Source organism: Microlunatus sp. YIM B11417 (assembly GCF_059617205.1).
Map to the genome: position 1 here is coordinate 737,422 of NZ_JCAMPJ010000003.1, position 114,136 is coordinate 851,557.

General features: G+C 70.7%; 100 protein-coding genes, 4 tRNA genes, 4 pseudogenes and 1 riboswitch (2 of these 109 running past the window's edge). Of the genes and pseudogenes, 78 read left to right on the forward strand and 30 right to left on the reverse strand.

Annotated features, from left to right (window positions below):
• From AC6CCG_RS18545 to aceB, 16 genes are all read left to right on the forward strand, one after another.
• A protein-coding gene (locus tag AC6CCG_RS18545; RefSeq protein WP_496656079.1) for a DUF6531 domain-containing protein crosses the window boundary here: on the forward strand, positions 1–4,712 show its 3' portion. 703 nt of this gene lie to the left of the window's left edge; only the last 4,712 of its 5,415 coding nucleotides appear in the window; the start codon falls outside the window, past its left edge; its stop codon occupies positions 4,710–4,712.
• Positions 4,713–4,775: 63 nt separating this feature from the next.
• Entirely contained in the window at positions 4,776–5,531 is a 756-nt protein-coding gene (locus tag AC6CCG_RS18550; RefSeq protein ID WP_496656080.1) for a hypothetical protein, read from the forward strand.
• Between the two features lie 178 nt (positions 5,532–5,709).
• Complete coding sequence (locus AC6CCG_RS18555) at positions 5,710–5,991, forward strand: pyrophosphorylase (RefSeq protein WP_179747686.1); 282 nt, start codon at positions 5,710–5,712, stop codon at positions 5,989–5,991.
• A gap of 69 nt (positions 5,992–6,060) precedes the next feature.
• Positions 6,061–11,439: a DUF6531 domain-containing protein gene (locus AC6CCG_RS18560; protein WP_496656081.1), complete on the forward strand. Its 5,379-nt coding sequence runs from the start codon at positions 6,061–6,063 to the stop codon at positions 11,437–11,439.
• On the forward strand, positions 11,436–12,248 hold the full coding sequence (locus AC6CCG_RS18565) for an Imm1 family immunity protein (protein WP_496656082.1): 813 nt from the start codon (positions 11,436–11,438) through the stop codon (positions 12,246–12,248). The genes AC6CCG_RS18560 and AC6CCG_RS18565 overlap by 4 nt, the downstream gene beginning before the upstream one ends.
• Positions 12,249–12,471: 223 nt before the next feature.
• Positions 12,472–12,660 (forward strand): hypothetical protein, encoded by a 189-nt coding sequence (locus AC6CCG_RS18570; protein ID WP_246322235.1) that lies wholly within the window; start codon positions 12,472–12,474, stop codon positions 12,658–12,660.
• Positions 12,661–12,783: 123 nt separating this feature from the next.
• Positions 12,784–16,599: a DUF6531 domain-containing protein gene (locus AC6CCG_RS18575; RefSeq protein ID WP_496656083.1), complete on the forward strand. Its 3,816-nt coding sequence runs from the start codon at positions 12,784–12,786 to the stop codon at positions 16,597–16,599.
• On the forward strand, positions 16,587–18,458 hold the full coding sequence (locus tag AC6CCG_RS18580; RefSeq protein ID WP_496656084.1) for a polymorphic toxin-type HINT domain-containing protein: 1,872 nt from the start codon (positions 16,587–16,589) through the stop codon (positions 18,456–18,458). The genes AC6CCG_RS18575 and AC6CCG_RS18580 overlap by 13 nt, the downstream gene beginning before the upstream one ends.
• Before the next feature lie 85 nt (positions 18,459–18,543).
• Entirely contained in the window at positions 18,544–19,017 is a 474-nt protein-coding gene (locus tag AC6CCG_RS18585) for a hypothetical protein (RefSeq protein ID WP_496656085.1), read from the forward strand.
• Positions 19,018–19,129: 112 nt separating this feature from the next.
• Positions 19,130–19,624: a hypothetical protein gene (locus tag AC6CCG_RS18590; RefSeq protein WP_496656086.1), complete on the forward strand. Its 495-nt coding sequence runs from the start codon at positions 19,130–19,132 to the stop codon at positions 19,622–19,624.
• 37 nt (positions 19,625–19,661) lie between these two features.
• Entirely contained in the window at positions 19,662–20,051 is a 390-nt protein-coding gene (locus tag AC6CCG_RS18595; RefSeq protein ID WP_496656087.1) for a hypothetical protein, read from the forward strand.
• 83 nt (positions 20,052–20,134) lie between these two features.
• Entirely contained in the window at positions 20,135–20,485 is a 351-nt protein-coding gene (locus AC6CCG_RS18600; RefSeq protein WP_496656088.1) for a hypothetical protein, read from the forward strand.
• A 37-nt stretch (positions 20,486–20,522) separates the two neighbouring features.
• Positions 20,523–22,478 (forward strand): hypothetical protein, encoded by a 1,956-nt coding sequence (locus tag AC6CCG_RS18605; RefSeq protein WP_496656089.1) that lies wholly within the window; start codon positions 20,523–20,525, stop codon positions 22,476–22,478.
• A gap of 83 nt (positions 22,479–22,561) precedes the next feature.
• Positions 22,562–23,326, forward strand: coding sequence for an IclR family transcriptional regulator (locus AC6CCG_RS18610; RefSeq protein ID WP_496656090.1), 765 nt, complete (start codon positions 22,562–22,564; stop codon positions 23,324–23,326).
• Positions 23,327–23,444: 118 nt separating this feature from the next.
• Positions 23,445–24,827: an NAD-dependent malic enzyme gene (locus AC6CCG_RS18615; RefSeq protein WP_496656091.1), complete on the forward strand. Its 1,383-nt coding sequence runs from the start codon at positions 23,445–23,447 to the stop codon at positions 24,825–24,827.
• A gap of 29 nt (positions 24,828–24,856) precedes the next feature.
• Entirely contained in the window at positions 24,857–26,455 is a 1,599-nt protein-coding gene (gene aceB, locus AC6CCG_RS18620) for a malate synthase A (protein WP_496656092.1), read from the forward strand.
• Positions 26,456–26,541: 86 nt separating this feature from the next.
• Here the strand turns inward: aceB and AC6CCG_RS18625 are convergent, their stop codons facing one another.
• On the reverse strand, positions 26,542–27,294 hold the full coding sequence (locus AC6CCG_RS18625) for an SDR family oxidoreductase (RefSeq protein ID WP_496656093.1): 753 nt from the start codon (positions 27,292–27,294) through the stop codon (positions 26,542–26,544).
• Positions 27,295–27,427: 133 nt separating this feature from the next.
• Here AC6CCG_RS18625 and AC6CCG_RS18630 point away from each other — a divergent pair, with 133 nt between their 5' ends.
• The 8 genes and pseudogenes from AC6CCG_RS18630 to AC6CCG_RS18665 all read left to right on the forward strand — a co-directional run bounded on the left by AC6CCG_RS18630 (position 27,428) and on the right by AC6CCG_RS18665 (position 37,662).
• Complete coding sequence (locus tag AC6CCG_RS18630; RefSeq protein WP_496656094.1) at positions 27,428–33,244, forward strand: polymorphic toxin-type HINT domain-containing protein; 5,817 nt, start codon at positions 27,428–27,430, stop codon at positions 33,242–33,244.
• Positions 33,241–33,645 carry a hypothetical protein gene (locus AC6CCG_RS18635; RefSeq protein WP_496656095.1) on the forward strand — a complete coding sequence of 135 codons (405 nt, stop codon included), beginning with the start codon at positions 33,241–33,243 and terminating at the stop codon, positions 33,643–33,645. The genes AC6CCG_RS18630 and AC6CCG_RS18635 overlap by 4 nt, the downstream gene beginning before the upstream one ends.
• Before the next feature lie 60 nt (positions 33,646–33,705).
• Positions 33,706–34,209 (forward strand): hypothetical protein, encoded by a 504-nt coding sequence (locus tag AC6CCG_RS18640; RefSeq protein WP_496656096.1) that lies wholly within the window; start codon positions 33,706–33,708, stop codon positions 34,207–34,209.
• An 8-nt stretch (positions 34,210–34,217) separates the two neighbouring features.
• Positions 34,218–34,463, forward strand: a pseudogene (locus tag AC6CCG_RS18645) (DUF7677 family protein); the annotation flags it as partial.
• Positions 34,464–34,503: 40 nt separating this feature from the next.
• Positions 34,504–34,974, forward strand: a complete 471-nt coding sequence (locus tag AC6CCG_RS18650) for a nucleoside deaminase (RefSeq protein ID WP_496656097.1) — start codon at positions 34,504–34,506, stop codon at positions 34,972–34,974.
• Between the two features lie 28 nt (positions 34,975–35,002).
• A complete protein-coding gene (locus AC6CCG_RS18655) occupies positions 35,003–35,716 on the forward strand; it encodes a type 1 glutamine amidotransferase (RefSeq protein ID WP_496656098.1) in 714 nt (237 codons plus the stop codon).
• 54 nt (positions 35,717–35,770) lie between these two features.
• Positions 35,771–36,757 (forward strand): phosphotransferase, encoded by a 987-nt coding sequence (locus AC6CCG_RS18660; protein ID WP_496656099.1) that lies wholly within the window; start codon positions 35,771–35,773, stop codon positions 36,755–36,757.
• 2 nt (positions 36,758–36,759) lie between these two features.
• Positions 36,760–37,662 carry a GNAT family N-acetyltransferase gene (locus AC6CCG_RS18665; RefSeq protein ID WP_496656292.1) on the forward strand — a complete coding sequence of 301 codons (903 nt, stop codon included), beginning with the start codon at positions 36,760–36,762 and terminating at the stop codon, positions 37,660–37,662.
• Here the strand turns inward: AC6CCG_RS18665 and AC6CCG_RS18670 are convergent.
• Both AC6CCG_RS18670 and AC6CCG_RS18675 read right to left on the reverse strand, forming a co-directional pair.
• The gene (locus tag AC6CCG_RS18670; RefSeq protein ID WP_496656100.1) at positions 37,659–37,838 is read right to left on the reverse strand and encodes a hypothetical protein; all 180 of its coding nucleotides are present in this window, start codon (positions 37,836–37,838) and stop codon (positions 37,659–37,661) included. The two genes, AC6CCG_RS18665 and AC6CCG_RS18670, sit on opposite strands and share 4 nt — an antisense overlap.
• A 22-nt stretch (positions 37,839–37,860) precedes the next feature.
• Positions 37,861–38,688, reverse strand: a complete 828-nt coding sequence (locus AC6CCG_RS18675; protein ID WP_496656101.1) for a sigma-70 family RNA polymerase sigma factor — start codon at positions 38,686–38,688, stop codon at positions 37,861–37,863.
• 203 nt (positions 38,689–38,891) lie between these two features.
• On the opposite strand from AC6CCG_RS18675, the gene AC6CCG_RS18680 reads away from it, so the two are divergent.
• The 5 genes from AC6CCG_RS18680 (at position 38,892) to AC6CCG_RS18700 (ending at position 42,063) form a co-directional block, all read left to right on the forward strand.
• Entirely contained in the window at positions 38,892–39,218 is a 327-nt protein-coding gene (locus tag AC6CCG_RS18680) for a plasmid stabilization protein (RefSeq protein ID WP_496656102.1), read from the forward strand.
• Positions 39,219–39,294: 76 nt separating this feature from the next.
• Positions 39,295–39,774, forward strand: coding sequence for a DUF6328 family protein (locus tag AC6CCG_RS18685; RefSeq protein ID WP_496656103.1), 480 nt, complete (start codon positions 39,295–39,297; stop codon positions 39,772–39,774).
• A gap of 66 nt (positions 39,775–39,840) precedes the next feature.
• Positions 39,841–40,047, forward strand: a complete 207-nt coding sequence (locus AC6CCG_RS18690; RefSeq protein WP_496656104.1) for a hypothetical protein — start codon at positions 39,841–39,843, stop codon at positions 40,045–40,047.
• Positions 40,048–40,054: 7 nt separating this feature from the next.
• Positions 40,055–40,699 carry an alpha/beta fold hydrolase gene (locus tag AC6CCG_RS18695; protein ID WP_496656105.1) on the forward strand — a complete coding sequence of 215 codons (645 nt, stop codon included), beginning with the start codon at positions 40,055–40,057 and terminating at the stop codon, positions 40,697–40,699.
• Complete coding sequence (locus AC6CCG_RS18700) at positions 40,696–42,063, forward strand: hypothetical protein (RefSeq protein WP_496656106.1); 1,368 nt, start codon at positions 40,696–40,698, stop codon at positions 42,061–42,063. Before AC6CCG_RS18695 ends, AC6CCG_RS18700 begins: the two co-directional genes overlap by 4 nt.
• On the opposite strand, the gene AC6CCG_RS18705 is transcribed toward AC6CCG_RS18700, so the two are convergent.
• The gene (locus AC6CCG_RS18705) at positions 42,011–42,538 is read right to left on the reverse strand and encodes a helix-turn-helix domain-containing protein (protein ID WP_496656107.1); all 528 of its coding nucleotides are present in this window, start codon (positions 42,536–42,538) and stop codon (positions 42,011–42,013) included. The two genes, AC6CCG_RS18700 and AC6CCG_RS18705, sit on opposite strands and share 53 nt — an antisense overlap.
• A 171-nt stretch (positions 42,539–42,709) precedes the next feature.
• Here AC6CCG_RS18705 and AC6CCG_RS18710 point away from each other — a divergent pair, with 171 nt between their 5' ends.
• From AC6CCG_RS18710 to AC6CCG_RS18750, 9 genes are all read left to right on the forward strand, one after another.
• Positions 42,710–43,183: a fluoride efflux transporter FluC gene (locus tag AC6CCG_RS18710; protein WP_496656108.1), complete on the forward strand. Its 474-nt coding sequence runs from the start codon at positions 42,710–42,712 to the stop codon at positions 43,181–43,183.
• Positions 43,180–43,566, forward strand: coding sequence for a fluoride efflux transporter CrcB (gene crcB, locus AC6CCG_RS18715; protein WP_496656109.1), 387 nt, complete (start codon positions 43,180–43,182; stop codon positions 43,564–43,566). The genes AC6CCG_RS18710 and crcB overlap by 4 nt, the downstream gene beginning before the upstream one ends.
• 177 nt (positions 43,567–43,743) lie before the next feature.
• Positions 43,744–44,103 (forward strand): SPW repeat protein, encoded by a 360-nt coding sequence (locus AC6CCG_RS18720; RefSeq protein ID WP_496656110.1) that lies wholly within the window; start codon positions 43,744–43,746, stop codon positions 44,101–44,103.
• Between the two features lie 87 nt (positions 44,104–44,190).
• Positions 44,191–44,751 carry a TetR/AcrR family transcriptional regulator gene (locus tag AC6CCG_RS18725; protein ID WP_496656111.1) on the forward strand — a complete coding sequence of 187 codons (561 nt, stop codon included), beginning with the start codon at positions 44,191–44,193 and terminating at the stop codon, positions 44,749–44,751.
• Positions 44,752–44,772: 21 nt separating this feature from the next.
• The gene (locus AC6CCG_RS18730) at positions 44,773–45,369 is read left to right on the forward strand and encodes a dihydrofolate reductase family protein (RefSeq protein ID WP_496656112.1); all 597 of its coding nucleotides are present in this window, start codon (positions 44,773–44,775) and stop codon (positions 45,367–45,369) included.
• Positions 45,370–45,475: 106 nt separating this feature from the next.
• Positions 45,476–46,648: an ABC transporter substrate-binding protein gene (locus tag AC6CCG_RS18735; RefSeq protein WP_496656113.1), complete on the forward strand. Its 1,173-nt coding sequence runs from the start codon at positions 45,476–45,478 to the stop codon at positions 46,646–46,648.
• Between the two features lie 10 nt (positions 46,649–46,658).
• On the forward strand, positions 46,659–47,534 hold the full coding sequence (locus AC6CCG_RS18740; protein ID WP_496656114.1) for a branched-chain amino acid ABC transporter permease: 876 nt from the start codon (positions 46,659–46,661) through the stop codon (positions 47,532–47,534).
• A 7-nt stretch (positions 47,535–47,541) separates the two neighbouring features.
• Positions 47,542–49,221 carry a branched-chain amino acid ABC transporter ATP-binding protein/permease gene (locus tag AC6CCG_RS18745; RefSeq protein ID WP_496656115.1) on the forward strand — a complete coding sequence of 560 codons (1,680 nt, stop codon included), beginning with the start codon at positions 47,542–47,544 and terminating at the stop codon, positions 49,219–49,221.
• Entirely contained in the window at positions 49,208–49,942 is a 735-nt protein-coding gene (locus AC6CCG_RS18750) for an ABC transporter ATP-binding protein (protein ID WP_496656116.1), read from the forward strand. Before AC6CCG_RS18745 ends, AC6CCG_RS18750 begins: the two co-directional genes overlap by 14 nt.
• Positions 49,943–49,946: 4 nt before the next feature.
• On the opposite strand, the gene AC6CCG_RS18755 is transcribed toward AC6CCG_RS18750, so the two are convergent.
• The 4 genes from AC6CCG_RS18755 to AC6CCG_RS18770 form a co-directional block, all read right to left on the reverse strand.
• Positions 49,947–50,237 (reverse strand): VOC family protein, encoded by a 291-nt coding sequence (locus AC6CCG_RS18755; RefSeq protein WP_496656117.1) that lies wholly within the window; start codon positions 50,235–50,237, stop codon positions 49,947–49,949.
• A gap of 103 nt (positions 50,238–50,340) precedes the next feature.
• A complete protein-coding gene (locus tag AC6CCG_RS18760; protein WP_496656118.1) occupies positions 50,341–51,198 on the reverse strand; it encodes a class I SAM-dependent methyltransferase in 858 nt (285 codons plus the stop codon).
• Positions 51,195–51,875: a Type 1 glutamine amidotransferase-like domain-containing protein gene (locus AC6CCG_RS18765; protein WP_496656119.1), complete on the reverse strand. Its 681-nt coding sequence runs from the start codon at positions 51,873–51,875 to the stop codon at positions 51,195–51,197. The genes AC6CCG_RS18760 and AC6CCG_RS18765 overlap by 4 nt, the downstream gene beginning before the upstream one ends.
• Before the next feature lie 220 nt (positions 51,876–52,095).
• A tRNA-Val gene (locus AC6CCG_RS18770) sits at positions 52,096–52,167 on the reverse strand.
• 166 nt (positions 52,168–52,333) lie between these two features.
• Here AC6CCG_RS18770 and AC6CCG_RS18775 point away from each other — a divergent pair.
• The gene (locus tag AC6CCG_RS18775) at positions 52,334–53,242 is read left to right on the forward strand and encodes a DMT family transporter (protein ID WP_496656120.1); all 909 of its coding nucleotides are present in this window, start codon (positions 52,334–52,336) and stop codon (positions 53,240–53,242) included.
• On the opposite strand, the gene AC6CCG_RS18780 is transcribed toward AC6CCG_RS18775, so the two are convergent.
• Positions 53,239–54,105 carry an aminotransferase class IV gene (locus tag AC6CCG_RS18780; protein ID WP_496656121.1) on the reverse strand — a complete coding sequence of 289 codons (867 nt, stop codon included), beginning with the start codon at positions 54,103–54,105 and terminating at the stop codon, positions 53,239–53,241. The two genes, AC6CCG_RS18775 and AC6CCG_RS18780, sit on opposite strands and share 4 nt — an antisense overlap.
• A 105-nt stretch (positions 54,106–54,210) precedes the next feature.
• On the opposite strand from AC6CCG_RS18780, the gene AC6CCG_RS18785 reads away from it, so the two are divergent.
• The 4 genes from AC6CCG_RS18785 to AC6CCG_RS18800 all read left to right on the forward strand — a co-directional run bounded on the left by AC6CCG_RS18785 (position 54,211) and on the right by AC6CCG_RS18800 (position 55,544).
• Positions 54,211–54,282 (forward strand) — tRNA-Gly (locus tag AC6CCG_RS18785).
• Positions 54,283–54,327: 45 nt separating this feature from the next.
• A tRNA-Cys gene (locus tag AC6CCG_RS18790) sits at positions 54,328–54,398 on the forward strand.
• Position 54,399: 1 nt separating this feature from the next.
• Positions 54,400–54,471 (forward strand) — tRNA-Val (locus AC6CCG_RS18795).
• 527 nt (positions 54,472–54,998) lie between these two features.
• Positions 54,999–55,544 carry a YdeI/OmpD-associated family protein gene (locus tag AC6CCG_RS18800; protein ID WP_496656122.1) on the forward strand — a complete coding sequence of 182 codons (546 nt, stop codon included), beginning with the start codon at positions 54,999–55,001 and terminating at the stop codon, positions 55,542–55,544.
• A gap of 6 nt (positions 55,545–55,550) precedes the next feature.
• On the opposite strand, the gene AC6CCG_RS18805 is transcribed toward AC6CCG_RS18800, so the two are convergent.
• Positions 55,551–55,817: a hypothetical protein gene (locus AC6CCG_RS18805; protein WP_496656123.1), complete on the reverse strand. Its 267-nt coding sequence runs from the start codon at positions 55,815–55,817 to the stop codon at positions 55,551–55,553.
• A 43-nt stretch (positions 55,818–55,860) separates the two neighbouring features.
• Positions 55,861–56,640, reverse strand: coding sequence for an SDR family NAD(P)-dependent oxidoreductase (locus AC6CCG_RS18810; RefSeq protein WP_496656124.1), 780 nt, complete (start codon positions 56,638–56,640; stop codon positions 55,861–55,863).
• Between the two features lie 181 nt (positions 56,641–56,821).
• Between AC6CCG_RS18810 and AC6CCG_RS18815 the strand changes: the two genes are divergently transcribed.
• Positions 56,822–57,289, forward strand: coding sequence for a P-loop nucleotide/nucleoside kinase family protein (locus AC6CCG_RS18815; RefSeq protein ID WP_496656125.1), 468 nt, complete (start codon positions 56,822–56,824; stop codon positions 57,287–57,289).
• Positions 57,290–57,313: 24 nt separating this feature from the next.
• Complete coding sequence (locus tag AC6CCG_RS18820; RefSeq protein ID WP_496656126.1) at positions 57,314–58,720, forward strand: exopolysaccharide biosynthesis polyprenyl glycosylphosphotransferase; 1,407 nt, start codon at positions 57,314–57,316, stop codon at positions 58,718–58,720.
• Here the strand turns inward: AC6CCG_RS18820 and AC6CCG_RS18825 are convergent.
• On the reverse strand, positions 58,655–60,205 hold the full coding sequence (locus AC6CCG_RS18825; protein ID WP_496656127.1) for a carboxylesterase/lipase family protein: 1,551 nt from the start codon (positions 60,203–60,205) through the stop codon (positions 58,655–58,657). The genes AC6CCG_RS18820 and AC6CCG_RS18825 overlap by 66 nt on opposite strands.
• Before the next feature lie 135 nt (positions 60,206–60,340).
• On the opposite strand from AC6CCG_RS18825, the gene thrS (AC6CCG_RS18830) reads away from it, so the two are divergent.
• From thrS (AC6CCG_RS18830) to AC6CCG_RS18850, 5 genes are read left to right on the forward strand one after another with little or no spacing between them, the layout of a single operon-like run.
• The gene (gene thrS, locus AC6CCG_RS18830) at positions 60,341–62,341 is read left to right on the forward strand and encodes a threonine--tRNA ligase (RefSeq protein WP_496656128.1); all 2,001 of its coding nucleotides are present in this window, start codon (positions 60,341–60,343) and stop codon (positions 62,339–62,341) included.
• A 28-nt stretch (positions 62,342–62,369) separates the two neighbouring features.
• Positions 62,370–62,927 carry an HIT family protein gene (locus AC6CCG_RS18835; protein WP_496656129.1) on the forward strand — a complete coding sequence of 186 codons (558 nt, stop codon included), beginning with the start codon at positions 62,370–62,372 and terminating at the stop codon, positions 62,925–62,927.
• Positions 62,928–62,934: 7 nt separating this feature from the next.
• On the forward strand, positions 62,935–63,603 hold the full coding sequence (gene pgsA, locus AC6CCG_RS18840; protein WP_496656130.1) for a phosphatidylinositol phosphate synthase: 669 nt from the start codon (positions 62,935–62,937) through the stop codon (positions 63,601–63,603).
• Positions 63,587–64,486 (forward strand): phosphatidylinositol mannoside acyltransferase, encoded by a 900-nt coding sequence (locus tag AC6CCG_RS18845; RefSeq protein WP_496656131.1) that lies wholly within the window; start codon positions 63,587–63,589, stop codon positions 64,484–64,486. Before pgsA ends, AC6CCG_RS18845 begins: the two co-directional genes overlap by 17 nt.
• Entirely contained in the window at positions 64,483–65,670 is a 1,188-nt protein-coding gene (locus tag AC6CCG_RS18850) for a glycosyltransferase family 4 protein (RefSeq protein WP_496656132.1), read from the forward strand. Before AC6CCG_RS18845 ends, AC6CCG_RS18850 begins: the two co-directional genes overlap by 4 nt.
• Positions 65,671–65,689: 19 nt before the next feature.
• On the opposite strand, the gene AC6CCG_RS18855 is transcribed toward AC6CCG_RS18850, so the two are convergent.
• Positions 65,690–65,869 (reverse strand): hypothetical protein, encoded by a 180-nt coding sequence (locus AC6CCG_RS18855; RefSeq protein ID WP_496656133.1) that lies wholly within the window; start codon positions 65,867–65,869, stop codon positions 65,690–65,692.
• A gap of 223 nt (positions 65,870–66,092) precedes the next feature.
• Between AC6CCG_RS18855 and AC6CCG_RS18860 the strand changes: the two genes are divergently transcribed.
• The 8 genes from AC6CCG_RS18860 (at position 66,093) to AC6CCG_RS18895 (ending at position 71,262) form a co-directional block, all read left to right on the forward strand.
• Positions 66,093–66,896: a DUF881 domain-containing protein gene (locus AC6CCG_RS18860; RefSeq protein ID WP_496656134.1), complete on the forward strand. Its 804-nt coding sequence runs from the start codon at positions 66,093–66,095 to the stop codon at positions 66,894–66,896.
• Positions 66,893–67,225 (forward strand): small basic family protein, encoded by a 333-nt coding sequence (locus AC6CCG_RS18865; protein WP_179747639.1) that lies wholly within the window; start codon positions 66,893–66,895, stop codon positions 67,223–67,225. Before AC6CCG_RS18860 ends, AC6CCG_RS18865 begins: the two co-directional genes overlap by 4 nt.
• The gene (locus AC6CCG_RS18870; RefSeq protein ID WP_496656136.1) at positions 67,218–68,036 is read left to right on the forward strand and encodes a DUF881 domain-containing protein; all 819 of its coding nucleotides are present in this window, start codon (positions 67,218–67,220) and stop codon (positions 68,034–68,036) included. The genes AC6CCG_RS18865 and AC6CCG_RS18870 overlap by 8 nt, the downstream gene beginning before the upstream one ends.
• 66 nt (positions 68,037–68,102) lie before the next feature.
• Positions 68,103–68,495 carry a glycine cleavage system protein GcvH gene (gcvH, locus tag AC6CCG_RS18875; RefSeq protein ID WP_496656137.1) on the forward strand — a complete coding sequence of 131 codons (393 nt, stop codon included), beginning with the start codon at positions 68,103–68,105 and terminating at the stop codon, positions 68,493–68,495.
• Positions 68,496–68,611: 116 nt separating this feature from the next.
• Positions 68,612–69,124 carry a double zinc ribbon and FHA domain-containing protein gene (locus tag AC6CCG_RS18880; protein ID WP_496656138.1) on the forward strand — a complete coding sequence of 171 codons (513 nt, stop codon included), beginning with the start codon at positions 68,612–68,614 and terminating at the stop codon, positions 69,122–69,124.
• Positions 69,125–69,138: 14 nt separating this feature from the next.
• A complete protein-coding gene (gene ftsR / locus AC6CCG_RS18885; protein WP_496656139.1) occupies positions 69,139–69,927 on the forward strand; it encodes a transcriptional regulator FtsR in 789 nt (262 codons plus the stop codon).
• A gap of 70 nt (positions 69,928–69,997) precedes the next feature.
• Positions 69,998–70,480, forward strand: coding sequence for a bifunctional nuclease family protein (locus AC6CCG_RS18890; protein WP_152363846.1), 483 nt, complete (start codon positions 69,998–70,000; stop codon positions 70,478–70,480).
• Positions 70,481–70,722: 242 nt separating this feature from the next.
• Positions 70,723–71,262 (forward strand): MerR family transcriptional regulator, encoded by a 540-nt coding sequence (locus AC6CCG_RS18895; protein ID WP_496656293.1) that lies wholly within the window; start codon positions 70,723–70,725, stop codon positions 71,260–71,262.
• 528 nt (positions 71,263–71,790) lie between these two features.
• On the opposite strand, the pseudogene AC6CCG_RS18900 reads toward AC6CCG_RS18895, so the two are convergent.
• A pseudogene (locus AC6CCG_RS18900) lies at positions 71,791–72,237 on the reverse strand (LLM class flavin-dependent oxidoreductase); the annotation flags it as partial.
• Positions 72,238–72,336: 99 nt separating this feature from the next.
• Positions 72,337–72,425: riboswitch (glycine riboswitch) on the forward strand.
• Positions 72,426–72,518: 93 nt separating this feature from the next.
• Here AC6CCG_RS18900 and gcvP point away from each other — a divergent pair.
• Positions 72,519–75,413, forward strand: a complete 2,895-nt coding sequence (gcvP, locus tag AC6CCG_RS18905) for an aminomethyl-transferring glycine dehydrogenase (RefSeq protein ID WP_496656294.1) — start codon at positions 72,519–72,521, stop codon at positions 75,411–75,413.
• Positions 75,414–75,425: 12 nt separating this feature from the next.
• Here gcvP and AC6CCG_RS18910 read toward each other — a convergent pair whose 3' ends face one another.
• Positions 75,426–75,710: a 4a-hydroxytetrahydrobiopterin dehydratase gene (locus tag AC6CCG_RS18910; RefSeq protein WP_496656140.1), complete on the reverse strand. Its 285-nt coding sequence runs from the start codon at positions 75,708–75,710 to the stop codon at positions 75,426–75,428.
• 99 nt (positions 75,711–75,809) lie between these two features.
• Between AC6CCG_RS18910 and AC6CCG_RS18915 the strand changes: the two genes are divergently transcribed.
• Positions 75,810–76,925 (forward strand): ArsB/NhaD family transporter, encoded by a 1,116-nt coding sequence (locus AC6CCG_RS18915; protein WP_496656141.1) that lies wholly within the window; start codon positions 75,810–75,812, stop codon positions 76,923–76,925.
• A complete protein-coding gene (locus AC6CCG_RS18920; RefSeq protein ID WP_496656142.1) occupies positions 76,922–78,016 on the forward strand; it encodes a YhjD/YihY/BrkB family envelope integrity protein in 1,095 nt (364 codons plus the stop codon). Before AC6CCG_RS18915 ends, AC6CCG_RS18920 begins: the two co-directional genes overlap by 4 nt.
• Positions 78,017–78,229: 213 nt before the next feature.
• Here AC6CCG_RS18920 and AC6CCG_RS18925 read toward each other — a convergent pair whose 3' ends face one another.
• Complete coding sequence (locus AC6CCG_RS18925; protein ID WP_496656143.1) at positions 78,230–79,450, reverse strand: pyrophosphate--fructose-6-phosphate 1-phosphotransferase; 1,221 nt, start codon at positions 79,448–79,450, stop codon at positions 78,230–78,232.
• A gap of 34 nt (positions 79,451–79,484) precedes the next feature.
• Here AC6CCG_RS18925 and AC6CCG_RS18930 point away from each other — a divergent pair.
• Positions 79,485–79,679, forward strand: a pseudogene (locus AC6CCG_RS18930) (lycopene cyclase family protein); the annotation flags it as partial.
• Positions 79,680–79,764: 85 nt separating this feature from the next.
• Positions 79,765–81,192, forward strand: coding sequence for a GMC family oxidoreductase (locus tag AC6CCG_RS18935; protein ID WP_496656295.1), 1,428 nt, complete (start codon positions 79,765–79,767; stop codon positions 81,190–81,192).
• On the opposite strand, the gene soxR is transcribed toward AC6CCG_RS18935, so the two are convergent.
• The 4 genes from soxR to AC6CCG_RS18955 form a co-directional block, all read right to left on the reverse strand.
• Complete coding sequence (gene soxR, locus AC6CCG_RS18940) at positions 81,193–81,663, reverse strand: redox-sensitive transcriptional activator SoxR (protein ID WP_496656144.1); 471 nt, start codon at positions 81,661–81,663, stop codon at positions 81,193–81,195.
• A gap of 10 nt (positions 81,664–81,673) precedes the next feature.
• Positions 81,674–82,330, reverse strand: a complete 657-nt coding sequence (locus tag AC6CCG_RS18945; protein ID WP_496656145.1) for an HAD family hydrolase — start codon at positions 82,328–82,330, stop codon at positions 81,674–81,676.
• A 667-nt stretch (positions 82,331–82,997) separates the two neighbouring features.
• The gene (locus tag AC6CCG_RS18950) at positions 82,998–84,479 is read right to left on the reverse strand and encodes a methionine--tRNA ligase (protein WP_496656146.1); all 1,482 of its coding nucleotides are present in this window, start codon (positions 84,477–84,479) and stop codon (positions 82,998–83,000) included.
• A 177-nt stretch (positions 84,480–84,656) separates the two neighbouring features.
• Positions 84,657–85,562, reverse strand: a complete 906-nt coding sequence (locus AC6CCG_RS18955; RefSeq protein WP_496656147.1) for an aminoglycoside phosphotransferase family protein — start codon at positions 85,560–85,562, stop codon at positions 84,657–84,659.
• A 101-nt stretch (positions 85,563–85,663) separates the two neighbouring features.
• On the opposite strand from AC6CCG_RS18955, the gene AC6CCG_RS18960 reads away from it, so the two are divergent.
• From AC6CCG_RS18960 to ku, 3 genes are read left to right on the forward strand one after another with little or no spacing between them, the layout of a single operon-like run.
• A complete protein-coding gene (locus AC6CCG_RS18960) occupies positions 85,664–86,500 on the forward strand; it encodes a PP2C family protein-serine/threonine phosphatase (protein ID WP_496656148.1) in 837 nt (278 codons plus the stop codon).
• A gap of 54 nt (positions 86,501–86,554) precedes the next feature.
• Positions 86,555–87,175, forward strand: a complete 621-nt coding sequence (locus AC6CCG_RS18965; RefSeq protein WP_496656149.1) for an L-threonylcarbamoyladenylate synthase — start codon at positions 86,555–86,557, stop codon at positions 87,173–87,175.
• A 10-nt stretch (positions 87,176–87,185) separates the two neighbouring features.
• Positions 87,186–88,091 (forward strand): non-homologous end joining protein Ku, encoded by a 906-nt coding sequence (gene ku, locus AC6CCG_RS18970; RefSeq protein WP_496656150.1) that lies wholly within the window; start codon positions 87,186–87,188, stop codon positions 88,089–88,091.
• Positions 88,092–88,184: 93 nt separating this feature from the next.
• On the opposite strand, the gene AC6CCG_RS18975 is transcribed toward ku, so the two are convergent.
• Both AC6CCG_RS18975 and AC6CCG_RS18980 read right to left on the reverse strand, forming a co-directional pair.
• On the reverse strand, positions 88,185–88,946 hold the full coding sequence (locus tag AC6CCG_RS18975; protein ID WP_496656151.1) for a TrmH family RNA methyltransferase: 762 nt from the start codon (positions 88,944–88,946) through the stop codon (positions 88,185–88,187).
• Between the two features lie 22 nt (positions 88,947–88,968).
• A complete protein-coding gene (locus AC6CCG_RS18980; protein WP_496656152.1) occupies positions 88,969–89,709 on the reverse strand; it encodes a nucleotidyltransferase domain-containing protein in 741 nt (246 codons plus the stop codon).
• A gap of 212 nt (positions 89,710–89,921) precedes the next feature.
• On the opposite strand from AC6CCG_RS18980, the gene mraY reads away from it, so the two are divergent.
• Positions 89,922–91,016 carry a phospho-N-acetylmuramoyl-pentapeptide-transferase gene (gene mraY / locus AC6CCG_RS18985; RefSeq protein WP_496656153.1) on the forward strand — a complete coding sequence of 365 codons (1,095 nt, stop codon included), beginning with the start codon at positions 89,922–89,924 and terminating at the stop codon, positions 91,014–91,016.
• A 9-nt stretch (positions 91,017–91,025) separates the two neighbouring features.
• Here mraY and AC6CCG_RS18990 read toward each other — a convergent pair whose 3' ends face one another.
• Entirely contained in the window at positions 91,026–91,502 is a 477-nt protein-coding gene (locus AC6CCG_RS18990; RefSeq protein ID WP_496656154.1) for a GyrI-like domain-containing protein, read from the reverse strand.
• A gap of 41 nt (positions 91,503–91,543) precedes the next feature.
• Entirely contained in the window at positions 91,544–92,779 is a 1,236-nt protein-coding gene (locus AC6CCG_RS18995) for an anhydro-N-acetylmuramic acid kinase (protein WP_496656155.1), read from the reverse strand.
• A 44-nt stretch (positions 92,780–92,823) separates the two neighbouring features.
• On the opposite strand from AC6CCG_RS18995, the gene AC6CCG_RS19000 reads away from it, so the two are divergent.
• From AC6CCG_RS19000 to AC6CCG_RS19030, 7 genes and pseudogenes are all read left to right on the forward strand, one after another.
• Entirely contained in the window at positions 92,824–93,915 is a 1,092-nt protein-coding gene (locus AC6CCG_RS19000; RefSeq protein ID WP_496656156.1) for a LacI family DNA-binding transcriptional regulator, read from the forward strand.
• 103 nt (positions 93,916–94,018) lie between these two features.
• The gene (locus AC6CCG_RS19005) at positions 94,019–94,753 is read left to right on the forward strand and encodes a heparin lyase I family protein (RefSeq protein WP_496656157.1); all 735 of its coding nucleotides are present in this window, start codon (positions 94,019–94,021) and stop codon (positions 94,751–94,753) included.
• Positions 94,750–95,880 (forward strand): annotated as a pseudogene (locus tag AC6CCG_RS19010) (hypothetical protein); the annotation flags it as partial. The gene AC6CCG_RS19005 and the pseudogene AC6CCG_RS19010, both read left to right, overlap by 4 nt.
• Positions 95,881–95,976: 96 nt before the next feature.
• On the forward strand, positions 95,977–97,185 hold the full coding sequence (locus AC6CCG_RS19015) for a polysaccharide lyase family 8 super-sandwich domain-containing protein (RefSeq protein ID WP_496656296.1): 1,209 nt from the start codon (positions 95,977–95,979) through the stop codon (positions 97,183–97,185).
• 37 nt (positions 97,186–97,222) lie between these two features.
• On the forward strand, positions 97,223–97,789 hold the full coding sequence (locus AC6CCG_RS19020; RefSeq protein ID WP_496656158.1) for an NUDIX hydrolase: 567 nt from the start codon (positions 97,223–97,225) through the stop codon (positions 97,787–97,789).
• Positions 97,790–97,809: 20 nt separating this feature from the next.
• Positions 97,810–100,191 carry a S8 family serine peptidase gene (locus tag AC6CCG_RS19025; RefSeq protein ID WP_496656159.1) on the forward strand — a complete coding sequence of 794 codons (2,382 nt, stop codon included), beginning with the start codon at positions 97,810–97,812 and terminating at the stop codon, positions 100,189–100,191.
• A gap of 21 nt (positions 100,192–100,212) precedes the next feature.
• Positions 100,213–102,555: a S8 family peptidase gene (locus AC6CCG_RS19030; RefSeq protein ID WP_496656160.1), complete on the forward strand. Its 2,343-nt coding sequence runs from the start codon at positions 100,213–100,215 to the stop codon at positions 102,553–102,555.
• On the opposite strand, the gene thrS (AC6CCG_RS19035) is transcribed toward AC6CCG_RS19030, so the two are convergent.
• Entirely contained in the window at positions 102,556–103,827 is a 1,272-nt protein-coding gene (thrS, locus tag AC6CCG_RS19035; RefSeq protein ID WP_496656161.1) for a threonine--tRNA ligase, read from the reverse strand.
• A 189-nt stretch (positions 103,828–104,016) separates the two neighbouring features.
• Complete coding sequence (locus AC6CCG_RS19040; protein WP_496656162.1) at positions 104,017–105,042, reverse strand: LacI family DNA-binding transcriptional regulator; 1,026 nt, start codon at positions 105,040–105,042, stop codon at positions 104,017–104,019.
• 13 nt (positions 105,043–105,055) lie between these two features.
• On the opposite strand from AC6CCG_RS19040, the gene AC6CCG_RS19045 reads away from it, so the two are divergent.
• From AC6CCG_RS19045 to AC6CCG_RS19055, 3 genes are all read left to right on the forward strand, one after another.
• Complete coding sequence (locus AC6CCG_RS19045) at positions 105,056–106,231, forward strand: enolase C-terminal domain-like protein (protein ID WP_496656163.1); 1,176 nt, start codon at positions 105,056–105,058, stop codon at positions 106,229–106,231.
• Between the two features lie 128 nt (positions 106,232–106,359).
• Positions 106,360–107,283, forward strand: a complete 924-nt coding sequence (locus AC6CCG_RS19050; protein WP_496656164.1) for a dihydrodipicolinate synthase family protein — start codon at positions 106,360–106,362, stop codon at positions 107,281–107,283.
• Positions 107,280–108,443: a mandelate racemase/muconate lactonizing enzyme family protein gene (locus AC6CCG_RS19055; RefSeq protein ID WP_496656165.1), complete on the forward strand. Its 1,164-nt coding sequence runs from the start codon at positions 107,280–107,282 to the stop codon at positions 108,441–108,443. The genes AC6CCG_RS19050 and AC6CCG_RS19055 overlap by 4 nt, the downstream gene beginning before the upstream one ends.
• An 86-nt stretch (positions 108,444–108,529) precedes the next feature.
• On the opposite strand, the gene AC6CCG_RS19060 is transcribed toward AC6CCG_RS19055, so the two are convergent.
• Positions 108,530–109,318, reverse strand: coding sequence for an aldo/keto reductase (locus AC6CCG_RS19060; protein ID WP_496656167.1), 789 nt, complete (start codon positions 109,316–109,318; stop codon positions 108,530–108,532).
• Between the two features lie 108 nt (positions 109,319–109,426).
• Here AC6CCG_RS19060 and AC6CCG_RS19065 point away from each other — a divergent pair, with 108 nt between their 5' ends.
• Positions 109,427–111,109, forward strand: a complete 1,683-nt coding sequence (locus tag AC6CCG_RS19065) for a DUF4091 domain-containing protein (protein ID WP_496656168.1) — start codon at positions 109,427–109,429, stop codon at positions 111,107–111,109.
• Between the two features lie 782 nt (positions 111,110–111,891).
• Here the strand turns inward: AC6CCG_RS19065 and AC6CCG_RS19070 are convergent.
• The 3 genes from AC6CCG_RS19070 to AC6CCG_RS19080 form a co-directional block, all read right to left on the reverse strand.
• Positions 111,892–112,278, reverse strand: coding sequence for a VOC family protein (locus AC6CCG_RS19070; protein WP_496656169.1), 387 nt, complete (start codon positions 112,276–112,278; stop codon positions 111,892–111,894).
• A 17-nt stretch (positions 112,279–112,295) separates the two neighbouring features.
• Positions 112,296–113,417 (reverse strand): ScyD/ScyE family protein, encoded by a 1,122-nt coding sequence (locus AC6CCG_RS19075; protein WP_496656170.1) that lies wholly within the window; start codon positions 113,415–113,417, stop codon positions 112,296–112,298.
• A gap of 108 nt (positions 113,418–113,525) precedes the next feature.
• Positions 113,526–114,136, reverse strand: the 3' portion of a protein-coding gene (locus AC6CCG_RS19080) for a cation efflux transmembrane domain-containing protein (protein WP_496656171.1). 97 nt of this gene lie beyond the right edge of the window; 611 of the gene's 708 nt are visible here — the last part of the coding sequence; its start codon lies beyond the right edge, outside the window; the stop codon is at positions 113,526–113,528.

Sequence of the window (114,136 nt, forward strand, 5' to 3'; positions counted from 1 at the left end):
CGACGGTCGCGAACGCGTTCCAGGCGGCCGGCGGCGAGGGCAACATCACCTACCTGCTGAACAGCACCCTGTCCGCGGTCCTCGCGGCGGCCGGCGTGGCCGAGACGCGCCAGGACCTGACCATCGTCGCCGCCCAGGCGTACGGGCACCCGCCGACCACCGGCTACGCCGACGACCCGGTCAACACCGCCACCGGCAACTTCGTCGAGACCGAGCTGGACCTCGGCTTCCCGGGCGCGGCGGCGAACCTCGCCTTCTCCCGGACGTACAACGCGATCGCCGATCAGGCGGGCGCCTTCGGGCCCGGCTGGTCGTCGGCGATCGAGCTGCGGCTGGACCTCGCCGACGACGGGGCGACGCTGGTGCTGCCGGACGGCCGGAACGTCCTCTTCCCGCGGTCGGGCGACGGGTGGGACCGGGCGCCGGGGGAGAGGCTGTGGCTGGACCGGACCCGTACCGCCGACGGCACGGTGCTGGTGGTGTCCGACAACGACGGCCTGCGCCGCAGCTTCACGCCGGGCGGCCAGTGGCTGTCCGACAGCCGCGGCCCCGGTACGACGATCGCGGCGGAGCGCGACGGCGACGGCCGGCTGACCCGGCTGGCCCACGCGCGCGGCCGCTGGATCGAGTTGGGCTGGACCGGCTCCCGGGTCGCCGAGGTCCGCGCCTCCGACGGCCGCCGGGTCTCCTATGAGTACGACGACGCGGGCCGGCTGGTCGCGGCCGCCGGGCCGCTCGGCACCCGGACCTACCGGTGGAACAACGCCGGCCTGATCGAAGCGGTCGTCGGCGCGGACGGCGTCGTCGAGGTCGAGAACACCTACGACGAGCGGCGCCGGGTCACCGGCCAGCGGTCGCCGTTCGGCCGGCAGACCCGCTACGCCTACCTGTCCGGCCGGCTCACGGTCGTGTCCGACCTGGACGGAGAGCGGTCGAACACCTGGATCGCGGACCAGCGCGGCCGCCTGGTCGGTGTGATGGACGCGGACGGCCGGCGGCAGTCGATGAGCTACGACGGTTTCGGCAACCTGGTGGCGGTGACCGAGCGGAACGGCGCGACCACGACGCACGGCTACGACGAGCGCGGCCGGCGGGTCCGGACCCGTACTGCCTCCGGTGCGGATCTGACCTTCGGCTACGACGACGCCGACCGGGTGACCACCGTGGTCACCGAGGCCGGCGCGGTGACCGAGTACGGCTACGCGGGCGCCGACCGGAACCCGTCGGTGATCATCGATCCCGAGGGCGGCCGCACCGAACTCACCTGGGACGGCACGCTGCTGCTCCAGGTGACCGACCCGGTCGGGGTCCGGCTCCGGTTCGCCTACGACGAGCAGGGCGAACTGGTCGCGGTGATCGACGCCGCCGGCAACCGGGCCCGGCTGGAACGCGATGCGACCGGCCGGGTGACCGCGGCGATCACGCCGTCCGGCGCCCGCACCACCTTCCACTACGACGCGGCCGGACTGCTGGCCTCCCGGCGGGATCCGAACGGCGCCGTCCACCGCTACGAACACTCCGCCGGCGGCCGGCTGACCGCCATGATCGATCCGCTCGGCGGCCGAACCGAACTGGAGTACGGGCCGCACGGCGAGGTGACGAAGGCCGTCGACGCCATCGGCCGGGCCGCGACGCGGACCTTCGACGACCTGGGCAACGTGGCCGCCGTGGAACTGCCGGACGGCAGCAGCTGGCGGTTCGTCCACGACGCGCTGTCCCGGCTGCGGGAGACCGTCGACCCGGCCGGCGGCCGCTGGCGGCGGGAGTACGACGCGAACGGCGTCCTGCGCTCGTTCAGCGATCCGACCGGCCTGGTCCGCGAGGTTCCGGCGGACCGCACCGGTCTGAGTTCGACCCTGATCGAGGCCGACGGTACGACGATCGCCCGGTTCGACCCGCTGGGCCGCCCGACCGCGACCGAGGAGTCGGACGGCGCCACCGCGTTGATCACCCACGACCGGTGCGGCCGGCCGGTGGAGCTGGTCGACGGCGAGGGCCAGCTGACGCTGCTGCGGCGGGACGCGGCCGGCCGGCTGGTGGAGCGGATCGCCCCGTCCGGCGCGATCACCCGGCACGAGTACGACGCGTGCGGCCGGCTGGCCGCGGTGACCGAGCCGGGCGGCGGCCGGGTCGAGCTGGAGTACGACGCCGACGGTCGGGTGGTCCGTGAGGTCTCCTCGACCGGCGAGGTCGCCTGGTCCGAGTACGACGCGATGGGCTGGGTGGTGGCCCGGTTCGTCCCCGGCGAGGGGCTGACCCGGTACGGCTACGACCTGCTGGGCCGGCTGATCCGGCAGACCGATTCCTGGCACGGCCGGCGCCGGTTCCGCTACGACGCGGCCGGGCAACTGGTCGAGGCGGTGAACGGGACCGGCGGGGTGACCCGCTACGACTACGACGGCCTGGGCCGGTTGATCATGATCACCGATCCGCTGGGCGGGGTGACCCGGCGCAGCTACGACGCGATGGACCGGCTGGTCGCCGAGACCGACCCGATCGGTCGCACCACCAGCGGCGAGTACGACGCCGCCGGCCGGCTGCTGGCCCGGACCGATCCGGACGGACGCCGTACGGAATGGTCGTTCCGGGCGGGCCGGCTGTCGGCGCTGCGGATCGACGGCCGGCTGGTCGCCGAGATCATCCGCGACCTGCGGAACCGCTCCGTCCGGATCGCCGACCACACCGGCCCCGACGGTTCGGTCGAGCACGAGCTCACCTGGAACGGACGCCGGCAGCTGACCTCCCGCCGTCGCGGCGAGCGCCGGGTCGAGTGGACGTACGACAGCGACGGCCGGCGCGCCTCCCGGACCGGCCCGGACGGGCAGCGGACCGACTTCCGGTACGACGGCGGCGGGCGGCTCACGGTGGTGGACCATCCGCTGCTGGGCCGGGCCACCTTCGGCTACGACGACGCGGGCCGCCTCGTCCGGGCCGGCGCCGGCGAGGAGATCCAGTCCTGGCGCCGGGTCGACGGCTTCGTCGTGGAGCACACCCTGACCGGCCCCGACGGCGCTGCCCGGACCCGGCTGGACCGGGACGCGTGGGGCCGGATCTCTTCGATCACCGACGACGCGGGCCGTCGTACCTTCGGCTACGACGAGTCCGCACAGCTGGTCGAGGAACGGCGCGACGACGGCACCGTGTCGAGCTGGCAGTTCGACGCGGCCGGCCGGTTGGCGGCCGAGGCGGTGGCCGGCCGCCGCTGCGACTACGGCTACGACGCGGCCGGTCAGCTGGCCTCGACGGACACCGGGGAGACGCAGGTCCGCTACGTGTACGACGACGCCGGGCGCCGGGTCCGGGCCGAGGGGTCCGACGGCCGGACCCGGGAGTTCGGGTGGTCCGAGGTCGGCGGGCTGGCCTCGATCACCGACCGCGATGCGGCCGGCCGCACCCGGACCACCCGGCTCTGGGTCGACGCGCTCGGCGAACTCGGCCGGGTCGACGGCGCCGAGACCTGGTGGGACACCGCCACGAACTACGCGCCGAGCCTGATCCAGGTGGGCGACACCGCCGTGGTGCACACCGCCGCCGGGCTGACCGGCGTCGGCGGCGCCTGGCACCCGACGGGCTGGCGTACCGCCCGGGCCGGGTCGCCGGATCCGTGGGCGATCGATCCGGTGGCCGATCTCAGCGGCGGAGTGGCGGTCGGCGCGGCCGGCGAGCTGTTGGTCGCCGGGCTGGAATGGATGGGCGCGCGGGCGTACGACCCGGCCACCCGGGCCTTCCTGTCGGTCGACCAGCTGGAGCCGGTGCCCGGTGCGGGCTGGGCCGGGAATCCGTACGCGTTCGCGGGGAACGACCCGCTGCACGCCCTCGACCCGGCCGGTCTGAGCCCGGTCACGGACGAGGAACTGAAGGCGTACGCGGCCTCCAACGACGGCGCCTGGAACGCGGTCACCGACTGGGTCGGCGACAACTGGGAGTACCTGGCCGGCGGTGCGATGGTGATCGCCGGCGGTGTGCTGATGGCGACCGGCGTCGGCGGGCCGGCCGGTATAGCGCTGATCAGCGCGGGCGCGGACACGATCATCCAGAAGGCGACCACCGGCTCGGTGAACTGGGGCCAGGTCGCGATCTCCGGCGTCGTCGGGGGCGTCACGGGCGGGCTCGGCAGCCTGGCCGTCAAGGCCAGCACGAGCGGCGCCACCGCCCTGATGACCCGGCTCGGGGTCTACGGCACCGTCGGCGCCATGAGCAGCGAAGGGGTCTACCTCTCGCAGAACTGGGGCAACCTGACGTGGCGTGGCGCGCTCGGTGCCGGTGCGGGTGGCTTCGTCGCCGGCATGTTCTCCGGCGGGCGCGGCCCGGGCGGCGGAAGCCTGGCCACCGCCGTCGGGCAGAACGCGAAGTCGCTCGCGGCCCGGGGCTTCACCGCCGGTCTCGGCTTCGTCGGCGGAGCCACCGGATCGATCACCAACAATGTGGTCGCCGGGAATCCGATCAACTGGCGAGCGGCGTTGGTCTCCGGCGGCCTCTCCGCGGGCACCTCGCAGATCCCGAAGGTCGTCAACGCTCCCAGCGGGACCTCGAGTACGCTGCCGCAGGTGTCCCAGTTCGGCCCTCGCTTCAGCAACCTGGCGAGTTTCGGCGACCGGGGCACGGTGGCGCTCTACGCGGGCGCGGTCCAGAGCGGTCTCCAGAGCTATGGTGCGAACATCGCCCTGGGGCCGTTCCTGGAAGGCACCCCCTATCACCTTTTCGGTCAGTGAGTGCGTAACACCGGTCCGACCCGCAGACGCCGCCGCCCCGCGCGGTATCGGCGGCTGCGTCCGTTGGACCTGTGGTTGCTGCTGGTCCCGGCCGCCCTGGGCATCGTCCTGCCGGTGCTCTGGCAGATCCGGCCGGAGCTCGCCGTCCTGGTGATCCTGCTCGCGCCGGCACTGGGGTTCGGGACGGTCCAGCTGCCGACGATCGCGCGGGAGATCCTGATGTGGGTGCTGGGCTTCGGCGCCGCCCTCGCCTGGGGTGTGCTGAGCCCGGTGCTCGCGGTGAGTTGGCTGGTGCTGTTCCCGTGCGGCTTCGCCCTCGGCGGGCACGTCCGGGCGATCCGGTCCGGCGTACCGAAGCCGGGCAGTAGGCCCGTTGTGCCGGCCTCGGACCGGATGGTGTGCAATCCGGGCGAGGGCTCCGACGAGGTCGTGGTGATCGAGCCATCGCCGGCCGCGGTCCTCGCCGCGATCGACGCCCTGGACGGAACCGATCGGACCGTGATCAGCCTGTTCCACGGCCCGGCCCGGCTCGACCTGGCGGGCCGTCCCGACGGGCCGATGCTGGTCTATCACTGCCCTGATCAAGCGGCCAAGCGTCCGGAGTGGAGCCACCTGACGACGCCCGGTGCGCCGGACGTCGAGGTCACCATCCAGCTTGCCGTCCTGGGCTATTTCCGGCTCTGGCAGACCACCACCCTGGACTCGGCCCGGAAGGCCGCGACCGAGTTTCTCGCCTCCGGGGGCCGGGCTCCGGGACTCTCCTGGCGTACCGATCCCGACGTGGCCGACCTGCGGCCCCCTGGACTGTCCGAGGACTGACTCGCCTCGTTCCACCGGTCCGACCTCCCCGAGAACGGGAGGCCGGACTGGTCGCGCACTGACCCCGAGACTGTTAACTTCTAGCGAAGAGTTCGTGAATCCGTAGCGGTCCTGCGGTGACGCCGGCCCCTCGTCGGATTTCGACAGCCGTGATGTCTCGTGTCAAGGAGGAAGAACGATGAGTCGAGTTCTGTCTACCGAGGAAGCGAAGTCGGCGATCCGTCAGATTCAGGCGATCGTGACCGGTGGCCTGACGGACCAGATCTCGCAGTTGGACACGCAGGGCCAGAAGCTGTCCCAGCCGGATGTCTGGGACGGGCCTCTGGCGGCGACGTTCCGGAGCTCGACCTGGCCGGAGACGAAGGCGGCGCTGGACAAGGCCAAGCAGGAGCTGGACGACCTGCGGGGCCAGCTGGAGAAGATCTCGACCAACATCTTCAGCGCCGGCGGCGGCAGCTGACCCCGGACCTGCCCACGGGCAGGTCCATCAGGCGGTCGGTTCGTCAGCGTCGTCAGCGGAGGTGCGGTCATGGTTGACATTTCGGATCTGGGAGCGATCGACACGGACGTGCCGTTCGACAACGGTACGGCGGACGATCTGATCGCCGCGTTCGACAACGCGGCGACCGCGGTCGACGAGCAGGCGGGGTCCCGTGCGTCGTACGTGACGACGGGGTCGACGGACTTCAAGGGTCACTTCTCCGAGTTGTTCACGAGCAACGCGGCCGTCGCCTCCGCCGACGCCACCGAACTGGCCAGCCGGCTCCGCGAGGTCGCGACGGCCGCGCGCAACCTCAAGGAGGAGGCGCGCAAGGAGCAGGAACGCCGCAAGACCGCGCGGGAGTGGAAGCAGCGGCAGGACGACCGCAACGTGTTCGAGGAGTTCGGCGACTGGCTGACCGGCGGCGAGGACCCACCGGTCGGCCCGCCGGCCGACGAGCCCACGATCACCACCTCGGCTCCGCAGAACGGCACCCGTGACACTCCGCCGCCGGGCGGTGGGAGCAGTGGCGCCGGCGGTACGTCCTCGGCCCGGCCGTCCAACCTGCGCCAGTTCGCCTCCGGCTCCGAGACGCTCAACGAGGCGCTGAAGAACAAGCCCGGCGAGCTGCGGACCCATCTGTCGAACTTCGCCTCGAAGTGCCGCTGGGGCCGGCTGGACGCGTCCGGCGTGCCGACCGGCTTCGACAAGTGGCTGACCGCCAACGGCGAGGACGTCCGCTGGGCGAACACGATCGCCGACGCGTTCAAGGCCGCCGGCGGCGAGGGCAACATCTCCACCCTGGCCAACAGCGCGCTGGCCGCCGCCCTGCAGGCGAAGGGGATCGCGGCGTCCCGGCAGGACCTGACGATCGAGCCGCCGCAGGCGTACGGTCACCCGCCGACCACCGGCTACGCCGACGATCCGGTCAACACCGCCACCGGCAATTTCGTCGAGACCGAGGTCGATCTCACCTTCGCCGGCGCGGCGGCGAACCTCGAGTTCAGCCGGACCTACAACGCGATCGACGACGCCGTCGGCCCGTTCGGGCCCGGCTGGTCGTCGATCCTGGACCAGCGCCTGGAGTTCGCCGACGACGGCGCCCGGCTGGTGCTGCCGGACGGCCGGCAGGTGATCTTCCCGCGGCGCGGGGACGGCTGGGACCGGGCACCCGGCGAGGCGCTCTGGCTGGACCGGGTCGAGTCCGAGTCCGGCGCGGTGCTGGTGGTCTCCGACAACGACGGCACCCGCTGGACGTTCAGCACCGGTGGGCTGTGGCTGGCCCGCAGCCGCGGCGCCGGTACCGGCATCCTGGCCGGGCGGGACGACGACGGCCGGCTGGTCCGGCTGTCCCACGAACGCGGCCGCTCCGTCGCGCTGACCTGGGCGGAGGGCCGGATCGCCGAGGTACGCGCCTCGGACGGCCGCACCGTTCGCTACGCGTACGACGACGCCGGCCGGCTGACCTCGGCGACCGGGCCGACCGGCACCCGGACGTACACCTGGAACGAGGCGGGCCTGCTCGCCGCGGTGACCGGCGCCGACGGCCGGGTCGAGGTGGAGAACAGCTACGACGAGCGGCGCCGGGTCGCCGGACAGACGTCGCCGTTCGGCCGCCGCACCCGCTACGTCTACCTGCCGGGCCGGACCACGGTGGTGTCCGACCTGGACGGCGGCCGGTCCAACACCTGGATCGCCGACCAGCGCGGCCGGCTGGTCGGCGTGGTGGACGCGGACGGCGAACGTCAGTCGATGAGCTACGACGCCTTCGGCAACCTGGTCTCGGTGACCGAGCGCAACGGCGCGACGACCCTGCACAGCTACGACGACCGCGGCCGCCGGGTCCGCACCCGGACGGCCTCGGGCGCCGAGCTGGCCTTCGGCTACGACGCGGCCGACCGGGTCACCACGGTCGTGACCGAGGCCGGCGCCGTCACCGAGTACGGCTACCAGGACGACGGCCGGAACCCGTCGATCATGATCGATCCCGAGGGCGGCCGCACCGAGCTGACCTGGGAGCACGGCCTGCTGGTCCAGCTGACCGACCCGACCGGCGTCCGGGTCCGGTTCGGCTACGACGACCGCGGCGACCTGATCACCGTGACCAACGCGGCCGGCGACCAGGCCCGGCTGGACCGCGACGAGGCGGGCCGGGTCATCGCCGCGACCAGCCCCTCGGGCGCCCGGACCAGCTATCACTACGACGCCGCCGGGCTGCTCAGCTCGCGGCGCGACCCGAACGGAGCAGTCTGGCGCTATGAGCACGCGGCCGGCGGCAAGCCGACCGCCGTGATCGACCCGCACGGCGGCCGGACGGAGTTGGAGTACGGCCCGCACGGCGAGATCACCAAGGCGATCGACCCGCTCGGCCGCGCCGTCACCCAGACCTACGACGACCTCGGCCAGCTCAGCGGCCTCGAACTGCCGGACGGCGGGACCTGGCGGTTCGTCCACGACGCGCTGTCCCGGCTCCGCGAGACGGTCGATCCGGAGGGCGGCCGCTGGTGCCGCGACTACGACGCCAACGGCGACCTGGTCGCGCTCACCGACCCGACCGGGGTCCGGCGGGAGGCGACCCTCGAGCGATCCGGCCGGACCGTGGCGCTGGCCGAGGCCGACGGCACGGCCGAGGTGCGGTTCGACGGCCTGGGCCGGGCGATCGCCGCCGAGGCCGCCGACGGACCGACCGGCCTGATCACGCACGACCGCTGCGGGCGGCCGGTGGAGATCGTCGACGGCGAGGGCGGCCTGACCGTGCTGCGCCGCGACCTCGCCGGGCGGGTCACCGAACAGGTCGCCCCGTCGGGCGCGACGACCCGGTTCGCCTACGACCGGTGCGGCCGCCTGTCCGCCATCACCGACCCGCTGGGCGGCCGGACCGAGCTGACCTACGACGCCGACGGCCGGGTCGTCCGGGAGGTGGCGCCGAACGGCGAGACCGCCTGGGCCGAGTACGACGAGATGGGCTGGCTGGTGGCGAGCTTCGTCCCCGGCCGCGGACTGGCCCGGTACAGCCACGACCTGGTCGGCCGGGTCGTCCGGGCCACCGACTCCTGGTACGGCAAGCGCCGGTTCCGCTACGACGCAGCCGGCCAGCTGGTCGAGACGGTCAACGGCAACGGCGGCAGCACCCGTTACGACTACGACGCCCGCGGCCGGGTCGTCGCGATCACCGACCCGCTCGGCGGCGTCACCCGCCGCGCGTACGACGCGCTGGACCGGGTGATCTCCGAGACCGACCCGCTCGGCCGCACCACGACCTGCACCTACGACGCCGCCGGCCGGCCGGTCACCCAGACCGACCCGACCGGCCGCCGGCTCGGCTGGACCTACGACGCCGCCGGCCGGCAGGCGGAGCTGCACGTGGACGGGCGGCTGGTCTCCGCGATCACCCGGGACCTGCGGAACCGGCGGGTCGTCGTCGCGGACCGGACCGACCCGGACCGGCCGACCGAGCACGAGCTGGTCTGGAACCGCCGCCGGCAGCTGATCTCCCGGCGGCGCGGCGACCGCCGGGTCGAGTGGACGTACGACAGCGACGGCCGGCGGACCGGCATGACCGGGCCCGACGGGCAGACGACCCGGTACGAGCACGACTCCGCCGGCCGGGTGGTCGCCGTGGAGCACCCGCTGCTCGGCCGCGCCACCTTCGGCTACGACGCGGCCGGCCGGCTGGTCCGGGCCGGCGCGGGTGACGCGATCCAGACCTGGAGCCGCACCGACGGCTTCGTCGTCGAGCACACCGTGACCCGTCCCGACGGCTCGGAACGGACCTCCGTCGAACGCGATACCTGGGGCCGGATCACGGCCGTGGACAGCGGGTCGGGCCGGCGCGGCTACGGCTACGACGAGGCCGGCCAGTTGATCGAGGAACGGCTCGACGACGGCACGGTGTCGACCTGGCTGTTCGACCGGGCCGGCCGGCTGACCGCCGAGGTGATCGGCGGCACCCGGTGCAGCTACGGCTACGACGCCGCGGGCCAGCTGACCTCGACCGAGGCCGGCCAGGTCCGAGTGTCCTTCACGTACGACCTCGCCGGGCGACGCACCCGGACCGAGGCGTCCGACGGCCGGGTCCGCGAGCTCGGCTGGTCCGACACCGGCTGGCTGTCCATGATCACCGACCGCGACGGCGACCGGACGACGACCACCCGGCTCGGGGTGGACGCGCTCGGCGAGCTGAGCCGGGTCGGCGACGCCGAGACCTGGTGGGACACGGCGACGGACTACACGCCGGGCCTGATCCGGGCGGGGGAGAGCCCGGTGGTGCACACTCCCGGTGGGCTGACCGGGATCGGTGCGGCCTGGCAGTCGCCCGGCTGGCGGACCGCCCGGACGGCGGGCGCCGACCCCTGGACGGCCGGCCCGACGACCGGCGCCGGCTTCGAGATCGGCGCGGCGGGGGAGGTCAGGATCGCCGGGCTGGAGTGGCTGCACGCCCGGGCCTACGACCCGGCGACGCGCGGCTTCCTGTCCGTCGACCCGCAGGACCCGATGCCCGGAGCCGGCTGGGCCGCGAACCCGTACGCGTATGCGGGGAACGACCCGCTGCACGCGCTCGACCCGACCGGCCTGGCCCCGGTGACGGATGAGGAACTGAAGTCTTACGCCGCCTCCAACGACGGCGCCGTGCAGGCGGTCGGCGAATGGGTCGGCGACAACTGGGAGTACCTCGCCGGCGGCGCGATGGTGATCGCCGGCGGCGTGCTGATGGCGACCGGCGTCGGCGGCCCGGCCGGCATGGCCCTGATCAGCGCAGGTGCCGACACGATCATCCAGAAGGCCACCACCGGCACGGTGAACTGGGGCCAGGTCGCGGTCTCGGGTGCGATCGGCCTGGTCGGGGGCGGCGCGGCGGGCCTCGCGGCGAAGGCCAGCAAGGGCGGGCTGGCGGCGCTGAAGACCCGGGTCGCCGTGCACGGGACGGTCGGCGCGTTGAGCGGCGAGGCGTCGTACGTCACCAAGAACTGGGGCAACCTGAGCTGGCGCGGCGCTCTCGGCGCCGGCGCGGGCGGCTTCGTCGGCGGCGCCTTCGGGGCCGGCTCGGGGCCGGGCGGCGGCACCTTGGCGACCATGGTCGGGCAGGGCTCGAAGTCGCTGACCGCCAAGGGCATGACGGCCGGGATCAGCTTCGTCGGCGGCGCGACCGCCTCGGTGACGAACAACATCGTGTCCGGCAACCCGATCAACTGGACCGGCGCCGCGATCGCCGGCGGCCTGGGGGCCGCGACCTCCCCGATCCCGTCGTTCAAGAGCCCGACCGGGACCGGCACGTTGAACCAGCTGTCGTACTTCGGACCGCGCACCGTGTCCGGCGTGACGAACCTCAGCGGCACCAACACCCAGGCTCTCTGGGTCGGGGTCAGCCAGGGCGCGGTCCAGGGCTACACCGCGAACATGACCATTCCGCCGCTGCTCGGCCAATGACCGCGAGCCGATCGACCCGGCGCCGCCGCAGCGAGTTCCGTCGACTGCGCCGGAACGAGTTGGTGCTGCTGCTGGTCCCGGTGCTGCTCGGGATCGCGCCGGTGGTGATCTGGCGGATCCAGCCGGCACTCGGGATCGCCGTGATCGTGCTCGGGTTCGGGCTGGGCTTCGGCTCGGTCTGGCTGCCCGCCGTACCGCGCCAGGTCGCGCTCTGGGTGGTCGGGCTCGGCGGCGCCCTTGCCTGGGGTGTGCTGGACGCGCCGCTGGCGCTGAGCTGGCTGGTGCTGTTCCCGTGCGGGGTGGCGGTCGGCGGCCACGTCAGGTCCTTCCGTACGGTCTCCGCAGCCGAACCGCCGGCAACCGACCCGAACCGGATGGAGCACGACCGCGGCGGCGAGACCATCGTCACGACCTCGCCGTCGGCGGAGGCCGCCCGCACCGCGATCGAGCGACTGGACGGCGAGCACCGCACGGTGATCAGCCTGTTCCGCGGCCGGGCCCGGCTCGACGTCGGGGGCGATGCCGCGGGGCCGCTCATGGTCTACCACAGCGACGACCCGGGCGCGGCCCGGCCGGAGTGGAGCCATCTGACGACGCCGGGCGGGCCGGACACCGAGGTCGAGGTACGGCTCGCGGACGATCTCGGCCATTTCCAGGCCTGGCAGACGACGACCCTGGAGCCGGCCCGCGCGGCCGCCGCCGAGTTCCTCCGGACCGGCCGCCGGGCGCCCGGCCTGGCCTGGCGTACCGACGCCGAAGTCGCCGATCTCCGGCCTCCCGGGCTGCAGGAGGAAGGAGACGAAGGCTGATCGTGATCCCGGCCACTGAGCGGTTCCGGCTCCTGCAGGTGACCCGGCGCCACGGTTAGGGTGGCTGGCAACGCCGTAGGGGCAATGTCAATCAGGTCGGCCTGCGGCCGGCGTCAAGGAGGAGTTGCGGATGAGTCGGGTTCTCTCGACCGAGGAAGCGAAGTCGGCGATCCGTCAGATTCAGGCGATTGTGACCGGTGGTCTGACGGATCAGATTTCGCAGTTGGACACGCAGGGGCAGAAGTTGTCCCAGCCGGATGTCTGGGACGGGCCGCTGGCGGCGACGTTCCGGAGCTCGACCTGGCCGGAGACCAAGGCCGCGCTGGACAAGGCCAAGCAGGAGCTGGACGACCTGCGGGGCCAGCTGGAGAAGATCTCGACGAACATCTTCTCCGCGGGCGGCGGCAGCTGACCCGAGGCGGTCACTTTCTGCGGTTCGGGCCGCCGCGATCGTTCGGTCGCGGCGGCCCTTCTGTTTCTCATGCGGGTGCGGGGTTGCGCGGTCAGGCGCGGATGAGGCGTTGAGGTTGCTGTGGTGGACATCGACAAGCTGAAGGGCATGCCGGACGTCACGTACGACTTCGGGGTGTCGAGCGAGGTGAAGTCGGCGTTCCGTACGGCGGCGAACACCCTGTCCGGTCAGCGGGGCGACCGGGCGACGTGGCGGAACACGGGGTTGGAGCAGTTCGCCGGCCGGTTCTCCGACATCTTCAAGACCAACGGCACCACCCAGCTGGGTGACCTCGACGAGGTCGTCACCGCGTTGCGGGCCGTTGCCACGAAGTTGGAGGACGTGGAGCAGGCGGCGCGGGAGGAGAACCAGCGCCGCAAGACCGCCCGCGAGTGGGCCCAGCGCCAGGCCGATAGGTCGGGACTCGAGAAGGCGTGGGACGACTTCTGGGGTTCGGGTGAGGATCCGCCGGACGTCAACATCAAGGAAACCGGCCCGGCCCAGCACGTGAGCGCACCGGCGTCGAAGCCGCGCGAGACGCCGGCTCCGGGCAGCGGCGGTGGCGGTGGCGGGACGTCGTCGGCGAAGCCGTCGAACCTGCGGTCGTTCGCGACCAGCACGGATGGCGGTGACGGGGCGTTCGATGGGAAGGCGACGAGTCTCGAGGGCAAGTGCACCGAGTTCGCGACGGCCTGTTCGTGGGCGACGCTCGACGCGTCGGGCCCGATTCAGGGTCTCAAGGATTGGTTGCGGCTGAACGGTGAGGATGCGAAGTGGGCCACCACGGTGGCGGATGCGTTCGCCCGGGCCGGCGGCGAGGGCAACGTCTCCACGCTGTCCAACTCGACGATCGAGGCGGCGTTGCGGGCCGCGAACGTTGCGGTGAACCGGCAGGACATCGTCGTCGACCCGCCGACGGCCTACGGCTCGCCGCCCACGACGGGCTACTCGGACGACCCGGTCAACACGGCGACCGGCAACTTCATCGAGAACGAGTGCGATCTCGCCTTCCCGGGTGCGACGGCGGACTTGGGCCTGACCCGTACCTACAACTCGCTCAACCAGAGGCTCGGTGCGTTCGGCCGTGGCTGGTCGTCCTGGGCCGAGGCCGGGCTGACGCTGACCGACGAGGCCGCGCGACTGCGGCTGTCCGACGGCCGCGAGGTCGTCTTCCCGCGGCTCGGTGACGGTTGGGATCGCGCCAACGGCGAGAACTTGTGGCTGGCCCGCGCCGAGGCCGGCTACCGGGTGACGAACTCGGCCGGCCTGTGCTGGGACCTCCGTGCCGACGGCCGGCTCCGCACGACCAGCACCGGACCGGGGACCAAGATCACCTACTGGTACGACGACGAGGGCCGACTCGTCTCGGTGGCCCACCAGTTCGGCCGCTCCCTGGACCTGACCTGGGACGACGCGACCGGACGGATCACCGGCGCGACCGCCTCCGACGGCCGGACCGTGAGCTACCGCTACGACGACCGCGGCCGGCTGGTGGCCGCCGAGACCCCGGCCGGCACCCGCACGTACCGCTGGAACGACGCCGACCTGATCGACGCCGTCACCGACCCCGACGGCGTGATCGAGGCCGAGAACACCTACGACGAACACGGCCGCGTCCTCACCCAGCGCTCGCCGTTCGGCCGCACGACGCGCTTCGTCTATCTCCCCGGTGGCGTCACCGAGGTGTCCGACGCCGACGGCACGCGGGCCAACACCTGGATCGCCGACGGCAAGGGCCGGCTGATCGGCGTGATCGACGCCGATGATCAGCGCCAGTCCACCAGCTACGACCGCTACGGCAACCCGGTCATGATCACCGACCGGGCCGGCGCCACAGTGATCAACGGCTACGACGACCGTGGCCGCCTGATCCACCGCGAGACGCCGACCGGCGCCAAGATCGTCTGGGAACACGATGATCAGGACCGCCCGGTCACGATCACGCTCCAGAACGGCGACACCACGGCGATCACCCGCTACAGCTACGAGGGTGAGGAACGCAACCCGGTCGAGGTGATCGACGCCGAGGGCGGCCTGACCCGGATGCGGTGGGACCGTGGCCTGCTCAAGGAGATCATCGACCCCGAAGGCGTACGACTCCGCTTCGAGCATGATCACCACGGCGAACTCATCGCCGCCACCGACGCCGACGGCAACACCGCCCGCCTCGAACGCGATGATCTTGGTCGGGTGACCGCAGCGATCACCCCACTCGGCCACCGGACCACCTACCGCTACCACCACACCGGCCCGCTCGAATCCCGCCGCGACCCCGACGGTGCCATCTGGCGCTACGAGCACACCACCGGCGGCCGCCTCTCCGCGATCATCGACCCCACCGGCGGCCGCACCACCATCGAACACGGCGATCACGGCGAGGAGTCGAGGAGGGTGGACCCCCTCGGACGTTCCGTGGCCTCGGAGTACGACGACCTCGGCCACCGCAGTCGGGTCGAACTTCCGGACGGCTCCGAGTGGCGATTCAGCTACGACGCGCTGTCCCGGTTGGTCGAGTCCACCGACTCCGCAGGCGGTCGGTGGCGGTCCGGCTTCGACGCCAACGGCCACCTCAGCGAGACCATCGACCCGACCGGAGTCAGGCACACGGTGGTCCGCGACCAGGCCGGTCGCCCCGTGAGTAACGCCGACCGGTTGTCCGAGGTTGGCACCGACTACGACGTTCTGGGCCGGGTGGTCGGGCGAACCGGCACTGACGGAAGCCGACAGCAGCACCGGTACGACCGGTGCGGTCGCCTGATCGAGTACACCGACGGAACCGGTGCCGTGACCCGGTTCACCCGGGACAAGGCCGGCCGGGAGACCGCGATCACTCATCCGACCGGCACGACCTACCGCTACGAGTACGACGTCTGCGGACGCCGGGTAACGACCATCGACACCGATGGCTCCCGCTACCGGTTCGACTACGACGCCGACGGTCGGTTGGTTCGCGAGCACTGGCCAACCGGCGAACAGGCTTGGATCAGCTACGACGCTGCCGGTCGCCCGGTCGAACGCTTCGAGCCCGGCAGCGGCGTATCCCGCTTCGCCTATGACGCCGCCGGCCGGATCGTGAGGACCGTGGACGGTTGGAACGGGCCGCGCCGGTTCAGCTACGACGGCGCCGGCCAGCTGATCGCTGTGCAGAACGCGGCCGGCCAGGTCAGTCGGTTCGAGTACGACGACGCCGGTCGGCGCACCGCGGCGATCGACCCTCTCGGTGGCCGTACCGAATGGGCCTACAGCGTCCTGGGACTCGTGAACGCCGAGACCGACCCGTTGGGTCGGACGACCCGGTACCGGCACGACGCCGCGGGTCGGCAGACCGAGATGATCGATCCGACCGGGTCGGTCCTGGCCTGGCGCTACGACGACACCGGCCGCGAGGTTGAGGCGTTCGCCGACGGCGTGCGGGTGTCCCGCACGGAGCGTGACTTCGGCACTCGAACGCTGAGAGTGTTCGAGCCGGATCGAGACGGCGGTGAAGTCGCCAACGAACTACGTTTCGACCCGGAGGGCAGGCTGGTACGTCGCCTGCACGGTGCCGTCGGCATGGCCTGGTCCTACGACAGCGACGGCCGTCGCACGTCCTTCACTGGCGTTCACGGCGACCAGACACGCTATGAATACGATCAGGCCGGTCGGGTCGCAGTCGTGGAGGCTCCTGAGCTCGGCCGGGCCGTGATCGACCGAGATGCGGTGGGCCGGATCTGTTCCATGACAGCACCAGGTCTGCACGCAGTCTGGACCTGGACGGGCGGTGCTGTCACACGGCTCGAAGTGTCCCGCAGTGGACGGACCAAGATCACCGAGATCGAGCGCGACGACGCGGGCCGGTCATCGGCGAGACCACCGACGGGCACCGGACCAGTTACGCCTATGACCCGATGGGTCAGCTGATCGAGGTCCGCCGTGGCGACAGCTCAGTCACCGGGTTCCAGTACGACGCCGCTGGCCGGCTGATCCGCGAAACGACCGACGGCCGCAGCACCCACTACCGCTACGACGTTGCTGGACAGCTTCTCGAACGGCAGGGACCGGAGGGGAACAGCACCTTCAGCTATGACGGCGCCGGCCGCCGGATCACAGAGGCTGGGCCGGATGCTGAGCGGCGATTTGGGTGGGATCCGCGCGGCTTCCTCAAGTCGATCACCACCATCAACCGCGCCGATGACAAGGTGACGGCGCGGACCCAGCACCTCCGCGTCGACGCCCTCGGCGAACTGTCGGCGATCGACGAGGAGCCGGTCGCACGGGACACAGCGAACCACGTGCCGACACTGGCCCAGATCGGTGACCTGTCCGTCACCGGCTACGGCCCGCTGACTGCCTTACTGCCCGACCCGACCCGGAGATCCACAGCCGACTGGATCACCCCCGACTGGCGACCCCGCTCGACCGGAGCTGCCGACCCGTGGGGCGTCGCCGGCGGCCGGGTTTCGGACCGGCTTCCATCCGGGGTCCAGGTCGACGGCCAAGGCAACCTGGTGGTCGACGGAATGGAGTGGATGCAGGCTCGCGTCTACGACCCCGGATCCCGCGGCTTCCTGTCCGTCGACCCCCTCGAACCGGTGTACGGCACCGGCTGGTCCGGCAATCCGTACGCCTTCGCCGGAAATGACCCGCTCAATCAGTCGGACCCCTGGGGTCTGGAGCCGGTGACTGACAAGGAACTGCAGGCGTACCGGGACTCCAACAACGGCGCCCTCGCCGCGGCCTGGAACGCGACCACGAACTGGGTGGCGAACAACTGGGAGTACATCGCCGCCGGTGCCATGATCGTCGCCGGCGTGGCTCTGATGGCGACGGGCGTCGGCGGGCCGATCGGCCTGGCGCTGGCCGGCGGTGCGTTGTCGATGGGTATGTCGGTTGCCCAGCAGAAGGCGACCAAGGGCTCGGTGGACTGGGGCCAGGCGGGCCTCGACGGAGCACTCGGCATGGTGCCCATCCCCGGCGCGGGCGCCGCCAGCGCGCTGGTGAAGGCCGCGGGCCGGACAACGCTGGGTACCGGTATCAAGACGGTTGGCCGGAACGCCCTGTCGGGGGCCAAGAATCTGGGTCAGAAGGCGCTGTCGAAGTTCACCAGCACAGCCAGGAACGGCTGCTTCGTGGCGGACACGCTCGTCCTGATGGCGGACGGTTCAGCCAAGCCGATCCAGGAGGTCGCGGTCGGTGATGAGATTCGCGCATCGAACCCCGAGACCGACGCAACGCACGGTAAACGGGTCGTCGAAACGTACATTCACGAGGACGTGGAGACCTTCGTCGTGGAAACCTCCGCGGGCTCGGTGACTTCGACTGCCGAGCACCCGTTCTATGTGAGAGGCAGGGGCTGGGTCCCGGTCCGGGAGCTTCGCCCCGGGGACGTGCTGGTCGATGCCGACGGACAGTCGGTCGATTTGATCAAGGTGACTGGTACGGGCCTTACGGCGACTGTGTACAACTTCCAGGTCGACGAGCTGCAGAACTATCACGTGCAAGCCGGTGACCGATGGGTACGGGTTCACAACACACCTGCACCCACGGCGGGCCGGTCGATCTGGCGCCGCCTTTGTCCTTTCCTTCCAGTCAGTTCGGCAGCAAGGTCGGAAAGCACGCACAGGATTACGGACTCGACCCAGGTAACCCTGCGCACCGACAATGGTTCCGCGACCGGGCCCGCGAGGTTCACCTCAATCCCGAGGAAGTGCGTAAGGGAGCGATCCTCGGCCAGGACCAGGTCGGCTTCTTCTTCCGACAAGGTGATGATCTTGTGCTGACGAAGCCGGACGGTACGTTCATCTCCATGTACCCGGGCGGCCCGACCAACAAGCGCTTCATGAACGCGGAGGTGTTTCCGTTCTGATGGATGTCACCTTGCCCCACGTCGTCGGTAGAACCTGTCGGCGCGTGACGACGATTCGGCACCACTACCGAGATCAACCGGATTCGGGTCGCGGACCGATCCAGTTCGATTGGGATGATGGGAGCGTCACTACCGTCGATTCGCGCAGCGACCTGACCGTCGTCCTTTCCGAAGAGCCGTGGCTCGATCCCTACGCGTCGGTCTCGGGCCGGGAGCGGGATGCGCTGGAAGCCGAGGTCGGACTCTGGGTGCCACGGCAGGTCGAGCCGGGACAACCTCTGCATGCCGTCGTTGGCCGCGTGGCGAGCGGGATCCGGCCGCTGGAAGACCCGACGGGCCTGTTGATCGGTGTGAGATTGGAATTCGACGAACTCGTCGTCGTTGCGCAGATCGTGGCCCTGGACGACTGGGACCTCGAAGTCACTGTCGATTCGCCCCCTGGCGGCGCCGGACCGATTTCCGCCCGGACTTGATCAAGAAGACGTTCGCGAGTCGCCGTGTTCGTCTACAAGGAAGGCCCGTTCCAAGGACAGCTGGCCTCCTCGTCCGTACCGACGCCGAACCAATTGATCAAATGGGGTTGTGATGACCGGCTCACCTGCACGCGACGTGCTGACGATCTTCCTCGGCGGCTCGGAGGAAGTTCCCGGCCTGATCTTCTACGGTCTGGTCGGCGATGATCACGCAGTCGATGTGCCCACCTTCGGATCGACGCGGTGGCCCGACTCGCCAGCCCCGGAACCTTTGGTGCTGCACGGTCAAGGCTGGCGCGTGGTCGGCTGGGAGTTGCATCTCCCGATGTGGCCTCGGGCCGAGGATTTCCGCGGTGCGATTCGCGGGACCCTCCAGGAGTTGATCAACGCTGGGTGCCGAGTCGCCTGGGTCGGTGCTGAGGGTATCCCGTACGCCGACCCCCCGGACTTGTTCGATCCACAGTGGATGACCGGCGGAGTGCTCGCGTGGCTCACGAGCGACCGACGTTTCGGTTGCCCGCTCGACCCCGATCAACCGCTGGCCGGGGCGTCTGATGAAGAATTGCTTCGGCTTCGTGCGTTTTGCTGGGCGGCTCGCCACCGGTGAATGATCCCGGCGAAACGACCCACGTGAAGTCGGGACCGTGACCGAGATTCAATCAGAGATCGCCGGCGTTCTGCCGCTGCTGATCACGGGCCACGGGATCACCGACCCCTTCATCAACCTCTACGGTGCAGGCTGGAGCTTGTCGATCAACTGCAACTGGTCGTTGGTGGACGGCGAGGATGTCGTCGCTACCTGGGAATTTGCCGAAAGCGCGATGGGGGAGGCCGTCGCGGCGCGCGAGGGCCGGACGATCGTCGAGGTCAGGATCGGTGAAGGCCAGCTCGATCCGGTGTTCGTCTTCGATGACGGCGTCGAACTGGTCGTGGAAGCCGACACCGACCTCGATCCATGGGTGCTTCGCGCCGAGGGTCTGTCCGCAGTGATCGTCGGGCTCGGTCCGGGCGGTCGCGGGTCCTCTCCGGCGTGAGACCGGAGATCCTGCCTGCGCTCGCCCGTGAATGACGCGGTGCGCGTCTCGTGATCCACATCGGTGCTGGAGGCGGTGAAGGAATGGACCGGGAGAGCACCTTGCTGGCCCGGTTGGAGTCTGCGTCGGCGGACGAGCGCGAGAACGCCGCCGAGCTCGTGACCGACTGGCTCAACTCGATCGATTCCCTGGAGCGCAGGGTGCTGATCCAGCGGTTGGCGGTTGTGGCGGCCGAGGAGACGGATCGGGTCGCCCGGGAGGCCGAGCTCCACGCGATCGCGGAGCTCTCTCAGCCAGGCGCGGTGACACCGGACGACGTCGGACCCATCCTCCAGATCCCGGTGCACGATCTCGATCCTGCCGAGCGGGAGTATTTGCAGGGTCTTCGCGAGGACCTCGAGGGAACCGTCCGGGGGGATCGCCCGACCTCGTGATCACGCGCCGGCTCCGGCGTACCCCTATCCTGGCGCGGTGCATCGATGGAGCGAGCGTGGCGGGTACGACTGGCAGCTGATCGAGGTGGCCGAGCCGTCGCCGGAGGTCGTGCTGGGCGCGACGCTGGCGTACGGGATGTTGGACGAGTCCGTCGCCGACTACGGGACGCTGCAGACGGTGGCCGGCGCGATCCGGGCCGAGCTCGGGCGGCCGATCGAACTCCCCGAGGGCGGGGTGTCGGTGCCGGAGGGGCTGGTCGAGATCGGCCAGGACACCCTGACCTTCGCGGTACGGGGACGCCCGGAGGCCGTGGTCTCGACCTGGCGCCGGGTGGCCGGCTATTTCAACGGCACGGTGCCCGCCGACGGCGCGGAGCCGCATCCGGTCGACACGTTCGGCTGGACCCGGGACGCCGCCCTCCGCGCCGGCATGAGCTCGTTCGTCCTGTCCCTGCTCGACCTGCCGCCGATCGAGGTCGCGCCGGACAAGGTGGAGCAGTTGCGCCGGCACCTGGACCCGGCCCAGGGGACCGTGCGCTGCGCCTTCTTCAGCAACGACGAAGCCCTGATCGGGATCGACGCGTTCGCCGCGCCGGCGGTCGACCCGCGGCGGCAGTCGACACCGGCACCCGGCCGGGCCCGCGGGGCGGCGACGCCGGGGAGCCTGGCGGCGCCGCTCGGCCCGGTCCAGTTCACCGCCGTCGTCCCGCGGACCCGGGCCGGGCTCGCGGCCGGCCTGGCGCTGCGGACCCACTTCGCGGCCGCGCTGTCGGCGGTCGGCGGCGGTGATCCCGGCACCGGCTGCGCCGTGCACGAGTTCGGCGCGGACCGTTGGATCACCATCGTCTGCGACGGCGTGCCGGCGCCGCAGCACCGGGACCGGGCGATCGCGCGGACCCTGTCCACACCGATCGCCGACGCCCGCCTGGCGGCGGTGATCACCGAGCTGGAGGCGCTGTCGGACAGCCAGTGGGCCCGGAACCGGCGGGTCCTCGGCCTGCCGGCGGACGACGAGCCGCTGACCGTCCCGGAGGTCCGCAACGCGCTCGGCGCCGCCCTGAACACGGTGCACGTGACGAGCCTGCTCGGCGAGGCCGACCGCAGCGTCTCGGTGCTGCCCGGCTATCCGGAGCTGATGGCGGACCTGCCGGCCGAGCGCGGCGAGAAGTTCAGCGCCTGGCTGGCGCAGTCGGCGATGAGCGGCGGCGTGCCCGGCAGTGCCCGGCTCGGCGCCCGGACGCTGCTCGTCGAGTCGCCGGCCGAGGCGCTGGGGGAGCCGGCGGAGCGTGAGGTCGTCGATCTGGACGCGGCCGCGGTGATCATCGAGTACAGCGCGACGAATCTGGTGATCTTCGACGACCGGCTGCGCGGCGTCGACGTCGACACCGGCCGGCTGCGACGCGGCCCGAAGCTCCGCGAGCAGCTGGACCGGCGGCTGGCCGACGTACCGCGGCTCAAGATCATCGACCAGGCACCGCCGGCCGCCGAGTCGCCGCAGGTGCGCTCGACCAAGCGCCGGTACGTGGTCGGCGCGATCATCGCGGCCGTCGCGGTCAGCGCGGTCTTCACCGGCGCGATCGTGCAGAACGCGACCCGGGCCAAGCCGGTCACCGCCCGCGTCGCGGAGGGCCAGACGGTCGAGTTGGCCGGCGGCACCACCCTGACCGCCCGGAGCATCGAGGCCCGGGCGGACGGCCGCGACCTGATGGTCAACGCCTCCGTACGGATCTGCGCCGGCGGTGACCTGAGCGCCCGCGGCGTCGATCCGGCCGTGCAGCGCTCGGTCGGCCCGGCCAACTTCAGCCTGTACTCGCAGGACGGCATGACCGGCGAACGCACCGACGGTGGCGGGCCGCAACTCGCCGCCACGACGCTGTCCGAGGGCCAGTGCCTGGAGGGCGGGCTCGCGTACCGGATCCGGGACACCGGCAGTCCCTTGACCTTCGGCTACCGCAACCCGTTCGGCGACGACGTCGTCTGGTACGACCAGTGACGCGCGACGATTCTGCATCGCGAAAACTCCGGCCCTGATGTCTGTAGGGTGACATCCACTCCCAGGGCGAAAGGGCGGTGGTCATGCCGGAGGACACGGTACGGGCGCGGAGCGGCGGCGTGCAGTCCGTCGAGCGCGTCTTCGAGCTGCTGGAGCTGATGGCCGAGGCCGGCGGCGAGATCTCGCTGAGCGACCTCTCGGTCCGCGCCGGGCTGCCGATGCCGACCATCCACCGGTTGCTCCGGACCTGCGTCACGCTCGGCTATGCCCGGCAACTCCCGTCCCGCCGGTACGCCCTCGGCGCGCGGCTGATCCCGCTCGGCGAGCTGGCCGGCCAGCAACTCGGCCGGGTGGCCCAGCCGGAACTGGTCCGGGTGGTGGCCGAACTGGGGGAGACGGCCAACATGGCGCTGCTCGACGGCGACCAGGTCGTCTATGTCGCCCAGCAGCCGTCGCCGCACTCGATGCGCATGTTCACCGAGATCGGCCGCCGGGTCAGCCTGCACGACACCGGGGTCGGGAAAGCGATCCTGGCCGGGTTCGGCGACGACGTCGTACGCCGGATCGTGCAGCGGGCCGGCCTGGCGACGCCGACGGCCAAGAGCCACGGCACCGTGCAGTCCCTGCTGACGGATCTCGATCAGATCCGTGAACGCGGCTATGCGATCGACGACGAGGAGCAGGAGGTCGGGGTCCGCTGTTACGCGGTCGCCGTCCCCGGCACCCCGTCGCCGATGGCCATCTCGGTCTCGGGCCCGCTGGCGCGGGTCGACGAGGACTTCGGCCGGCGCGCCGTACCGGTGCTGCGCCGTGCCGCGGCGGCGATCGCCGCCGAACTGGTGCCCTGACCGGCGCCCCATCTTTCCCGGCCAGGCGATCCCGAGGCCCGGGCTGTCCCGACGCATCGCGTTGTAATTCCGCAAAGCAGAAGTTAACATCCGTAATGTCGAAGTTCGAGGAGGAATCTTGAACAGCCCCAGCCCCGGCTACTCGATCACCCTGCGGGTCGAGGTCGCAGCCACGGCCGGCTCGACCACCGACCTGGCCTCGGCGGTCGCCGAGACCGGCGCCCCGGTGACCGCGCTGGACATCGTCGAGTCCAGCCACGAGAAGATCGTGGTCGACGTCACCTGCAACACCGTCGACGACGGGCACGCCCAGCGGATCGCCGAGGTGCTCGACGCCCGCCCGGACACGCACGTCCGCAAGGTCAGCGACCGTACGTTCCTGCTCCACCTGGGCGGCAAGCTCGCGGTGGAGCCGAAGGTCCCGCTGAAGAACCGGGACGACCTGTCCCGCGCCTACACGCCCGGCGTGGCCCGGGTCTGCCTCGCCATCGCCGCCAATCCCGAGGACGCCCGGCGGCTGACGATCAAGCGCAACACGGTGGCCGTGGTCACCGACGGCACCGCCGTGCTCGGCCTGGGCGACATCGGCCCGGCCGCGGCCCTGCCGGTGATGGAGGGCAAGGCCGCGCTGTTCAAGCAGTTCGCCGGCGTGGACGCCTGGCCGGTCTGCCTGGACACCACCGACACCGAGGAGATCATCTCCATCGTCAAGGCGATGGCGCCGGTGTACGGCGGGATCAACCTGGAGGACATCGCCGCGCCGCGCTGCTTCGAGATCGAGCGCCGGCTCCGGGCCGAGCTGGACATCCCGGTCTTCCACGATGATCAACACGGTACGGCGATCGTCGTGCTGGCGGCCTTGATCAACTCGCTCCGGGTGGTCGGCAAGAAGATCACCGACGTCAAGATCGTGATCTCCGGTGTCGGCGCTGCCGGGCACGCGATCATCCAGCTGCTGCAGGCCCAGGGTGCGTCGCACATCGTCGGCTGCTCCCGGACCGGCGCCATCCACCGCGGCGGGACGTACACCGACGAGCACCGGCAGTGGATCGCCGAGAACACCAACCCGGACGGGGTTTCCGGCAGCCTGCACGACGCCCTGGTCGGAGCCGACGTGTTCATCGGGGTGTCCGGCCCGAACATCCTCGGCGCCGAACACGTGGCCACCATGGCCGACCGTTCGATCGTGCTGGCGCTGGCCAACCCGGATCCGGAGATCCCGCCGACCGAGGCGGCCAAGCATGCCGCGGTGGTGGCCACCGGGCGCAGCGACTTCCCGAACCAGATCAACAACGTGCTGGCGTTCCCGGGCCTGTTCCGTGGTCTGCTCGACGCCGCCGCGCGCAACATCACCACCCCGATGCTGGTGGCCGCCGCCGAGGCGATCGCCGACTGCGTCTCGCCGGACGAGCTCAACCCCAGCTACATCGTGCCGAGTGTCTTCGACAGCCGGGTCGCCCCGGCGGTCGCGGCCGCGGTGGCGAGTACCGCCGGCAGCTGATCCGCCCATCCCGACAGGAGGAATGAGAGATGACCATCACGGTGACCGACCGCCGTCCGATCGACCGAGCCGAGGAGATCCTGACCGACGAGGCGCTGGCCTTCGTCGAACGGCTGCACCAACGCTTCGCCGGGCGGCGCGACGAACTGCTCGGGGCGCGGGTGGCGCGCCGGGCGGCGGCCGCCGAGTCCGGTCGGCTCGACTTCCTCCCCGAGACCGCCGAGGTACGGGCCGCGGACTGGCAGGTCGCGCCCGCGCCGCCGGCCCTGCAGGATCGCCGGGTCGAGATGACCGGCCCGGCGACTCCGGCGAAGATGGCGATCAACGCGCTCAACTCGGGCGCCAAGGTCTGGCTGGCCGACCTGGAGGACGCCAGCTGTCCGACCTGGCCGAACGTCGTCGACGCGCTGCTCAACTTGTCCGACGCGGCCGCCGGGACGCTGGCGTACACGCAGCCGGACGGGAAGACGTACGCGCTGCGGACCGACGCCCCGCTGGCCGTCGTCGTGATGCGGCCGCGCGGCTGGCATCTGGACGAGGCGCACGTCGAGGTGGACGGGCGGCCCGGGATCGGCGCGCTCGTCGACTTCGGGCTGCACTTCTTCCACCTCGCCCGGCCGCTGCTGGAAGGCGGTCGCGGGCCGTACTACTACCTGCCGAAGTTGGAGAGCCACCTCGAGGCCAGGCTCTGGAACGACGTGTTCAGCTTCGCCGAGGCCGAGCTCGGCGTTGATCATGGAACGATCCGGGCCACCGTGCTGATCGAGACCATCCCGGCCGCGTTCGAGATGGACGAGATCCTGTACGAGCTCCGCGAGCACGCCTCCGGGCTGAACGCGGGCCGCTGGGACTACCTGTTCAGCATCATCAAGTACTTCCGCGACGCCGGGCCGGAGTTCGTCCTGGTCGACCGCGGCGACATCACGATGACCGCGCCGTTCATGCGGGCCTACACCGAGTTGCTGGTGCAGACCTGCCACAAGCGCGGCGCGTTCGCGATGGGCGGCATGGCGGCGTTCATCCCGAGCCGGAAGGACCCGTCGATCAACGCGGCCGCACTGGACAAGGTGCGGGCCGACAAGACCCGCGAGGCCGGCGACGGCTTCGACGGCTCCTGGGTGGCCCACCCGGACCTGGTCGACGTGTGCCGCGAGGTGTTCGACGGCGTGCTGGGGGAGCGGCCCAACCAGGTCGACCGGCAGCGCCCCGAGGTCGCCGTGACCGCGGCTCAGTTGCTCGACGTCGCGTCGGCGGAGGGCTCCAACACCGAGGCCGGGCTGCGGAACAACCTCGAGGTGGCAGTCGCCTACACCGCCGCCTGGCTGGCCGGCAGTGGCGCGGTCGCGATCCACAACCTGATGGAGGACGCGGCGACCGCCGAGATCTCCCGGTCCCAGGTCTGGCAGTTGATCAACAACGCGGTCACGCTGTCCGACTCCGGCGAGTCGGTGACCCGGGACCTGGTGGCCCGGCTGCTGGACGAGGAGACCGCGAAGCTGCGCGGTCAGGTCGACGCCGAGACCTTCGAGCGCTACTACCAGCCCGCCAAGAAGTTGATCAGCGACCTCTGCCTGGCCGAGGACTTCGTCGACTTCCTCACCCTGCCCGCGTACGAACAGCTGACCTGAAGCCGCAACGCTCCCTGAGCTTGTCGAAGGGCTGGGTCAGTTCCGCCTTTCCCCTTCGACAGGCTCAGGGCGCGTGCGAGTCGTGATCAACCGCGCCCGACGAACGGCATCCCGGCCGCGGTGATCACCAACGAGTTGACCGTGGCGTCGAGCGGCAGCTCGGCCATCATGAGGACGGCCCGGGCGACCCCGGCGACGTCGAAGGTCGGCTCCGGACGGAGCCGGCCGTCGGCCTGCAGGGTGCCCTGGGTCATCCGGCCGGTCATCGCGGTCGCCGCGTTGCCGATGTCGATCTGTCCGCAACTGATCTTGTACGGACGCCCGTCCAGCTCGATCGACTTGGTCAGCCCGGTGATCGCGTGCTTGGTCGCCGTGTACGCGGCGGACCGGGGCCGCGGCGTGTGCGCGGAGATCGAGCCGTTGTTGATGATCTTGCCGCCGATCGGTTGCTGCTCCTTCATGATCGACACCGCCGCGGCGGCGCACAACATCGCGCCGGTGAGATTGACCGCGACGCAGGCGTTCCAGTCGTCCAGCGAGATCTCGTCCACGCCGCCGGCCGGCCCGAACCAGCCGGCGTTGTTGAACAGCACGTCGACCCGGCCGAACGCGGACCGGATCCGGTCGAAGCCCGCGGTCACCGCGGCCGGATCGGTGACGTCCAGCGGCACGACCAGTCCGTGATCATGATCAGCCACGGTCTCGGCCAGTGGTTCCGGCCGCCGCCCGCAGGCCGCGACCCGGTAGCCGGCGGCCAGGAACGCCTGTGCCACCGCCCGGCCGATCCCGCTGCCGGCGCCCGTGATCACCGCGACCTTCGATGCCATCTCACCCGTCACGCGGCACATCCTCCCACCCGGAGCGAGCCTGTGAGCGAGCCCACAGGCGATCGCGGGATCCGATCCGTTCAGCGACCCGTCAACTGAGGTTGGATGAGAGTCAACGCGCGGGTAAGGGGTTGAAGCGGCTGTGGTGGACATCGACAAGCTGAAGGGCATGCCGGACGTCACGTACGACTTCGGGGTGTCGGGCGAGGTGAAGTCGGCGTTCCGTACGGCGGCGAACACCCTGTCGGGTCAGCGGGGCGACCGTTCGACCTGGCGTTCGACCGGCCTGGAGCAGTTCCAGGGCCACTTCTCCGACATCTTCAAGACCAACGGCACCACCCAGCTGGGTGACCTCGACGAGGTCGTCACCGCGTTGCGGGCCGTTGCCACGAAGCTGGAGGACGTCGAGCAGGCGGCGCGGGAGGAGAACCAGCGCCGCAAGACCGCCCGCGAGTGGGCCCAGCGCCAGGCCGACAGGTCGGGACTCGAGAAGGCGTGGGACGACTTCTGGGGTTCGGGCGAGGATCCGCCGGACGTCAACATCAAGGAGACCGGACCGGCCCAGCACGTGAGCGCCCCCGCGTCCAAGCCGCGCGAGACGCCGGCTCCGGGCAGCGGCGGTGGCGGTGGCGGGACGTCGTCGGCGAAGCCGTCGAACCTGCGGTCGTTCGCCACCAGCACGGATGGCGGTGACGGGGCGTTCGATGGGAAGGCGACGAGCCTCGAGGGCAAGTGCACCGAGTTCGCGACCGCCTGTTCGTGGGCGACGCTCGACGCGTCGGGCCCGATTCAGGGTCTCAAGGACTGGCTGCGGCTGAACGGTGAGGATGCGAAGTGGGCCACCACGGTGGCCGATGCGTTCGCCCGGGCCGGCGGCGAGGGCAACGTCTCGACGTTGTCGAACTCGACGATCGAGGCGGCGTTGCGGGCCGCGAACGTGGCGGTGAACCGGCAGGACATCGTGGTCGACCCGCCGACGGCCTACGGCTCGCCGCCCACGACGGGCTACTCGGACGACCCGGTCAACACGGCGACCGGCAACTTCATCGAGAACGAGTGCGATCTCGCCTTCCCGGGTGCGACGGCGGACTTGGGCCTGACCCGTACCTACAACTCGCTCAACCAGAAGCTCGGCGCGTTCGGCCGTGGCTGGTCCTCCTGGGCCGAGGCCGGGCTGACGCTGACCGACGAGGCCGCGCGACTGCGGCTGTCCGACGGCCGCGAGGTCGTCTTCCCGCGGCTCGGTGACGGTTGGGATCGCGCCAACGGCGAGAACTTGTGGCTGGCCCGCGTCGAGGCGGGCTACCGGGTGACGAACTCGGCCGGCCTGTGCTGGGACCTCCGTGCCGACGGCCGGCTCCTCACGACCAGCACCGGACCGGGGACCAAGGTCACCTACTGGTACGACGACGAGGGCCGACTCGTCTCGGTGGCCCACCAGTTCGGCCGCTCCCTGGACCTGACCTGGGACGACGCGACCGGACGGATCACCGGCGCGACCGCCTCCGACGGCCGGACCGTGAACTACCGCTACGACGACCGCAGCCGGCTGCTTGCGGCCGAGACCCCGGCCGGCACCCGCACGTACCGCTGGAACGACGCCGACCTGATCGACGCCGTCACCGACCCCGACGGCGTCGTCGAGGCGGAAAACACGTACGACGAACTGGGCCGGGTCACCACCCAGCGCTCGGCCTTCGGCCGGACCAGCCGCTTCGTCTACCTGCCCGGTGGCGTCACCGAGGTGTCCGACGCCGACGGCACGCGGGCCAACACCTGGATCGCCGACGGCAAGGGCCGGCTGATCGGCGTCATCGACGCCGATGATCAGCGCCAGTCCACCAGCTACGACCGCTACGGCAACCCGGTCATGATCACCGAACGCAACGGTGCCGTGACCGTCAACACCTACGACGAACGCGGCCGGCGGATCGAGCAGTCACTGCCGTCCGGGGCCCGGGCTCGCTGGACGTACGACGACGCTGACCGGCCGGTCACCGTTCAGGTCAGCAGCCGGGATGATCACGACCACACGGTCGAGTCAATCACGCGCTACAGCTACCAGGGCGATTCGCGGGATCCCAGCCAGGTGATCGATCCCGAGGGCGGTATCACCACCATGGAGTGGTCAGCCGGGCTGCTGAAGAAGATCGTCGACCCAGTCGGGGTGGTACTGAGATTCGATCATGACGAGCATGGCGACCTGATTGCCAGCACGGATGCCCAGGGCAACACGGCTCGGCTGGTCCGCGATGATCTTGGTCGAATCAGCGCCGCCATCACCCCGCTCGGACACCGGACCACCTACCGCTACGACGAGGCAGGGGCGTTGGAGTCCCGGCAGGATCCGGACGGTGCGATCTGGCGCTATGAGACCTCGGCCGGGGGACGGGTCACCGCCACGATCGATCCGCTCGGCGGCCGGACCACGATCGAATACGGCGACCACGGCGAACGATCCCGGGTCGTCGATCCGCTGGGCCACGCCGTCACCGAGACCTACGACGACCTCGGCAACCAGACCCGGACTGAGCTGCCCGACGGCAGCAGCTGGGAGTTCGGCTACGACGCGATGTCGCGACCGACCTCGCGGACGGACGCTGCCGGTGGCCATTGGGAGCTGGATTACGACGCACAAGGGTTCCTGACCCGGACGGTCGACCCGACCGGTGTCGAGCACTCCGTGCAGCGGGATCTGGAGGGCCGGCCGACCAAGCTCAGCGACCGGTTGTGGCAGACGACCACCGACTACGACGCGTTGGGCCGGACGGTTGCCGAGACGGGGCCGGACGGAGCCATCACGCGCTACCGCTACAACCGCTGCGGCCAGCTGGTCGAGCACACTGACCCGAACGGGGCGACCACCGCGATCCAGCGGGACGCCGCCGGCAGGCCGGTGGCGATCACCCACCCGATGGGCACCACGTACCGCTATGAGTACGACCGGTGCGGACGCCGCAACGCCACGATCGACACCGACGGCTCCCGCTACCAGTTCGAGTACGACGCCGACGGTCGGCTGGTCCGGGAACACTGGCCGACCGGCGAACAGGCCTGGATCGGGTACGACGCCTGCGGTCGGGTCGTCGAGCGCTACGCACCGGGCAAGGGGACCTCGGGCTTCGGCTACGACAAGGCCGGCCGCGTGATCCGATTGACCGACGGCTGGTACGGCCGCCGACGGATGCGCTACGACGCGGCCGGGCAACTGGTCGGTGTCACCAACGCCTCCGGTGGCCAGACTGGGTACGAGTACGACGAGACCGGACGCTGTGTGGCGGTGGTGGATCCGCTGGGCGGCCGTACCGAGCGTCGCTACGACGCGCTCGGCCGGATCATCGCGGAAACCGATCCGCTCGGCCGGACGACCCGCTACGGCTATGACGCGGCCGGACGACCGACCCGCCGGCTCGACCCGACCGGCGTCGAACTCACCTGGAGCTACGACGACACGGGCCGGTTGACCGAGTCCCACGCGGGGGACCGGCTGCTGTCCCGCCTCGAGTACGACCTCGCCGGTCGTACGATCCGGGTCCGTGAGGATGACACGGTCACCGAACTGGTCTGGGACGAGAACAAGCGGCTGATCCGGCGCGCCCGACACCGGGCGGACCATCCGTCCGGCGGAGTCGCCCTGTCGTGGGCCTACGACGGCGACGGGCGACGGACCTCGTTCACCCGCAGCGACGGTTCGCAGACACATTACGAATACGACCGGGCCGGGCGGGTCGCGGCAGCGACCGCGCCGGGCCTGGGCCGGGCCGTGATCGACCGGGACGCGATCGGCAGGATCGTGGCCATGGCTGCGCCTGGGCTCCATGCGACCTGGGTGTGGGACGGCGGAGCGATCGTCCGGCATCAGGTCACTCGGCAGGGGGTCACCGAGACCGTCGAGATCGAACGCGATGCCGCGGGACGGGTGATCGCCCAGACCAGCAACGGCGTGCGGACCGACTATGACTACGACTCGACCGGCCAGCTCGTCCAAGCACGCCGTGGCGATGGCTCGGCGACTGGCTATACCTATGATTCCGCAGGCCGGATGATCAAGGAGACCACCGACGGCGCAGTCATCGAGTATGTCTATGACGTGGCCGGCCAGCTGCGTTCTCGCCGTACGCCCGACGGCGTCACCGAGTACGGCTACGATGCCGCCGGCCGGAGGATTCGCGAGCACGGGCCGGACGGCGAGCAGCGGTTCGGCTGGGACCCGCGCGGATTCCTGGCCAGAATCACGACCATCAGCCGGACCGGTGACAAGATCACGGCCCGGACCCACGACCTGCCGACGGACCCGGAGCCTGCGGAGGTCCAGACCAGCCATGACTTCCGGGTCGACGCGCTCGGCGAACTCGCTGCGCTGGACGGTCAGCAGGTCGCCTGGGACTCGGCCGGTCTCGTGCCGGTGCTCGCCCAGATCGGCGACGTGTCGGTTTCCAGCTACGGACCGCTGACCGCGTTGCTCCCCGACCCTGCCGGCGGCGAAGCCGACGGCGGCGAATGGGTGACACCGGACTGGCGGCCCCGGTCCAGCGGCACTGATCCCTGGGGCGTTGCGCCGGGCGTCGCACGTCCCCAACTGCCGTCAGGCGTGGCAGTCGGCAGCCAGGGCAACCTGCTGGTGGGCGGCCGAGAATGGATGCAGGCCCGCGTCTATGACCCGGGCACACGCGGCTTCCTGTCGACGGATCCGCTGGATCCGGTGCTGGGTTCGGGGTGGGCCGGGAACCCATACTCCTTCGCCGGAAACGATCCGCTGAACCAGTCCGACCCGTGGGGTCTCAGTCCCGTGACGGACGAGGAGCTGCAGGCCTATCGGGACTCCAATAACGGTGCCCTCGCCGCTGCTTGGAATGCGACGACGAACTGGGTGGCGAACAACTGGGAGTACATCGCCGCCGGCGCCATGATCGTGGCCGGCGTGGCGTTGATGGCGACCGGTGTCGGCGGTCCGGTCGGCCTGGCGCTGGCCGGTGGCGCTTTGTCGATGGGTATGTCGGTTGCGCAGCAGAAGGCGACCAAGGGCTCGGTGGACTGGGGTCAGGCCGGTCTCGATGGCGTGATGGGCATGGTGCCGATTCCGGGCGGCGCGCTGCTGAAGTCCGGAGCGAGCGCGCTCGGACGAACCGCCTTGGCGAACGGGGTCAAGACCGTCGGAAGGAACGCCCTGAGCGGGGCCAAGCGTTTCGGCAGCAAGGCTCTGTCGAAGCTCACCGGAACGGCCAAGAGCGGCTGCTTCGTGGCGGGGACTCAGGTGCTGATGGCGGATGGCAGCTCGAAGGCGATCGAGGACGTCCGGGTCGGAGACGAAGTGACTGCGGCCGACCCCGACACGGGTAGGACGTACTCGAAGAAGGTCGTGGACACCTACGTCCATCAGGATGTCGAGACATTCCGAGTGGAGACCTCGTCCGGTGAGGTGACCTCGACGGCCGAGCATCCCTTCTATGTTCGCGGGAAGGGCTGGGTTCCGGTGCGAGAGTTGCAGCCAGGTGACGTCCTGGTGGACTCCGACGAGAACGCCGTCGAACTGGTCAAAGCCATCGCCACCGGGGAATCCCACACCGTCTACAACTTCAACGTCGAGGATCTTCACAACTACCATGTCAGGACCGGCACGGACTGGGTTCGGGTTCACAACGAGTGCGTGCCAAAGTATGTCTATCGAGGCGGTTCCGCCACCGATGACGCGCTGACGCCGAAACCCAAGGACGTTGACGGACTTTCGACCTTCGACACGCCCCAGCGGGCTGCGCCCCACGGCGGAAAGGTTCAGAAAATCGATACCGACAAGCTGGAGAATCTGGACGCCGTTCCCAACGGCACAGGTCACGTGTCACTCATTCCGAAGAATCGTGACGAGTTGGGACCATGGATGGAATCCAGAGGTTCGGGTACTCCGCACCCACTCACGCAGGAGATTCAGAGCGCCATCGTCGATACGTTCAAGGTGTCGAAATGACGGAGGAGTTCTGGAATGACGAACGGGCCCTCATCGACCATGCCGTGGCAAGGATCCAGCGGGAGCTGGCGACGACCGATCCTGGCCTCAGGTGGCGCACCGGCTACGTCACACCCCAGCCGGTGTTTCCGTTCCGTGCCTACGCGTCGATCGCACTGGACGACCGCGACGACGACATTGACAGCATCGACTTCTCGGTCGACTGCAAGCTTGAGAACGGTCGGCTACGCATCACCAGCGACATCTGCTACTCGGACGGTCAATTGATCGCGGAGGGACCCGTCGCCCATGAACCGGAAGGGATCGATAGGGCAACCTGGGTTCGGGAACGCATCGACGAGGCGCTGGGCTTCTTCCGCGCAAATCTGGGTCGGGTGCGCCAGGCCCTGAAGTCAGAGTGATGCGACGCCTGGACTTGATCGAAGAGCTACGCCAGCGGACCAAGCGATGACGCCTGAGCGGTGGCGTCTGACTCTGGGGTTGGCTCATCGGCTTGGGCTACGCCGGAGCTCAGTCCCGAGGAGTTCCTGGAACGATTCGGCGAGTCCGACGGGCTGGCCCTGGCCCTGCGGCTCCTCGCCGACGCGGTCGAGCGTGAGGACGCCGACGACCTGGAGGCCGCCTTGCGGGTGGTCTACACGTTCGGCGTGACGCCCGAAATGCTCGGTCCGCTGAAGCGGGCGGCAACAGCCGAGTGGCACCAGCGCCATGTGGATGTCGTCTTCCGGCTCCAGGATCTCGGCGACCCGGGAGCGGTCGACGTGTTGTCGGAACTGACCGAACGCGCTCCGGCCTATCTTGACGAACCCGAGGTCACCACCTTGAGCAACAACGCAACCTGGGCCCTGTTCAAGATCGGCGGGGACGCCGCGCGCGACGCACTCGAGCGAGTCCGGGACACCAACGCCGACGAGGACCGACGCGACCTTGCCGAGGATCTGTTGCAGAGGATGCAGGAGGCCTGAGACCTGACATGCCCGCACCTGACGGGAACCGCGTCAGTCAGGAGGTCTCCGGCGCGGTCCGGAGATTCGCGGGCTGGGTGGCCCGCGGTTCGGTGGGTCACCCACTCCTCGTAGGGGTCGACTATCTCGAGGACCTCATCGAGTCCCCGAGCCAGTTGGAGATCTGTTTCGCCATCTTTCTGAACGTGCTCGAACTTGACAATGAGGGCCAGCCGGTCAACGAGAAGTACGCGGAACGGGCTCAGACGGTCGTCGCGACAACGGTCCGCGCGCGGTCTCTGGTAGACAGTGCCGGTGAGCACAGAGGTGACGTATCTGGGGCGGGCGATCGAGCTCGCCGTGGCCAGCGTCGCCGACGGCGGGGGACCGTTCGGCGCGGTGATCGTGCGCAACGGCGAGGTGATCTCGACCGGGCAGAACCGGGTGACGAAGGACCATGATCCGAGTGCGCATGCCGAGGTGGTGGCGATCCGGGAGGCCTGCCGACTGCTGGGTACGCACTCACTGCGGGGCTGTGTCCTGTACGCGTCCTGCGAGCCGTGCCCGATGTGCCTGACCACCTCGCTGTGGGCCAGGCTGGACGAGATCGTGTACGCCGCCGACCGCTACGCCGCGGCCCGCAGCGGGTTCGACGACCTCGCCTTCTACGAGCTGCTCGGTCGGGACCGGCGGACCTGGCCGACCCTGATCCGGCACCGCGAGCTGCCGGCCGCCGAGGAGCCCTTCGCGGCCTGGAACCAGCTGGATGACAAGATCGACTACTGACCGAGCCGCAACGTCGTACAGGAGCAGCATGGGGGAATCGGCCCGACCGCGGGTGCTCGTCGTCCAGAACGCCCGCAAAGGAGGCCTGGGCCGCTTCGCCGACTGGTGGCAGGAGGCCGGGCTCGCGCTCGACGTCGTGCACGCCTACGACGGCGAACCGATCCCGGATCTCGATGATCACGACGCGCTGGTGCTGCTCGGCGGCGGCCTGATGCCGGACGACGACGCCAAGGGTCCCTGGCTGGCCCGGGAGCGCGACGTCGCCACGAAGGCGCTGCAGAGCGGGATCCCGCAGCTCGGCATCTGCCTCGGCGGCCAGCTGCTCGCGCACGTGGCCGGTGGCAGTGTCCGCGCCGAGCACGGGCAGCCGGAGGCCGGCAGCACCGTCCTCACCCGGCGCCCCGAGGCGGACCAGGACGCCCTGTTCGCCGACCTGACGCCGACGTTCCGGGCCATCGAGCACCACGTCGACCAGATCACCGAGCTGCCGCCGGACGCGGTCTGGCTGGCCAGCAGCGAGCGCTGCCCGCTGCAGGCCTTCCGGGTCGGCGAGCAGGCCTGGGGTGTCCAGTTCCATCCGGAGGTGGACCTGGACCGGATCCGGTCCTGGAACACCGACAACCTGATCGAGCAGGGCTTCGATCCGGAGCAGGTGATCAACGAGGCGGCCGAGTGGGAGCCGACCAGCGCCGCTGTCTGGCGCGGCTTCGCGGAACGGTTCGCCGCGGTCGTCCGGAGTTGATCAAGGACCGATAACGGGTGGCCCGGCCATCGCGCCGGTCGGTACGGTCTCGGCATGCGCGATCGACCGTACGGAATCGAGGACGCCGACCTGGGCACGCTGCTCGGCGAGGGCTGGCGGCTCGACGTGGTGATCATGGACTACGCGCCGGTCGGCTTCGGCGACTACCACTGGACCGCGACCAGCCGGGACGGCCGCCGCTGGTTCGTCACCGTTGCCGATCTTGCTGCCAAGACGATGCTCGGGCCGGACCCGGCGGCCGGGCTGGAACGGGCCCTGGCCACCGCGCTCGCCCTGTCCGGCCGCCCCGGACTCGAGTTCGTGACGGCGCCCGTCCCGGCCGTCGACGGGCGGGTCACCCGGCCGTGCGGCGAGCGTTACGCGGTCAGCGTCTTTCCTTGGCTGGAAGCCGAAGCGGGCTCCTTCGGCCGGCCCCGGGACTCGGCCGAGCGGGCGGTGGTGATCGACCTGCTGGCCCGCCTGCACGGCTCCCGACCGCCGGCCGGCACGCCGCGGCAGCCGATCGCGCTGACCCAGCGGCACGTCCTGGCCGACGTGCTGGCCGCCGACCAGGCTCGCTGGCCGGAAGCCGGCCCGTACACCCGGCGCGCCCAGCAGTTGATCATGGACCATCGGGCCGCCCTGATCGACCGGCTGGCCGAGTTCGACGCGATCGCGGCCCTGCAGCCGACCGATCCCGATGATCTTGTGCTGACCCACGGCGAACCGCATCCGGGCAACCTGCTCCGTGGCGGGGGCGGCCTGCACCTGATCGACTGGGACACGGTCGGGCTGGCCGTACCGGAGCGAGATCTGGCCGGCATCGGACCGACCGAGGAGGATCTCGACCGGTACGCAGCCGCGACCGGCCATCCGGTCGACCGGAAGACGATTCACGGCTACCACCTGCGCTGGGACCTGGAGGAGATCGGACTCTATGCCGACGAGTTCCGCCGGCCGCACGGCGACGGCCCGGACCAGGAGACCGCCTGGGGCGGGTTGACCGAGTCGGTCGCCCACCTGGCGGGACCGGAGCGTTGATCATGGTCCGGCTGACCCGCGCCGGTGCGGACTCGGCCGCGGAGCTTGCTGCGCTGCGTGCCCGGCATGCCGCCGAGCTGGATCCGTTCTCGACCCTGGAGCAGCTGCCGACGGAAGCCGGACTCGCCGAGGCACTGGGCGACGGGCGGCCCGCCCTGCTCGCCAGAGCGGCTACCGGCAGCACGATCGGGTACGGGATCGTCCGCGGCTGGGCCGAGACCGACGGCACCGAGCTCCGGCTGCTCGACGTCTGGGCCACTCCGGCCGAGACCCGGACCCAGGTCGAGGCCGCCCTGTTCCCGGCGCTCGAGGCCGCCGTGCGCACGGCGGAGCCCTCACGCACCCTGGTCTTCGGAGCCAACGCCCGGGCGGACGAACCGGACCGGTTGGCCCTGCTGGCCGGGCTGGGCTACCGCCCGGCCTTCGCCATGGTCGACCTGGAACTCGCCGACCGGGGCGCGCCGGTGGCCCGCCCCGAGGGCGTGACCCTACGGTCCGCGAACCTCTCCGACGTCGCCACCGTCGCCCGACTCCTGGACCGGATCTGGGCAGGCAGGCCGTACTTCTCGAGTCCGGACCGGACCGAGGTCGAGCAGTGGCTCCGGGAGTCGGGCCCGGACCTCTACCTGATCGCGGAGGACGGCTCCGGCCCGATCGGTCTCGCGGCAGGCCTCACCGGCGGCCCGACCGCCGTGGTCGACGATCTCGGCGTCGTCCCGCCGGCGCGCGGCCGCGGAGTCGGCGGCGCCCTGCTGTCCGAACTGCTGGACCGCCTGGCCCGGCACAGCGGAGGTCCGGTCCGGTTGCACACCGAGGCGCACGAACCGACCGGAGCCCTCCGGCTGTACCGGAGGGCTGGCTTCCGCGAGGTCGCCCGGCACCACCGGTTGCGTAAGCCCGGCTAAGGCTGCTGCTCCGGCTCGACCTCCTCCTTCGCCGCGTTCAGATTGCGCTTGGCCGGCGGGTGCTGAGCGGTCTCCGGGGTCGAGCCGGGCGGCATCTCGAAGACCCGGCGGCCCTCCTGCTCCTGGTCCTGTCCGGTGTCCGGCTCGTCGGGGGTGGACGGTGATTCCGGCAACATGACGATCTCCTCACTCGGTTGATCAGGCGGCCAGCGGTTCCGGGCGGTGATCGGGATCGATCTGGTCCCGGATCACGCCGAGGATCCGCCGCAGCGACCGCGAGATCTGCATCTGGCTGACCCCGAGTTCGTCGGCGATCTGCTGCTGGGTCCGCTGCTCGGCGAACCTCAGTTCGATGATGCGCAGGTCGTCCGGGGGGAGCCCGGCGCAGGCCTTGCGCAACGTACGCAACCATTCGATCCGGTCGTAGCCGCCGTCGACGGCACCGATCCGGCTGCCCAGGTCGGTCTGCGACTCCTGCCGGGCCGCCGGGGCGTCCAGCGAGATCGGCGCGAAGCACGCCCCGGCAGCGGCCGCCTCGGCGACCTGCTCGACCGGTTCGCCGAGGCGACCGGCCAGCTGCCGGAGGGTCGGCGCTGAGCCTTGTTCCTGGCTCAGCGTGTTCCAGGTGTCGGTCAGCTCGTGCTGCAACTCCTGGATCCGGCGCGGCGGCCGGACGACCCAGCCGTGATCACGGAAATACCGCTTGAGGCAGCCCCGGATCGTACTGACGGCGAACGGGACGAAGTCGCCGCGGTCCGGATCGGCACGGTCGACGGCCTGGACCAGCGCCAGCCGCGCGACCTGATCAAGATCCGCGGGATCCAGCCCGCGGCCGTGGTACCGCCGGGCGAGGGCGTCGGCCAGATCCAGATGGAGCAGGACGACCTCTTGCCGGCAGCGCTGTCGTTCGGCCTCATCGGCCGAGTTCGCCGCACGGAGGAGCTCGGAAGTCTCGTCCGTACGGGATTCGTGGGTGGAGGCCGAAGCATCGGTCGGCCTGGGGGAAAGAGCGAGACGGGTGGTCATCGGAAGAATTCCTTCACCAGCGTCACGTGAATGGCCGGTGGCTCGACCAGACTTCGAGCCAATCACCCGCGGCGCCTGAGCACAACCCCCTCCAGATTTCTGGACGAGATCGTCCGCGATCCGGACATGATCAAGGACGTTTGAGGCGGCACCGGGCGGGTACCTGCCGGACAACGCACGCTCACCACGAGGAGGGGAGTCCGATGCCCCAGGAAGCCTGGAGCGACAAGCGGGAACGGCAGTACGAACACATCAAGAAGGGCCTGCGGGAACGTGGCCGCGGCGAGGACGTGTCCGAGGAGATCGCGGCCCGCACGGTGAACAAGGAACGGGCTCGGGGCGGCGAGTCGAAGACCGCCAGCCGCAGCTCGACCGACGACGTGTCTTCCGGACACCGCGGCGGAAAGCGCTCGCACAGCGGCAGCAAGGGCCGCACCAAGGACCAGCTCTACAACGAGGCCCGGCAGCGCGGCATCAAGGGCCGGTCGACCATGACCAAGGACGAGCTCGCCCGAGCCGTCGGCCGCTGATCGCACGACCGTGGCAGGATCTTTCCCGATCACCGCGGTACGCAGCGGCGAGGCCCAGAGCGGAGGAGATCCGGCCATGGACGATCCGGTGTCGGAGCCCGGGACCGACGGTCGCGGTGAGACCGAGAACCAGCGGATGGACCGGAACTGGAACGAGTTGCTGCAGGAACTGCGGGTCACCCAGACCGGCACCCAGATCCTGTTCGGCTTCCTGCTCGCGGTCGCGTTCCAACCGCAGTTCGGCCGGCTCGACCAGTTCCAGCTCACCGTCTACCTGATCCTGGTGATCCTGGCGGCGCTGACCACCGCCCTGGCCCTGGCCCCGGTCAGCCTGCATCGCGCGCTGTTCCGCCGCGGGCTCAAGGCGGAGGTCGTCGGGATGGGCCACCTGCTCGTCGTGCTGGCGCTGGTCGGAGTCGGCCTCACCCTGTCCGGGACCACGTTGTTGATCTTCGACGTCACGGTCGGCCGGCCACAGTCCTGGATCGCCGGCGGCGTGATGCTCGTCCTGGCGGTCGGCATCGGGGTGCTGCCCCGGGCACTGGCCCGCCGCTGAGCCTTGTTTGGGCCTTGCCGGCGCCGGGTACCGAGCGAACGACGCCCGAGCCGGAAGGAGGTCCGCATGACGACGGCAACGCGACACCCTGACGGCTTCGGGCTCGGCTACCGGATCAGGTGGTGGCTCGAGTACGGACTGATGCACATTCTGGGCCCGGCCCAACTCGACGAGGCCCGGGATCCGCGGGCGAGGATGCGCCGCGAGTACGCCCGCCGCAAGGCCGAACACGAGCGCCGGCAGCAGCCACCCGACCGTCCGACCCCGGGGTGAGCCGGTCGTGACGGGGTCGGTCATGATCATGCCCGGGCTCGCCGTCCGCGGGTACGCCCTCGACACGGCGGCCACGCTGGCGGGCGCCGGGCATCCCACCCGCCTGCTGGACCCGGTGACCTGGCGGTCCGTTCCGGACCGCCTCACCGAGTACGGCGAGCAGGCCGCCGCGGACCTGGAGCGTGACGGCGAGAACGTCGATCTGCTGGTCGGCCTCTCCCTCGGGACCCAGGCCGCCGCGGTGACCGCCGCCGCGACCCGGCGGGTCCGGCGGCTGCTCCTGATCAGCCCAACCGTCGACCCCGCGCTGCGCACCCACCGGCGGCTGCTCGGCGCGTTCCTGGCCGGCGGCGAACCCCGCGGCCCCGGTCTCGGCCAACAGCTCCCGGACTGGTCCCGGGCCGGGCCGACCCGGATCGCGCACGGCTTCGACTTGGCGATCCGGCTCAAGCTCGAGGACGTCCTGCCCCGGATCGAGGTGCCGATCATGATCGTCCACTGCGAGCACGACACCCTCGGGTCGCACGGCTACGCGGCCGCGCTGGCCGCCGACCACGGCGCCGAGTTCCTGGTCGTCCCGGGTGCCGGGCACTCCTGGCCCACCGACGACGTCGCGGCCTTCCTGCGCCTGGTCACGGAGTTGCTCCGATGACTGACCTGCCCCCGGATCGCAGCGCGGCCTCGTTCGACTCCGCCACGGCGCTGCAGGCCGCGCTGGCGGCGGCCCTGAACGGCACCGGCTTCCCACATCTCGGCCAGCCCGCCCCGGCCGCCCGGGCGATCCGGATGGCGGCCCGGCTGCCGTGGCCGTTGCTGCGCCGGCTGTACACCCGGGTCGGTGCCAGCGAAGGGGTCCGGCCCGATGATCTTGGTCGGGTGGACCTGGCCGGCGTCGCGGGATGGCTGGCCGGCCGGCTGCCCCGGCGCCGGCAGCCGGCGGTCATGATCGGCTCCAGCAACGGGGCGCTGGTGCACCTGGCGGCGGCGCTGCAGGTGCCCTGGCTGCCCGGCACGGTCCTGGTGCCGGTCCGCCGGACGGGTGACCCGGACCGGCCGGACGAGGCACTGCGGTTCGGGGCGAGGGTCGCCCCGGCCTTCCTGGAAAGGAATCCCGACGTCGTCCTGCACCAGATGCATGATCAGGTGCAGGACGAGCTGATGGTCGCCGAGATGGCCTACTTCCGGGTGAAGTGGCAACGGCTGCCGGAGGCGTACGGTCGCTATCTGGCCGAGACCCTGGCGCCCGGAGCGCCGGTGGTCATGATCGAGGACGGGTCGCAGTGGCCGGTCGTCCAGGTGGGGGAGCGGCACCTGTTCCAGGCCGGCGCGCAAGGCGGGCTCGACCCGACGGGCTACCTGGACCGGCCGCACACCCCGGCACCGGACGCCGTCGCAGCCGAGGCCGAGTGGGGCGCGGCGCCGGCCCTGACCGAGTCCGTGGCGGCCTGGTGCGCCGACCATGATCATCCACTGGTCCGGCTCCGTTACGACGGCCCGCAGACCCCGGCCCACCCGGTCGCCACGATCTTCCGGTCCTGGTACCGGGAGCGCGGCGAGCCGGCCGACCGGCTGGTGGTGCCGAGCTTCGTGCTGGGCGACCCGTGGCGCATGATCAACAGCGGCTCGGTGCCGTACTGGACGTTCTTCTCGGTCCGCTCCGCACTGGCCGCGCTCGCTGATCATCTCAGTCGTACGGAGCCGTACCGGGAGGTCGCGGTGCTGCCGTTCCAGCACGGTGTCTGGTCGGCCGGGATCGCCACCCCTCAGGACTGGGCCCGGATCGGCCGGGCGCACGGCGTCGACGTGACGTTCCCCGGCCTTCGCCGCGGTGCTTTCCCGCACGACATCGGCTATCTCGGCCGGTACGGCGACGCCCTGAGCCGCCTGCCGTCGGCAGCCGAGCCGTGGCGTCCGCTGCCGCTCAGGAAGGCGTTGGCCGGGCTGCGCGAGGACCCGGCCATGATCATCCGGGAGGCAGGTCGACCGGAGTCAGCACCCACCGGAACCCGTACTTGACCGGCGAGGACCAGTCCACGCTCGCCGGCCCGAAGTACTCGGCGACCAGCCCTTGCAGTCGCTCGGCGAACTCCGCCGCCCGCTCGGGCCGGAGCCGGCCGGCATGCTCCGCGCCGGTCCAGCGCGCGCCGGGCCCGAACATGCCGAACTCGAGGTCGACCACCGCCTGCCGGTAGTCCTGCACCGATGCTCCGGGCAATTCGGTGAACGCAAGCTCGGGCGGCCGCGGTCGCTCGTCGTCGAGGGCCTGGTCACCGGCGGCGGTGCGGCGCCAGCCGGCCGGCCCGGTCTCGGCCAGGCCGAGCCCGGCGAGGGCGTCGAGGTAGCGGGCGATCCTGGTGTCGGTCACGCCGAGTTCGGCGGCGAGTTCGGCCAGCGGACGCGGCCGGGCGAGCCCGTGCAGCACGGCCCGGACCAGGTCGGAGCCGACCCAGGCCGGCCGGTCGGCGTCGCCGCCGGTGGTGTGCGGATCCATGGCGTGAGGGTAGCCGCCGAGGCTGTGGCAGACTGGCCGTCGCGCTCGGTCCCTGGCGGGCCGGGCGCCCAGCGGTGGGGCTCGCTGGACCGAACCGCGACGGCGTCTGGTCGTCGACAACAGTCCCTATCTCGTGGCCGAGGAATCGGCTTGTCCGGAGATAGGAGCACCATGCCCGAATTCGATCACGACCAGGCGGCCGAGCCGGTCGATCCCGACCTCGGCCCGGTCCACCCGCCGGCGGTCTCGGTCGCCCTGGTCGCGCTCGGCGGCATGATCGGCACCGCCGCCCGGGCGTTGATCGCCGCCGCGGTGCCGCAGCCGGCCGGGCTCCCGCTCGGCATCCTGGCGATCAACCTCGCCGGCGCCTACCTGCTCGGTCTGCTGCTCGCCGTGCTGCACCGGCGCGGGCCCGACGTCGGGCGGCGCCGGGCGGTCCGGCTGCTCTGCGGGACCGGCGTGCTCGGCGGCTTCACCACCTACAGTGCGCTGGCCACCGACTCCGGCGTGATGATCATGAACGGAGACCTGCTGCCGGCCCTCGGCTATGCGGTGATCACCGTACTGGCCGGGGGCCTGTGCAGCTGGGCCGGGCTGGCCAGCGGGAGCCTGGTCCGGGCGCCCGAGGCGGGGGAGTCGCGGTGACGCCGGGACTGCTGCTCCTGATCGCGGTCGCCGGCGGGGTCGGTTCCGCCCTGCGCTACCTGGTCGACACGGCGATCCAGGCCAGGATCGACGGTCCGGGTTCGTACCCGGTGGGCACCACGGTGATCAATCTGACCGGGTCGCTGCTGCTCGGCCTGTTCACCGGGTACGCCGCCGGGCACGCCCCGGGCGCGCCCTGGCTCACCGTCCTCGGCACCGGCCTGCTCGGCGGCTACACGACCTTCAGCACGGCGAGCGTGGAGACGGTCCGGCTGCTGCTCCGGCGGCGGTACGCGGCCGCTCTGCTGAACGGTCTCGGCCTGCTGGCCGGCTGCCTGCTGGCGGCCGGCGGCGGCTTGATCATCGGCATGGCCGTTCCCTGAGCCTGGCGAAGGGCCGAGCCGGATGGGTCTTCGCCCTTCGCCAGGATCGGCGCGCTCATCCCTTGCGTTCCGTGCGTCACAGAGCCTTGACCGGGCGGTCAATCAAAGATCTACACTGAAGGTGAAAGTGATCCGCCGGAGGTCGACGGATCTCCTCATCAGAAGGAGAGATCTCCCATGCGCAAGTGGAATCGATGGCAGGATTGGGTGGCCCTGGTGATCGGGGTCTACGCCTTCCTCTCGCCGATCTGGACGCAGACCACCACCATGGCCACCGCGTCGATGATCATCCTCGGGGTGCTGCTCGCGGCCAACGCCCTGTGGTCGTTGGCGATGCCGGGTGCCATCGCCTCGGAGTACGTGCACGCCGCCCTCGGACTGCTGATGTTCGTGTCGCCGTGGGTGCTCGGCTTCGCCGGAGTGATGGGCATGGCCTGGACGGCCTGGATCCTCGGCCTGCTGGCCCTGGCCACCGGGATCTGGGCGATTCCGTACAGCACGAAGGCCCACCACGCCCGCACCGTGACCCAGAGCTGAGCCGAACGGAAGGAGCAGGTCGACTTGCGGGCCGGGAATCCGGCCCGCAAGATCATTCCCGGGAACCCGTCGACGGAGGAGCCGAGCATGGATGACCGGAACGGCGCCCGGGAGCGCATCCTGGACGCGGCCGAGGAGCTCTTCGCCAGCACCGGTTTCGACGCGACGCCGACCGCCAAGATCGCCGGTGAGGCAGGGATCCCGAAGGGTCTGCTGTTCTACTACTTCCCCAGGAAGATCGACATCCTGACCACTCTGTTCGCGGAACGGATGCCCGCCCAGCCGCTCTGCGAGGTGGCCGAGGTGGCCCGGCCCGGCGACGTGGCGGGCTCCTTGCGCCGGCTGGCCGCGCGGCTCGACCTCGGCCGGCACGAGTCGGTCCTGCTCCGCACGGTGCTGATGCGCGAGATCGACACCCACCCTGAGGTCCGGGGTCACCTGCGCCAGCTCACCGACGGCCTGATCCGGCTGACCGAGGCCGTCCTCGACGCGGCCGCCTCGACCGCCCTGAACGCGCGGCGGCGCCGGGATGCGGCCCGGACCTTCGTCTCGGTGATGCTGTTCGACGCGAACCACCGGCGGTTCGACGGCGGGCAGCCGGACCTGGCACCGGCCGCCCGTGTCGTCGCCGCGAGCCTGATCGGCTGAGGCGCCAGCTATCCTGCCCCGATGGCGAACATCGTGGTGATCAACTTCCTGTCGTTGGACGGCGTCGTCCAGGCACCGTTGCGTCCCGACGAGGACCGCGACGGCGGTTTCGCCCACGGCGGCTGGACGGATCCGTACCAGGACGAGACCGTCGGCGCGTTCATGGGCGGCGCGACGACGAGGGCGTCCGGCCTGCTGCTCGGCCGGCGGACGTACGAGAACTTCGTCACCGACTGGATGCAGCCGGAGCCGACGGAACCGGCCGTCGTCGCGATGAACCGGATGCCGAAGTACCTGGTGTCGCAGACCCTGACCGACCCCGTCTGGCAGAACACGATCCGGCTCGGACCGGACCTGCCGGCGGAGGTGGCGCGGCTGCGCGCCGAGGTGGACGGCGACCTGGTCGTCTTCGGCAGCACCCAGGTGGTCCGGGCGCTGCACCGGGCCGATCTGGTCGACGAGTACCGGTTGTTGATCTTCCCTGTGCTGCTGGGCGGCGGCAAGCGGATGTTCGAGGACGGCGCGGGCCTGGCCCGGTTCGAGCTGGTCGACAGCGTGATCAGTGACTCGGGCGTGACGATCAACAGCTACCGGCGGGACCGGTCCGACTCTCGGTGATGCGGGCATTCCCGTTGGCTATGACCCCGAGCGGGGCCGGCTGTTGCCGCGTCCCTGGCGGTGGCCCATACTCAGACGGATCATTCACCTGGACCGGAGGAGCTCCATGCCTAGCCGACTGACCGTCCTCGCCGCAGCCGCAGCCGCGGCCGCGGCCCTCGTCCTCGCCTCGTGCGGGACGACCGGGCAGACCGGCGGCGGCGGGAAGCTCACCGGCGAAGGCACGGGCGACACCTGCACGATCGAGGGCCCGGTCAAGATCGGCGCCGCACTCAGCCTGACCGGTGGTGCGGCCAGCTACGGCGCCTCGCAGCAGAAGGGCCTCGAGCTCGCCGCCGAGCACCTGAGGCAGAAGGGCGGCGTCACGTACGACCTCGCCGTCGAGGACGACGCGACCGACCCGCGGCAGGGGATCACCGTCTTCGAGAAGTTGATCGAGGACCAGGTCAGCGTGATCATCGGCCCGACCCTGTCCAACGGCGCATTCCAGGCGCAGCCGATCGCGCAGGAGGAGAAGGTGCCGGTGCTGGCGATCTCCAACACGGCCGAGGGGATCACCGCGCAGGGCGACTACATCTTCCGCGACTCGCTGACCGAGGGCCAGGTGATCCCGCAGACGATCTCCACCGCCAAGGAGAAGTACGGCCTGAAGCGCGTGGTCGTCATGTACAGCAACGACGACGCCTTCACCGAGTCCGGCTACAAGGTGTTCGCCAGTTCGCTGGAGAAGGACGGCGTCGAGATCGCCGACACCCTCACGTTCTCCAAGGCGGACACGGACTTCCGGGCCCTGCTGACCGAGGCGAAGGGCCTGAACCCGGACGCGATCGTGGTGTCCGGGCTGATCGAGGCGGCGGTGCCGCTGGTCACCCAGGCCCGTGAGCTGGGCATCGAGGTGCCGATCATCGGCGGCAACGGCTTCAACAACCCGGCGCTGATGAAGCAGGCCGGTGCGGCGGCCGAGGGCGTCGTGGTCGGCGCCGCCTGGAACTCGGCCTCGGACAACCCGGAGAACACCGCCTTCCTGAAGGCCTTCCAGGACAAGAACCAGGCGGCGCCGGACCAGTTCGCGGCCCAGGCCTACGCCGCGATGACGATCATCGACGCCGCCGTACGGTCGGCCTGCAACGGCGAGCGGGAGGCGATCAAGACCGGCTTCGGCACGATCGACGACCTGCCGACCGTGCTCGGCGAGGTCACGCTGAACGAACAGCGCGACGTCGAGCACGACGCCGTGGTGCAGGTCGTCAAGGACGGCAAGTTCACCGTGCTCGAGTGACGACCCGGCCATGCAGCAACTCCTCAACGGCCTGTTCATCGGCTCGATCTACGCGCTGTTCGCGATCGGATTCACGCTGGTCTTCGGCATCCTGGACCGGCTGAACCTGGCCCATCCGGCCGTGTTCGCGGCTTCCGCGTTCGTCGGGATCGAGCTGGTCGAGCGCGGCGGCCTGTCGATCTGGCTGGCGCTGCCACTGGTGTTCGTGATCGGCGGCATCCTCGGCCTGATCATCGAGCGGGTGGCGTTCCGGCCGCTGAAGGACAGACCGGACTCGCACTTCGCCGGGCTGATCTCCTCGATCGCACTGTCCGGCGTGTTCATAGCCCTGCTGCAGGCCCGGTACGGTCCGGACACCCGGCGCTTCCCGGTCGGCTCGTTCCCGGACACGCGGTTCGAGATCCTCGGCGCGCAGGTCACCCTGGTGCAGGTCGTGATCACCGCCGTGTCCGTTCTGCTCATGGTCGGGCTGACCTGGCTGGTCTCCCGGTCCCGGCTCGGCCGGGGCATGCGCGCGGTCGCCGAGAACCCCACCGCGGCCCGGGTGCTCGGCCTCAACGTCGACCGGATCACCGCGATCACGTTCGCGATCTCCTCGGCGCTCGGGGCGGTCGCCGGCGTCCTGTTCGCGATGAACGTGAACAGCGCCCAGCTCACCATGGGCACCGCGATCGAGCTGAAAGGGCTGGCGGTGATCATCGTCGGCGGCATGGGCTCGTTGCCCGGAGCCCTGATCGGCGGGCTGATCCTCGGCCTGACCGAGGTCTTCGCGGTGCAGTACATCGGCTCGTCCTGGCGCGACCTGATCGCGTTCGGGTTGCTGTTCGTGATCTTGCTGATCCGGCCGCAGGGGCTGTTCGGCAAGCGTCGCGCCCGCGAGGTCTGACCGGCCGATGATCACCGACTCCACGCTGGTCTTCATCGCCCTCGGCGCGATCTTCGCCTTCTCCTTCTACGCCGTGCTGGTGGCCGGCCAGCTGTCCCTCGGCCAGGCCGGATTCGCCTCCCTGGCCGCGTTCACCGCGGCAGCGCTGACCCCGGACCCGGACCAGATCGGCGACCTGCCGGCGCTGCTGATCGCGATCGTGATCGGGATGGCCGTCGGGTCCGCGGCGGCGCTGCTGCTCGGCCTGCCGACGATGCACCTGCGCGGCGTGTTCCTGGCCATCGCCACCCTCGGTTTCGCCGAGGCGGTCCGGATCGTGATCTTGAACCAGTCCTGGACCGGCGGCGCGAACGGCATGAACGTGCCGAAGATCCTGACCCCGGGGATCGCCTGGGTGATCCTGGTCGTGGTCGCCTACTGGTTCTGGCGGATGGCCCCGTCGCGGTACGGCCGCGCGCTGGTCGCGATCCGCGAGGACGAGCTGGCGGCGCGGGCGATGGGTGTCGACGTCGGCCGGCACCGGCTGTCCGCCTTCGTCACCGCTGGCGCCGTGGCCGGCTTGTACGGCGTGCTGTGGGCCTTCTTCGTCCGGCTGATCGCCCCGGAGGACTTCAACTTCGCCGCCGCGATCGACGGTCTGGTCACCGCGGTGGTCGGCGGCTCGACGCTGTTCGTCGGGCCACTGCTCGGCAGCGGCTTCCAGACCCTGCTGCCGGAGGTGCAGCGCTGGCTCGGCATCGAGGCCGGCTGGATCCGGCCGTTCCTGTCCGGACTGTTGTTGCTGGTCGTGATCATCTTCCTGCCCGGCGGTCTGGCCAGCCTGATCCCGCGCCGCCGCACGCTCCCTGAGTCAGCCGAAGGGCAAGCCGCGCTGAGCCGCCGCCGACACCCGGAGCAGGGCGCTGTCGTCGCCACTCTCGCCGGCGTCAGCAAGGAGTACGGCGGCGTGCACGCCGTCCAGGGCGTCGACCTGGAGCTGCACAGCGGCGACGTGCTGGGCCTGATCGGGCCGAACGGAGCCGGCAAGACCACCCTGGTCAACCTGATCACCGGGCTGGTGCCGCCGTCCGGCGGAACGATCACCGTGCTCGGCGTCGACGTGGCGCGGACTCCCGTGCACCGGGTGGCCGCGGCCGGCGTGAGCCGTACCTTCCAGCACTCCAAGCTGTTCGGCCGGATGACGGCGCTGGAGAACGTGCTCGTCGGTGCCCACCAGGTGACCCGGCCGACCTTCCTGCGCCGGCTGCTCTGGCTGCCCTCGGCCCGACGGGACGAGCGGCGTGCGCTGCAGCACGCGGCCTCCTGCCTGGACCGGGTCGGGCTCGCCGATCACGGCGCCACCCGGGCCTCGGCGCTGTCGTACGGTGATCAACGGCGGCTCGAGATCGCCCGCGCCCTGGCCTCGGACCCGACCTTGTTGATCTTGGACGAGCCGGCCGCCGGGATGAACCACGTCGAGGCGGAGGCGCTGTCGGAGTTGATCACGTCGCTGGCCGCGGACGGCCTGACCATCCTGTTGATCGAGCACAACGTGGGCATGGTGCTGCGGACCTGCTCCCGGATCGTCGTGCTGAACTTCGGCGAGATACTGGCGACTGGGACGCCGGCCGAGGTGGCGGACAACGCCGATGTGGTGGAGGCCTACCTGGGTCGACGCGACTCGGATGGGACGGATGATCATGGCTGACCTGATCCTCGAGGTCCGTGACCTGACCGTCGGCTACGGCCGCGTGGAGGCGGTCCGGAACGTGTCCTTCAGCGTCGAGGAAGGCTCGCTGGTCACCCTGGTCGGGGCCAACGGTGCGGGCAAGTCGTCGATCATCAACGCGGTGTCCGGCATCCTGCGGCCGCGGTCGGGCAAGATCGACTTCGCCGGCCGCGACATCACCCGGACCCCCGCGCACCGGCTGGTCGGCAGTGGCCTGGTCCAGGTGCCGGAGGGCCGGCAGATCCTGGCCACGTTGACCGTCGAGGAGAACCTCCGGCTCGGGGGCTGGCATCGAGGGCGTACCACTGCGGCGTCGATCGGCGAGATGTACGGCCGATTCCCGGTGCTCGCCGAGCGCCGGTCGCTGCCCGCCGGCACCCTGTCCGGCGGCGAGCAGCAGATGCTCACCATCGCCCGGGCGCTGGTGGCCCGGCCGAAGCTGCTGCTGATGGACGAGCCGTCGATGGGCCTGGCGCCCAAGATCGTCGACGAGGTGTTCGACGTGATCCACGAGATCCGGGCGTCCGGCACCACCGTGCTGCTGGTCGAGCAGAACGCCCGGCGGGCGCTGCGTGCGGCCGACCACGGCTACGTGCTGGCCTCGGGCGAGATCGTGGCCGAAGGGCCGGCCGTCGAGCTGCTGGCCGACGACGCGGTCGTCCAGGCCTATCTCGGCATCGAGCGGCCCGATCCGGAGTGAAGGGTCAGGTGCCGATGACGCAGAACAGGTTGCCCTCGGTGTCGGCGAGGACGACGAAGTCGGCACCCTCCGGGTAGGTCCACTCCACCCGGGTCGCGCCGAGCGCGATCAGCCGCTCCACCTCGGCCTCCCGCTGACCCTCGTCGGCCCAGAGGTCGAGGTGGGTCCGGTCGGTGCCGTCCAGGTGCAGCCGGGCGCCCTCGCCGTTGGGGTCGAAGAGGAAGTCGGGGTTCTCGTCCTGCTGGTAGCCGAGAGCGTTGGTCCAGAACGACGCCGCCCGGGACTGATCAGCCACGTTCCACACGATCGATCCGATTCTGAGCATGGTCCACCGTCGCACACCCTGGGATCCGTCCACCAGAGCGGGCCGCGCCGGCGCCGCGCCGCGTCCTGCCGGGTCAATCCGCGGCTGGCGGAACGAAATCAGGGTCGGCGATCGCGGTGACGAGGTACCACCGAGCCGGCCGGCGCGGGGCCGGCTCGACGCGCCGCACGGCGAGCTCGAGCGCCCGCAGCTGCTGCTCGTACGGCAGACCCGGGCAGACGTTGTCGGCGAAGATCGGCACCTCGAGCCAGGCCTGGATCAGGTCGGGCGGATCGTCGTACTCGACATCTTCGGCCGCCAGTTGCCGGAACCCGGCGCGCTCGAGTTCGGTCCGGACGCCGTCCGGGGTCTGGGGCTGCCGGCGCCGGAGGAGCGGCCGCGGCTGGTACCCGAACTCCTCGATCGCCGCCTGCCGCATCAGCGCGAAGACGTTGGCGGTCTCGGGCGGGAGCTCCCGGGGCTGCTCACCGGGAACCCGGAGGAACTGCGACCCGAAGTTGAACACGAACCGCCCGCCCGGGCGCAGCACCCGGCGAACCGCCGCGAACGTGACCGGCAGCTCGGTCTGCCAGATCGCCGAGTTGCAGACGACCGCGTCGACCGGCGGGGCGGTTGCGGCCCGGCATCGATCGACCTCCTCCGCGGCCGACCGGATCCAGGTCACCCGAGGATCGGCGGTCTCGGCCCGGGCGACGTCGAGCATCGCCTGCGCCCCGTCGACCGACCAGACCACGGCCGCCTCCGGCAGCCGGGGGAGCAGGACCCGCGTGGTGGCTCCCGTACCGCAGCAGAGATCGATTACCCCGGTCGCGGTGGAGACCTCGGCCCGTTCGACCACGTCGCGGCTGGTGTCGGCATACATCGGGTATCGCCGGGTGAACGCCGCATAGGCCTCGGCGTTCTCCCTCTCGTCCCAACGGCTTGCCTTCATGAGGTTCCTCCTTGATCACGTTCAGCGAGCCGGGGGAGCAGCGCCCGGCCGTCTCCGGAGATGAGCAGCACGTCTCCGTCCCGCAGCTCGATCAGGGTCCGGCCGGCACCGCGCAGCTCGTCCGCGACGGCCGTCAGCACCGCAGACTCGGGATGCTCGGGAGAATCGAGATGCGGCACCACCGTTCCGTCGAGCAGGCCCAGGCCGTCCATGATCGGCTCGGCTCCCGGTGCGATGTGCTCCAGGTCGGCCACCGGATCACAGGCCTCGAGCCCCGCCAGGGATCGACCCAGGACACAGACTCCGGCGCTGTAACCACCGACGACGAACCGATCCTCAGCGACTGCCGTCAGCAGCACCTGATCGAACCCGGACGCGGCCAGCCGATGCCGGAGCACGAAGACGTTCCCGCCCCGCAGCCACACCACCCCGACCCCAGCCAAGGCCTCCCACAGCGAATCCGGTCGCCCGGAGAACCGCCGCAAGTCCAGTTCGAACGGATCGAGCCCACCCTCCCGCAGCCTCGCCAGCTCCTCCTCGACCCGCGAGGCCCGCACGTCCTCCGGCAACTGATCAAGGGAGTTCGCGATCACAGCGGTCCGCCGACGACCGCCGGCCAGCTCGATCAGCCGTTCGGCATGATCACCAGTCCGGAACGACGAGAGATAGAAGCGCACACAAGGCAGCATCGCAGAGCGAGGATCCGGCACCCGATGGAACGTATCCGGGCACCCGACGCGGCCAAGGAACGCACGGGGCTTCGGGCGGTCCACAGCATGCCCGGGCACTCATCGCAACCCAAGGAACGCAGGGGGTTTGGGGGACTCGGTCCCCCAATGGACACGACCCGCGATCCCGCGAAGACGCCTCGGCGTCGAGCAGGCAAGCGGGAGCGGGTGGGCGATACTGGGTTCGAACCAGTGACCTCTTCGGTGTGAACGAAGCGCGCTACCACTGCGCCAATCGCCCGTTGCAGCCGGGATCCGGAGTGGTGGATCCCGGTCAACGCGGTGATCAGGATAGCGCATCGGTACGGGGATCGACGACTCGGTTCCGGTGGGTCGCGGACGGGTGCAGTCAGAAATCCGGTCACGGGTGTCGGAGGCCGGTGTTAGCGTCGGCTCGTGATGCTGCGATGACGCGGCGCGGCTGGATCCTGTTCGCTGCGCTCAGCTTGTTCTGGGGGATTCCGTACCTGTTCATCCGGGTCGCGGTGGCCGAGATCGATCCGGTCCTGCTGGCGTTCGGGCGGACGTTCCTGGGTGCGCTGCTGTTGCTGCCGATCGCCCTGCGCCAGGGGGCGTTCCGGTCGGTGCTGAAGCATTGGCGCTGGATCCTGCTCTTCACGGTGATCGAGATCGTGGTGCCGTGGTTCATGCTCGGCACGGCCGAGACCCGGTTGAACAGCTCGACGACCGGGCTCTTCATCGCCGTGGTCCCGTTGATCGCGGCGATCCTGCTCGGCGTCCTCGGCCATGATCGTTTCGACGCCCGCCGGATCGCCGGTCTGCTGCTCGGCTTCGCCGGCGCGGCGCTGCTGGTCGGCCTGGACGTCCACGTCGACGATCTGCTGGCCGTCGGCGCACTGGGCCTGGTGACCATCGGGTACGCGATCGGGCCGATCATCATCAGCCGGAAGCTCGACGACCTGCCGCCCCTCGGCGTGATCACGACCTCGTTGTTCCTCGCGGCGGCCGTCTACGCGCCGTTCACGCCGATCGTGTGGCCGGACCGGATGGTGTCGGCGCAGGCGATCGGCTCGGTCGTCGTGCTGGCCGTGGTCTGCACAGCCGGCGCGTTCCTGGTCATGTTCGCGTTGATCAAGGAAGTCGGGCCGAGTCGGATGACCTTCATCACCTACATCAACCCGGCGATCGCGATCATCCTCGGCGCGGCCGTCCTGAACGAGCCGCTGACGATCGGCCTGGCGATCGGCTTCCCGATGGTGATCATCGGCTCGATCCTCGGCACCTGGAAGTCCAAGCCGGCGCCGCCGGAGGCCGCCGCGGCCGGTCCCGACCTGGCGGAGGAGCGGGGCTCCTAGGGCTCCAGGTCGGCCGCCGAGCGCTCGGCGAAGATCTTGGCCAGCTCGGCGGACCGGGCCGTCGGGTACTCCTGGTCGTCCCAGCGGTGCACGCCCTGGACGTCCCGCAACGACGATGTGATGAACACCTCATCGGCGGCCCGGGCCTCGGCCTCGGTCAGGTCCGCCTCCCGGACGCCGCACCACTCGATGACCAGCCCGCGCGTGATCCCGGCCAGCGGGCCCGCCTCGAGCGTGGGCGTCACGATGTCATCGCCGATCACGAAGAAGATGTTGGAGCCGGTGCCCTCGCAGACGTGACCGGCATTGTTGATCAAGATCGCCTCGGTCCCGCCGCGCTCCGCGGCGTACGCCAGGGCCCGTACGTTCTCGGCATACGAGATGGACTTCACGCCGGCCAGAGCGCCGCGTTCGTTGCGGGTCCAGGGCGCGGTGACGATCGCCGTCGTCGGCTCCAGCGGCTCGATCGAATCCGCCGCGACGACCAGCGTCGGCGGACCGAACGGAGCCTGCGAGCCGAGCGGTCCACGGCCGCCCGTGTAGGTGATCCTGATCTTGCCGAGCCCGTACGCGCGATCGCCCAGCACTGCGGCAATCGCCTCCCGTGCCTGGTCATGATCGGGATCGGGCAGCCCGAGCAGCCGGGCCGACCGGGTCAACCGGTCCAGGTGACGGCCCACCGTGAAGGGCCCGTCGGGCAGCACCTTGAGCGTTTCGAAGACGCCGTCACCGACCACCAGGCCATGATCGGCGGCTCCGATCGTGGCCGCGGAGGGGTCGTCGTACAGGGTCCCGTTGACCCAGATCCGCAGGTCGCCGGAGGCCGCTGCCGTCGCCGAGGGGCCGGCGCTCGTCGTCGTCATGCGGCCACGATAGTGCCCCGGAAACGACACCGGTGGAACCCAGTTGGACTCGCGCCGACGGCTAGGCTAAAGTTCCTGAACGCACCGCCCCTCCGGGAGCGGCGCGCGGACGTGGCTCAGGGGTAGAGCATCACCTTGCCAAGGTGAGGGTCGCGGGTTCGAATCCCGTCGTCCGCTCGGAGCGGGTCTCGCTGTCAAAGGTGGGGTTTCGCAACGCTCCTCGGTGGAGTGGCCGAGAGGCGAGGCAACGGACTGCAAATCCGTGTACACGGGTTCGAATCCCGTCTCCACCTCGGGCGATTGGCGCAGCGGTAGCGCGCTTCCCTGACACGGAAGAGGTCACTGGTTCGAACCCAGTATCGCCCACTCCCTCCGGCCGGTCCCTGCTTGTCGCCTTCGGCGACTTCGCGGGGGTCGGTCGCTTCGTTTTTGGGGGACCGAGTCCCCCAAGCCCCCTGCGTTCCTGAGGGTTGCGTTCCTGCGTGGTCGGGTTGAGGTTGCTTCCTTGTGAAGGGCTCATGCTTCGAGTCTCCGCAGCCGACCTGCCGCGGCGGCTGATGGTACGAGGAGCTGCTGGGCATCGAACGTGCATCCGGGCCTACGCCTGCGAGTCCTGTGGCGAGCACGGGTTGGCGCCGACCGTTGTGCCGAACACCACCATGGCGTTGGGCTGTATCGAGTTCGGGGTCGGTGATCGATCCGTTCGGCAACGTACTCGACCACTTCCACAACCAGCACTACCTGGAGCTGCTGGCCCGCTGAGCATCGCTCAGAAAAGTGATCAGAAGGTGATCAGTTTGGCTACGAGGATGGTCCCATCAGCCAAGGGAGGGAACGGCCATGTGGGGAGTCGCCATGATCAACCGGAAGTCGCTCGAAGAGGGGGCGGGTCGATGATGGACTTCGCCGATGCCGCAGCCTGGGAGGCGTGGCTGGCCGAGAATCACGGGACGGCCGGGGAGGCCTGGCTGCGGATCGCCAAGAAGGGGGCGCCGGGCACCTCGGTCACGGCCGCGGAGGGGACCGAGGTTGCGCTCTGTTACGGCTGGATCGACGGGCACCGAAGGTCTCATGATCAACATTCGTTCGCCCAGCGCTACTCGCCTCGTCGCAAGGGGAGCTCCTGGTCGCTGATCAACGTCGAGCGGGTGGAGGCGTTGACGGCCGCGGGACGGATGAGTCCTGCGGGTCTGATCCAGGTCGCCGCCGCGAAAGCGGACGGTCGCTGGGCCGCGGCCTACACCTCACAGCGCAACACGACCGTGCCCGCCGACCTGGCGGAGGCGCTGGCGGGCGAGCCACGGGCGGCCGCTGCTTTCGCGACCCTCGACCGGACCAACCGGTACCGGATGATCTTGCCCCTGCTGAAGGCGACGACTGCGGAGGTCCGCGCCGCTCGGCTCCGCAGGACCGTCGCCGAGCTGCTGGGCGGCGCCTAGCCCGAGTCAGGCGGTGCGGGGAGACTTCCTCGCACCACGACGCTTGGCGACGTAGGGGAGGGCGAAGAGGTAGAGGCCGGTCAGGAGTTGCAGGGCCAACGGCGGGAGCGGGGCGTAGACGAGCGCGAACGGGAGGGCCGGTTGGTTGACGGTGGCGACGAACGCGACGACGACCGTCACGGTGAAGATCATCGACAGCCAGCGGTGGAACTGCCGGATCCTTCTGCTTGCCTTCATGGCCCAGCCCTCTCTCGGAATGATCTTGATGACCATCACGCTAGGGCGGGCACGGTGGCCCGGGCTTCTCGATTCCTGATCACTCCGGGTCGGGCTCGGTGACGCCGTAGTCGGCGGCCAGCTCCTTCGTGGTCAGGACGCGGCCTGATCGCCGGCGGAGGTCGGGGTCGGCCGCGAGAGCGGCCACGACGCGGCCGACGAAGACCGGGGACTCGGAGGCCGTCAGGTCGAAGTGCTCGGCGGCCTTGAGTACGGATTCGGTTCTGACCAGGCCGGGGTAGAGGGCGACCGCGGTCACGTCGTGCTCCCTGAGGTCGTACGCCATCGTGGCGGCCATCCGGTTGGTCGCGGCCTTCGCCACCCCGTACGCCACCCCGGCGTCGTCCAGTTCGGCACCCTCCGCGGAGACGTTGACGATCAGGCCCTGCCGCCGGTCGACCATGGTCTGCGCGGCCAGCACGGCGGCGACGTAGTGGGCCCGGACACCGGCCGCGAACATGGCGTCCCAGCGGCTCAGCGGGACCGTCCAGAAGCCTCGTTCGGTCCAGAACTCCGTACCGTCCCAGAAGAACTCGTACCCGCCCCAGGCGTTGTTGATCAGCACGTCGAGCCGGCCAGAACGCCGCAGCAGCTCGGCGAAGACGGCGCGCACCTGATCGTCGTCGCGATGATCACAGGGCAGCGCGATGCCGGTGCCGCCGATCGCGGTCACCTCCGCCGCCGTCTGGTGCACGGTGCCGGGCAACGGGATGGCAGCCCGGCCCTCCTCCGTCGTCCGCCCCGTCAGATAGACCGTCGCGCCGGCTTCGCCCAATCCCAGCGCGATACCCTTGCCGACCCCGCGGCTGGCACCCGTCACGAGCGCCACTTTCCCTTGCAATGCAGGCATTTCCCGACTCCTCGACCTGATCGTCCGACCCCCGGTTCCTACCGTGGACCACCTCGGCCGGCAGGACAAGAGAACGTGGTCGGCTTGCTGGCGCAGCCGGACCTTCTATCCTGCGGGCCATGCGCAGCAACGCCGTGCCGGTGGTCGGGCGATGACACTCCACCTGATCTGCGGGCTGCCGGGAGCCGGGAAGACGACGCTGGCCAAGGAACTTGCGGCGGCCACCGGCGCGGTACGACTCTGCCCGGACGAGTGGCTGACTGACCTCGAGATCGACCTGTACGACGAGCCCGCGCGGGACCGGCTGGAGCGCCGGCTGATCCGGCTGGCCACCGAACTCCTGTCCCGCGGGCTCAGCGTGATCTTGGAGTACGGCTTCTGGTCCCGGCTGGAGCGGGACCGGCTGCACGACCTGGCCCGGGAACTCGGCGTCCGGGTCGAGCTGCACGCGCTGGTCCTGCCGATCGACGAGCTCTGGTCGCGGATCGAGCGGCGCAACCGGTCCAGCGGGTGGCGGGCCGCGCCGATCACCCGGGCGCACCTGGAGGAATGGGCCACGCTGTTCGAGGTGCCGACATCCGACGAGTTGGCCCGTTACGACGCGCCGACACCTCGCTGACGATCCACGGGGGCGGGTGCAATCATGGGCCGCATGACTGTGCCGGCGCACGACGGGAGCTCTGACCGCGCCCTCCTGCCGACCGGTGCCAGAGCCCGGGCCAGAGTGGTCGTGGTGCGGGCCATGAACCGCCGGGGCATCCGGCTGCTGCACGTGGCCGACCTCGTCCTGGTCTACGCCCTGCTGTTGTTGATCAGCGCCGGCATGGGGATGCTGCGGCCCAACTTCAAGGCGTTCGCCCACTTCGACGAGTACGTCTGGAAGTACGCTCTGGTCGCCGTGATCAGCCTGGCCGTCTTCTCGATCGGCGGGCTCTACGACCGGGAGCGGCGGGTGGTGGTCCGGCCCGCACTGCCGCGGATGGTGACCCTGGTCTGGACCGCTTCCCTCATCGTCGGCCTGATCAGCTGGCTGCTCGGCGACTTCCTGATTCCGCGCAGTGTCCTGCTCGGGTACGCGATCATCGGGCCGATCGCCCTGTCCGCGACCCGGCGGATCTCCCGGTCGCTGCGGGAACGGATCGAGGGCCCGCCGCGGGTCCTGCTGGTCGGTTCGACGGAGGCGACGGCGCTGGCCGAGCGGCACCTGACCGCGGCGTCGGCGGTCGCCGTGGCCGGCCGGGTCGGCAGTGTGACCGGCCTGGAGCGGCAGGTGATCGAGTACGCGGCGACGGACGTGCTGCTGCTGGACGGCGACTCGCTGCGCGATCTCTACGCGGACTCCCTGTCCCGGTTGGAGAACGACGGCGTCGAGGTGTTGCAGCTGGTCCGGCCGCACGACTCGCTGCTCGGGCTGCGCACGGTGGGGGAGATCGGCGGGATGCCGGTGGTGTCGCTGTCGGCGCACGTGCTGACCCGGTCCCAGCAGCGGCTGAAACGCTGGATGGACCTCGTCGTGTTGCTGATCACCGCGCCGATCACGATCCCGTTGACGATCATGACGGCGATCCTGGTCGCGGTCCGGGCCGGCCGCCCGCTGCTGTTCATCCAGGACCGGGTGGGTCGCGGCGAGGCGTCGTTCCGGATGCTCAAGTTCCGCACCATGCGGCCCGATGCCGAGGTCGGTGGCGTTCCGGTGCAGGCCGCGACGAACGACCCGCGGGTGATCAAGGGGCTCGGCTGGCTGCGCAGCACCCGGCTGGACGAACTGCCGCAGTTGATCAACGTCCTGTTCGGCCAGATGACGATCGTCGGGCCGCGGCCGGAACGGCCGGAGGAGATGGAGGAGTACGAGCGGCTGATCCCCGGCTACCGCCGGCGGCACCAGATCGAGCCGGGCATCACCGGCCTGGCCCAGGTGTACGGCCGCTACCACACCCACCCGGAGTTCAAGCTGGGTCACGACCTGCAGTACCTGGCGAACTGGTCACCGATGGTCGACCTGCAGATCATGGCCCGGACCGCCTGGGTGATCTTGACCCGCCGGCTCTAGCAAGGCCCGCAGTTCGCCGCGCGGATCGCGGGTGACCCGGAGCTCGTCGTTGATGATCATGGTCGCCCGGTCCGGCACGCGATGGTCCGGCCAGTCCGGGCCGTCCGGCAGCTGGGGCCGCCCGGTCGCCGCGAACGACGTCCAGGCCGCCGACAGCGCGTCGGCCAGGGCCTCCGGGGGTTTCGGCCCGAGCACCTCGGAGAGCTCGGGATGATCGTGATGCCGGAAGACGAACGACACCTCGCCGCCGTGGACGGCGCCGATCCTGGGCCGGGCGTCGCGCGGCTCCCAGCGGAAGAGATAGCCGAACGTGGCACCCGTCGCCGACTGTCGGGCCGCCAGCAGCCGGTTGGACGGCTGGCGATAGACCCGATCGGTCAGGTAGCCGCCGACCAGCTCGGCCTCGGTCGCACCGGGGACGGTGCGTTCGAACGCGGCCCGATAGTCGCCGGCCAGGCCGGGACGGTCCGGGAAGTCATCGCCGATCAGGCCCTCGAGCCGTTCGGGCAGGGCGGTCGTCTCGGCATCGGACCACGCCAGCGGCACGCCGAGCCCGGCCGCCTCGTGCTCGTTCGTGCCGACGATCAGATCCACGCCCGCGTTGCGGCCGGCCGCCACCGACCGGTACGGCAGGTCCGGCAGCAGCCGGCCGTCGATCGTCGGCTGGAACGCGAACACGGTCGCCAGCCGGCCCTCGCCGCGCCGCTCCATCAGCCGGGTCTGGGCGCGGACGATCGCCTCGACCGGCAGGTCCAGCAGTCGCTCGGCCCGGGTCTCGGGCAGGCCGAGCAGGTCCAGCAGTTCGGCGGTGCGTTCGATCCCGAACGCCGGCGGCTGAGCCCGCTCGGCCGTACCGCTCTGGACGATGGCCCGCCGGAACAGGCCCTCGGCGGCCGGCATCCCGAGCAGCGTCGAGGTCGCGGCCCCGCCCGCCGACTGGCCGAAGACGGTGACTCGGTCCGGGTCGCCGCCGAGGGCCAGGGCATGATCCTGGACCCAGCCGAGCGCGGTGATCAGATCGAGCAGAGCCAGGTTCGCCGAGTCCCGGAATTCCTGTCCCAGCAGGTGTTCCAGGGTCAGGAAGCCGAGCGCGCCGAGCCGGTACCCGACGCTGATCACGATCACGCCGTGCCGGGCCGCCAGTCGGTCTCCGGCCGTGATCGGGTCGCCCGCGGCCCCGGCGACATACCCGCCGCCATGGACCCAGACCATGATCGGCAGACCCTCCGCGCCGGCCGGCCGCCACAGGTTCAGCGCCAGACAGTCCCGTTCACTGCCGACCACCCCGTCGTCGCCGAGCTGCGGCGCCATGGCCCCGAACTCCGCTGCCGGCCGCACCCCGGTCCAGGGCGCCGCGGCACCCGGGGCCCGGAACCGTGACGCCTCGGCGAACGGCACGCCGAGAAACTCATCGACCGCCCCGTCCCTGGTCTCGTGCCGCACTCCACGAACAACCCCCGCCGACGTCACGACCTCAGGCCCCATGCCCCCATCCTCTCGCCACGCAATGTGGAAACTCGAGGGCACCAGACGCGGCGGAATGTTCCACGGTGTCGGGTCGGGACTAGTCTTTACCCTCGGCCGCCAGACCAGGCCGATCAACAGGAGAGGACCACAGTCGTGTCTACCGCGTCGACCACCAGCCCCGGCAGCAGCGAGTCCCGGGTGGTCGACGGCACGACGACCGGCCTCGACCTGTACGGCGACGACCGGACCGTCGTCGCGGTCCGGGTCGACGGCGAGACCCGCGACCTGCACCGGGAGATTCCGGCCGGGGCGACCGTCGAGCCGGTGATGATCGACTCCGACGAGGGCCTGGCGATCCTGCGGCACTCGGCCGCCCACGTCGCCGCCCAGGCCGTGCAGGCGCTGCACAGCGACGCCAAGCTCGGCATCGGGCCGCCGATCACCGATGGCTTCTACTACGACTTCGATGTCGCGGAGCCGTTCACGCCCGACGACCTGAAGTCGATCGAGAAGCAGATGACCAAGATCATCAAGGAGCGGCAGCGGTTCCGCCGCCGTCCGGTGACCGACGACGAGGCCAGGGCGGAGCTGGCCGCGGAGCCGTACAAGCTGGAACTGATCAGCGACAAGGGCTCGGCCGGCGCGGACGACGGCGCCAACGTCGAGGTCGGGGCCGGCGAGCTGACGATCTACGACAACCTGCGCCGCGACGACTCGGTCGCCTGGAAGGACCTGTGCCGCGGCCCACACGTGCCGCACACCGGCTACATCCCCGCGTATTCGCTGATGCGGACCTCGGCGGCCTACTGGCGCGGCAACCAGGCCAACCAGCAGCTGCAACGGCTGTACGGCACCGCCTGGCCGAGCCGGGACGACCTGAAGGCGTACCTGACCCGGCTCGAGGAGGCCGCCAAGCGCGACCACCGCAAGCTCGGCCGGGAGCTGGACCTGTTCTCCTTCCCGGACGAGATCGGCTCCGGCCTCGCCGTCTTCCATCCCAAGGGCGGCATCCTGCGCACGGTGATGGAGGACTACTCCCGGAAGCGCCACATCGAAGCCGGGTACGACTTCGTCAACACCCCGCACGTCACCAAGGCGGAGCTGTTCGACATCTCGGGGCACCTCGGCTTCTACGCCGACGGCATGTTCCCGCCGATGCACCTGGACGAAGAGCTGCACGAGGACGGCACGGTCAAGCGGCAGGGCCAGGACTACTACCTGAAGCCGATGAACTGCCCGATGCACTGCCTGATCTTCCGGTCCCGCGGCCGGTCCTACCGCGAGCTGCCGCTGCGGCTGTTCGAGTTCGGCAGCGTCTACCGCTACGAGATGTCCGGCGTCGTGCACGGCCTGACCCGGGTCCGCGGGATGACCCAGGACGATGCCCACATCTACTGCCTGGAGGACCAGGCCCAGGACGAGCTGATCTCGCTGCTCACGTTCGTCCTCGACCTGCTCGCCGACTACGGGCTGGACGACTTCTACCTCGAGCTGTCCACCCGGGACCCGGAGAAGTCGATCGGCAGCGACGAGGACTGGGAGCGGGCCACCGAGATGCTCCGCAAGGCCGCCGAGACGTCCGGCCTGGAGCTGGTGCTCGACCCGGGCGGCGCCGCGTTCTACGCGCCGAAGATCTCGGTCCAGGCCCGGGACGCGATCGGCCGGACCTGGCAGATGTCGACCATCCAGGTGGACCTGATGCTGCCGGACCGGTTCGGACTGGAGATCACGGCGCCGGACGGCACCCGGCAGCGGCCGATGATGATCCACCGGGCCCTGTTCGGCTCGATCGAGCGGTTCATCGGCGTACTGACCGAGCACTACGCCGGCGCCTTCCCGCCCTGGCTGTCCCCGGTCCAGGTGATCGGCATCCCGGTCGCCGACGAGTACAACCCTTACCTGGAAGGAATCGCGGCGAAGCTCCGCGAGCAGGGCGTACGGATCGAGGTGGACACCTCGGACGACCGGATGCAGAAGAAGATCCGCAACGCCAGCAAGGAGAAGGTGCCCTACGTCCTGATCGCCGGCGGCGAGGACGCGGCCGCCGACGCGGTCTCGTTCCGCTACCGGGACGGCACCCAGAAGAACGGGGTACCGATCGACGACGCGGTGGCCGAGATCGTCACCGCGATCGCCGAACGCCGCCAGGTCTGATCCGCGTACGCCGGACGAGGGAGGACGAGTGGAGCAGGCCGAGGAGCTGCCCGGCGTGCCGGACGCGTTCCAGCGGCTCTGGACGCCGCACCGGATGGTCTACATCCGTGGCGAGAACAAGCCGGAGTCGGACGCCGCGCCGGCCTGCCCGTTCTGCCGGATCCCGTCCCGGACCGATGCCGACGGGCTGATCGTGCACCGCGGCGAGCACGCGTACGTGGTGCTCAACCTGTATCCGTACTCGCCGGGGCACCTGCTCGTCTGCCCGTACCGGCACGTCGCCGACTACACCGACCTGACCGCCGACGAGGGCCGCGAGCTGACCGAGCTGACCCAGGACGCGATGCGGGCGCTGCGCGCGGCGAGCAGCCCGGACGGGTTCAACCTCGGCGTCAACCAGGGTTCGATCGCCGGCGCCGGGATCGCCGCCCACCTGCACCAGCACGTGGTGCCGCGCTGGGCCGGCGACGCGAACTTCCTGCCCGTGGTCGGCCAGACCAAGGCACTGCCGCAACTGCTCGGCGACACCCGGGAACTGGTCAGCCAGGCCTGGCGCGATCTCCGGACCACCACGAGCCCGGACTGATCACGCCGTGCTGGAACGATTTCGCGGACTCGCCGCTGCCGCCCTGACCCCGGCGGCACGGTTCCTGCTGCGGATCGGCGCCACCCCGGATCTGATCACCTGCATCGGCACCCTCGGGGTGCTGCTCGGCGCGTTGATCTTCTTCCCCAACGGCTGGTTCCTGCCCGGCGTGATCATCGTCACCTTCTTCGTGCTGTTCGACATGCTGGACGGCCAGATGGCCAAGATCAACGGCCGGACCACGCGTTGGGGCGCGTTCCTCGACTCGAGCCTGGACCGGATCGGCGACGGTGCCGTGTTCGGTGGGGTGGTGCTCTATTTCGTCGGCCGTGATCAGCCGCTGATCTGGCCGGTGATCGCGGTCTGGGCGCTGGTGGCGGGCCAGCTGACCTCCTACGTCAAGGCCAGGGCGGAGAGCCTCGGCTTCAGCGCGCCCGGCGGCCTGGCGGCGCGGGCCGACCGGCTGCTGGTGATCCTGGTTGCGTTGTTCCTGGCCGGCTTCGGGATCCCGTACGTGCTGGAGATCGGGCTCGCCGTGCTGGCCGTGATCAACACCGTCACCGTCGTCCAGCGGATGCTGCTGGTCCGGCAGCAGGCCCGGCAGGGCGAGGACCATGATCAACAGAACGGTCATGATCAGCCGGCGGACGGAGAGCCGGATGCGCCGACGTCCTGACCGGTCGATCGCCGACACCGTCCTCCGCGGTGTGTACGCCCTCGGCTGGCGGGTCGCGGCACGGATCCCGGACCGCGTCGCCGACGTGATCATCGCGGCCGGGGCCCGGCTGGCGACGGTGGCGGGTTCTTCGGCACTGGCCACGTGGCGGCACAATGTCACCGTGCTGACGAGCCGCCCCTGCCCGGACGACCTGGTGCGCCGCGGCGTCGCCTCGTACCTGCGCAACTTCCACCAGGTGCTCGCCCTGGCCCGCTGGAGCCGGGCCGAGATCGACCGGCGGGTGGTCCTGATCAACGACGCGGCGCTGCGGTCCGCGCTGGCCGCCGAGGGCGCCGTCGTGGTGCTGCCGCACAGCGGCAACTGGGATCTCGCCGGCGCCTGGGCCTGTCTCAACCTGCGCCCGGTGAGCACGGTCGCCGAGCAGCTGGGGGAGGGCGAGTTCGCCGACTTCGTGAGGTTCCGGGAGGGCCTCGGCATGGAGGTGATCGCGCACACCGACCCGGACGCCCTGGCGGCCCTGATCGCGGCGATCCGGGCCGGCCGGATGGTCTGCCTGCTCGGCGACCGGGACCTGGCCGGCAGCGGGGTCCCGGTGACCTGGCCGCTGCCGTACGGGAGGACGGCGACGACCACGATGCCCGCCGGCCCCGCCGTGGTGGCCCGCCGGACCGGCGCCGCCCTGATCCCCGCAGTCACCCGGTTCGCCGGCCACGGCCTGGAGGTCGTCCTCGGGGACCCGGTCGAGCACCGGCCCGGCCGCGACGGACTGGTGGCGATGACCCAGCAGGTCTGCGACTTCTTCGCGGCCGAGCTGCCCAGGCAGCCCGAGGACTGGCACCTGTTCCAGCCGTTCTTCCCGGCCGAGGCGGCCGCTGCGTGAGCCGCTTCGCCCCACGGGTCGGCCTGGTCTGTCCCTATTCCTTCGACCAGCCCGGCGGCGTCCAGAACCACGTCGTCGGACTGGCCGGCTTCCTGGCCCGGAACGGGTTCCGGCCGAGCATCCTCGGGCCGGGCCGGCCGGACGCGCTCATCGCGTCCAGCCTGGCCGAGGCCGGGCTGCCGCCGGAGACGTTCACCTCGGCCGGACCGGCGGTGCCGGTCCCGTACAACGGTTCGGTGGCCCGGGTGAACTTCGGCCCGTTCAGCGCCGCCCGGGTCCGCGGCTGGCTCCGCGACGGCCGGTTCGACCTGCTGCACCTGCACGAGCCGATCACCCCGAGCGTCTCCATGCTGGCCCTGTGGGCCGGCTCGGTGCCGGTGGTGGCGACGTTCCACACCGCGACCCCGCGATCCCGCTCGATGCGGATCGCCGGCGGCCTGCTGCGCGGCTCGATCGGCAAGATCGACACCGGCATCGCCGTGTCCGAGTCGGCCCGCGAAGTGGTGGTCCGCTACCTGGGCCGGGACGCCGTGGTCGTACCGAACGGTTTCAGCCACGCCGAATTCACCGCCGATCTCGACCGGGCGCCCAGCCCGGGCGGTCCGTGGCGCGGCGGCGACCGGCCGCGGCTCGCGTTCCTGGGCCGGCTGGACGAACCGCGCAAGGGACTGGACGTGCTGCTCGCCGCGCTGCCGAGGATCAGGACCGGCGCCCGGGAGCTCGGCATCGGCGAACTGGAGGTGGTGATCGCGGGGCAGGGGGACCGTGGGCTGCCACCCGACTGCCGCGGTGTCGGCATGATCAGCAACGCCGAACGGGCCCGGCTGCTCGGCAGCACCGACGTGTTCGTCGCGCCGCACCGGGCCCGGGAGAGCTTCGGCATCGTGCTGCTGGAGGCGATGGCGAGCGGCGCCCCGATCGTCGCGTCGGACCTGCCCGCCTTCGTCGACCTGCTGCGCGACGGCGACACCGACCAGCTCGGCGCGCTGTTCCCGGCCGGGGACCCGGAACGGTTGGCGGCCGCCGTGATCACGACGCTGGCGGACCGTTCGGCGGTACGGCGGCGGGCCGGCCGGGCCCGCGCCGCGAGTCGCGGCTACGACTGGGCCATGGTCGGCCCGCGGCTGGCCGACATCTACCAGAGCACCCTGGCCGGCGAGCGGATCCCCAGCCTGACCGGCTGAGCAGGGTGGCGTCGACGCCCTACGACCGGCTTCCGCAGCGGCACGGCGCTGCGGTCCGCCGGGACAGGTCCGGCGTGACCTGGTCGGTCTGGCCGATAGGCGCCGGGGCCGGCGGCGCCGGTGGATCGAGGGGCATCAGCAGGGCGACCACGGCGGCCGGGTACGCCACGATCTTGATCAACGTGCTGATGCCCGTCACCGTGTGAACACCACGTCGTCTTCACCCTCCCGATCCCGCGACCCTCGCCGGTCACGGAATTGTCTCGCTCCGGTTCGCCGCGCGTAAAGCCGGACACTCCGGCCGGGGGTGTCGCCGGCCGTCAGAATCGCCCGTGATCGGGTACTAACCTGGTGCGATGCCGTCGCCCGGAACCGAACCACGGGGCGGTCGGGCGTCCAGGCCACGACCGTCGCGAGCGATCATGCCGCCGCGCGCGCCGGCGGCGAGCATGGACCTGCTGCTGCAGATCGTCAAGGAGCCGGTCGACCCCGGCTACGCCGAGGCGGCCGCGGCCGGGCGGACCGAGCGGCCGCGCTGGCGGCTCGGCTTCGCGCTGGTCGCGATCTTGATCGGCATCATGGTCAGCGTCTCGGTGCTGAAGAACTCCCAGGCCGCGCCGGAGATCGCCGACGAACGTCGGGAGCTGATCACGCGGATCGCCCAGGCCGAAGCCGAGCAAGATCAACTCCGGGCCCGGGCCGACGAGTTGGACGCGGAGATCGAGGGCCTGCGGGCGAGCGCGCTCGGCGGCGACGCGGAGGCCAAGGACCTGGAGCGGCGGATCGCGCTGGCCGACGCCGCCAACGGCGCCGCGCCGGTGACCGGGCCGGGCCTGTCGGTGGTGGTCGACGACGCGCCGGGGGACAGCCAGGACTCCCGGGACCGGGTGCTCGACCTGGACCTCCAGATCCTGGTCAACGGCCTCTGGCAGGTCGGCGCCGAGGCGGTCACGGTGAACGGGCACCGGCTGTCGCCGCTGACCTCGATCCGCGGCGCCGGTGAGGCGATCACCGTCGACTACCGGTCGATCACGAGGCCGTACCGGGTGGAGGCGATCACCGACCCGGACACCTCCCAGCAACGCTTCGTGCAGACCCACGCCGGCGTCTGGTGGAACGAACTGGCGAAGAGCCGTGGAATGCGGTACGAACTGAGCACCGTGAAGGAGATCACCATGGACGCCGACCCCGGCATCAACCTGCGGCACGCGAAGGGCTCCGAATGATCCCGGTCATCGGGCTGCTGCTCGGCATCATCGCCGGCCTGCTGCTGGAACCGACGCTGCCGCAGGTGCTGCAGCCGTACCTGCCGATCGCCATCGTGGCGGCGATGGACGCGATCTTCGGCGCGTTCCGGGCCTACCTGGACGGCACCTTCACCGACCGGGTGTTCGTGGTCTCGTTCATCTCGAACGTCCTGATCGCCGCTCTGATCGTCTTCGTCGGCGACCAGATCGGCGTCGGCTCCCAATTGTCGACGGCCGTCGTCGTCGTGCTCGGCATCCGCATCTTCACCAACGCTGCGGCGATCCGGCGGGCGCTGCTCCATGCCTGACCCGAAGCCGCGCGACCCGAAGGAAGCGGACGAGACTCCGGTACCGAAGCGGTCCCGGCCCGCCGAACCGGAGGAGGCGCCGTTGCGCCGGCTCGGCCGGGCCATGATCAAACCGGGCAAGGCGCAGGTGATCGCTGCGGTGATGCTGTTCCTGGTCGGGCTCGGCGCGGTGATGCAGATCCGGGCCAACTCGGCCGACGACACGTACCGCAACCTGAACCGGGAACAGCTGTTCATCCTGCTCGACGGCCTCGGCCAGAAGTCCAAGCAGTACGAGGCCGAGATCGCCGACCTGGAACAGAAGCGGAAGGACCTGGTCTCCGGCGCCGACCGGTCCAAGAACGCGCGGGAGCAGCTGGAGCAGAATCTGGAGAAGGCCTCGATCCTCGCCGGCACCGTGCCGGCCCAGGGGCCCGGTATCCGGATGACGATCGAGGACCCGCAGAACAAGGTCGACGGCGACGTGATGCTCAGCGCGATCGAGGAGCTGCGGGACGCCGGTGCCGAGGTGATCGAGATCAACAACGCGATCCGCGTGGTCGCGTCCACCTGGTTCGCCGGCAGCGGCGATCAGCTCGTCGCCGACGGCCAGCCGATCACCCGGCCGATCACGATCAGCGTCATCGGCGACCCGCACAGCCTGGAGGAGGCCTCCCGGTTCCGCGGCGGGATCGTGAGCGAGATCACCGGCCCGCAGATCGGCGGCACGGTGGAGATCTCCCAGCTGAGCAGGCTGGTGATCAGTTCCTTGCATCGGGCCGAACCGAATCAGTACGCTCGCCCCGCGTCGAGTCCGCCGACCCCACGCTGATCATCCCGCGCACGAGGCCGTACGGCCCGCGGCCACCACCACCCGAGACCATCAAAGGAGTGCGGAATGCCCACCTTCCCGGAGGACCTGAAGTACAGCACCGAGCATGAGTGGGTGCGCACCGGCAACTCGTCGACGGTCCGGGTCGGGATCACCGATTACGCCGCCGAGCAGCTCGGCGACATCGTCTACGTGTCGCTGCCCGAGGTCGGGGCGACGGTCGCCGCGGGCGATGCCTGCGGTGAGCTGGACTCGACCAAGAGCGTGTCCGATGTGTTCGCGCCGGTGAGCGGTGTGGTCAGCGCGGTGAACCAGTCCCTCGACGGCGCGCCCGAGCTGCTGAACACCGACCCGTACGGCGACGGCTGGCTGTTCGAGGTCGAGGTCGAGTCCGACAACGAGCTGGACGACCTGCTCGACGCGGACGGTTACGCCGAGTTGACCGAACAAGGGAATTGACCCGAAACGGTTCGCCGACGGGCCCGGGGAACGGAGTTGTTTCCGGGGCGACGTGCCCTAAACTCTCCATGAATCCTTGAGCACTCTCAGGGGACGACCGAGCCGATTGAGGTTTCATGCCGTACTGCACCAACTGTGGCCACGACAACCCCGAGGGGAGCAACTTCTGTGGCCAGTGCGGTACCCCGCTCACGTCGGTGACCGCACCCGTCGTCGACCGTACGTCCGCGTCGGACACCACGCGGACGATGCCGGCGGCCGTCGACGACCGCGACGCGGAGTCGCTCACCGCTGAGGACGAGGCTGCGGTCAAGGCGCTGCCGCGCGGCTCGGCGCTGCTCGTCGTCCGGCGCGGCTCGAACGCCGGCAGCCGGTATCTGCTGAACACCGATGTGGTGACCGCCGGCCGGCACCAGGATTCCGACATCTTCCTCGACGACATCTCCGTCTCCCGTCGGCACGCCGAGTTCACCCGGTCCGCCGAGGGCACCACGGTCAAGGACCTGGGCAGCCTGAACGGGACGTACGTCAACCGCGAACTGGTCGAGCAGCGGCTGCTGGCGCAGGGCGACGAGGTGCAGATCGGCAAGTTCCGTCTGGTCTTCTTCACGGGGCAGGACACGGCCTAGGCCGTACGGGATCGATGGCGGACCAACCGCAACCCGCGCGAACTCCGGACAACGTCACCCCGGTGAGGGGTGGCGGGTCGGGAGGCCAGCGACTCCGCAGCATCGGGCAGGCTCTGAATGCGCTTCGCCCGGAGTTCCCCGACATCTCGATCTCCAAGATCCGGTTCCTGGAGAGCGAGGGCCTGATCGCCCCGGTCCGGTCGCCGTCGTCGGGTTATCGGCGCTACTCGCAGTCCGACATCGAGCGACTGCGCTACATCCTGTCCGTTCAGCGCGATCACTACCTGCCGCTCAAGGTGATCCGGGAACACCTGGAGAAGCTCGACCAGGGCGAGCCGCCGCCGTCGGTGCCGACGCTGGCCGATCCGGCCCAGGGCGACGGCAAACAGCCGAACGCGAACCCGGGCGCTGCCGCGAACAACGCCGCCGCGCAGCAGCAACAGCAGCGGCAGTCGATCCGGCTGACCAGGTCCCAGTTGCTCGAGGCCAGCGGCCTCTCCGAGCCCGCCCTGACCGAGCTGGAGCGGATGCTCATCGTGCAGCCGCGGCGCGGCACCGCCCATTACGGCCGGGACGCGCTGACGATCGCGATCGCGGCCCGTCGCATGTCGGAGTTCGGCATCGACACCCGGCACCTGCGCGCGTTCAAGATGTCGGTCGACCGCGAGGTCGGGCTGGTCGAGCAGGCGATCGCGCCGCACGTACGGCGGGGCGGCGGCAACACCGAGGTCTCGAAGGAGATCACCCAGCTGGTGATCAGCTTCCACGCCGCGCTGGTCCGCACGGCGATGGAACAGCGCTAGGGGACTGACACGCATCCGCCGACGGCACCCGAACCTTTGGGCGGACAGCCGAGAGAAGTAGTGTGGAGTTATGCGTGAACTCGAGGTCGTCGGCGTCCGGGTGGAGATGCCGTCGAATCAGCCGATCCTCCTGCTCCGAGAGGTCGGCGGGACCCGTGCGCTGCCGATCTTCATCGGCGCGAGCGAGGCCTCGGCGATCGCCAGCGCCCAGGAAGGGCTGGAGCCGCCGCGGCCGATGACGCACGACCTGATGGTGAACGTGCTGGAGGCCTTGAACCACCGGCTCACCGAGGTCCAGATCACCGAGGTCGACGACGGGACGTACTACGCGGTCCTGTTGATCGACGGCGTCGAGATCAGTGCCCGGCCGTCCGACTCGGTCGCTCTCGCGGTACGGATCGGCTGCGACATCTATTGCGCCGAGGAGGTCCTGGACGAAGCCGGGATCGAGTGGCCCGAGGCCGAGGAGGACGAGGTGGAGAAGTTCCGCGAGTTCCTCGACCAGGTCAATCCGGACGATTTCGTCACCGGAGAGGGCCCCAAGCAACCCTGAACCACGGCGTTTCGGACAACTCTCATGCTGGTCTTGAGAGCTGATCCGCATTCGGCCCGCCTATCGGCGTGTCGTTGACCCTCGGCGGAAGCGGCCCGTAAATTCATCTGAGTAATGCCACGCCCGTGATTCGTCCCGGGCCCGCCCGACTTCCCCAAGCTGACTGGCATCCGGAGGCAGACGTGAGCACAACCGAGCAGCATCAGGCACCAGGAAACGATGCCGAGCCGCGGCCCGGCGAGCTGCAGGAACTGCTGTTCGACGGCGACTTCTCGCCGATGCCGGCCGACCTCGGCTTCCGCGGCCCGGTGGCCTGCAACGCCGCCGGCATCACCTACCGGCAGCTCGACTACTGGGCCCGCACCGGCCTGGTCACCCCGGAGATCCGCGGCGCCAAGGGCTCCGGCAGCCAGCGGCTGTACAGCTTCCGCGACATCCTGATCCTCAAGGTGATCAAGCGCCTGCTGGACGCCGGGATCTCGCTGAACCAGATCCGTACCGCCATCGAGCACCTCCGGGCCCGCGGCGTCGAGGACCTGACCGAGGTCACCCTGATGAGCGACGGCGTCAGCGTCTTCGAGTGCACCTCCGACGACGAGGTGATCGACCTGCTGCGCGGCGGCCAGGGCGTCTTCGGCATCGCCCTCGGCGGAGTCTGGCGCGACATCGAGGGCACCCTCTCCGCCCTCCCGGCCGAGCGTGCCGAAGAGGAAGAGGCCGCGGCCGCACCGTCCGCCGACGACGAGCTCTCCCGCCGTCGCCGCGCCCGCGCCGTCAGCTGATCCACTCCGTACCGAACTCCAAGACGCGACCGGAATCCCCGGTCGCGTTTTGCGTGTCCGCCCCACAACGATCCCTGAGCGAGCGGGCCGCCCCGATCCGGTCCCTGAGCTTGTCGAAGGGCCAGGCCCGTCTCGCGTGTCAGCGTCAGGGTGCTGGGGGAGTGGGCCGCCCTCGATGCGGCGCCGCGCCACGTTGTACGCCAGCGTCGGCGGCACGAACTCGACGAACCAGTCCGCGCCGGCCGACCGGAGCCCGTCCAGGTACCGCAGGTCGGCCGCCCGGTCGTCGGCCCGCTGCCGTCCGCCGACCGCGATCGTGAAGCCGGGCTTGCCCAGCGCCTTGGCGTCGGAGCGCAGCGCGGCGACGTCGGTCGCGGTCACGTCCTCCCAACCGGATCCGGGCGGGACCCGGTAGAGACAGGATCCGTCCCAGCGCAACGCCCGGGCCCGCGGTCCCCGGCGGGTGATCGCGCCGCCGACCCAGATCGGGATCCGGGGTCGCTGCACCGGCGGCGGTCGCAGCGCCGGGCCGTCGGCGCCGGCCGACCAGAGCCGGTCGATCTGGTCCAGGCCGCGATCCAGCTGCTGGGCCCGTTCCTGCGCGGTCGGCGCCGGCTCGACCAGGGCCGCGTCGACGTCGTTGTCGCCGCCGATGCCCACGCCCAGCACGGCCCAGCCGCCGGACACGTGGTCGAGCGTCGACGCCTGGCCCGCGACGGTCGCGGCCCGGCGCCAGGGGAGTGGCGTGACCATCGTGCCGAGCGTGATCCGCTCGGTCGCCTGGGCGACCAGGGCCAGGGTGAGCCAGATGTCGTGACACTCGAGCCCGTCGTAGAAGACCAGATAGTCCTCGCAGAAGACCCCGTCCCAGCCGGTCTGTTCGGCCAGCGCCGCCAGTTCGGCGATCCGGCCCGGCTGGCCCCACGGGCCGGCGGGCGAGATCGCGAGCCCGTACCTCATCGTCCTGTCGCTCATGCCTCAGAGCCCACCACGGACCACTGACACCCGACACGCCGTCCGTCCCGCGTGCGTTTGTGGGCGGTCGATCCGGACGGTTAGGCTGGGCGACGCCGCAACAGCAGTGTGGGAGAGTCCGGCCACCGGCCGGCGCCGAAGGGGCAACCTCCCCGGAACCTCTCAGGCACCGAGACCGCACTGTGTTGGCAACTCTGGAGCCGGAGGGGCGACAGAGGGGGAGTGCACCGGATCATTCCGGGGCACCACCCGACGGAGAAAGAGCCCCATCCATGGCCGTCATGACCGATCACAGCACCGTCGCCGGCACCGCCGACCCGGACCGCCCGTTCCGGGACCGGCACATCGGGCCGGACCAGGCGGAGACCGCCGTGATGCTCGCCGCGATCGGGCAGCCCAGCCTGGACGCCCTGGTCGACGCGTCCCTGCCGGAATCGATCCGGGAGCACGCGCCGCTGAACCTGCCGCCGGCGCTCAGCGAGAGCGAGGTCGCGGTACGGCTCCGTACCCTCGCGGAACAGAACCGCGCGCTGACGGCCATGATCGGCCTCGGCTACCACGGCACCGTGACGCCGCCGGTGATCCGGCGCAACGTGCTCGAGGACCCGGCCTGGTACACGGCCTACACGCCGTACCAGCCGGAGATCAGCCAGGGCCGGCTGGAGGCCTTGATCAACTTCCAGACCGCGGTCGCCGACCTGACCGGGCTGGCCACCGCCGGCGCCAGCCTGCTGGACGAGGGCACCGCCGTCGCCGAGGCGATCACGCTGGCCCGCCGCACCAACAAGTCGGGTTCGGTGGTGATCTTGGACGCGGACACGCTGCCGCAGACCATCGCCGTCGTGAAGACCCGGGCCGAGGCGGCCGGCATCGAGGTCGTCGTCGCCGAAGCCGATCTTGTCTCGGCCATCGCGGCGAACGACCCGTTCGCCGTGGTGGTGCAGACACCGGGCGCCTCGGGACGGCTGGCCGACACCGCCGAACTGCGGTCCCTCGCCGAGGCCGCGCACGCCGCCGGCGCTCAGGTGATCGCGGCTTGCGACCTGCTCGCATGCACCATGATCACACCGCCCGGCGAGTGGGGCGCGGACATCGCGGTCGGCTCCAGCCAGCGGTTCGGCGTCCCGCTGTTCTACGGCGGCCCGCACGCCGGGTTCATGGCGGTCCGGGCCGGGCTGGAGCGGCAGCTGCCGGGCCGGCTGGTCGGTCTCTCCAAGGACACCGCCGGTACGTCCGCGTACCGCCTCGCGCTGCAGACCCGGGAACAGCACATCCGCCGGGAGAAGGCGACCTCCAACATCTGCACCGCGCAGGTGCTGCTGGCCGTGGTGGCCGGGATGTACGCGGTCTACCACGGTCCGGAGGGGCTGCGGTCGATCGCCGGCACCGTGCACCGCAACGCCGCCGCGCTGGCCGACGACCTCGGCCGGGCCGGCTTCGACGTCGTCCACGGCTCCTTCTTCGACACCGTCCTGGTCCGGGTCCCCGGGCATGCGGCCGGCGTCGTCGCTGCGGCCCACGAGCGCGGCGTACACCTGCGGCTGGTCGACTCCGACCAGGTCGGGATCTCGGTCGGCGAGGACGCCGACAGCGGAGCGCTGCGGGCCGTACGGGAGGCCTTCGGGCTGGACGGCGCCCCCGGCCAGGCCGGACCGGACCGGCTGGCCGGCAGCCGGCGGACCAGTGACTTCCTGACCCACCCGGTGTTCCACGACGCGCACAGTGAGACCGCGATGCTGCGCTACCTGCGCGCGCTCTCGGACCGGGACTTCGCCCTGGACCGGGGCATGATCCCGCTCGGGTCCTGCACGATGAAGCTCAACGCCACCGCCGAGATGGAGCCGATCTCGCTGCCCGGCTTCGCGAGCCTGCACCCGTTCGCACCGGTCGCCGACGCGCAGGGCTACGCGACCATGATCAACGAGCTGGAGACCTGGCTGGCCGAGATCACCGGCTACGCGAAGGTGTCGGTCCAGCCGAACGCCGGCAGCCAGGGCGAGCTGGCCGGGCTGCTGACCATCCGGGCCTACCATGACGCCCGCGGTGATCATGACCGCCGGGTCTGCCTGATCCCGTCCTCGGCGCACGGTACCAACGCCGCCTCGGCCGCGATGGCCGGGCTCAAGGTGGTGGTCGTCGGCGCCACGGAGGACGGCTCGGTGGATCTCGACGACCTGCGGGCCAAGATCGACAAGCACCGTGATCAACTCGCCGCGATCATGGTCACCTACCCGTCCACCCACGGAGTGTTCGAGGAGGGCATCGCCGAGTTGTGTGCGCTGGTGCACGACGCCGGCGGCCAGGTGTACGTCGACGGGGCCAACCTGAATGCGCTGCTCGGCCTGGCCCGGCCCGGCCGGTTCGGCGCGGATGTCAGCCATCTCAACCTGCACAAGACGTTCTGCATCCCGCACGGCGGCGGCGGTCCGGGCGTCGGCCCGATCGGTGTCGGTGCCCACCTGGTGCCGTACCTGCCGACCCATCCGCTCTCCGAGGTCGGCGGTGATCATGGCATCGGCCCGATCTCCGCCGCGCCGTACGGTTCGGCCGGAATCCTGCCGATCAGCTACGCCTACATCGCGATGATGGGAACCGACGGCTTGACCTCGGCCACCCAGCACGCGCTGCTGGCGGCCAACTACGTGGCGGCCCGGCTCCATGATCATTACCCGGTGCTCTACACGGGCCGCGGCGGGCTGGTCGCGCACGAGTGCATCATCGACCTGCGGCCGCTGACCAAGGCGAGCAGGATCACCGTCGACGACGTCGCGAAGCGGTTGATCGACTACGGATTCCACGCGCCGACGATGAGCTTCCCGGTGGCGGGCACCTTGATGGTCGAGCCGACCGAGTCGGAGGACCTGGCCGAGCTGGACCGGTTCTGCCAGGCCATGATCGACATCCGGGCCGAGATCGCCCGGGTCGAGTCGGGGGAGTGGCCGGCCGAGGACAACCCGCTGGTGAACGCCCCGCACACCCAGGCCGCGGTGATCGACGATGCCTGGACGCATCCGTACTCGCGGAAGCTGGCGGCGTTCCCGGCCGGGCTGCACGGCGGCCCGATCGGCGGCGGTGCCCGGGACAAGTACTGGCCGCCGGTCGCCCGGATCGACGGCAGCTACGGTGATCGCAACCTGGTCTGCTCCTGCCCGCCGCCGGAGGCGTACGAGGACTGAGTCAGGGCTCGCTCAGAGGGCGGCGATCTGGTGGGCCAGCTCGATGTCGGCCTGGGTCAGGCCGCCCTCGGAGTGGGTGGACAGGGTCAGCGTCACCTTGTTCCAGCGGATGTCGATGTCCGGATGGTGGTTCGCGGCCTCTGCCAGGTCACCCACCTTGTTCACGTACGCCAGCGCCGCCACGAAGTCGGCCAGCTCGGTGGTGCTGCGGATCGCCGGCTCGCCCTCGACCCTGGACCAGCCGTCCAGGTCGGCGAGCTGAGTGTCCACTTCGTCGTCGGTGAGGAGTCGGGTCATGTCTGCCAGCCTTGACCGGCGCCCGGAACCTGTCAAGGACACCGGTCGCTCGGCGACCCTGACGACCGGACTGTCGGCGGCAGAGCTTACGGTCTGCCCGTGGACCTGATCGGATTGGCGGAACGGGTCGTCCCGATCCTGGTCTTCCTGGTCGCGATGACGGTGCTCGCGGAACTGTCGGACCGGATCGGCGTGTTCGCCCGGATCGCCCATGTCGCGGCCCGGCTCGGCCGCGGTTCGGTGCTGGCACTGTGGCTGTTGCTCACCGCGGCGGCGGTGCTGGTGACGGCCGTGCTGTCGCTGGACACGACGGCGGTGCTGGTCACGCCGGTGGCGCTGGTGTTGGCCCGTCGGCTCGGGGTGGACCGGCTGCTGTTCGCGTACACGTCGGTGTGGATCGCCAACACGGCCTCGCTGTTCCTGCCGTCGTCCAACCTGACCAATCTGCTGGCGCTGCAGCGGCTGGACGTGCCGGCCCGCGAGTTCGCCGGCTTCGTCTGGCCGGTGGCGCTCGGCTGCGTGCTGGTCACCGTGCTGCTGTTGCTGATCATGTTCCGCGGCTCGCTGCGGGGCCGCTACCAGCGACCGCCGCTGGAGCCCGCGCCGGACCGGCCGCTGCTGGTCATCGCCTTCGTCGTCGCGGCCGCGCTCGGCCCGATGATCATCGTCGGAGTGCCGGTGGAGGCGGCCGCGGTGGTGGCAGCCTGCGTGGTGCTGCTGGCGACGGTGATCCGGCGTCCGGACCTGCTGACCGCTGCGCTGCGGTCTGGGCACCTGGTGCCGTGGCGGCTGGTGCTCGGCGTCTCGGTCCTGTTCCTGCTGGTCCAGCTGGCGCATGATCACGGCCTGCCCGCCCTGCTGGTCCGGATCAGCGGCGCCGGCACCGACTGGCCGGAACTGGCCCGACTGGCCGTGATCGGCGCCGGCGCGGCCAACCTGATCAACAACCTGCCGGCCTATCTGGCCCTGGAACCGGTGGCGAACGGCCTGGCCCGTACGGTCGCGCTGCTGGTCGGCGTGAACGCCGGCCCGCTGATCACGCCGTGGGCGAGTCTGGCGACGCTGCTCTGGGCCGGCCGCTGTCGTGCGGCGGGCCTCACCGTGTCCTGGCGCGGCTTCGCCGTCCGCGGCGCGGCCCTGGTCGCGATCCAGTTGGCCGTCGCCGTCGCGTTGCTCGCCGTCCTCGGGGCGCCAGTCGCTACCCTGACCGGGTGAAGGAGTGGATCGAGCGCGTCAAGGCACGGCCAGGCATCGCCCATCTGATCCGGACCGGTGAGCGGTACACGACCCGGCTCGGCGACCAGTTCGGGGCTGCGATCACGTACTTCTCCGTGCTCGCGCTGGTGCCGATCCTGATGTTCGCGTTCTCGATCACCGGCTTCGTGCTGACGTACGCGCGACCGGATCTGATGGAGTCCGTCGTCCAGGCGGCGACCTCCGCGGTGGGTGGCTCCGGCAGCCAGGGGCAGCAGATCGCCGACCTGGTCGAGAACTTCCTGAAGGGCTGGGCCACGGTCGGCGTGGTCGGCCTGCTGTCGGCCATGTATTCCGGGTCGGGCTGGATCGGCAACCTGAAGCAGGCCGTCCAGGGCCAGATGCGGGAGAACTTCGACTACGCGGAGAAGAAGGAGAACTTCCTGGTCAAGATCGGGGTCAACCTGTTGATCTTGATCGGTCTGCTGATTCTGGTCGCGCTGACCTTCTCGCTGGCCAGCCTGTCCACCTCGCTGAGCGGCACCGTGATCGGCTGGCTCGGGCTGGACGACCTGCCGTGGCTCCGGCCGGTGCTGGCGCTGGTGCCGGTGATCATCTCGGTCGGCGCCGGCTGGGTGCTGTTCATGTACCTCTACACCGTGCTGCCGGAGTACCGCTTCCCGTGGCGGACCGTGCGCCGCGGCGCGCTGATCGGATCGATCGGCCTCGGCGTCCTGCAGTACCTGACCAGCTTCCTGGTCGGCATCTTCGCCGGCAACGCGGCGGCCGCGCTGTTCGGTCCGGTGATCGCCCTGATGCTCTTCTTCAACCTGTTCGCCCGGCTGATCCTCTTCGTCGCGGCCTGGATCGCGACCGCGCACCAGCCGGCCGTCGCGCCGGTCCAGGTGGAGGAGCGGGTACGGTTCGCGCTGCACCCCGAACCCGCCGAGCCGGAGCCGGTCCTGGTTCCCCAGGAGGTCGCGGTCCGCTCGGTCCGGGTCGGCATGGGCGCCGGCTACGTCACCGGTGCCGCGACCGGCGTCGGCTTGGGCGCCGTGATCGCCGCCATCGCCGGCCGCCTGGCCCGTCGCCGAGCCGCGAAGGACTCGTAACCTCACCCGTCACAGGAGCCTGCTGGTTTTTCACGTTACGTGAAAAACCAGCGCTTTCCGCGAGAAGCTTCCCCGGTAAAGCGCCGGTCTTTCACGTTACGTGAAAAACCGACGGCGCTATGGGCGGCCGGTCGCCCCGAGTTGCGCCGACCGGTCACAACTGCAGCGACACGCCGTGGAAACCGCTGCTTTTGTGACCGGTCGGCGGGTTTGTCAGTGGGCGGAGGCGGGTTGCGGGGCGGCCTGGCCGATGCCGGCCAGCAGGTCGGTGAACCAGGGCTGGGTGATGTCGAACGGCTTGCCGCCCTTGATCCGCTCGAACTCGATCGCCCGCAGTTCGTCGCCGCGCTCCTCGTCCTGGCCGATCACGCCCGGCTCGCCGCGCAGGGCGGAGTCGACGGCGAGGTCGGTCATCGACTTGATCAGGTCGAGGTCGCGCTGGTTGGCGGCGGCGGAGCGGGAGAAGTAGCCGGACTTCTGCACCATGACCTTCTCGGCGCCGATCTTCTCGGCGAACTTGGCGGCGAACCAGGCACCCGGGTTGATGGTGTCGATCTTGACGTGACCGAACGGGTCCCGCTCGACCTCCTCGCCGGAGCGCTCCAGCTCGGCGACGATGGTGTCCAGGCCGGCGCCCTCGGACAGGAAGATCGTCACGTTGCCGACCTCGTCCATGATCGACTTCAGGCGTACGGACTCCGCGTCGAGGTCGATCACGGCTTCGGGGACGTACACGCCGTGCACGTCCCAGGCCGCCCGGCTGAGCCCGATCTCGGGCAGCCACTCGCGAGTGTCCAGCCAGTCCCGGTAGGACTGCGCGGTGGCTGCGGTCAGCCAGCCGCAGTGCCGGCCCATCACCTCGTGCACGATCAACATCCGGGAGGCCGAGTTGTGCTCGCCGACGATGTTCTCGGCGAACCGAGCGCCCTGTTCGGCCGCGGTCCAGGCCCCGAGCGACTGCCGGATCGGTACCACGTCGTTGTCGATCGTCTTCGGCAGCCCGACCACGGTGAGCGGGTAGTCGTGCTCGGCCAGATAGGCGGCCAGGTCGGCGGCCGTGGTGTTGGTGTCGTCGCCGCCGATGGTGTGCAGGACGTCCACGCCGTCCTTGGTCAGCCGCTCGGCCGCCGCCTGCAGAGGGTCGACGCCCTCGGCCACCAGGCCGCGCTTCACCAGGTCCTTGGCGTTGGTGAGCTTGACCCGCGAGTTGCCGATCGGGGAGCCGCCGTACTCGTGCAGCAGACCGGCCTTGGCCCGGACCTCGGGCGTGACGACGAGCGAGTCGCCGGAGAGCAGGCCCTGGTAGCCGTGTCGGTAGGCGATGATCTCGACTTCGGGGGCGAGCTCGGTGTAGCGCTGGATCAGCCCGCCGATGGCGGAGGAGAGGCACGGGGCGAACCCGCCGGCGGTGAGCAGTGCGACCTTCTTGACCATGGCGGTCATCCTAGGGTCCCCGCTCGACGCGGCGATGACGACCCCGGACGCCGGGAGTTTCCTCCGCCGGGCCCTCGTACTAGCGTGCTGGATTCGACCGCAACGACCGAAGCGACGGGGGATTTCCGTGGCAGAGTTCGATTACGTCATCGTCGGCGCCGGGCCTGCCGGCTGCGTGCTGGCCCACCGCCTGTCGGCCGACCCGGAGACCAGCGTCCTGCTCGTCGAGGCCGGTGATCGGGACAGCAATCCGCTGATCGCGATGCCCGGCGGCACGTTCCCGCTGCTCGGCGATCCGGCCACCGCGTGGTTCCATCCGACCCGGCCGTTCGGGCCGACCGAGCAGGTGGAGTACTGGGGTCCGGGGCAAGACGCTCGGCGGGTCCAGCTCGGTCAACGGGATGGTCTACAACCGCGGCCAGGCCGCCGACTACGACGAGCTGGAGCGGCGCGGCAATCCGGGCTGGGGCTGGCCGGCGATCCTGGCGGCCTACAGGGCGGTCGAAGATCACGAACTCGGGGCCTCGCCGGTCCGTGGCACCGGCGGGCCGCTCCGGGTGAGCAGTACGGCGGTACGGGCCGGGCCGTTGCTGGACGACGTGATCGCCTCCGGCGCCGACCTCGGCTGGCGGCCCACCCGGGACGTCAACGAGGCGGACGGGGAACGGATCGGGTACGTCATCGCGACGATCCACGACGGCCACCGGGTCAGCGCGGCGAGCGCGTTCCTGCACCCGGCGCTGGACCGGCCCAACCTCACGGTCGCCGTACGCACCGTGGTCGAGCGGGTGCGGTTCGCCGACTCGGCTTCGGTCGTACGGGCCGTCGGGGTGATCGGGCGGCAGGACGACCAGTCCTTCGAGGCCTCCGCCGCCCGCGAGGTCATCCTGGCGGCCGGCGCGATCGGCAGCCCGAAGCTGTTGCAGCTGTCCCGGATCGGGCCGGAGCCGGTCCTGCGGGCGGCCGGCGTCGAGGTCGTCCGTGACGTACCGCGGCTCGGGGCTCGGCTGCGCGAGCACCGAGCGTTCCAGGTGCAGTACCGGCTCACCGAGAACCTCGGCTACAACCGGCTGCTCAGCACGCCGGAGGGGCAGCAGGCGGCGATGCAGGAGTACCAGGAGCATCGGCGTGGAGTCCTCGCGGCACCGCCGTTCGAGGTCGTCGGCTTCCTCAAGACCCGTGCCGGCCTGGACCGTCCGGACGCCCAGCTGCAGATCGCGCCGCTGTCCATCGCGCCGCGACGCCAGGGCGCAGCGGTCGAGGTGGAGCACGAGCCGGGCATGATGGCGATCGGGTTCGCCCTGCGGCCGGACAGCGAGGGCAGCCTGCGGATCACCTCCGCCGACCCCGCTGCGCCGCTGGACATCGACGCCAACTACCTCGCCACCGAGCACGACCGGGCGACGACGGTCGGCGCGTTCCGGGCCCTGCGCCGGCTGTTCGAGACCGCGCCGCTCGCCGGCCGGATCGAACGCGAGACCGAACCGGGCCCGGCCGTGGAGAGCGACCAGGAGATCCTCGACTACGTGCTGACGGTCGGCAGCGCCGGCTATCACGCGGTCGGGACGTGCGCCATGGGGCCGGACGACGAGGACGTGGTCGACTCGCGGCTGCGGGTCCGCGGCGTGGCCGGGCTGCGGGTGGTCGACGCCTCGGTGCTGCCGGTGCTCGTCTCCGGAAATCTCAACGGGCCGATCACCGCGCTGGCCTGGCGGGCCGCCGACCTGATCCGCGAGGGGTGATCAGGCGGGTTCGCAGAGCCGGGAGCTGCCCGGCTCGAGGTAGACCGCGCCCGGCCCGTCCGCGGCGACCGTGTCGTTCGGGTTCTGCAACGAGCAGCGCTTCAGGCTCAGGCACCCGCAGCCGATGCAGTTGTCCAACTCGTCCCGGAGCTTGATCAACCGGGCGATCTGGGCGTCGATCCGGGGGCGCCAGTCCCGGGACAGCCGGGCCCAGTCGGCCCGGGTCGGCGTCCGGTTGTCCGGCAGGCTGTCCATCGCCTCGGTGATCTCGGTCAAGGACAGGCCGACCCGCTGCGCCGACCGGATGAACGCGATCCGGCGCAGCATCGCCCGTTCGTACCTGCGTTGGTTGCCGGTGGTCCGGGTCGCCGAGATCAGACCCTGCGACTCGTAGTAGCGCAGCGCCGACGGCGCCACGCCGGACCGGGCCGCCAGATCCCCGATGGTCAGCTGATCGTTCTTGTGCAGCATGATCACCAGGTTAGTTCAAGCTGAAGCGAGCTTTAAGAGCCGGTCGACCGGACAGGACGGCTCGGATCACGTCCGTTGAGGTGGCGGCTTGTACGGTGGGCTCGTCGTCGCCGATCCAACGACGGCCGCGGTCCACCCAGCCGGTCCGGAGTCCGACCCGCGCGGCGCCGCGGACGTCGGCGTCGGGATGATCACCGATCATCCAGGGCTCGCCCGCCTCCGGCGACCGCTCCAGCGCGATCGCGAAAATCCTCGGATCGGGTTTCTTGCAACCGACCGCCTCGGAGATGATCACGTCGTCCACGAGCTCGGCCAGCCCGGTCACCTGCAGCTTGCGCTGCTGTTGCCACTCGGTGCCGTTACTGACCACCACCCGCCGGATTCCCTGCTCCGGAAGGGATTCGAGCAGTGCCGTGACGCCCTCGACCGCCCTGATCTCGTCGACGTGCTCGCGCAGCAGGCGTTCGATCAGCCGATCCTGGGCGTCCGACAGCCCGAACCGCTCCTGGATCCCCGCCGCGACCCTGTCCCGCGGCGTGTAACCGTCCGCGTCGAGCTCGACCAGCCAGTCCACATCACCCGCCCCGCCGCCCACCTCGGCGACGAACCGCCCCGCCCAGCCGGCGAACGCGGCCGCCCGGTCCACCAGCGTGTTGTCGAGATCCATCAGCAGCACCCCCCAACCCTCCCTTCCAATCGCCGACCGGTCACCAAAGCAGCGGTTCTGTCGGCGTGTCGCTGCGGAAGTGACCGGTCGGCGGGAGGTGGGGCGGAGATGAGCACGGCGGAGAGAGAAGGCGCAGCCAGACGTGAGGGTGCGGCAGGACGTGGGTGAGTTGAGGTCGGCGGGGAGCGGGGCGGTGGGGTGGAGCTGAAGTCGGGGCGGGGAGCAGATGCGGTAGGGAGCGGAGGTCGGTGGGGAGCAGGGGCGGTGGGGAGCGGAGGTCGGCGGGGAGCAGGGGCGGTGGGGAGCGGAGGTCGGCGGGGAGCAGGGGCGGTGGGGAGCGGAGGTCGGCGGGGAGCAGGGGCGGTGGGGAGCGGAGGTCGGCGGGGAGCAGGGGCGGTGGGGAGCGGAGGTCGGCGGGGAGCGGGTGCGGTGGGGTGGAGCTGAGGTCCGCGGGGAGCTGGTGCGGTGGGCGGAGCTGAGGTCCGCGGGAAGCGGGTGCGGTGGGCGGAGTTGAGGTCGGCGCGGGATCCGCGACCGTTGCGAGCATCCGCGACCGTTGCGCCGGTCGCGGATGAGAGGAACGGTCGCGAATCGCCAGGGGCTGGCAGGCGTGGCACCGAGGGGTTGGATTGGGCAGCTTCGGATGCGGGGGCTCGTGGTCGCGCGGTTACGGGGTGAGTTGGGGGAAGGCAGCCTCGGGAGCGCCGACCTCGAGGCCGGAGCCCAGAGGCCGGCGGAGGCGGTCGGCGCCGTCCGGGACGAACGGGGTCAGTTCGTCGGCCAGGACTCGGCAGACGGTCAGGGCCGTGGCCAGGATCGGGTCGAGGCGGGGATCGTCGGCGGGCAGCCGCCAGGGCTCGGTCTGCTGGAGATAGCGATTGGCCGTTCGGGCCACGTTGATCAGGGCCGCCGTGGCGGAGCGCAGGTCGAACCGGGCCAGCGCCGTGTCGATCCGCCCGGGCAGGGCCGCGGCGGCCGCCGACACCTTCGCGCCGGCCGGAGCTGGATCCGGGTCCAGCCGATGCAGTCGCCCGGACCGGCGTCGGTTGATCAGGGTGACGGTGCGGTTGACCAGATTCCCGACCCCGTTCGCCAGGTCCGCGTCGTGGCGCTCGACCAGGGCCCGCTCGGTGAAGTCGGTGTCGCCGACGCGGGCCACGCCGGCGGACAGCCACCAGCGCACCGCGTCCCGCCCGTACGCGTCGACCACGGCCGCCGGGTCGGCCGAACCGCCGGCCGACTTGGAGATCTTGGCGCCGTCCACGGTCAGGTAGTCGTGGACGAAGATCGAGGTCGGCAGCGGCAGGCCGGCGGACAGCAGTTGGCCGAGCCAGGTCAGGGCGTGGAAGCGGACGATGCCCTTGCCGATCACGTGGATCCGTTCGGCCGAGCCCTGCCACCACCGCCGGTAGTCCGGGCCGTCGTCGGCGTACCCGAGCGAGGTCAGGTAGTTGGCCAGCGCGTCCCACCAGACATAGATGACCTGGCCCGGATCGCCGGGCACGCCGATGCCCCAGCCGTCGGCGCGGGCGGCCGGGCGGGACACGCTGACGTCGGGCAGCCCGGCGTCGATCAAGCCGAGGATCTCGTTGCGCCGCGACTCCGGCTCGATCCGTACCTCGCCGGAGAGGATCAGCCGCCGGATCGGCTCGGCGTACCGGCTCAGGGCGAAGAACCAGTTCTCCTCCTCGACCGGCTCGGGCTCGGTGCCGTGCTCCGGGCAGCGGCCGTCAACAAGATCGTCGGCGGTGTAGAACTGCTCGCAGCCTGCGCAGTAGCGCCCGCGGTACGTCCGCCGGGTGAAGTCGCCGGCCTCGGCGCAGCGGCGCCAGATCCGCTGCACGCCCGGCGCGTGCCGGGGATCGCTGCCGGTCCGGATGAAGTCGTCCAGGCTCAGCCCGAGCGGCCCGGCCAGCCGCTGGAAGGCGTCGGCGTTCTCCGCGACGAACGTGCCCGGGTCGACGCCGGCGGTACGGGCGGCGGTGACGTTCTTCAGGGCGTTGTCGTCGGTGCCGCTGAGCAGCCGTACGGACCGCCCGCGGTGGCGATGGTGCCGGGCCAGCACGTCGGCCTGGACGAACTCCAGGGCGTGGCCGAGGTGCGGCCGGGCGTTGACGTACGGAATCGACGTGGTCAGGTAGACGGTCATCGGTGAACTCCTCGAGGCGGCGACACCTCGGAGTTCGGCCACCCCGCGATGCCGCGGGGTGGATGGGCGCAGGCCGGATTACCCCGTGGGCGGGGTCATCATGATCGGCGCGCGGAACATGGGAACCAGCCTAGCCAGCGTCGACCGGCTACCGCCCGCCCTTTTCCGTCGGTACGGTCAGCGCAGCCGAGCGGCCGACGCGAGGAAGCGGCGCCCCAGCTCCGGCGCGCCGTAGCGCAGGCAGTAGAGCCCGGTCGACACGCGTTCCAGGAAGCCCCACTCCCAGATCACCGCCGCGTCGACCCCGGACCGCAGCGCCAGCAGCCGGCAGTAGTCGCGGAGCAGCGCGTCCGGATCGGCGGCCGCGGCCAACTCGGGCAGCCAGTCCCGCAGCACCACGCCGAGGTCGTAGCCGGGATCGGCGAGGAAACCGTCCGGGTCGACGAACACGTAGCCGTCGCCGCGGCGCTGCAGCGCGTTGGCCGCGTGCGGGTCGCCATGGACGACGACCGAGCGATCCGGGTCGAACGCGGCCGCGCGTCGCTCCGCGTACCCCAGTGCGGTGTCGATCACCCGTTCCGGGCAGGGCCGGCCGAGCGCCGGCCAGGCCTCCGCGATGAACGCGCCCAACGCCGCGGCCTTCTCCGGGACGCTCGGCGGGGCGGCCGGCCGGGACACCTGCCAGGCCTCCCGCAGCAGCGCACAGAGCACCTCGATGGCATGTTCCGGCGGCGGCTCGACCGAGTCCAGGGACGGCCCGAGTCCCTCCACCAGCAACGCGTTGCGATCGCCGTCGAACCGGTGCAGCCGGGCATAGCCGCGTCCGCCGGCCCGGCGCAGCGTGTCGGCCTGCTCGGTCAGGTCGCCGTCCGGCTGGCCGAGCTTGAGCACCACCGGCTCACCGTCGCCGTCGGTGGCCCGCAGCACCAGCGAGGCACTGCCGCCGGCCAGCGGCTCGCCGACGGAAAGGTCCCAGTCAGCAGCCAGTCCGGCGACCAGGTCGGGCAGCCCGGCGAGCCAGGCGTCGCCCGCCGGTCCGAGCGAACGCGCACGGTCCCGGACCCGGTCCGGCAAGGAGAACATGCCCCGAACCCTAGGCGAGTGCGATCATCGTCACATCGTCTTAACGCGCCGACGTGGCGGCGGTCTCGATCCACGGCGCCGGGCGGGCTAGTATGCCGCTCATGACGGAGGCGGACCGCTTGAGGTTCAGGTACGCCGCCCGAACCGATGTCGGTCTGGTCCGCCCGCACAACGAGGATTCCGGCTTTGCCGGCCCGTATCTGCTCCTGGTCGCCGACGGCGTGGGCGGCGCTGCAGCCGGGGAGATCGCATCGGCGAGCACGGCATTTGCTCTGAGTTCGGCTGCGATCGTTCATGATCATCCCGATCTGACCGGTTTTCTGGCCGAGGTGATCGAGGTTGCTCACCGGCAGCTGCGTGACGACGCGGAGCTGCATCCGGAGCGTCGGGGAATGTCCACGACGTTGACCGCGATCATGTCCGACGGCGACACCTGTGCGATGGCACATGTCGGGGACTCGAGGGCCTACCTGCTCCGGGACGGCTTCCTGACCCAGCTCAGTCATGATCACACGCTCGTGCAGCGGCTGATCGACACCGGCGAGCTGACCGAGGAGGAGGCGCTGAGCTACCCGTACCGGAGCGTGGTGCTGCAGGCGGTCGACGACCGGCAGCCGCCGGTGCCCGACCTGTGCGAGCTGGAGCTGATGGTGGGGGACCGGCTGCTGATCTGCAGCGACGGGCTCAGCGACCTGGTCGACGACCAGCAGATCGCCGACCTGCTCTACATCCACGATCTGGACGACGCGGCGAAGGCGTTGATCGCGGCGGCGGTGGACCGGGGTGGCCGGGACAACATCACCTGCGTGATCGGCGAGGTCGAGACCGGTCCGCTGATCCGCCGGCACGGTCGTTTCGTCGGCGCCTGCGGGCCGGACAACCTGATCGATCCGACGCCGGTCCGGCTCGAGTCGGCCCAGGTACGGATGGGTGCGTAGCCGGTCGAAACACTGCCCGTTCCCGCACGCCGGCCGCTGTACTAGGGTCGGACGATGGCGAAGTACTTCGATGTGCACCCGGACAATCCCCAGCCCCGCGCCATCGGACAGGTCGTCGACCTGGTACGTGACGGCGCGCTGATCGCCTATCCGACGGACTCCTGCTACGCCCTCGGCTGCCAGCTCGGCAACCGGGACGGGCTGGAGCGGATCCGCCGGATCAGGCAACTGGACGACAAGCACCACTTCACGCTGGTCTGTCGCGAGTTCGGCCAACTGGGCCAGTTCGTGCACATCGACAACGCCGTGTTCCGCAGCATCAAGGCGGCCACGCCCGGCAGCTACACGTTCATCCTGCCGGCCACCAAGGAGGTGCCGCGCCAGATGCTGCACCCCAAGAAGAAGACCGTCGGGGTACGGATCCCGGACCACGTCACCACCCAGGCCCTGCTCGCCACACTCGGCGAGCCGCTGTTGTCCAGCACGCTGCTGCTGCCCGGCGAGGAGGACCCGCTGACCCAGGGCTGGGAGATCAAGGACCGGCTCGACCCCGAGCTGGACGCGGTCGTCGACTCGGGCGACTGCGGCGCGGAGCCGACGACGGTGATCGACTTCTCCGACGGAGCGCCGGAGGTTGTCCGGGTCGGTGCGGGGGATCCGGCCCCGTTCGAGTGAGGAGGCCGCGATGCGGTCGATCTGGAAGGGCGCGATCTCGTTCGGCCTGGTCAATGTGCCGGTCAAGCTGTACAGCGCGACCGAGGACCACGACCTGTCGCTGCACCAGGTGCACGACGCCGACGGCGGCCGGATCCGCTACCAGCGGCGCTGCGAGGTCTGCGGCAAGATCGTCGACTACGAGCACATCGACAAGGCGTACGACGACGGCAGTACCACCGTCGTCCTGACCGAGGACGATCTTGCCGCGCTGCCTGAGGAGCGGAGCAAGTCGATCGACGTGGCGCAGTTCGTGCCGAGTGATCAACTCGATCCGATCAGTTTCGACCGGAGCTACTTCCTCGAGCCGGACAAGGCGGCCGTGAAGCCGTACAAGCTGCTCCGGGACGCGCTGGCCGAGTCGGACCGGACGGCGATCGTCACCTTCGCGCTGCGCCAGAAGAGCCGGCTCGCCGCACTCCGGGTCCGCGGCAAGGTGATCATGCTGCAGACCCTGCTCTGGGACGACGAGGTACGGGAGGCCGACTTCGACGTGCTGTCCTCCACGGCGTCGGTGTCCAAGCAGGAGAAGAAGATGGCCTCGTCGCTGATCGACAGCCTGGCCGGCGACTTCCGGCCGGACGCGTTCACCGACGAGTACCAGGAGCAGTTGCGGACCCTGATCGAGGCGAAGAAGGCCGAGGGCGAGGCGCTGGACACGGCCGCCACATTCGGCGTCGAGGAGGAGGACGGCGAGCCGGGCGAGGTGATCGACCTGGTCGAGGCCCTGCGGCGCAGCGTCGAGGAGGTCGGCAGTCGCCGTACGGCCAAGAAGTCCGGTGCCAAGAAGGCGAGCGCGAAGAAGAAGACCACCAAGAAGGCGGCGGCCAAGAAGTCCACGGCGAAGAAGACGGCGGCCAAGAAGAAGGCCAGCTGACGACGGCGACCACTCCCTGAGCTTGTCGAAGGGCAGGCCCGTTCCAAGCCCTTCGACAGGCTCAGGGCACTGACGGGCCGCCCTTCGACAGGCTCAGGGCACGGTGGCGCGGCGGACGAGTTCGAAGCAGGCGACGGCGGCCGCGCTGGCGACGTTGAGGGACTCCACGGCGCCGGGCATCGGGATGGTGACCCAGTCGGTGATCAACTCGGCGACGTGCGGGGTGACGCCGTCGGTCTCGCTGCCGAGGACGAGCGCGACGGCCGGGCCGAGCTCCACGGTGAAGATCGAGTGATCACCGGACGCGGCCAGCCCGACCAGTTGGAAGCCGGCGTCGCGGAGTTGCCGGGCCGCCTCGGCGGCCGTACCCGACCGCAGCACCGGCGCCCGGAACGCGACCCCGGCCGAGGCCTTGATCACCAGCGGGTCGATGCTCGCGACGCCGCGGTGCGGGACGACGATGCCCTCCAGTCCGGCGGCGGTCGCGGTGCGCAGGATCATCCCGACGTTGCTCGGCGTCCGTACCCCGTCCAGCAGCAGCACCCGACTCGGCCGGTCCGGACCGTCCAGCGCAGCGGTCAGGGTCCGCATGCCCGGGGCGAGCACGTCCGCCAGCACGCCGTTGTCGTGCTTGCCGTTGCCGGACAGCAGCTTGATCCGGTGCGCCGGCGCCCGCTGCACGTCGATCCCGCGGCCGCGCGCGGTGGACTCGATCTGACGGGCGGCCGGCCCGCGCTCGCCGTCGGCGATCATCACCTTGTCGATGGCCAGGTCGGGGTCGTCCAAGGCCGCCTGCACGGGCCGATGGCCGTACACGGTGATGAAGCGGTCCTTCGGTGAATCGGCCCTGGGCATGGCGGAGAGCCTACGCCCGGGCTCAGAGGGCTACCGGCGGGATCCTCGCGTCGGCCCGGTACCCCTCGAACAACGGGCCGCCGAACTGGTCCAGGATCTGCTCGGCCACCTTGGCGATCGGCCCAGGGTCACCGGTCCAGGCGGACCGCGCCGCACCCAGCAGGTCGTCCTGCCAGCGGCTGCCGGTCTCGGTGTCGAACCGTTCCAGCTCGGTCACCAGCGCCTTCCCGTGGCCGACCCAGCGCTTCGAACCGGCCAGCAGCAGGTCGGCCGACGACTCCAGCAGGCCGGTGCCGATCATCCCGATCCGGTCCTGGTCCTGGGCACCGCGCAGGTCGTCCAGCAGGTCGGTGACCCGATAGCGGCGGGCGTCCAGTTCGGCCTGGCTGAGCGCTTCGGGACCGGTCCGCAACCAGTCCAGGCAGCGCCGCTGCCAGGTGGCGCCGGACCCGTCGTTGTCGGCGAGGATGATCGACTCGCCGATCAGCCGGATCGTGGACGGCCGGCGGCTCTCCAGGCTCCGGTCGCAGAAGTACGTCAGCGAGTCCTCGGTCTGGACGAAGAACTCGACCGGGTAGCCCTCGTACCGCTCCGACGAGCGGTACGGAGCCGGCGGACCGGGCAGCAACACGGTCAGGTCGAGGTCGGACGTGGGGGTCGCGGTTTCGGCCACGAAGCTCCCGCCCAGCCAGGCGGCCCGGAGATTGGGGAAGCGATCCCGGACGAGTCCGCGGGCGAGGTCGACGAGCTGGAAGTCGATCACCCGGTACATTCTGCGGCCTTTTCGTGATTTTCGTACCGGAAATCGTGATTCCGTCTCATTGGACAAGGCTCTGAGTAGGGCGGATCGACCGGTTCCGGGTGCGGCGTCATCCGTCCGCCGCCGGGTACCACTAACATCGGCGCAATGACGTCCTGGCCCGGTCTGCCGCTCAGCAAGTTCGCCGCTACGACAGTCCGGGTGGTCGCCTCCGCATGATCGCTCTGCTCTCGGCCGGCGCTGTCGGCCTGCTGTTCAGCCTGCTGGTCACCCCGGTCGCGATGCGGCTGTACGCCCGCTGGGGCTGGGGCCAGCCGATCCGGGTGGACGGCCCGACCACACACGAGGTGAAGCGTGGCACGCCCACCATGGGCGGGCTGGTGTTCATCACGGGATCCCTGGTCGGCTACTTCTTCGGCCACCTGGTCGGGCCGGGCGTCGCGATCTCGCCGAGCGCGCTCCTGGTGATCCTGATGCTGGTCGGCCACGGCATCGTCGGCTTCCTGGACGACTTCACCAAGACCCGACTGCAGCGCAGCCTCGGCCTGACCGGCTGGCAGAAGATCGCCGGCCAGGTGACGGTGAGCACGCTGTTCGCGATCCTGGCGCTGCAGTTCGCCGACCCGCTGACCGGGCTGACCCCCGCCTCGACGGCGATCTCGTTCACCCGCGACATCCCGTGGCTCAATCTCGCCGCGCTCGGCCTGGTCGGCGTCGTGCTGGTGCTGGTCTGGATCAACCTGCTGGCGGTCGCCACCTCGAACGGCGTCAACGTCACCGACGGTCAGGACGGGCTGGCCACCGGCTCGACGATCCTGGCCCTGTCGGCGTTCATCTTCATCGGCTTCTTCCAGTCCAGCCAGGCCTGCCAGAGCGCCACCCGGTCGCTGGAGCACGCCTGTTTCCAGGTCCGCGACCCGCTCGACCTGGCGATCATCGCGACCGCGCTGTCCGGCAGCCTGATCGGCTTCCTCTGGTGGAACGCGCCGCCGGCGAAGATCATCATGGGCGACACCGGCGCCCTCGGCCTCGGCGGTGCGCTCGCCGCGCTGGCCGTGCTCAGCCGGACCGAGCTGCTGCTGATCGTCATCGGCGGCCTGTTCTGCGTGATCACCGGCTCGGTGATCGTGCAGCGGGCGTACTTCAAGCTGACCAAGGGCAAGCGGATCTTCCTGATGAGCCCGCTGCACCACCACTTCGAGCTCAAGGGCTGGGCCGAGGTGACGATCACGATCCGGTTCTGGATCATCGCCGGCGTCTTCATGATCACCGGCGTCGGGATCTTCTACCTCAGCTGGCTCGGCAGCTGACCGGCGCGGTCAGGCGAGCCGGAACGCCAGCGTGTGCTGCCACCGGGACAGGTCGGGCTGCTCGGCCGGATCGGTCTCGTAGATCTCCAGCCGGGCCGCCCAGCGGCCGTCGGTGACGTCGAACCGGTGACCCTCGGCGGCCGCCCAGTCGAGCAGGCGTCGGGTCACCTCCATCAGTTCGTCCGGATGGCCGGTGTGGGTCACGGTGGCGTAGCGGCCGGCAGGCAACACGCCGCTGCGGATCTCGCCGTCGCCGGGCCGTTCGGTCGCCGTCGGGACACCGACCTCGACCTCGAGCTCGGCGGGCATGTCGATCTCGTTGTACTTCCAGAACGGCGGGCCGGCGGGCGCCTCACCCAGTTCGGCGAGCCGGGCGAACACCCGGCCGTGCACGGTGGGCAGGTTGGCGAGGCCGCTCATCGGGGTGCGGCTGACGATGAAGAGGTACGGCTGCGCGGCACGATCGACGATCCGCGGCTCGGTCATCACAGGATCCATGGAACTGAGACTCGCAGAACCGGCGGGACTCAGCGGCCCGAACGGATCTCGATCGCGCGCGGCGGCACCGGCCCGGGCAGCGTGCGCAGCGGGCCCCGGCCCGGCGTGATCGAGCCGAGCACGGACGGATGACGGGCGCCGGTGCCGGACGGCAGCGTGCCGGGCAGCCCGTGCACGGTGAGGAAGCCCAGGAGCGCGAACAGGATCGCCTCCTTGGCCGCGGACGGCAGCCCGAGCTCGTCGGCCGACCGCAGCGGCACCGGGTCGAGCAGCGCGGCCAGCCGGCCGGCCAGGGTCGGGTTGCGCAGCCCGCCGCCGGCGGCCACCACCTCGGTCGGGGCGTGCCGCAGGATCGCCTCGGTCACCGTACGGGCGGTCAGTTCGGTCAGCGTGGCCAGCACATCGTCCAGCGAGTCCTCGTTCAGCGGGAGCACGCCGTCGAGGTGGCCGAGGTGGAACAGTTCCTTGCCGGTCGACTTCGGCGGCTGCCGCCGGTAGTACGGCTCCGCGAGCAGCCGGTCCAGCGCCTCCGGCAGCACCCGGCCGCGGGCCGCCCGGGCTCCGTCCCGGTCGTACGGCTCGCCGGTGACGGCCCGGACCGCCGCGTCGAGCAGGGCGTTCGCCGGCCCCGTGTCGTACGCCAGCGGAACTATGGGCGCCTGTCCTTGCGCGGAGCGGAGCGGGGGTTCAAGGGGGTCGTCCCCCTGGTCCCTCGGATCGGTGCCGAGGCCGACGGTGATGTTCGCGATGCCGCCGAGGTTGAGCGCGACCGGGTTGCCGGGCCGGGACCGCAGCCACAGCACGTCGAGCAGCCCGACCAGTGGCGCGCCCTGGCCGCCGGCGGCGATGTCGCGGGCACGGAAGTCGGCGACCACGGGCAGCCCGGTCCGTTCCGCGATCCAGGCCGGCTGGCCGAGCTGCAGGGTGCCCCGCGCGGCGCCGTCCTCGACCCAGTGGAAGACCGTCTGCCCGTGCGACGCGACGAGGTCGGCCCGGCCGTCGCACAGCTCGTCGACGGCCCGGGCGGCGACCTCGGCGAAGCTCTGGCCGATCTCGGTGTCCAGCCGGCAGATCAGTTCAGCACCGATCAGACCCGGCGGCAGGGCAGTCGCCAGCGCCTCCCGAAGGTCCTCGGGGTAGGGCTGCGAGACCAGCCCGAGCGGGCGCAGCGTGATCACGTCGCCCGCGAAGTCCAGCTCCACCGCCGCGGCGTCGACCGCGTCGAACGAGGTCCCCGACATCATCCCGATCACCCGAAGCGGCACAGCGTCACGGTAACCGATCGGCCGAGCCTCCTAGCCTGGGTCTCGTGCGCTCCCATGTCACCGCCCGGCAGCAGGAGTTGCTCGACCTGGTCCGGGACCGCGGCACGATCACCGTCCGCGACCTGGCCGCCCACCTCGACGTCCACGTGATGACGGTCCGCCGCGACCTGCACCGGCTCACCGAGCACCACCGGGTCGAGTGGCGGCACGGCCGGGTGCTGTGGCCCAGGACGCCGTGGCAGCCGGACCCGCCGGCCGCCGACCCGGGCGTGACGGTCGGGATGATCGTCCCGGTCCGGGACTACTACTTCGCCGAGGTGATCCGGGGCGCGCAGGCGGTGGCCGCCGAGCGGGGCGTCCGGCTGGTCGTCGGCCTGACCGGCTACCGGGAGAGCGGCGACGCCGAGGAGCTGCGCCGGCTGCTGGCCGCCGGCGTGCAGGGGCTGCTGTTCACGCCGGCCGGCGACTCGACCATGATCGCTCCCGGGGCGGTGGCGGCGCTGGCGGACCGGGCGACGCCGTTGGTGATCATGGAACGTTGCCTGCCGGCCGGCCATTCGCTGGCCGGCCACGACGCGGTGTTCGCCGATCACGCGCACGGCGTCGGGCTCGCCCTCCGCCACCTGGTGAGCGTCGGCCGGCAGCGGGTGATCATGATGAACCGGCACGCCGTGCCCGGCACTCGATACCGGGACGGCTATCTGGCCGCGATGCGCAGCCTGGGCCTGCCGCTCCCGGTGCCGCCGCTGGAGTCGGTCGGACCGGCCGCGGAGTCCCGCCCGTTCGCCGAGACCGTACGGTCGCTGGTCGGGCTGGTCCGGGCCGGCCGGGCCGACGCGATCATCATCCAGAACGACAGCAGCGCGATCGACGTGGTCCGCGCGCTGGTCCAGGAGGGGATCAGGGTTCCGCGTGACCTGGCGGTGATCTCCTACGACGACGAGCTGGCCGAGCTGTGCGAGATCCCGCTCACCGCGGTGTCGCCGCCGAAGCGGCTGATCGGGGCACACGCCCTGGAACGGCTGCTGCGCAGGATCGCGGCCGCCGGCGAACCGGCGGGGGACGCGGCACCGGAGCCGAGTTGGCATCTCGGGCTGGTGCCCGAGCTGGTGCTCCGAGACTCGACGCCGGGCTAGCCGGCGCAGTGTTCCTTTTGTGCCGTTCCCGCGGATCGTTGTGCCGCCTCGGCGGGTCTTGATAGGAAGTCGGCAACGCTGACCCACGAGCCGGAGGACAGCCATGACACCGACGTCAGCCCTGCGCCCACACCGACCCCGAATCGGCCGGACGGTGCTGGCCGCCTTCCTGATCACCGTCGTGATCACCGCGGGATCCACCCGAACCGCCGTTGCGGCGATCCTCTGGGACGGCAACGCCAGCAAGGGATTCGACGTCTTCGCCGCCGTGCTCTGCGACGGCGGCCACGCCTCGGTCACCGACTGGAACGACGGGCACGGCGCGATCTTCTCGGTGCACAAGCCCGCCGGCAGCGACCGCTGCGAGCTGCACAGCATCAACGACGAATCCCTGCTCGGCAACAACCGGACGCTGTGGTTCGGCTGGGAGCTGAACACCAGGACCGGCAACGCGCAGACCGTGTTCCAGTGGAAGTCCAACGGCACCGGTGATCAACATCAGCAGAACTATCCGGTGATCATGAAGGTGGAGGACGACCGGCTCAAGGTTTGGTACGTCGCGCCGGGGGAGACGTGGATCGCGATCGGCAGCGCCGCCTGGACCCCCGGGACCTGGAACGCGATCCAGGTCGGCCTCAGCACCAGCTCCGGCAGCACAGGGTCCGTCGAGGTGTTCCTCAACGGGAGCCGGATCGCGGCCCGGTCCGGGATCCGTACCTGGGACGACCTGGGCAACAAGCCACGCTGGGGCACCTACGGGGCCACCATCGCCGACACCGCATCGCACGTCTGGGTGGACGATCCCAGGCTCGGCACCGATCGAGGAGCTGTCTCATGATCAACGACATTCCCGGGGACGGCCCGGCGCACCACTGGTCCCGGCGCCGGCTGCTGGCCGTCGGCGGTACCGGCCTCGCCGGCACCATCTGGCTGGCCGCCCGGCCGCTGGCCCCGACCACGGCGCGCGCCGAGACCGGGTTCGAGGGGCTGCGGGAGCGCGGTCGTACGCTCCATCTCGGGCCGCCCTTCGACGCCTCGGCCGAACCCTTCGCGTCCGCACTGGCGACCATGATCAGCACCGCCTCCCGCTATGCCGCGGACTTCGCCCCGCGGCCCGGCGCACTGTGGCCCGACCTCGACTACGCCGACCCGGAGCCCGACACCGACCAGGAGTCGTACGGCTATTCGGCGCGCATCTCGACCTCGTACACGCGACTGCTCACCCTGGCCGAGGCCTACGTCCGGCCGGGCACCGCGATGACCGGCGACGCGGCGGTGCTGGACCGGATCCGCACCGGGCTGGACCAGCTCGACGCGGAGGTCTACGGCGCCGGCCGACCGCGGTTCGGCAACTGGTGGGACTTCCAGATCGGTTCGCCGCAACGGCTCGCAACCACCGCGTTGTTGATCTTCGACTAGCTGACCGCTGATCAACGCGCCCGGTACGCCGCGGCGATCGAGCACTTCGTCCCCGACTCGGCGGTCGCGAACTACACCGGGACCAGCACCGGGGCCAACCGGGTCGACCTGTGCCGGGCGATCATCGGCGGCGCCCTGCTCAGCGGGAACGAGGCGCGGATGGCGCTCGGCCGCGACGCGCTCTCGCCGGTGTTCCCGTACGTGACGACGGGGGACGGCTATTACGCCGACGGCTCGTTCATCCAGCACACCACCGTTCCGTACATCGGCGGCTACGGTGCCGTCCTGATCGACGGACTCGGCTGGGCGTTCTCGCTGCTGGCCGGGTCGGCGTGGGAGCTCACCGATCCGAACCGCGAACTCTTCCTGGACACGATCGACACGGCGACGGCGCCGTTCATCGTCAACGGCCTGATGATGGACAACGTGTCCGGCCGCGGGATCAGCCGCAGCGGCAGCAGCGAGTTCCGGCGTGGCACCCCGGTGCTCGGCGCGATCGCCGTGATCGCCAAGGGGGTCGACGCGGACCGGGCCGCCCGGTGGCGGTCCATGATCAAGGGCTGGCTGGCCCGCAACCACGTCGATCCGCCGCTGGCCGACCCGCGGCAGTCGCTGGTCCGGCTGAGCAATCTCAAGGCGATCATGGACGACGCGACGGTGCGGCCGTCGCCGGAGCCGGTCGAGCACCGCGTCTTCGGCAGCATGGACCGGGTGACGCACCGCCGGCCGGGCTGGGCGGCGGCGATCTCGATGGCGTCCCGCCGGATCGCGTACTACGAGGTCGGCAACGGCGAGAACCTGCACGGGTGGCACACCGGGTCGGGCTGGCTGCAGTGGTGGACCGACGAGACGATCGGCCAGTTCTCCGACGCGTTCTGGCCGACCGTCGACCCGTACCGGCTGGCCGGGACGACCACTTCGCTGAAGCCGCTGCCGAACGGGGCCGGCGGGGACTGGGGTGCCGCCAAGCCGGACAGCGCCTGGGCCGGCGGCTGCACCGACGGCGAGTTCGGGGCGGCGGGCCAGGACCTGCGCGGACTCCAGTCGACGTTGCGGGCCCGGAAGTCCTGGTTCAGCATCGACGAGGGCATCGTCTGTCTCGGCGCCGGCATCGAGGCCGGCGACGGCCACGAGGTCGACTCGGTGATCGAGAACCGCCAGCTCGGTGAGGACGCGGCCGGGCTGGTCGTCGACGGAGGACCCCTGGCGCTCTCGGACGGTGTGCCGGTCCGGCTCCGCCGGCCGCACTGGGCCCATCTCGAGGGCCACGCCGGCTATCTGTTCCCGGCGCCGATCCGGGTCACGGCGCTCGACCAGCGGCGGACCGGCCGTTGGCGCGACATCAACAACGGCGGGCCGACCGACGCGATCACCCGCCGCTACCTCGCCCTGTACGTCGATCATGGGGTCGACCCGGCCGCGGCCGACTACGCGTACGTGGTCCTGCCCGGGGCGACCGCGGAGCGCACCGCCGAACTGGCCGCCCCGGCGCAGCGCGGCCGGATCAAGATCACCGCGAACTCGGCCACCGCCCAGGGCATCGAGGTCGATCATCTCGGCCTGCTGGCGGCGAACTTCTGGGCGCCGGGCCGGGTCGGCACCCTCGTCTCGTCCGGCCCGGCGTCGGTACTGGTCCGACGCGACGACGACCGGACGGCCGTGATCTGTGTCGCGGACCCGACCCGTTCCGGCACCGGTCTGACGATCACCTGGGACCGGCCGGTCGCCGCAGTGGTCAGCCGGCCGGACACGGTCACCAAGATCACCACCGGCGACCGGCTGGTGATCGAGTTCTCGCCGCTGGCCGACGCCGCCGGCGCGACCCAGCGGATCCAGGTCCGGCTGCCCTGATCGGGCTCCGCGGCAGCCGCCGTGAAAGCATCGGGCCATGAGCGTGTCACCTGGACCGACCGAGCTGGCGGCCCGGCTGCCGCGGCTGTTCCTGCCGAGCCGGATCGACTACGCCAACTGCGAGATCACCTTCACCGTCGACCCGGTGCCGGAGGAGGCGATCAACCGGCTCCATCTGCTCGCCGTGACCAGCGAGGGAGAGGTCGTCGTCTGCGAGAGCGTCGAGGGCTGGCGGTTCCTGCCCGGCGGCCGTCGCGAGCCGGGGGAGTCGGTCGACGAGCTGGCCCATCGGGAGGCGATGGAGGAGGCCGGGCTCCGGCTGGATGCGCCGCCCGTCGTCTTCGGCGCGCACGTCGCGGTCAGCGACGACCCCGCCCCGTACCGCGATCATTTCGCGCACCCGGTCGGCTACTGGGCCTACGCTCACGTCCCCGCCACGATCGTCGCGGAACCGACCAGCCCACCGGACGCGGAGCAGATCACGGGCGTGCACACGCTTCCGGCCGAGCGTGCGATCGAGTACCTGGAGGTGCACGATCCGTACCATGCCGACGTGGTACGGCTTGCCATGTACACCGGGATCATCCCCTCGGGCGACGGCTGAGCATGGCAGACTGACCGGACGTGAAGCGTCCTTGGCTGATCGGAGCGGTCGCACTCGGCGTGGTGATCATCGTCGTCGCCGTGATCGCCGTCCTCGGCGGCGCTGGCGGACAACCGTCGGCGCAACCCGATCGGCCGGAGTTGCCGGTCAAGCAGGAACTGATCGAGCAGGCCCGACCCGACCCCGGTTGTACGAAGGTGGCCCGGCCGAAGCCGACCGGTACCGGTGCGATCAAGCTCGGCGTGATCCGGCTGCTCGGCCACTGCCTGATCTCCCAGACGGTGCTGGTCGCCGAGACCGAGGTCGGGGCGAGGCTCGAAGCGCTGCGGAAGGAGCGGGACGTCGTCGCCGCGGACCGGGCCGAACAGCCGCAGCCGCCCGAATCGCCGCGCGACCCGTACCCGGCGACGGACGGCACCGAGGCGAAGCAGTGGGGACTGGACGCACTGGGCGGCGCGGCAGCGCTGCGGGCGTTGTGGCCGGACGATGCGCCGGAACTCAAGATCGGCGTCGTCGACAGCGGCCTTGACCCGGAGCAGGCCGAGTTCGGCGACCGGGTGATCGCGGTCAAGGACACCGAACTCGGCAGCGACGCCTACGAGTCCCACGGCACCGAGGTGGCCGGCATCATCGCGGCCGCCGACGACGGCACCGGGATCACCGGCCTGGCGCCCGAGGCGAAGCTGCTCGACGCCCAGTACTGGCGTGACGGCGAGTCGGTCGGTGAGGAGGGGATCCACGACGAGATCATCTGGGCCGTCGACCAGGGCGCTCGGGTGATCAATCTGTCCGCCGGCAGCAGCGACACGTCCCTGCTGCGGGCGGCCTACGCCTACGCGGAACTGAGCCGGGTCGTGCTGGTGCCCGCGGTCGGCAACTGCGGCGGCACCGGCCGCCGGATCTCGCTGCCGTGGGAGCGTGAGTACGACCGGAAGCACTGCGACCGTCCGGACGAGGTCGCCGGCCAGGCCGATCAACCGACCGTCCTCGGTGTCGGCGCCCTGACCGACGACGGCGACCGGGCCGACTTCTCCTCGGCGAACCGGACCGTGATGATCATGGCTCCTGGCCAGGACGTGCTGTCCACCTGCGTCAGCCGGATCGCCGGGCCGCGCACCCTGTGCACGAACGACGGGACCTCGTTCGCGGCGCCGTTCGTCACCGGGGCCGTGGCGATCCTGCTGGCCCGGCATCCGGAAGCCCGGCCGGCGGACCTGCGGCAGGCGTTGATCATGACCGCCGACCCGATCGAGAGCGAACGCGGCAATCGCAACGACGAGTACGGCTACGGCAGGCTCAACGTGATCGCCGCCGCGAAGTATCTCGATGATCATCCGCCGGAGCCGCTGCCCGAGCAGCCGGTGATCGCCGCCGCCCAGGTCACCGGGACCGAGTCCATCGCTCACCGTACCGAATTGATCTTGGACGACGGCGAGACGCTCGAGGTGCAGAAACTCGATCCGGAAGGCGCCGTCCCGTCGATGGCGTTCAGTGCCGACGGTGCCTGGTTCGCCGCCAGCGACGGCAAGGTGCTGACCGTCGTCGACGCGTACACCGGACGGCAGCAGTCGACCGAGTGCGAGTGCGGCGGAGTCGCGTTCAACGGCAGGAACCAGGTGCTCACCGCGCAGGTCGGCGGCGGCAAGGTCAAGGTCGCCCAGTACGACCCGCTGACCGCCGACTGGACCGGCACCACCTACGCCCCCGAGCTCTATCCGAGCGAGACCGGGGCCGCGAAGGTGGTCGGCGCCGCCGGCGATGTCGCCCTGCTCACCGTCGGACCTCAGCAGGTGAACCTGGACGAACTGGTCGGGGTCTGGCCGGACAGCACCGTGGTGAGGCTGCACAACACCGAGGAGGGCATCGGCCGGGTGGCCGCGTCACCGGACGGCCGCTACGTGGTGGCGACGGGCACCAAGACCTGCTGGGCCGACCCGCGTCAGTACCGGCTGATCGACCTGGCGAAGTCGAAGGCCGGCGGGAAGCCGTACGCGAAATGGGTGACGCCGTCGGCGGCGCTGTCCTGCTGGCCGACCTCGCTGCACTTCGAGGGCGACGTGCTGCACGCGGCCTGGATCGCCGCCCACGACGGGGTCCGGGACACCTGCCCCGAGTCCGACTCCAGCGACCCGTCGACCGAAGGCGTCGGTTCCAGCCTCGAGATCGGCGAGTTCAAGGCGTCGGACGCCTACACCGAGGAACCCTGGTCGAAGCTGACCTGCGGCACGGCGGGTGTCTGGCACCTGACCAACGGCGAGCAGTTGCAGCTCAAGGCCGGTCCGTTGATGCCGTCGCTGGACCGCTCGCCGTACCACTACAAGCTGGTCCGGGTCCGTCCCGGCGGCAAGGCGGACGAGACGATCGCCGACCAGGCCGAGGACCTGATCATCCGGCCCCGCTGATTCCTGGCAGACTGACCCGACGTGAAGCGTCCCTGGTTGATCGGAGCGATCGCGCTCGGTGTCGTGATCGTCGTCGTCGCCGTGATCGCGGTGGTCGGTTTTCTCGATGATCAACCGACCGCCCAACCGGACCGGTTGGAGCCGCCGGTCAATCACGAGTTGATCGAACAGGCGCGCCCCGACCCGGCCTGCTCCAAGCTCCCGCCGGCCAAGCCGTCCGGCGCCGGCGACGTCCAGCTCAGCGTGATCAAGCTCCGCGGCCACTGCCTGGTCCCGGAAACCGTCCTGGTCGAAGCGGCCGAGCTCGAGGCGAAGCTGGCGGAACTGCGGAAACAGCCCGACGTCGTCGCAGCGGACCCGGCCCAGGCCGCGACGCCGCCGTTCGACGATCTCGAGACCGGCGAAGGCCGGCAGTTCGAACAACAGTCCCGGGACTCGCTCGGGGGTGATCGCCTGCTGGAGCTGTGGCCGCAGGACGGGCCGGAGATCCGGGTGGCCATGGTCGACGCGGGCGTCGACGCGACCCACCCCGAACTGGCCGGCCGCGTGATCGCGACCAGGGACACGGTCCTCGGCACGGACCGCAGCCGAGATCACGGCACGTTCAGCGCCGGAATCGTGGCCGCCGCGGCGGACGGGGTGGGCATCACCGGCATCGCGCCGAACGTGAAACTGCTGGACGCCCAGTACTGGCGCGACGGCGGGAACTGGGGTGTGGCCGAGGGCATCAACCAGCCCGGGATCGCCGACGAGATCATCTGGTCGGTCGATAACGGCGCCCAGGTGCTCAGCGTCTCGGCGACCCAGGTCGAGCCTTCGTCGACGCTGACCGCGGCCTACGAGTACGCCGAGTTGAACGGCGTGGTCGCCATTGCCGCGGTCGGGAACTGCGGCCGGAAGTCCGGGGCGGAGCGAGACGAGTACTGCCGCCGGCGCGACGACGTGATGGCGCAGGCCGATCAGCCGACGGTGCTCGGGGTCGGTGCCACGTCGAAGGGAAAGAAGGCCGCGTATTCGTCGGCCAACCGGACCGTCCAGCTGGTGGCGCCGGCCGGGGACATCCACGAAGCCTTCTGGCCCGACGACAAGACGCTCTCGACGTGCATCAACGATCCGGCCCGTCCGCGAACGCTCTGCAAGGGCATCGGCACCTCCTTCGCGGAGCCGATGGTGGCCGCCGCCGCGGCCATTCTGGTGGCCCGGCATCCCGAGGCAGCCCCGGCGGACGTCCGGAATGCCTTGATCATGACCGCGAACCGGGACGATCTCGACCTCGAGGCGGGGCACCGCAACGACAAGTACGGCTACGGCCGGCTGGACATCCTGGCCGCTGCGAAGTATCTCGATGATCATCGGCCGCAGCCGAAGCCGGAGCAGCCGGCGATCGTCGCCGCGACCCGGACCGGTGGCAAGGTCGAATTGATCTTGGAAGACGGCAAGAAGGTCACCGTGCAGAAGCTGGGCACGGGGGATCAGCCGGCGTTCGCGTTCAGTGCCGACGGCGCCTGGTTCGCCGCCGCCGACGGCACGTCGCTGACCGTGGTGGACGCCTACACGGGCCGGCAGCAGTCGGTCGAGTGCGCGTGCCACGGCGTGGCGTTCAACACGAAGAACCAGGTGCTCACCGCCCAGGCCCGTGGCGGCTTCAAGATCGCCCGGTACGACCCGCTGACGGCCGACTGGACCGGGAGCACCTTCGCGCCGAAGCTGCCGGCCGGCGGCATGGACGCACCCCGGCTCGTCGGCGCCGCAGGCGACGTGGCACTGGTGACGCTGGCTCAGGGCGAGTACGCGAACAGCCTGTACGGAGTCTGGCCGGACAGCACCGCGGTCCAACTGGACGGCGGCGGGCTGGCGTACACCACGGTGGAGGCCTCGGCCTCGGGCCGGTTCGTCGTCGCATCGAGTCCGCAGTCGTGTCCGCGCGTGATCGACGTCGAGAAGACCCGGTCGTCCGGCAAGCCCTGGACGAAGTGGCTCTGGTACGACGACACCTTCTGCGCGACCGCGACGCTGGCGCACTTCGACGGCGACAAGTTCCTGCACCTCGGCTGGCTCGGCTACCAGTCGATGCAGCGGAGGCCCGCCTGCCTGAAGCCCGGCCAGGACCAGGTTCCGGTGACAGGTCGGCTGCCGATCGGCGAGTTCAAGCCGAGCCGCGAACCGGTCGACCTGCCCTGGAAGGATCTCGACTGCACGGCCTCGGGCATCTGGCCGCTGCGGAACGGCGAGCAGATCAGGGCCCGCGGCATCCCGGGCCCGACCCTGCCGTTCAAGTACGCGATCGTCCTGGCGAAACCGAACGGCGAGGGCGAACGGACCCTGGCCGAGAAGGTCGACGAAGTCGCCGTCCGGCCGCGTTGATCACGCGTCGAGGTCGACCCGCCGATCCCGTCGATCCACGGCGTCCATGATCAACTCGGCCAGCCGGGCGATCTTGAGCCGGGCCCGGCGGCCCGACGAGGGGTCGTCCACGGTGAGCTCGCCGGCACCGGCCTCACTGTCGCCGATCACGCCGATCAGCGCGTCCCGCCGGGACCGGGAGTCCTGGATCCGGCGCCCCACGCTGCCGTCCGGCTCCAGCCGGACCCGAACCCCGGCGGCACCGAGCAGCCGGGCCGCGTCGTCCGCGGCCGCACGGTGCGCCTCGCCGACCGGGAGCAGGCAGAGCTGCACCGGGGCCAGCCAGACCGGCAGCCTGCCGTCGTACGCCTCGAGCAGGAACGCCGCCATCCGTTCCATGGAGCCGATGATCCCGCGGTGGATCATCAGCACCCGATGGTCAGCGCCGTCCTCGCCGACGTAGTTCAGGTCGAACCGCTCCGGCTGGTTGAAGTCCAGCTGTACGGTCGCAAGGGACTCCTCCCGGCCGGCCGCATCACGCACCTGGACGTCGATCTTCGGACCGTAGAACGCCGCCTCGCCGGCCGCTTCACGCCACTCCAGCCCGCGCCGGCGACCCGCCGGACCATGATCATCACCGGCCAGCAGCGACCGCAGCTCGGCCTCGGCCTGCCGCCACTGTTCCGCCGACCCGAGGTAGCCGGCCCCGTCGTCGCGGCAGGACAGCCGGAGATACTCGACCTCGATGCCGAGCACCGCGAACGCGTCCAGCAGGGCGTTCAGGGCCAACTCCACCTCGTCCCGCAACTGGTCCGGCCGGCAGAACACGTGGGTGTCGTCGAGATCGATCTGGCGGACCCGGCTCAGGCCGCTCAGCGACCCGGACGGCTCGGACCGGAACATCGGAGCCAGCTCGTTGTAGCGCACCGGCAGTTCCCGGTAGCTGTGCTGCTGCGCCGCGAAGATCATCGCGTGGTGCGGGCAGTTGGCCGGCCGCAGCACCAGGTGATCACCACCGACCGGCATCGGCGGGAACATGTCCTGGCTGAATTTCTCCCAGTGCCCGGACCGTTCGAACAGGGCCTGCTTGCCGAGCACCGGCGAATACACCGGCTGGCACCCGGAGGCCAGCGCCACCTCGCGGGCGAACTTCTCCAGCTCGTGGCGAATCACTGCGCCGGCCGGCAGCCAGAGCGGCAGGCCGGCACCGACGTCGGGATGGCCCGCGAACACGCCCATCGCACGGCCGATCTCGCGATGGTCGCGGGCGGCCGGTCTGTCCTGGTCGATCATGATCATGCTCCTTGGAGTTCGGGAGGAGCCGCCCGGGCACGAGAAAAGCCCCGGAGCAAGCTCCGGGGCTTCGATGCTGAAGAGGTCAGCGAGCGCGCCGGAGGTCGTCCGGCGTCGTGGTGTGCAGTGACCGCTGATCCATGGCGCTCACCGTACTCGCGCGGAAAGTCCTCCGCAACAAGGAATCCGTCAGGAGCGCGGCCGGGGCCGGCGCCGGCCGGTGGAGCCGCGGATGATCAACTCGGCCGGGAACACCTCGCGGCGCGGCGGCAGCTCCGGCTCGGCCAGCCGGTCGCCGAGCAGCTCGACCGAACGGGCCGCCATCGCCGCCAGCGGCTGGTCGACGGTGGTCAGGTCGATCGATTTCCAGCCCGACTGCAGCGTGTTGTCGAACCCGACCACCGAGATGTCGTCCGGCACCCGCAGGCCGCGTTCCTTGATCGCGTTCAGCGCGGCGAAGGCGAGCAGGTCGTTGTGACAGAAGATCGCGGACGGGGGATAGCGCCGGTCCAGCAACCGTTCGGTGCCGGCGAAGCCCTGCTCGTAACGGAAATCGGTCCGGATCCGGAACTCGTCCTTGAGCTCGATTCCATGATCGGCGAGCCGGCCCAGGAAGCCCGCGGTGCGCTGGGTCGCGGTGCTCGTCCCGGCCGTGCCCTCGATCATGGCGAACCGCCGGTGACCGAGCCGGTGCAGATGATCGACGACGGCCGCCGCCCCGGCCGCGTTGTCGCCCTCGACCGAATCACAGGCCAGCTCGACGGTACGGTTCGCCAGCACCAACGGGAAGCGGCGCCGGACCAGGTCGTGCAGGATGCCGAGCGTTGCCGTCGCGGCGGTCAGGATGATCCCGTCCACCCGTTGCTGCAGCAGCAGCTCCACCGCCTCCTGTTGATCACCGGCGTGCCCGTTCTGCAGCAGCATCTGCTGGCCCCGGTCGGCCAGCGTCCGCCCGATCTCCTCCAGGAACTCGGGATAGAAGGGATTGGTGATGTCGGAGACGACCACGCCGACCAGTCCGGTGCGGCTGGTCACCAGGCCGCGGGCGACCGCGTTCGGCGAATAGCCGAGGGACTTGCTGATCTCCAGGATCCGGGCCCGGGTCTCCTCGGAGACGACACCGCCGTTCAGCGCCCGGGACACGGTGGCCTGAGAGATCCCGGCGGCCCGCGCGATGTCCACGCTGGTCGGCGCCTTCCGCCGTTCGCTCATCATCTAGATTCCTTCCGTGCGAATCCTCGACATCCGCCACCTCACCGTACCCATCCAATCGGAGATGGCGAACGCGTACATCAGCTTCGCCAGCATGGACGTCAGCGTGCTGGCGATCATCACCGACCAGGTCCGGGACGGCGAGCCGGTGATCGGTTTCGGCTTCAACTCCAACGGCCGCTACGCCCAGCCGGGCATCCTCGACCACCGGATCATCCCGCGGGTGCTCGGCGCGCCGCCGGACAGCCTGATCGACCCCGACACCGGGCACCTCGATCCGGCCCTGATCTGGCGGGCCGCCATGATCAACGAGAAGCCGGGCGGACACGGTGACCGGGCCGTCGCCGTCGGCATCCTCGACATGGCCGCCTGGGACCTGGCGGCGAAGCTGGCCGGCCGCCCGGTGCAGCAGCTGATGGCCGAACGTGCCGCGTCCGGGACCGGCACGCCGGTGGACCGGGTCTGGGTCTACGCGGCCGGCGGCTACTACTACCCCGACCGCGGCACGCCGGCGCTGCTGGACGAGCTGCGCGGGTACCTGGAGCTGGGCTACCGGACCGTGAAGCTCAAGATCGGCGGCGCGCCGCTGACGGAGGACCTGGCCCGGATCGAGGCCGTGCTGGCCATGCTGCCGACCGGCGCCGACCTCGCCGTGGACGCGAACGGGCGGTTCGACGCGGCCATCGCGATCAGTTACGCCGAGGCGCTGCGGGATCTGCCGCTGCGCTGGTACGAGGAGCCGGTGGACCCGCTCGACTACCAGGCGCTCAGCCAGGTGGCCGAGGTCTACCCCGGACCGCTGGCGACGGGGGAGAACCTGCTGGCGCGGCAGGAGGCGGTCAACCTGGTCCGCTACGGCGGCCTGCGCCCGGACCGGGACGTGCTGCAGATGGACTCGGCGCTGAGCTACGGCTTCACCGAGTACGACCGGACCCTGGTCGCGCTCACGGAGCACGGCTGGTCGCCGTCCCGCTGCGTGCCGCACGGGGGACACCAGTTCAACCTGGCGATCGCCGCGGCCTGTGGGCTGGCCGGCGCGGAGTCGTACCCGGGGATCTTCGAGCCGTTCGGCGGCTTCGCCGACGCCGACCAGGTCGTCGACGGCTACGTCACCCTGCCGGACGTGCCGGGGATCGGCCTGGAGCAGAAGTCCTCGCTGGTGCCGGTGCTGGACCGGCTGCGCGATCGCTGACCGCGATCCGGAGCGCGTTTCCCAACAGTTGAGCCAGAACGCCCCCACCCTTGCTCACTATCCTCCGATTGTTGTAATAATCTTCGGTATATCGAAGTGAGCGCAAGGTCTGCGGAAGGACGGGGCGGATGACCGAGCGGACAGAGCCGGCCGGGCTCGGCGGGGTGATCAGCGTCGTCCAGACGCCGTTCGACGACGCCGACGAGATCGACGCGGCGGCGCATCGGCGGCAGCTGGACTGGCTGTTCGCCGAGGGTACGGACGGTGTCGTCACCGGCATGGTCTCCGAGGTGCTGCGGCTGACCGCCGACGAACGGGACCGGCTGGCGAGCCTGACCTGCGAGGCGGCCGACGGGCGCGGCCCGGTGATCGTCAGCGTGGGCGCCGAGTCGACCCACACGGCGGTCCGGCACGCCAAGCACGCGGCCCGGGCCGGCGCCGATGCGGTGATGGCGGTGCCGCCGGCGCTCACCGCGGTCGGGGACGACGAGTTGTTCGGCTACTTCGCGACGATCGCGGAGTCGTCCGGGCTGCCCGTCGTGGTCCAGGACGCCTCCGGCTACGTCGGGCGCTCGCTGTCCATCGAGCTGCAGGCCCGGCTGTTCTGGGAGCTCGGCGACCTGGCTCTGTTCAAGCCGGAGTCGCCGCCGATCGGGCCGAAGGTGTCCGCGCTGCGCAAGGCGACCGACGGCGGCGCCCGGATCTTCGAGGGCACCGGCGGGCTGCACCTGATCGACAGCTTCCGCCGCGGCGCGATCGGCACCATGCCGGCGGGCGACCTGGTCTGGGCCATGGTCCCGCTGTGGCGGGCGCTGACCGCGGGCGACTACGACCGGGCGTACGAGATCGGCGGGCCGCTGGCCATGGTGATCACCCACCAGTCCAGCCTGGACACGTTCGTCTCGGTGGAGAAGCACAACCTGGTCCGGCAGGGCGTGCTGCCGTCGGCCCGGATGCGCGGCCCGGTCGGCGCGATCGGCGACGAGGACACCCTGGCCGAGGTGGACCGGCTGGTCGACCGGCTGCGCGCCGTGGTCGAGGCGGGCCGGTGAAGCTCCGCGACGTCACGCCGTTCCTGCTCCGCGGCACCGAACGGTACGGGTCCGGTGCCACCGGCACCGAGGCGACCGACCAGGGCGACTGGCTGCTGCTGATCCGGGTCCGCACCACCGACGGCGGCCAGGCCTGGGCCGACGTGGAGACGCTGGCGCCGGTCGCGGCGCGGGTGGTCCGCGGCGACGGGATGGGGGCCATGGGCTTCCGTACCCTCGAGGAACTGCTGGTCGGCCGCGAGTTCGAGGACCCGGCCGAGCTCTGGGACGAGCTCTACATCGGCTCGGTCTACTACGGCCGCCGCGGCGTCGCGATGCAGGCCCTGTCCGCCATCGACAACTGCCTCTGGGCGCTGCGGGCCGAGCAGGACGGCGTCGCCCTGGCCGACCTGCTCGGCGGCCGCCGCCGGGACCGGATCCCGGCCTACGCCTCGACCCTGTTCCGCGGCACGCCGGAGGGGAACGCCGAGGCGGCCCGGGCCTACCGCGAGCGCGGCTTCCGCGGGGTGAAGTTCGGCTGGGGCGGCTTCGGCGTGGACGCGGTCCGGGACGGCGAGATCCTCACCGCGATCACCGAGGCGCTCGGCGACGTCGCGCTGATGGTCGATCCGGGCTGGTATCTCGACGACGGCGGCCGACCTCGTCTGCGTACCCCGGCGGAAGAGGGCGCGATGCTCGGCCTGCTCGCCGACCACCGGCCGACCTGGGTCGAGGACATCGTCCATCCCGAGGAGTTCGAGCGGTACGCGGAGCTGCGCCGGGACCACCCGACGCTGCCGTTCGCGGCCGGCGAGCAGCAGGCCACCCGCTGGGAACTCGGCCGCCTGATCGAGACCGGGGGACTCAGCTACCTGCAGCCGGACCTGTCCCGCTGCGGCGGCCTGACAGTGGCCCGGCAGCTGGTCGAGCCGGCGGTCCAGGGCGGCATCCAGGTGGTCACCCACTCCTGGTTGACGGATCTGTTGCACGCCTACAGCCTGAGCCTGCTGGCCACCCTGCCGGCCGCCCCCTGGGTCGAGTTCAACGTCGCGCAGAGCGAGCTGAGCCGGGGCGTGGTGGCGCGCCGGATGATCCTGGAGCCCGACGGTACGGTCCTCGTCCCGCAGGCGATGCCCGAGATCGACGAGACCTTCGTGCAACGCCACGCCGTCCAGCCCTGAGCCTCGACCCTCACGCTCCCTGAGCCTGTCGAAGGGCAAGGCCCGAACCGGCTCGTCCCTCCGACAAGGTCAGGGAACTGGGTTGATCACGAGGCCAGGGCGTCGATCCGGGCCACCTCGTCGTCGCTGAGTTCGATCTTGGCGCCGGCCGCGTTGGCGATGATCCGCTCGGGCTGGGTGGATTTCGGGATCACCACGAAGCCGTGCTTGACGTGCCAGGCGACGATCACCTGGGCGGTGGTGGCGTTATGATCGGCGGCGATGGCGACCAGGGTCGGATCGTCCAGATTCGAAGCCCGGAAGGGGCTGTAGCCCTCCAGCAGGACGCCGCGCTCGGCCAGCCCGCCGGCGATCGCGGGATCGTAGAGCGACGGGCCCCACTTGATCTGGTTCACCGCCGGGGCGACGCCGGTGGCGCTGATCAACTCGTCGATCTGGTCCAGCGAGTAGTTGCTGACACCGATCGAGGTGGCCAGCCCGTCGGCCTGGGCGGCGATGAACTGCTCCCAGGCGGCCGGGGTGGCCTGCTTGTTCGGCGGCCAGTGGACCAGCCACAGGTCGACCCGGTCCAGGCCGAGCTTGGTCAGGCTCTCCTCGAGCGTCTGCCGTTCCCGGCCGACATGGTCGGGCGGCATCTTGGTGGTGACGAAGACCGAGTCGCGGGGCAGCCCGGCCTCGGCCAGCGCCTGGCCGATGCCGGCCTCGTTGCCGTACCCGGTGGCGGTGTCGATGTGCCGGTAGCCGGCTTCCAACGCGGCGGCCGTCGCGGCCGGAGCCTCGGCGTCGGGGATCTGCCAGGTGCCGAATCCGAGCAGTGGCATGGTCGGCCCGTTGCTCAGTGTGGCGGTGGGCTGGGAGTAGTCGGCGGTGGTCATGGCCCCAGTCTGTCCCTCCCGTCCACGATCCGGTGCCCCCGGGACCAGTGAGTGGGACATGCCCACTTAGGGTTGGGGGACTTCGCCGTCCCATCAACGGAGCTGATCATGACCCGCGCCTGGAAGTTCGTCCTGACCGATTCGCTGGAGACCGTCCTTCCGTCGGCCCAGCCGCGGCCGCACGCCGAGACCGGTGGACCGCGGGGCGGCGGCTCGGTGTTCCTCGGCGAGCCGTACTCGGTGCAGGTCGCGTTCCAGCCGCCGCCCGAGGGGCGAGTCGGCAGCCACGCGGTCGACTTCACGCTGTCCGGTACGGCAGCGGAGCACGCGTCGATCTTCGCCGTCGACCTGGTGCCGGCGCCGATGCCGGCCTTTCCCGATCATGACGACAACTACCTGATCACCGAACCGGCGCTGGCCCCGGACGTGCTGCGGCCGGTGCCGGACGGCCGGGTGGAACCGATCGTCGGCTGCTGGCGCAGCGTCTGGATCGACGTCCGGGTGGATCCGGCGAACGCCCCGGCCGGAGTGGCGGAACTGGACCTGGAGCTGACGATCACCGCACGGCGGGCCGGCACCCAGGAGGAACTGTTCGCCGAGACCGTGCCGGTGACGGTGATCAATCAGGAACTGCCCGCGCTCGACCTCGTCAACACGCAGTGGCTGCATGCCGACTGCCTGGTCGACTACTACGGCGGTACGGCTTTCGACGAGGGCCACTGGGCCGCCCTTGATCAATTCGTGGCCAGTGCGGCCCGGATGGGCATCACGGGCCTGCTCACCCCGCTCTGGACGCCGCCACTGGACACGGCGATCGGCCTCCGGCGGACCCCCGTGCAGCTGCTCGACATCGCTCGCGACGGCGGCGTCTACCGGTTCGGCTTCGACAAGCTCGGCCGCTGGCTGGACCTGTTCCGCAAGCACGGGATCGCCTACCTGGAGCTGTCCCACCTGTTCACCCAGTGGGGCGCCAACGCGACGCCGGCGATCGATGCCGTGGTGGACGGCGAGCCGACCCAGCTGTTCGGCTGGGACGTGGCCGCGACCGATCCGGAGTACCGCCGGTTCCTGGAGGCGCTGCTGCCGCAGCTGCGGGCGTACCTGGGCGAGCACTGGGATCCGTCCAAGATCATCTTCCACATCTCCGACGAGCCGCACCATGATCAACTGGAGTCGTACCAGGCGGCCCGGAAGGTCGTCGCCGACCTGTTGCAGGGCTGCCTGGTCGTCGACGCGTTGAGCGACTACGCCTTCTACACCAGCGGTGTGGTGGCCAACCCGGTGGTGGCGACGAACCACGTCGAACCGTTCCTGGAGGCGAAGGTCGAGCGGCTCTGGGTGTACTACTGCGTCAGCCAGAACAAGATCGTCGCGAACCGCTTCATCGGCATGCCGGCCGCCCGGAACCGGGTGCTCGGCCACCAGCTGTTCGCCGCCGACGCCGGCGGGTTCCTGCACTGGGGCTTCAACTTCTACAACGGCCAGCACTCGCGGGTGAAGCTCAACCCGTTCACCGACACGACCTCCGGCGGCGCCTTCCCGGCCGGTGACCCGTTCATCGTCTACCCGGGCCCGGACCGCACCGTGTGGGAGTCCACCCGGCACCGGATCGCCGCGCAGGCGATGAATGATCACCGGGCGATGCAGCTGCTCCGGGACCGGGCCGGCCGGGAGGCCGTGCTGTCGATCATCGATCCGGACGGCAGCGTCACCTTTTCGAACTACCCGCGCGACCCGGAACACTTCCTGCAGACCCGGGAACGGATCAACGCCGCGATCCGCGCAAGCTAGGGTCAACCGCGCACTGGCTTGTCGAGGTGGAAGCCCGATCTGCCTACGCTTCGACAGGCTCGGCCTGGATCCACCGATCGGGTTCGGTCGCGAGGGTCGCAAGATCCTACTGCTGCCCTTGGCGCGGTCGGGGATCGCGCCATCCAGGGCGGGTGTCGCGGTCCGGAAGTGAATCTCGCAGGTGTGCGGCCGGGTGCATGTCGTTTTTCCTCCTCAACTCAACCGATAAAGCGCTTCAGCGCTTTCCAGCGCTCGAGTTGAGGAGTTCTTGCGACCGCCCGCCCGACCGCACAGCCCGTGCGTGCCGACCACCACCAGTCCACGTCGCCAAGATCATTGGTGGCCTGGATCCATCGGTCGGGTTGGGCTGTGGGTGTGGCGACATGCACGGATACGCCTTACCTGGTTGGAAGATGGCGACTGGCGGGCAGAGTGTGTGGTCCGGCCGGGCACCACGCGGACGCTGGGTCGGTCCCGGTCGCAGGGAGGGTGTCGGTGAGGTCTCGGCTTCGATCGCTTTGGGTGGCACAGATCTGCAACGCAACGGTGCGTGGTCGCCGGATTTCGCCCTTGGGGGGCCGTCGCGTTGCAGATTTGTGTCACTTGCCCGGATCCGCGGCCCCGATCGTCGATCCATCGATGATCTTGCTGGCATCGACGGGTGGTGATCGTGTGCCGAGTCATCGACCGACGTCGACAACTCACCATTCGGGTGAGCCGCCAGGGTTGTCCGGAGACTTCAACCGGGTGGATCCAGGCTCACGAACGTTCGACACCGGGCACTAGTTGATCTTGGCGACCAGCTCGACCAGGTTGCCGTCCGGGTCCCGGACCAGCGCGTTGCGGTTGCCGTTGCCGGCGTCGTGCGGCGGCTGTACGACCGGTACTCCATGCGCCGCCAGGTCGGCGTAGGCGGCGTCGACGTCGTCGGTCCAGATCACCAGCGCGAAGCCGGGCGTTCCCGGCGACGCGTCGACGCCGTGCACCCGGCGCGCGGCGTCGACATCGCCGAGGCCGAGGGTGACGCCGTCCAGCCGGAGCTCGACGTGGTCCGGCACCCCCTCGGCCGGCGTCCGGAACGTCTCGGCGAAACCGAGCCGATCCCGGTAGAACCGCAGGGCGGTCTCGATCCTGGCGGTGTAGAGGTTGATCATCGGGTTCCGGTACACGAGCCCAAGCTAGTGGCTCAGGACGCCGGTGCGAACGCCTTCCGGTCGACCTTCACGACCTGGCCCGCGTCGGACATGCCGAGGAAGGACGCGATCGCCCAGGCCGACGACCACAGGTCGCCGCGGTAGGTGAGCAGGCCGCTCGGCATCGTCACCTGCGCGTAGGTCCGCTGACCCCAGCGCGGCACCCGGACGATCTGGCCCACCGTGCTCGGGTCGAATCCCGGCGGCGGGGGAGCGTCCGGCGGCGGCGACCCCTCGAGCAACTCCGACACGTAGACGGTGCCCCAGCGGTCCACCGTGACACCGGTCGGCGACGTGAAGCCCTTGATCACCTTGACGATCCTGCCCTTGGCGTTGATCACGTAGACCCGGCCCTCGCCGGGCATCTCGGCGGTGAGGGCGGAGACGTACAGCAGGCCGTCGGGCCCGTAGGCGAGACCGGTCGGCACCGCGTCGCAGCCGACGCCGCTGGTGGTGTTGTTCGGCGCGGTCGCACAGGCTCCGGTGGTGACCGTCGGCGGCGTGAAGAAGTTCTTCACCTTGCCGTGCCGGTCCACCTTGAGCACCGTGTTGGCGCCGGCGTCGGCGACCAGCAGGAACCCGTGCCGGCCCCGGTCCCGGAGCACGAAGTACGGGTTCGACAGCGCGTCCAGCGGGTTGCCGTCCGGCCCGAACTGGATCTGGCCGTCCGGGTTGTGGGCCAGCTCGAACGCGGTCAGGTCGGCGAACATCCGCGCCGTACCGCCGGGCCGGGCCACCATCAGCCCGGACGGCGGCGCGCCACTCGGATCGGTGTCGGGCGCCGGTTCGCCGGTCGCGATGTAGAGCTTGCCGCCGACCTCGGCGACGCCCTGCGGGCTGAACAGGTCACGGACCAGCACCTTGGTCCGGCCGGTCCTGGGGTCGACGGCCGTGATCAGGCCGGCGTCGGATTCGGCGACCAGCAGCCGGCCGAAGCCGGTGCTGAGCTGGCGTGGGCCGTTGAGGCCGTCGGCGACGACCTTGATCGGTTCGGCGGGTCGAGGGTGGGCGACGGCGGGTGCCGCCCCTCCCGCAGCGATGGTCAGGGTTGCGGTGAGCCCGGCCGCGACGGCGAGCAACCGTCGTCGGGCACGCGAAAACGGATGGTCTGGCATGGAGGTGACTTCCCGGATGGGGGCGGTTCCCCGTTGGCCCGCCCACTGTGATCCGTACTACACCCGGTTTCTTGACCCCGCAACGAGATCCGCCGAATTCGGTGCTGATCAGTGCTTCGAGCAGCAGTCGCAGCCGCCGGAGCAGCCCGCTTCGCCGTCCGGGTCGACCGCCAGGGCGAGACCGCTCGGGGCACAGCAGCCGTCCCCGCGCCAGGCCCGGACCCCTTCCCGGACGGCCAACCCGGCGATCACCAGGGCGACCACCGGGTCCGCCCAGGTCCAGCCGAACGCGGCGTTGAGCACCAGGCCGATCAGCAGCACCGCGGACAGGTAGGTGCAGATCAGGGTCTGCCGCGAGTCCGCCACGGCCGATGCCGAGCCGAGCTCCCGGCCGGCCCGACGCTGGGCGTACGAGAGGAAGGGCATGATCATCACCGAGACCGCCGCCAGCGCGATGCCGGGCACTGAGGTCTCGGCCTCGCCGGCGCCGGTTAGCGCCAGAACCGAATGCACGGTGACGTAGGCCGCCAGCGCGAAGAACGAGAGGGCGATCACCCTGAGGGCGCGGCGTTCCCTGGCCTCGCGGACCGCGCGGTCCCGCGCGCTGAACTGCCAGGCGACCGCCGCGGCCGACGACACCTCGATCACCGAGTCCAGGCCGAAGCCGATCAACGCGCTGGACGAGGCGAGCGTGCCGGCGGTGATCGCGACGACCGCCT

What these genes read in the sequence shown, in the direction of transcription:
- AC6CCG_RS19020 (WP_496656158.1), top strand. Translation starts at nt 97,223, where the DNA reads ATGAGCGTGTCACCTGGACCGACCGAGCTGGCGGCCCGGCTGCCGCGG.
- soxR (WP_496656144.1), bottom strand. Translation starts at nt 81,663, where the DNA reads ATGCTGCACAAGAACGATCAGCTGACCATCGGGGATCTGGCGGCCCGG.
- AC6CCG_RS18825 (WP_496656127.1), bottom strand. Translation starts at nt 60,205, where the DNA reads ATGGGGCCTGAGGTCGTGACGTCGGCGGGGGTTGTTCGTGGAGTGCGG.
- AC6CCG_RS18760 (WP_496656118.1), bottom strand. Translation starts at nt 51,198, where the DNA reads ATGAAGGCAAGCCGTTGGGACGAGAGGGAGAACGCCGAGGCCTATGCG.
- AC6CCG_RS18560 (WP_496656081.1), top strand. Translation starts at nt 6,061, where the DNA reads ATGGTTGACATTTCGGATCTGGGAGCGATCGACACGGACGTGCCGTTC.
- AC6CCG_RS18725 (WP_496656111.1), top strand. Translation starts at nt 44,191, where the DNA reads ATGGATGACCGGAACGGCGCCCGGGAGCGCATCCTGGACGCGGCCGAG.
- AC6CCG_RS18685 (WP_496656103.1), top strand. Translation starts at nt 39,295, where the DNA reads ATGGACGATCCGGTGTCGGAGCCCGGGACCGACGGTCGCGGTGAGACC.
- AC6CCG_RS18910 (WP_496656140.1), bottom strand. Translation starts at nt 75,710, where the DNA reads ATGACCCGACTCCTCACCGACGACGAAGTGGACACTCAGCTCGCCGAC.
- AC6CCG_RS18990 (WP_496656154.1), bottom strand. Translation starts at nt 91,502, where the DNA reads ATGACCGAGCCGCGGATCGTCGATCGTGCCGCGCAGCCGTACCTCTTC.
- AC6CCG_RS18710 (WP_496656108.1), top strand. Translation starts at nt 42,710, where the DNA reads ATGCCCGAATTCGATCACGACCAGGCGGCCGAGCCGGTCGATCCCGAC.
- AC6CCG_RS18815 (WP_496656125.1), top strand. Translation starts at nt 56,822, where the DNA reads ATGACACTCCACCTGATCTGCGGGCTGCCGGGAGCCGGGAAGACGACG.
- AC6CCG_RS19040 (WP_496656162.1), bottom strand. Translation starts at nt 105,042, where the DNA reads ATGATGAGCGAACGGCGGAAGGCGCCGACCAGCGTGGACATCGCGCGG.
- AC6CCG_RS18820 (WP_496656126.1), top strand. Translation starts at nt 57,314, where the DNA reads ATGGGCCGCATGACTGTGCCGGCGCACGACGGGAGCTCTGACCGCGCC.
- AC6CCG_RS19060 (WP_496656167.1), bottom strand. Translation starts at nt 109,318, where the DNA reads ATGACCACCGCCGACTACTCCCAGCCCACCGCCACACTGAGCAACGGG.
- AC6CCG_RS18660 (WP_496656099.1), top strand. Translation starts at nt 35,771, where the DNA reads ATGCGCGATCGACCGTACGGAATCGAGGACGCCGACCTGGGCACGCTG.
- AC6CCG_RS18780 (WP_496656121.1), bottom strand. Translation starts at nt 54,105, where the DNA reads ATGACGACGACGAGCGCCGGCCCCTCGGCGACGGCAGCGGCCTCCGGC.
- AC6CCG_RS18975 (WP_496656151.1), bottom strand. Translation starts at nt 88,946, where the DNA reads ATGCCCAGGGCCGATTCACCGAAGGACCGCTTCATCACCGTGTACGGC.
- AC6CCG_RS18555 (WP_179747686.1), top strand. Translation starts at nt 5,710, where the DNA reads ATGAGTCGAGTTCTGTCTACCGAGGAAGCGAAGTCGGCGATCCGTCAG.
- AC6CCG_RS18705 (WP_496656107.1), bottom strand. Translation starts at nt 42,538, where the DNA reads ATGGATCCGCACACCACCGGCGGCGACGCCGACCGGCCGGCCTGGGTC.
- AC6CCG_RS18585 (WP_496656085.1), top strand. Translation starts at nt 18,544, where the DNA reads ATGGATGTCACCTTGCCCCACGTCGTCGGTAGAACCTGTCGGCGCGTG.
- AC6CCG_RS18925 (WP_496656143.1), bottom strand. Translation starts at nt 79,450, where the DNA reads ATGGTCAAGAAGGTCGCACTGCTCACCGCCGGCGGGTTCGCCCCGTGC.
- AC6CCG_RS18580 (WP_496656084.1), top strand. Translation starts at nt 16,587, where the DNA reads ATGGGTCAGCTGATCGAGGTCCGCCGTGGCGACAGCTCAGTCACCGGG.
- mraY (WP_496656153.1), top strand. Translation starts at nt 89,922, where the DNA reads ATGATCGCTCTGCTCTCGGCCGGCGCTGTCGGCCTGCTGTTCAGCCTG.
- AC6CCG_RS18590 (WP_496656086.1), top strand. Translation starts at nt 19,130, where the DNA reads ATGACCGGCTCACCTGCACGCGACGTGCTGACGATCTTCCTCGGCGGC.
- AC6CCG_RS18800 (WP_496656122.1), top strand. Translation starts at nt 54,999, where the DNA reads ATGATGGACTTCGCCGATGCCGCAGCCTGGGAGGCGTGGCTGGCCGAG.
- AC6CCG_RS18665 (WP_496656292.1), top strand. Translation starts at nt 36,760, where the DNA reads ATGGTCCGGCTGACCCGCGCCGGTGCGGACTCGGCCGCGGAGCTTGCT.
- AC6CCG_RS18655 (WP_496656098.1), top strand. Translation starts at nt 35,003, where the DNA reads ATGGGGGAATCGGCCCGACCGCGGGTGCTCGTCGTCCAGAACGCCCGC.
- AC6CCG_RS18775 (WP_496656120.1), top strand. Translation starts at nt 52,334, where the DNA reads ATGACGCGGCGCGGCTGGATCCTGTTCGCTGCGCTCAGCTTGTTCTGG.
- AC6CCG_RS18950 (WP_496656146.1), bottom strand. Translation starts at nt 84,479, where the DNA reads ATGACCGTCTACCTGACCACGTCGATTCCGTACGTCAACGCCCGGCCG.
- AC6CCG_RS18745 (WP_496656115.1), top strand. Translation starts at nt 47,542, where the DNA reads ATGATCACCGACTCCACGCTGGTCTTCATCGCCCTCGGCGCGATCTTC.
- AC6CCG_RS18690 (WP_496656104.1), top strand. Translation starts at nt 39,841, where the DNA reads ATGACGACGGCAACGCGACACCCTGACGGCTTCGGGCTCGGCTACCGG.
- AC6CCG_RS18945 (WP_496656145.1), bottom strand. Translation starts at nt 82,330, where the DNA reads ATGGATCTCGACAACACGCTGGTGGACCGGGCGGCCGCGTTCGCCGGC.
- AC6CCG_RS18675 (WP_496656101.1), bottom strand. Translation starts at nt 38,688, where the DNA reads ATGACCACCCGTCTCGCTCTTTCCCCCAGGCCGACCGATGCTTCGGCC.
- AC6CCG_RS18880 (WP_496656138.1), top strand. Translation starts at nt 68,612, where the DNA reads ATGCCGTACTGCACCAACTGTGGCCACGACAACCCCGAGGGGAGCAAC.
- thrS (WP_496656161.1), bottom strand. Translation starts at nt 103,827, where the DNA reads ATGATCGACCAGGACAGACCGGCCGCCCGCGACCATCGCGAGATCGGC.
- AC6CCG_RS18965 (WP_496656149.1), top strand. Translation starts at nt 86,555, where the DNA reads ATGGCGAAGTACTTCGATGTGCACCCGGACAATCCCCAGCCCCGCGCC.
- AC6CCG_RS18955 (WP_496656147.1), bottom strand. Translation starts at nt 85,562, where the DNA reads ATGTTCTCCTTGCCGGACCGGGTCCGGGACCGTGCGCGTTCGCTCGGA.
- AC6CCG_RS18735 (WP_496656113.1), top strand. Translation starts at nt 45,476, where the DNA reads ATGCCTAGCCGACTGACCGTCCTCGCCGCAGCCGCAGCCGCGGCCGCG.
- AC6CCG_RS19005 (WP_496656157.1), top strand. Translation starts at nt 94,019, where the DNA reads ATGACACCGACGTCAGCCCTGCGCCCACACCGACCCCGAATCGGCCGG.
- AC6CCG_RS18680 (WP_496656102.1), top strand. Translation starts at nt 38,892, where the DNA reads ATGCCCCAGGAAGCCTGGAGCGACAAGCGGGAACGGCAGTACGAACAC.
- AC6CCG_RS18700 (WP_496656106.1), top strand. Translation starts at nt 40,696, where the DNA reads ATGACTGACCTGCCCCCGGATCGCAGCGCGGCCTCGTTCGACTCCGCC.
- AC6CCG_RS18865 (WP_179747639.1), top strand. Translation starts at nt 66,893, where the DNA reads ATGATCCCGGTCATCGGGCTGCTGCTCGGCATCATCGCCGGCCTGCTG.
- AC6CCG_RS18730 (WP_496656112.1), top strand. Translation starts at nt 44,773, where the DNA reads ATGGCGAACATCGTGGTGATCAACTTCCTGTCGTTGGACGGCGTCGTC.
- AC6CCG_RS18890 (WP_152363846.1), top strand. Translation starts at nt 69,998, where the DNA reads ATGCGTGAACTCGAGGTCGTCGGCGTCCGGGTGGAGATGCCGTCGAAT.
- AC6CCG_RS19015 (WP_496656296.1), top strand. Translation starts at nt 95,977, where the DNA reads ATGGACGACGCGACGGTGCGGCCGTCGCCGGAGCCGGTCGAGCACCGC.
- AC6CCG_RS18860 (WP_496656134.1), top strand. Translation starts at nt 66,093, where the DNA reads ATGCCGCCGCGCGCGCCGGCGGCGAGCATGGACCTGCTGCTGCAGATC.
- AC6CCG_RS19050 (WP_496656164.1), top strand. Translation starts at nt 106,360, where the DNA reads ATGACCGAGCGGACAGAGCCGGCCGGGCTCGGCGGGGTGATCAGCGTC.
- AC6CCG_RS18740 (WP_496656114.1), top strand. Translation starts at nt 46,659, where the DNA reads ATGCAGCAACTCCTCAACGGCCTGTTCATCGGCTCGATCTACGCGCTG.
- AC6CCG_RS18565 (WP_496656082.1), top strand. Translation starts at nt 11,436, where the DNA reads ATGACCGCGAGCCGATCGACCCGGCGCCGCCGCAGCGAGTTCCGTCGA.
- AC6CCG_RS18720 (WP_496656110.1), top strand. Translation starts at nt 43,744, where the DNA reads ATGCGCAAGTGGAATCGATGGCAGGATTGGGTGGCCCTGGTGATCGGG.
- AC6CCG_RS19075 (WP_496656170.1), bottom strand. Translation starts at nt 113,417, where the DNA reads ATGCCAGACCATCCGTTTTCGCGTGCCCGACGACGGTTGCTCGCCGTC.
- AC6CCG_RS18845 (WP_496656131.1), top strand. Translation starts at nt 63,587, where the DNA reads ATGCGCCGACGTCCTGACCGGTCGATCGCCGACACCGTCCTCCGCGGT.
- ftsR (WP_496656139.1), top strand. Translation starts at nt 69,139, where the DNA reads ATGGCGGACCAACCGCAACCCGCGCGAACTCCGGACAACGTCACCCCG.
- AC6CCG_RS18610 (WP_496656090.1), top strand. Translation starts at nt 22,562, where the DNA reads ATGCCGGAGGACACGGTACGGGCGCGGAGCGGCGGCGTGCAGTCCGTC.
- AC6CCG_RS19065 (WP_496656168.1), top strand. Translation starts at nt 109,427, where the DNA reads ATGACCCGCGCCTGGAAGTTCGTCCTGACCGATTCGCTGGAGACCGTC.
- AC6CCG_RS18960 (WP_496656148.1), top strand. Translation starts at nt 85,664, where the DNA reads ATGACGGAGGCGGACCGCTTGAGGTTCAGGTACGCCGCCCGAACCGAT.
- AC6CCG_RS18635 (WP_496656095.1), top strand. Translation starts at nt 33,241, where the DNA reads ATGACGGAGGAGTTCTGGAATGACGAACGGGCCCTCATCGACCATGCC.
- ku (WP_496656150.1), top strand. Translation starts at nt 87,186, where the DNA reads ATGCGGTCGATCTGGAAGGGCGCGATCTCGTTCGGCCTGGTCAATGTG.
- AC6CCG_RS18805 (WP_496656123.1), bottom strand. Translation starts at nt 55,817, where the DNA reads ATGGTCATCAAGATCATTCCGAGAGAGGGCTGGGCCATGAAGGCAAGC.
- gcvP (WP_496656294.1), top strand. Translation starts at nt 72,519, where the DNA reads ATGACCGATCACAGCACCGTCGCCGGCACCGCCGACCCGGACCGCCCG.
- aceB (WP_496656092.1), top strand. Translation starts at nt 24,857, where the DNA reads ATGACCATCACGGTGACCGACCGCCGTCCGATCGACCGAGCCGAGGAG.
- AC6CCG_RS18750 (WP_496656116.1), top strand. Translation starts at nt 49,208, where the DNA reads ATGATCATGGCTGACCTGATCCTCGAGGTCCGTGACCTGACCGTCGGC.
- AC6CCG_RS18870 (WP_496656136.1), top strand. Translation starts at nt 67,218, where the DNA reads ATGCCTGACCCGAAGCCGCGCGACCCGAAGGAAGCGGACGAGACTCCG.
- AC6CCG_RS18670 (WP_496656100.1), bottom strand. Translation starts at nt 37,838, where the DNA reads ATGTTGCCGGAATCACCGTCCACCCCCGACGAGCCGGACACCGGACAG.
- AC6CCG_RS18600 (WP_496656088.1), top strand. Translation starts at nt 20,135, where the DNA reads ATGGACCGGGAGAGCACCTTGCTGGCCCGGTTGGAGTCTGCGTCGGCG.
- gcvH (WP_496656137.1), top strand. Translation starts at nt 68,103, where the DNA reads ATGCCCACCTTCCCGGAGGACCTGAAGTACAGCACCGAGCATGAGTGG.